Source organism: Deferrisoma camini S3R1 (assembly GCF_000526155.1).
Taxonomy (GTDB): domain Bacteria; phylum Desulfobacterota; class Deferrisomatia; order Deferrisomatales; family Deferrisomataceae; genus Deferrisoma; species Deferrisoma camini.
Map to the genome: position 1 here is coordinate 3367079 of NZ_JAFN01000001.1, position 112416 is coordinate 3479494.

103 protein-coding genes, 1 pseudogene and 2 riboswitches (2 of these 106 only partly in view) are annotated in these 112416 nt (G+C 68.8%); of the genes and pseudogenes, 54 read left to right on the top strand and 50 right to left on the bottom strand.

Annotated elements, in window-relative coordinates:
* On the bottom strand, positions 1-440 hold the 5' portion of the coding sequence (locus DEFCA_RS0114845; protein ID WP_025323798.1) for a helix-turn-helix domain-containing protein. It extends 163 nt beyond the left edge of the window; the window shows 440 of its 603 coding nt (coding positions 1-440); it begins with the start codon at positions 438-440; the stop codon falls past the left edge of the window.
* 648 nt (positions 441-1088) lie between these two features.
* Here DEFCA_RS0114845 and DEFCA_RS0114850 point away from each other — a divergent pair.
* On the top strand, positions 1089-2543 hold the full coding sequence (locus DEFCA_RS0114850; protein WP_025323799.1) for a glyceraldehyde-3-phosphate dehydrogenase: 1455 nt from the start codon (positions 1089-1091) through the stop codon (positions 2541-2543).
* Positions 2544-2665: 122 nt separating this feature from the next.
* On the opposite strand, the gene DEFCA_RS20920 is transcribed toward DEFCA_RS0114850, so the two are convergent.
* Entirely contained in the window at positions 2666-5410 is a 2745-nt protein-coding gene (locus DEFCA_RS20920) for a PAS domain S-box protein (protein ID WP_025323800.1), read from the bottom strand.
* Between the two features lie 338 nt (positions 5411-5748).
* Here DEFCA_RS20920 and DEFCA_RS0114860 point away from each other — a divergent pair, with 338 nt between their 5' ends.
* The 14 genes from DEFCA_RS0114860 (at position 5749) to DEFCA_RS20925 (ending at position 20329) form a co-directional block, all read left to right on the top strand.
* On the top strand, positions 5749-6174 hold the full coding sequence (locus DEFCA_RS0114860; RefSeq protein WP_035803754.1) for a response regulator: 426 nt from the start codon (positions 5749-5751) through the stop codon (positions 6172-6174).
* A 128-nt stretch (positions 6175-6302) separates the two neighbouring features.
* Positions 6303-6740 carry a hypothetical protein gene (locus DEFCA_RS0114865; RefSeq protein WP_169709601.1) on the top strand — a complete coding sequence of 146 codons (438 nt, stop codon included), beginning with the start codon at positions 6303-6305 and terminating at the stop codon, positions 6738-6740.
* Positions 6741-6745: 5 nt separating this feature from the next.
* Positions 6746-8107, top strand: coding sequence for a sensor histidine kinase (locus DEFCA_RS0114870; protein WP_025323802.1), 1362 nt, complete (start codon positions 6746-6748; stop codon positions 8105-8107).
* A gap of 4 nt (positions 8108-8111) precedes the next feature.
* On the top strand, positions 8112-10025 hold the full coding sequence (locus DEFCA_RS0114875) for a methyl-accepting chemotaxis protein (protein ID WP_025323803.1): 1914 nt from the start codon (positions 8112-8114) through the stop codon (positions 10023-10025).
* Positions 10026-10070: 45 nt separating this feature from the next.
* Entirely contained in the window at positions 10071-11672 is a 1602-nt protein-coding gene (locus DEFCA_RS0114880; protein ID WP_029734163.1) for a chemotaxis protein CheW, read from the top strand.
* A gap of 33 nt (positions 11673-11705) precedes the next feature.
* Entirely contained in the window at positions 11706-12839 is a 1134-nt protein-coding gene (gene cheB, locus DEFCA_RS0114885; RefSeq protein ID WP_025323805.1) for a chemotaxis-specific protein-glutamate methyltransferase CheB, read from the top strand.
* Positions 12840-12855: 16 nt separating this feature from the next.
* A complete protein-coding gene (locus tag DEFCA_RS0114890; protein WP_025323806.1) occupies positions 12856-13488 on the top strand; it encodes a HEAT repeat domain-containing protein in 633 nt (210 codons plus the stop codon).
* Positions 13489-13491: 3 nt separating this feature from the next.
* On the top strand, positions 13492-14358 hold the full coding sequence (locus tag DEFCA_RS0114895) for a CheR family methyltransferase (protein ID WP_025323807.1): 867 nt from the start codon (positions 13492-13494) through the stop codon (positions 14356-14358).
* Positions 14359-14386: 28 nt separating this feature from the next.
* Entirely contained in the window at positions 14387-14764 is a 378-nt protein-coding gene (locus DEFCA_RS0114900; protein WP_025323808.1) for a response regulator, read from the top strand.
* Positions 14761-17214: a chemotaxis protein CheA gene (locus tag DEFCA_RS24350; protein WP_025323809.1), complete on the top strand. Its 2454-nt coding sequence runs from the start codon at positions 14761-14763 to the stop codon at positions 17212-17214. The genes DEFCA_RS0114900 and DEFCA_RS24350 overlap by 4 nt, the downstream gene beginning before the upstream one ends.
* Positions 17205-17462, top strand: a complete 258-nt coding sequence (locus tag DEFCA_RS0114910; RefSeq protein ID WP_025323810.1) for a hypothetical protein — start codon at positions 17205-17207, stop codon at positions 17460-17462. The genes DEFCA_RS24350 and DEFCA_RS0114910 overlap by 10 nt, the downstream gene beginning before the upstream one ends.
* An 84-nt stretch (positions 17463-17546) precedes the next feature.
* The gene (locus DEFCA_RS0114915) at positions 17547-17918 is read left to right on the top strand and encodes a response regulator (RefSeq protein ID WP_025323811.1); all 372 of its coding nucleotides are present in this window, start codon (positions 17547-17549) and stop codon (positions 17916-17918) included.
* Between the two features lie 107 nt (positions 17919-18025).
* A complete protein-coding gene (locus tag DEFCA_RS0114920; RefSeq protein ID WP_169709602.1) occupies positions 18026-19228 on the top strand; it encodes a methyl-accepting chemotaxis protein in 1203 nt (400 codons plus the stop codon).
* A 93-nt stretch (positions 19229-19321) separates the two neighbouring features.
* The gene (locus DEFCA_RS20925) at positions 19322-20329 is read left to right on the top strand and encodes a Tll0287-like domain-containing protein (protein ID WP_025323813.1); all 1008 of its coding nucleotides are present in this window, start codon (positions 19322-19324) and stop codon (positions 20327-20329) included.
* Positions 20330-20370: 41 nt separating this feature from the next.
* Here the strand turns inward: DEFCA_RS20925 and DEFCA_RS0114930 are convergent, their stop codons facing one another.
* The 12 genes from DEFCA_RS0114930 to cobA form a co-directional block, all read right to left on the bottom strand.
* Positions 20371-21033, bottom strand: coding sequence for an NAD-binding protein (locus DEFCA_RS0114930; RefSeq protein WP_025323814.1), 663 nt, complete (start codon positions 21031-21033; stop codon positions 20371-20373).
* A gap of 337 nt (positions 21034-21370) precedes the next feature.
* A complete protein-coding gene (locus DEFCA_RS0114935; RefSeq protein WP_025323815.1) occupies positions 21371-22486 on the bottom strand; it encodes a TonB family protein in 1116 nt (371 codons plus the stop codon).
* Entirely contained in the window at positions 22483-23292 is an 810-nt protein-coding gene (locus DEFCA_RS0114940; RefSeq protein WP_025323816.1) for an ABC transporter ATP-binding protein, read from the bottom strand. Before DEFCA_RS0114940 ends, DEFCA_RS0114935 begins: the two co-directional genes overlap by 4 nt.
* A complete protein-coding gene (locus DEFCA_RS0114945; RefSeq protein ID WP_025323817.1) occupies positions 23289-24284 on the bottom strand; it encodes a FecCD family ABC transporter permease in 996 nt (331 codons plus the stop codon). The genes DEFCA_RS0114940 and DEFCA_RS0114945 overlap by 4 nt, the downstream gene beginning before the upstream one ends.
* The gene (locus DEFCA_RS0114950) at positions 24281-25180 is read right to left on the bottom strand and encodes an ABC transporter substrate-binding protein (RefSeq protein WP_025323818.1); all 900 of its coding nucleotides are present in this window, start codon (positions 25178-25180) and stop codon (positions 24281-24283) included. The genes DEFCA_RS0114945 and DEFCA_RS0114950 overlap by 4 nt, the downstream gene beginning before the upstream one ends.
* Positions 25181-25453: 273 nt before the next feature.
* Entirely contained in the window at positions 25454-26590 is a 1137-nt protein-coding gene (locus tag DEFCA_RS0114955) for a YncE family protein (RefSeq protein WP_169709603.1), read from the bottom strand.
* 31 nt (positions 26591-26621) lie between these two features.
* Positions 26622-28652: a TonB-dependent receptor plug domain-containing protein gene (locus DEFCA_RS0114960; protein WP_084319274.1), complete on the bottom strand. Its 2031-nt coding sequence runs from the start codon at positions 28650-28652 to the stop codon at positions 26622-26624.
* Positions 28653-28781: 129 nt separating this feature from the next.
* A riboswitch (cobalamin riboswitch) is annotated at positions 28782-28962 on the bottom strand.
* Positions 28963-29224: 262 nt separating this feature from the next.
* Positions 29225-30325, bottom strand: coding sequence for an LbtU family siderophore porin (locus tag DEFCA_RS0114965; protein ID WP_025323821.1), 1101 nt, complete (start codon positions 30323-30325; stop codon positions 29225-29227).
* Positions 30326-30409: 84 nt separating this feature from the next.
* Complete coding sequence (locus tag DEFCA_RS0114970; RefSeq protein ID WP_025323822.1) at positions 30410-30982, bottom strand: PepSY domain-containing protein; 573 nt, start codon at positions 30980-30982, stop codon at positions 30410-30412.
* A 101-nt stretch (positions 30983-31083) separates the two neighbouring features.
* Complete coding sequence (locus DEFCA_RS0114975; RefSeq protein WP_025323823.1) at positions 31084-32013, bottom strand: sirohydrochlorin cobaltochelatase; 930 nt, start codon at positions 32011-32013, stop codon at positions 31084-31086.
* A gap of 47 nt (positions 32014-32060) precedes the next feature.
* Complete coding sequence (locus tag DEFCA_RS0114980) at positions 32061-32321, bottom strand: hypothetical protein (protein WP_025323824.1); 261 nt, start codon at positions 32319-32321, stop codon at positions 32061-32063.
* A 34-nt stretch (positions 32322-32355) separates the two neighbouring features.
* Positions 32356-33183, bottom strand: a complete 828-nt coding sequence (gene cobA / locus DEFCA_RS0114985; RefSeq protein ID WP_025323825.1) for a uroporphyrinogen-III C-methyltransferase — start codon at positions 33181-33183, stop codon at positions 32356-32358.
* Between the two features lie 125 nt (positions 33184-33308).
* A riboswitch (cobalamin riboswitch) is annotated at positions 33309-33489 on the bottom strand.
* A gap of 199 nt (positions 33490-33688) precedes the next feature.
* Here cobA and rbr point away from each other — a divergent pair.
* From rbr to DEFCA_RS0115005, 4 genes are all read left to right on the top strand, one after another.
* Positions 33689-34264, top strand: coding sequence for a rubrerythrin (rbr, locus tag DEFCA_RS0114990; RefSeq protein WP_025323826.1), 576 nt, complete (start codon positions 33689-33691; stop codon positions 34262-34264).
* A gap of 213 nt (positions 34265-34477) precedes the next feature.
* The gene (locus DEFCA_RS0114995; protein ID WP_025323827.1) at positions 34478-35692 is read left to right on the top strand and encodes an FprA family A-type flavoprotein; all 1215 of its coding nucleotides are present in this window, start codon (positions 34478-34480) and stop codon (positions 35690-35692) included.
* Positions 35689-36165, top strand: a complete 477-nt coding sequence (locus DEFCA_RS0115000) for a Fur family transcriptional regulator (RefSeq protein WP_025323828.1) — start codon at positions 35689-35691, stop codon at positions 36163-36165. Before DEFCA_RS0114995 ends, DEFCA_RS0115000 begins: the two co-directional genes overlap by 4 nt.
* 85 nt (positions 36166-36250) lie before the next feature.
* Positions 36251-37288 (top strand): IS630 family transposase, encoded by a 1038-nt coding sequence (locus DEFCA_RS0115005; protein WP_025322004.1) that lies wholly within the window; start codon positions 36251-36253, stop codon positions 37286-37288.
* A 104-nt stretch (positions 37289-37392) separates the two neighbouring features.
* Here the strand turns inward: DEFCA_RS0115005 and gap are convergent, their stop codons facing one another.
* The 10 genes from gap to DEFCA_RS0115055 form a co-directional block, all read right to left on the bottom strand.
* A complete protein-coding gene (gap, locus tag DEFCA_RS0115010; RefSeq protein ID WP_025323829.1) occupies positions 37393-38415 on the bottom strand; it encodes a type I glyceraldehyde-3-phosphate dehydrogenase in 1023 nt (340 codons plus the stop codon).
* A gap of 360 nt (positions 38416-38775) precedes the next feature.
* Positions 38776-39249, bottom strand: coding sequence for an RrF2 family transcriptional regulator (locus DEFCA_RS0115015; protein ID WP_025323830.1), 474 nt, complete (start codon positions 39247-39249; stop codon positions 38776-38778).
* 61 nt (positions 39250-39310) lie between these two features.
* Positions 39311-41113, bottom strand: coding sequence for an aspartate--tRNA ligase (gene aspS / locus DEFCA_RS0115020; RefSeq protein ID WP_025323831.1), 1803 nt, complete (start codon positions 41111-41113; stop codon positions 39311-39313).
* 97 nt (positions 41114-41210) lie between these two features.
* Entirely contained in the window at positions 41211-41597 is a 387-nt protein-coding gene (locus DEFCA_RS0115025; protein ID WP_025323832.1) for a cytochrome c3 family protein, read from the bottom strand.
* A gap of 18 nt (positions 41598-41615) precedes the next feature.
* Positions 41616-42881: a histidine--tRNA ligase gene (gene hisS / locus DEFCA_RS0115030; RefSeq protein WP_025323833.1), complete on the bottom strand. Its 1266-nt coding sequence runs from the start codon at positions 42879-42881 to the stop codon at positions 41616-41618.
* Between the two features lie 15 nt (positions 42882-42896).
* Positions 42897-44288, bottom strand: coding sequence for a GGDEF domain-containing response regulator (locus DEFCA_RS0115035; RefSeq protein WP_029734173.1), 1392 nt, complete (start codon positions 44286-44288; stop codon positions 42897-42899).
* Between the two features lie 53 nt (positions 44289-44341).
* Positions 44342-46741 (bottom strand): ComEC/Rec2 family competence protein, encoded by a 2400-nt coding sequence (locus DEFCA_RS0115040; protein ID WP_025323834.1) that lies wholly within the window; start codon positions 46739-46741, stop codon positions 44342-44344.
* Between the two features lie 24 nt (positions 46742-46765).
* On the bottom strand, positions 46766-47149 hold the full coding sequence (locus tag DEFCA_RS0115045; protein WP_025323835.1) for a MerR family transcriptional regulator: 384 nt from the start codon (positions 47147-47149) through the stop codon (positions 46766-46768).
* Between the two features lie 19 nt (positions 47150-47168).
* Entirely contained in the window at positions 47169-48227 is a 1059-nt protein-coding gene (dnaJ, locus tag DEFCA_RS0115050; RefSeq protein ID WP_025323836.1) for a molecular chaperone DnaJ, read from the bottom strand.
* A 150-nt stretch (positions 48228-48377) separates the two neighbouring features.
* The gene (locus DEFCA_RS0115055) at positions 48378-48770 is read right to left on the bottom strand and encodes a thioredoxin family protein (protein ID WP_025323837.1); all 393 of its coding nucleotides are present in this window, start codon (positions 48768-48770) and stop codon (positions 48378-48380) included.
* A gap of 209 nt (positions 48771-48979) precedes the next feature.
* On the opposite strand from DEFCA_RS0115055, the gene DEFCA_RS20930 reads away from it, so the two are divergent.
* The 5 genes from DEFCA_RS20930 (at position 48980) to DEFCA_RS0115080 (ending at position 52098) form a co-directional block, all read left to right on the top strand.
* Positions 48980-49702, top strand: a complete 723-nt coding sequence (locus DEFCA_RS20930) for an N-acetylmuramoyl-L-alanine amidase family protein (RefSeq protein ID WP_025323838.1) — start codon at positions 48980-48982, stop codon at positions 49700-49702.
* A 40-nt stretch (positions 49703-49742) separates the two neighbouring features.
* A complete protein-coding gene (rph, locus tag DEFCA_RS0115065) occupies positions 49743-50465 on the top strand; it encodes a ribonuclease PH (RefSeq protein ID WP_025323839.1) in 723 nt (240 codons plus the stop codon).
* On the top strand, positions 50462-51064 hold the full coding sequence (locus tag DEFCA_RS0115070) for an XTP/dITP diphosphatase (RefSeq protein WP_025323840.1): 603 nt from the start codon (positions 50462-50464) through the stop codon (positions 51062-51064). The genes rph and DEFCA_RS0115070 overlap by 4 nt, the downstream gene beginning before the upstream one ends.
* Positions 51061-51489 (top strand): hypothetical protein, encoded by a 429-nt coding sequence (locus DEFCA_RS0115075; RefSeq protein ID WP_025323841.1) that lies wholly within the window; start codon positions 51061-51063, stop codon positions 51487-51489. Before DEFCA_RS0115070 ends, DEFCA_RS0115075 begins: the two co-directional genes overlap by 4 nt.
* A gap of 165 nt (positions 51490-51654) precedes the next feature.
* Complete coding sequence (locus DEFCA_RS0115080) at positions 51655-52098, top strand: retropepsin-like aspartic protease family protein (protein WP_025323842.1); 444 nt, start codon at positions 51655-51657, stop codon at positions 52096-52098.
* On the opposite strand, the gene DEFCA_RS0115085 is transcribed toward DEFCA_RS0115080, so the two are convergent.
* The 3 genes from DEFCA_RS0115085 to DEFCA_RS0115095 all read right to left on the bottom strand — a co-directional run bounded on the left by DEFCA_RS0115085 (position 52053) and on the right by DEFCA_RS0115095 (position 54530).
* Positions 52053-52901: a lysophospholipid acyltransferase family protein gene (locus tag DEFCA_RS0115085; RefSeq protein ID WP_025323843.1), complete on the bottom strand. Its 849-nt coding sequence runs from the start codon at positions 52899-52901 to the stop codon at positions 52053-52055. The two genes, DEFCA_RS0115080 and DEFCA_RS0115085, sit on opposite strands and share 46 nt — an antisense overlap.
* Positions 52902-52973: 72 nt before the next feature.
* Positions 52974-53174, bottom strand: a complete 201-nt coding sequence (locus DEFCA_RS0115090) for a cold-shock protein (RefSeq protein ID WP_025323844.1) — start codon at positions 53172-53174, stop codon at positions 52974-52976.
* Between the two features lie 264 nt (positions 53175-53438).
* Positions 53439-54530, bottom strand: coding sequence for a glycosyltransferase (locus tag DEFCA_RS0115095; RefSeq protein ID WP_025323845.1), 1092 nt, complete (start codon positions 54528-54530; stop codon positions 53439-53441).
* A gap of 35 nt (positions 54531-54565) precedes the next feature.
* On the opposite strand from DEFCA_RS0115095, the gene DEFCA_RS0115100 reads away from it, so the two are divergent.
* Positions 54566-55201, top strand: coding sequence for a DNA-J related domain-containing protein (locus DEFCA_RS0115100; RefSeq protein WP_025323846.1), 636 nt, complete (start codon positions 54566-54568; stop codon positions 55199-55201).
* A gap of 4 nt (positions 55202-55205) precedes the next feature.
* Here DEFCA_RS0115100 and DEFCA_RS0115105 read toward each other — a convergent pair whose 3' ends face one another.
* A complete protein-coding gene (locus DEFCA_RS0115105; RefSeq protein ID WP_025323847.1) occupies positions 55206-55976 on the bottom strand; it encodes a 4Fe-4S binding protein in 771 nt (256 codons plus the stop codon).
* A gap of 208 nt (positions 55977-56184) precedes the next feature.
* Here DEFCA_RS0115105 and DEFCA_RS0115110 point away from each other — a divergent pair, with 208 nt between their 5' ends.
* Positions 56185-56493 (top strand): type II toxin-antitoxin system Phd/YefM family antitoxin, encoded by a 309-nt coding sequence (locus DEFCA_RS0115110; RefSeq protein WP_025323848.1) that lies wholly within the window; start codon positions 56185-56187, stop codon positions 56491-56493.
* A gap of 562 nt (positions 56494-57055) precedes the next feature.
* Here the strand turns inward: DEFCA_RS0115110 and DEFCA_RS0115115 are convergent.
* Together DEFCA_RS0115115 and DEFCA_RS0115120 are read right to left on the bottom strand one after the other, a co-directional pair.
* Positions 57056-58393 (bottom strand): ATP-binding protein, encoded by a 1338-nt coding sequence (locus tag DEFCA_RS0115115; RefSeq protein ID WP_025323849.1) that lies wholly within the window; start codon positions 58391-58393, stop codon positions 57056-57058.
* Between the two features lie 378 nt (positions 58394-58771).
* Positions 58772-59008 (bottom strand): DUF6364 family protein, encoded by a 237-nt coding sequence (locus DEFCA_RS0115120; RefSeq protein ID WP_025323850.1) that lies wholly within the window; start codon positions 59006-59008, stop codon positions 58772-58774.
* Between the two features lie 226 nt (positions 59009-59234).
* Here DEFCA_RS0115120 and DEFCA_RS20935 point away from each other — a divergent pair, with 226 nt between their 5' ends.
* The gene (locus DEFCA_RS20935; RefSeq protein WP_025323851.1) at positions 59235-60044 is read left to right on the top strand and encodes a hypothetical protein; all 810 of its coding nucleotides are present in this window, start codon (positions 59235-59237) and stop codon (positions 60042-60044) included.
* 364 nt (positions 60045-60408) lie between these two features.
* Positions 60409-62319: a tetratricopeptide repeat protein gene (locus DEFCA_RS0115130; protein ID WP_169709604.1), complete on the top strand. Its 1911-nt coding sequence runs from the start codon at positions 60409-60411 to the stop codon at positions 62317-62319.
* Positions 62320-62327: 8 nt separating this feature from the next.
* Here the strand turns inward: DEFCA_RS0115130 and DEFCA_RS21685 are convergent, their stop codons facing one another.
* From DEFCA_RS21685 to DEFCA_RS24360, 5 genes are all read right to left on the bottom strand, one after another.
* Positions 62328-63533, bottom strand: a complete 1206-nt coding sequence (locus DEFCA_RS21685; RefSeq protein WP_025323853.1) for a bifunctional glycosyltransferase family 2/GtrA family protein — start codon at positions 63531-63533, stop codon at positions 62328-62330.
* A 98-nt stretch (positions 63534-63631) separates the two neighbouring features.
* Positions 63632-65830, bottom strand: a complete 2199-nt coding sequence (locus tag DEFCA_RS0115140) for a tetratricopeptide repeat protein (RefSeq protein ID WP_025323854.1) — start codon at positions 65828-65830, stop codon at positions 63632-63634.
* On the bottom strand, positions 65824-66219 hold the full coding sequence (locus tag DEFCA_RS0115145) for a type IV pilin protein (protein ID WP_025323855.1): 396 nt from the start codon (positions 66217-66219) through the stop codon (positions 65824-65826). The genes DEFCA_RS0115140 and DEFCA_RS0115145 overlap by 7 nt, the downstream gene beginning before the upstream one ends.
* Before the next feature lie 5 nt (positions 66220-66224).
* A complete protein-coding gene (locus DEFCA_RS24355; RefSeq protein WP_025323856.1) occupies positions 66225-66644 on the bottom strand; it encodes a type IV pilin protein in 420 nt (139 codons plus the stop codon).
* A gap of 67 nt (positions 66645-66711) precedes the next feature.
* Positions 66712-67122 (bottom strand): prepilin-type N-terminal cleavage/methylation domain-containing protein, encoded by a 411-nt coding sequence (locus tag DEFCA_RS24360; RefSeq protein ID WP_025323857.1) that lies wholly within the window; start codon positions 67120-67122, stop codon positions 66712-66714.
* A 963-nt stretch (positions 67123-68085) separates the two neighbouring features.
* On the opposite strand from DEFCA_RS24360, the pseudogene DEFCA_RS24715 reads away from it, so the two are divergent.
* The 6 genes and pseudogenes from DEFCA_RS24715 to mce form a co-directional block, all read left to right on the top strand.
* Positions 68086-68271 (top strand): annotated as a pseudogene (locus DEFCA_RS24715) (type II toxin-antitoxin system ParD family antitoxin); the annotation flags it as partial.
* Positions 68272-68311: 40 nt separating this feature from the next.
* The gene (locus DEFCA_RS24720) at positions 68312-68524 is read left to right on the top strand and encodes a type II toxin-antitoxin system RelE/ParE family toxin (protein WP_407919191.1); all 213 of its coding nucleotides are present in this window, start codon (positions 68312-68314) and stop codon (positions 68522-68524) included.
* 205 nt (positions 68525-68729) lie between these two features.
* Entirely contained in the window at positions 68730-71144 is a 2415-nt protein-coding gene (locus DEFCA_RS0115165; RefSeq protein WP_084319282.1) for a peptidase U32 family protein, read from the top strand.
* A gap of 126 nt (positions 71145-71270) precedes the next feature.
* Entirely contained in the window at positions 71271-72932 is a 1662-nt protein-coding gene (locus DEFCA_RS0115170) for an acyl-CoA mutase large subunit family protein (protein WP_025323860.1), read from the top strand.
* A gap of 40 nt (positions 72933-72972) precedes the next feature.
* Positions 72973-73371, top strand: coding sequence for a cobalamin B12-binding domain-containing protein (locus DEFCA_RS0115175; RefSeq protein ID WP_025323861.1), 399 nt, complete (start codon positions 72973-72975; stop codon positions 73369-73371).
* 19 nt (positions 73372-73390) lie between these two features.
* Positions 73391-73798, top strand: coding sequence for a methylmalonyl-CoA epimerase (gene mce, locus DEFCA_RS0115180; protein WP_025323862.1), 408 nt, complete (start codon positions 73391-73393; stop codon positions 73796-73798).
* Between the two features lie 121 nt (positions 73799-73919).
* Here mce and DEFCA_RS0115185 read toward each other — a convergent pair whose 3' ends face one another.
* The 10 genes from DEFCA_RS0115185 to DEFCA_RS20945 all read right to left on the bottom strand — a co-directional run bounded on the left by DEFCA_RS0115185 (position 73920) and on the right by DEFCA_RS20945 (position 87517).
* Positions 73920-75293, bottom strand: coding sequence for a sigma-54-dependent transcriptional regulator (locus DEFCA_RS0115185; protein ID WP_025323863.1), 1374 nt, complete (start codon positions 75291-75293; stop codon positions 73920-73922).
* Positions 75290-76870, bottom strand: coding sequence for a sensor histidine kinase (locus DEFCA_RS0115190; RefSeq protein ID WP_025323864.1), 1581 nt, complete (start codon positions 76868-76870; stop codon positions 75290-75292). The genes DEFCA_RS0115185 and DEFCA_RS0115190 overlap by 4 nt, the downstream gene beginning before the upstream one ends.
* A gap of 27 nt (positions 76871-76897) precedes the next feature.
* Entirely contained in the window at positions 76898-78112 is a 1215-nt protein-coding gene (locus DEFCA_RS0115195; RefSeq protein ID WP_025323865.1) for a type II secretion system F family protein, read from the bottom strand.
* Between the two features lie 77 nt (positions 78113-78189).
* A complete protein-coding gene (locus tag DEFCA_RS0115200) occupies positions 78190-79314 on the bottom strand; it encodes a type IV pilus twitching motility protein PilT (protein WP_025323866.1) in 1125 nt (374 codons plus the stop codon).
* A 115-nt stretch (positions 79315-79429) separates the two neighbouring features.
* Positions 79430-81124: a type IV-A pilus assembly ATPase PilB gene (pilB, locus tag DEFCA_RS0115205; RefSeq protein WP_025323867.1), complete on the bottom strand. Its 1695-nt coding sequence runs from the start codon at positions 81122-81124 to the stop codon at positions 79430-79432.
* A 47-nt stretch (positions 81125-81171) separates the two neighbouring features.
* Entirely contained in the window at positions 81172-82044 is an 873-nt protein-coding gene (gene aroE / locus DEFCA_RS0115210; protein WP_025323868.1) for a shikimate dehydrogenase, read from the bottom strand.
* Positions 82041-82991, bottom strand: coding sequence for a bifunctional riboflavin kinase/FAD synthetase (locus DEFCA_RS0115215; protein WP_025323869.1), 951 nt, complete (start codon positions 82989-82991; stop codon positions 82041-82043). The genes aroE and DEFCA_RS0115215 overlap by 4 nt, the downstream gene beginning before the upstream one ends.
* A 536-nt stretch (positions 82992-83527) precedes the next feature.
* A complete protein-coding gene (gene cooS, locus DEFCA_RS0115220; RefSeq protein WP_025323870.1) occupies positions 83528-85408 on the bottom strand; it encodes an anaerobic carbon-monoxide dehydrogenase catalytic subunit in 1881 nt (626 codons plus the stop codon).
* Between the two features lie 172 nt (positions 85409-85580).
* Positions 85581-86195: a 4Fe-4S dicluster domain-containing protein gene (locus tag DEFCA_RS24365; protein WP_025323871.1), complete on the bottom strand. Its 615-nt coding sequence runs from the start codon at positions 86193-86195 to the stop codon at positions 85581-85583.
* Positions 86192-87517 (bottom strand): NAD(P)/FAD-dependent oxidoreductase, encoded by a 1326-nt coding sequence (locus tag DEFCA_RS20945; RefSeq protein WP_025323872.1) that lies wholly within the window; start codon positions 87515-87517, stop codon positions 86192-86194. Before DEFCA_RS20945 ends, DEFCA_RS24365 begins: the two co-directional genes overlap by 4 nt.
* Positions 87518-87828: 311 nt before the next feature.
* Between DEFCA_RS20945 and DEFCA_RS0115235 the strand changes: the two genes are divergently transcribed.
* Together DEFCA_RS0115235 and DEFCA_RS0115240 are read left to right on the top strand one after the other, a co-directional pair.
* Complete coding sequence (locus tag DEFCA_RS0115235) at positions 87829-88536, top strand: HAD-IA family hydrolase (RefSeq protein WP_025323873.1); 708 nt, start codon at positions 87829-87831, stop codon at positions 88534-88536.
* Between the two features lie 51 nt (positions 88537-88587).
* Positions 88588-89379, top strand: a complete 792-nt coding sequence (locus tag DEFCA_RS0115240; protein WP_025323874.1) for a tRNA1(Val) (adenine(37)-N6)-methyltransferase — start codon at positions 88588-88590, stop codon at positions 89377-89379.
* A gap of 72 nt (positions 89380-89451) precedes the next feature.
* Here the strand turns inward: DEFCA_RS0115240 and DEFCA_RS22410 are convergent, their stop codons facing one another.
* The 3 genes from DEFCA_RS22410 to xth all read right to left on the bottom strand — a co-directional run bounded on the left by DEFCA_RS22410 (position 89452) and on the right by xth (position 91955).
* The gene (locus DEFCA_RS22410) at positions 89452-89628 is read right to left on the bottom strand and encodes a hypothetical protein (protein WP_169709605.1); all 177 of its coding nucleotides are present in this window, start codon (positions 89626-89628) and stop codon (positions 89452-89454) included.
* A 203-nt stretch (positions 89629-89831) separates the two neighbouring features.
* Positions 89832-90860, bottom strand: a complete 1029-nt coding sequence (gene fbp / locus DEFCA_RS0115250; protein ID WP_025323875.1) for a class 1 fructose-bisphosphatase — start codon at positions 90858-90860, stop codon at positions 89832-89834.
* 162 nt (positions 90861-91022) lie between these two features.
* A complete protein-coding gene (gene xth, locus DEFCA_RS0115255; protein ID WP_281173787.1) occupies positions 91023-91955 on the bottom strand; it encodes an exodeoxyribonuclease III in 933 nt (310 codons plus the stop codon).
* Between the two features lie 238 nt (positions 91956-92193).
* On the opposite strand from xth, the gene hemL reads away from it, so the two are divergent.
* The 7 genes from hemL (at position 92194) to DEFCA_RS0115290 (ending at position 98134) form a co-directional block, all read left to right on the top strand.
* Positions 92194-93477 carry a glutamate-1-semialdehyde 2,1-aminomutase gene (gene hemL, locus DEFCA_RS0115260; protein ID WP_025323877.1) on the top strand — a complete coding sequence of 428 codons (1284 nt, stop codon included), beginning with the start codon at positions 92194-92196 and terminating at the stop codon, positions 93475-93477.
* Positions 93478-93853: 376 nt separating this feature from the next.
* Entirely contained in the window at positions 93854-94186 is a 333-nt protein-coding gene (locus DEFCA_RS0115265; protein ID WP_025323878.1) for a P-II family nitrogen regulator, read from the top strand.
* The gene (locus tag DEFCA_RS0115270; RefSeq protein ID WP_025323879.1) at positions 94183-94434 is read left to right on the top strand and encodes an AtpZ/AtpI family protein; all 252 of its coding nucleotides are present in this window, start codon (positions 94183-94185) and stop codon (positions 94432-94434) included. The genes DEFCA_RS0115265 and DEFCA_RS0115270 overlap by 4 nt, the downstream gene beginning before the upstream one ends.
* Positions 94418-94828 carry an ATP synthase subunit I gene (locus DEFCA_RS0115275; protein WP_025323880.1) on the top strand — a complete coding sequence of 137 codons (411 nt, stop codon included), beginning with the start codon at positions 94418-94420 and terminating at the stop codon, positions 94826-94828. The genes DEFCA_RS0115270 and DEFCA_RS0115275 overlap by 17 nt, the downstream gene beginning before the upstream one ends.
* A gap of 55 nt (positions 94829-94883) precedes the next feature.
* A complete protein-coding gene (gene atpB / locus DEFCA_RS0115280; RefSeq protein WP_084319293.1) occupies positions 94884-95636 on the top strand; it encodes a F0F1 ATP synthase subunit A in 753 nt (250 codons plus the stop codon).
* A gap of 77 nt (positions 95637-95713) precedes the next feature.
* A complete protein-coding gene (locus tag DEFCA_RS0115285; RefSeq protein WP_025323882.1) occupies positions 95714-96046 on the top strand; it encodes an ATP synthase F0 subunit C in 333 nt (110 codons plus the stop codon).
* Between the two features lie 741 nt (positions 96047-96787).
* The gene (locus DEFCA_RS0115290; protein ID WP_084318607.1) at positions 96788-98134 is read left to right on the top strand and encodes an IS701 family transposase; all 1347 of its coding nucleotides are present in this window, start codon (positions 96788-96790) and stop codon (positions 98132-98134) included.
* Positions 98135-98492: 358 nt separating this feature from the next.
* Here DEFCA_RS0115290 and DEFCA_RS0115295 read toward each other — a convergent pair whose 3' ends face one another.
* Positions 98493-99587: an LbtU family siderophore porin gene (locus tag DEFCA_RS0115295; protein ID WP_169709606.1), complete on the bottom strand. Its 1095-nt coding sequence runs from the start codon at positions 99585-99587 to the stop codon at positions 98493-98495.
* A gap of 144 nt (positions 99588-99731) precedes the next feature.
* Entirely contained in the window at positions 99732-100772 is a 1041-nt protein-coding gene (locus tag DEFCA_RS0115300; RefSeq protein ID WP_025323884.1) for an energy-coupling factor ABC transporter permease, read from the bottom strand.
* 140 nt (positions 100773-100912) lie between these two features.
* Here DEFCA_RS0115300 and nikR point away from each other — a divergent pair, with 140 nt between their 5' ends.
* From nikR to DEFCA_RS0115355, 11 genes are all read left to right on the top strand, one after another.
* Positions 100913-101332 carry a nickel-responsive transcriptional regulator NikR gene (gene nikR, locus DEFCA_RS0115305; protein WP_025323885.1) on the top strand — a complete coding sequence of 140 codons (420 nt, stop codon included), beginning with the start codon at positions 100913-100915 and terminating at the stop codon, positions 101330-101332.
* Between the two features lie 2 nt (positions 101333-101334).
* On the top strand, positions 101335-102135 hold the full coding sequence (cbiQ, locus tag DEFCA_RS0115310) for a cobalt ECF transporter T component CbiQ (protein WP_025323886.1): 801 nt from the start codon (positions 101335-101337) through the stop codon (positions 102133-102135).
* A 140-nt stretch (positions 102136-102275) separates the two neighbouring features.
* Complete coding sequence (locus DEFCA_RS0115315; RefSeq protein ID WP_025323887.1) at positions 102276-103058, top strand: energy-coupling factor ABC transporter ATP-binding protein; 783 nt, start codon at positions 102276-102278, stop codon at positions 103056-103058.
* 399 nt (positions 103059-103457) lie between these two features.
* On the top strand, positions 103458-104801 hold the full coding sequence (locus tag DEFCA_RS0115320) for a pyridoxal phosphate-dependent aminotransferase (protein WP_025323888.1): 1344 nt from the start codon (positions 103458-103460) through the stop codon (positions 104799-104801).
* A gap of 19 nt (positions 104802-104820) precedes the next feature.
* On the top strand, positions 104821-106152 hold the full coding sequence (locus DEFCA_RS0115325; RefSeq protein ID WP_025323889.1) for a radical SAM/SPASM family putative metalloenzyme maturase: 1332 nt from the start codon (positions 104821-104823) through the stop codon (positions 106150-106152).
* Between the two features lie 541 nt (positions 106153-106693).
* On the top strand, positions 106694-107293 hold the full coding sequence (locus DEFCA_RS0115330) for a TetR/AcrR family transcriptional regulator (RefSeq protein ID WP_169709607.1): 600 nt from the start codon (positions 106694-106696) through the stop codon (positions 107291-107293).
* A gap of 605 nt (positions 107294-107898) precedes the next feature.
* Positions 107899-109053, top strand: coding sequence for an acyl-CoA dehydrogenase family protein (locus DEFCA_RS0115335; protein WP_025323891.1), 1155 nt, complete (start codon positions 107899-107901; stop codon positions 109051-109053).
* Positions 109054-109123: 70 nt separating this feature from the next.
* Positions 109124-110302: a (Fe-S)-binding protein gene (locus tag DEFCA_RS24370; RefSeq protein WP_025323892.1), complete on the top strand. Its 1179-nt coding sequence runs from the start codon at positions 109124-109126 to the stop codon at positions 110300-110302.
* 298 nt (positions 110303-110600) lie between these two features.
* A complete protein-coding gene (locus DEFCA_RS0115345; protein WP_025323893.1) occupies positions 110601-111392 on the top strand; it encodes an electron transfer flavoprotein subunit beta/FixA family protein in 792 nt (263 codons plus the stop codon).
* The gene (locus DEFCA_RS0115350; RefSeq protein WP_025323894.1) at positions 111389-112354 is read left to right on the top strand and encodes an electron transfer flavoprotein subunit alpha/FixB family protein; all 966 of its coding nucleotides are present in this window, start codon (positions 111389-111391) and stop codon (positions 112352-112354) included. Before DEFCA_RS0115345 ends, DEFCA_RS0115350 begins: the two co-directional genes overlap by 4 nt.
* A gap of 44 nt (positions 112355-112398) precedes the next feature.
* Positions 112399-112416: the start of a CoB--CoM heterodisulfide reductase iron-sulfur subunit A family protein gene (locus tag DEFCA_RS0115355; RefSeq protein ID WP_025323895.1), read on the top strand. The gene runs 1299 nt beyond the window's last position; the window shows 18 of its 1317 coding nt (coding positions 1-18); its start codon is at positions 112399-112401; its stop codon lies beyond the right edge, outside the window.

Here is a 112416-nt window from a genome sequence, read left to right on the forward strand (position 1 = left end):
TGGACGAACTCCTCCCCCTCGTGGGAGTAGAACACCATGTCCTTCTTCTCCAGGGGCGGGAAGGTCACCAGCAAGGGCTCCATATGCTTGCGGGACTTGTGGAGCTCGAGGGACTCGTACAGGTACCCCACCTCGCTCGCGTCCTGGTGGGACCGGCGGGTGAACCGGCGGCGCTCCGGCGCCCGGGTCACCGCGATCTTCTCTTCCTTCTCCTCCTCCTGGAAGAAGTAGGAGATGTTCACGTCCAGGGCCCGTGCGATCTTGAGCAGCGTGGCCACCGGGGGCATGACGTGGCCGTTCTCCACCTGGGAGAGGAGGGGCTTCGACAGGCCGGTCTTGGCCGAGAGGTCCTGGAGGGTGTACCGCCGGCGCTGGCGGAGCTCCCGGATCTTCTGGCCGATGCCCAGGTCTTCGAGTTCGGGATCGATGCGTTTGGCCATGGGGGGTCTCTCCTCCGTTGTGCGGAAGGCGAACAGCCTATCCCGGGAAATGGTTTGATGTCAAGAAACATATTTTGAGAGAACCAACAAAGGGCGGCGGACGGGCACAGTATAGCGCGGGTTTGGCGCAAAGAAACCCTCGTTTCGGCAGGAGCTCGTGCCGTGCCGTGGGGAGGGGGCATCGGCAGGCCGCGTCGCGGACTGCCTGCGAAGTAGGAACTTCTTGTGCCGATCAGGCGGGCGGAGGGCATGGGGCCTGGTTCCGGCCGCGCGCGAAGCCGGGCATTGAGATTCGCCGCGCAGGCACGAGGCACCGGCGGGGGGTTCATGACGGTTCGGTGGGGCACGAACGAATTCACGGTGCGAGCGTTGGAGGCGCTGCGCGGCGAGCTAAGGAGCCGCACGCGGCGCTCCACCAGGCCCCGTGCCCCCGAGCTTTGGCGCGGTTCGAGAGCCGCCCGGCCGCCTAGCCACTTAGCGGGCCGAAGGCCCTGAGCGCAGACCGAAGCTGCCGGGGGTTTCGCGGGACCAACCCGGCGTGGTATCTTCCCGCCGCCCCACTAGGCCCCTTGCCCCCGAGCGGGGCGGAGAGGGCGCCCCTTTGGCGGGCGTAGTAGCGAGCGTCGACGATTTCGGGAGGTGGTTACCATGGGTGGGAGCAAAAGCGAACGGTATTTCGATCTGTGGAACGAGTCGGAGGCCCTGGCCACGAAGATGCTTCCGGTCCTGAGCGACCTGCGGGTGGACCGGGGGGTGCTGGTGCACGTGTTCGGTCGGTCCATCGCCAAGGTGAGCTCGGTGGAGATCCTCAAGGTCCATCGCCACGCCCGGTTGATCCTGGGCCGGGAGCTCACGGTCCAAGACACGTTCCCCGTGCTCCAGGCCCTGGCCAGGCTGGACCTGGGGCCCTGCCGAATCGACCTGGGCAAGCTTACCGTGCGCCACCAGAAGGAGGGGGGCGATCTGGACGCGTTTGTGGCCCGGGAGCTCGAGGCCGTGACCACGGGGGTGCGGCCGGTGTTGGAGCCTCCCCAGGACGTGGTCCTGTATGGGTTCGGCCGGATCGGCCGGCTGCTGGCCCGGATCCTGGTGGACAAGACCGGCAAGGGCGACAAGCTGCGGGTGCGGGCCGCGGTGGTGCGCCGGCCCAAGGAGCCCGACCTGTACAAGCGGGCATCCCTGTTCCGCCTGGACTCGGTCCACGGCGCGTTCCAGGGCACCACGATGGTGGACGAGGAAGAGAACGCCATCGTGGCCAACGGCAACCTGATCCGCATCCTCTACGCGGACGACCCCGCATCGATGGACTACACCCAGTACGGCATCCGGGACGCCATCGTGGTGGACAACACCGGCAGGTGGCGTGACCGCAAGGGGCTGGGCAAGCACCTGGAGGCCAAGGGGGTGAAGAGCGTGCTCCTCACGGCCCCGGGCAAGGGCGACATCCCCAACATCGTGTACGGAGTGAACCACGACTCCCTTGATCCCGACGAGCGGATCGTGTCGGCGGCCTCGTGCACCACCAACGCCATCGTGCCGGTGCTCAAGGTGATCAACGACCGCTACGGCATCGAGTCGGGCCACGTGGAGACCTGTCACGCCTACACCAACGACCAGAACCTGATCGACAACTTCCACAGCAAGCCCCGGCGGGGCCGGGCCGCGGCCCTGAATATGGTGATCACCTCCACGGGCGCGGCCGTGGCCGCGGCCAAGGCCCTACCCGAGCTGAAGGGCAAGCTCACCGGCAACGCCGTGCGGGTGCCCACCCCGGACGTGTCGCTGGCCATCCTGAACCTGCGGCTCCAGAAGGCCACCACCCGGGACGAGGTCAACGACTACCTGCGCCAGATCGCCCTGGACAGCCCCCTGCAGAACCAGATCGACTTCACCACCAGCCCGGACATCGTGAGCTCCGACCTGATCGGGTCGCGTCACGCGGGCGTGGTGGACGGCGAGGCCACCATCGTCAACGGCACGGACGGCCGGAACGTGGTGCTCTACGTGTGGTACGACAACGAGTTCGGCTACGCCTGCCAGGTGATGCGGCTCCTGCAGCAGATGGCCGGCCTGGACCTGCCCGAGCTGCCGAAGTCGGTGTGAGGGAGGCTAAAAGGCTGGAAGGCGTGCAGGAAATCGGACGGCCGGCCCCAAAAAGGGCCGGCCGTTCTCGCCACGGGCGGCATCAACAGTGTCGGGGGGCGCTGCGGGCTCGCCTTCCAGCCTCAAGCCCCGTCCAGAACTCGCCGAAGGGCCCCTGAGAGGGATGCCATGCTGATGGGCTTTGCCAAGACGACCGCAGGGGCACCGATTCCTTTCCGGCGCAGTTCGTGTTCGCTGATGGGCTGTCCGGAGCACAAGATCACCGGAACGTTTGGCTGTGCGGAGCGAGCTTGCCGGATGAGCTCCAGCCCGGTCACCTCAGGCATCATAAGGTCCACGAGGAGCACGTCGAATTTGTCGGGGTCGCGTTGCAAGATCTCGAGGGCTTGTGTTCCGTTTTCGACGCCCAGCACCTGATATCCCAACTCTCCGAGGATGTAGGCCAGCATGTCGACGATCGCCCGTTCGTCGTCCACCAGCAGAATGCGTTCCCGCCCACGCCGAAGGCGGGGCCCCTCCAAGGGTGTGCCCGAGCCGTAGGGTTTTCCCCGTAGGAGGGGAAGGTACACATCGAAACGGGCCCCACTCCCCTCCTGACTCGTCACGGTGATCGCTCCCCCCATCTCCTCTACGATTCTTCTCACGTTCGCAAGGCCCATGCCCGTGCCGCCCTGGTGCCTCTTGGTGGTAAAAAAAGGCTCGAAGATCTTTGGCAGGATCTCGTCGGGAATCCCGGGCCCCGTGTCCGCGACCCAGAGACGGGCATAGGAGTGCGCCTGCGCCGGGGGGGCGGGCAACGACGGCAAATCATCCGCGGGGACGGATTCCAAGCCGATCTCCACGGATCCCTTTCCTTTCAAGGCTTGCACAGCGTTCACGCAGAGGTTCATTACGATTTGGTGAATTTTTGTGGGCTCCGTTTGTATCGTTGCGTTTGCGACCCGAATGCTTTCGTTCAGTTGTATGGTGGCAGGGAGGCCGGAGCGCATGAATTTCACCGCTTCCTTGACGAGAGGTGCCAGATCCATGGGTCTTGGCTCCCCCCCGGTATCTCTGCTGAAAGAAAGAATCTGCTTTGCCAGATCAGCGGCCCGCTCGGCAGCCCGTACGATTTCACGAGCGTTGCTTTTAAGTGGGCTGTTGGGTGGGAGGTGATACTCCAAGATCTCTGCATGGGCGAGAATGGGGGTGAGTAGGTTGTTGAAATCGTGCGCCACGCCACCTGCCAGAACCCCAAGGCTCTCCATTCTCTCGGCTTGCTGCAGGCGCTCCTCGAACTGTCTGCGGTGTTCTGCTTCCTTTTTCTCTTCCGTCACGTCGATCAAAAAGCCTAGGAGCCGCCGCGATCCATCGTGGTTCTTGAACACCGTGGTCAAATTCAGAAACCAGCCCACCGCGCCATCAGGCTTCACGATGCGATACTCCACGCGCGCACTCCGGTCCTCCTGAATGGCTCGCCGAATCGAGGCCAAAGCCTGACGCCGGTCCTCCGGGTGCACCTTGCGCAGCCACGAGTCCAGACCGGTCCACGTCTCCGGGGGGTACCCCGTGATCAGCGCGGCCTGAGGCCCCACGTACGTGAACTTTTCCTTCTCGAGATCGAACTCCCAAGGCACGGCATGCGTGTGCTCCACCAGCGTGCGGAAGATCAGGTCTTTTCGCCGTTGTGTTTCCTCTTCACGCTTTTGCCGAGTGACGTCCCGCACGATGCCCACGACGCCGCGAATCCGCCCCTGGGGGTTCCGTCGGGGGGTGAATGTGCCCGAGACCCAGGTCTCGGGGCCGGTTCCCGGGCGGGAGTACCGGACGAAGTTGACGGAGACCTCGTGACCTTCAAGCGCTTTGCGCATCTGCGCCGCGAGAGACTTTCCGCCCGGACCCAGCACGTCCTCCACGGACGAGCCCAGCGCTCGTTCTGCCGACACCCCAGTACAGCGCTCCATCGCGGGATTCCAGATCTGGCAACGGAGCTGTTCGTCCGTGACCACGATACCTTCCCCTGCGCTGTCCAGGATCTGTTCCTGGAGCCGAAGCAGGTCCCGGAGCTGGCGCTGCCGTTCCGCATGTTCCGTGATGTCTCGGAGGACCATCAGGCTTGGGGGCGGACCCTTTTCCGGTTCGCCAGGAGCGGGTAGCGGCACCCGAAGCAGGTGGTACGTTCGTTCCTCCCCGGTACGCAGCGACACCATAGCCTCGCCAATCTCCACATCGTTGGGGGGGCCAAACATATCCGGACACCAAGGGCACATCTCCCCCATGTTGAACAAGGCCTTGTGGCAGGGGTCTCCCGTGGCATCTCGGCCTAAGTGCCGGACCAGGGCGGGGTTCATGTACTCGATCCGCCGGCCGGGTGAACAGATCAACACGAAGTCCTGCATGCCCTCCAGGATTGCGCGGTACCGCGCCTCGCTGGCCTGGAGCTCGGCCATCATCTGGTGCCATCGAGTCATGTCCCGGAACGACAGCACCCAACCGCCTTCGGGAAGGGGGGCTGCGTACCCCTCGGCGACGAAACCATCGGCTCTGGGGGTCTCCAAGGAGACGAGGGGGGCACAAGAATCCAAGTCGGCCAGTCGCCGGGCCACCAGTTCCTCTTCCCGCTCCCTTGGGTACACCCCGTTTCGGCACGCCCACCGGATGCAATCTTCGATGCGGGGCTTTTGCCGCAAGAACTCGGTCGGGAACCCCCACATCTCTTGGTATCGGCGGTTGTAGTAGATCACACGGCGGTCCTCATCGAGCACGACGATGGCCCGTTCCGCGTGATCCAACGCCTGGATGAGGGAGGCCAAAAAGGGCTGGCTGGAGTGCGGCAAGGTTTGCATCGGCACCTCCATGTCGGTTCTGGGGTGAAAGCCTCCCGCCATGGGCTCTCCAGCGCCCACCCACCGGCGGCAACCTCGCAACGATCTCGGCGACCACCCGGGTTTTTCATCCCTTGCGATGGACACCCCGTCCATGGGGTACGCGGACCGTCCCTGCCGGCGCTTAGTGTTCCGGAAAAGGGATACCTAGGAAATCGGCCCGGCTCCCGTGTGCCTCCAGCCGGGATGTTCAAAGGAATGGATTTTTGTTCGGCAAAACGAACAAAAAGTGGTTGTCTGACCTGCCATTCCCTTGGGGGCAGATGAAACGGGGTCGAACCATTAGAACAAAACCTGCTGAGATAGCAAATTCGCACGGTGCCGAAGCGAGGAGTTCCCCCATGGCGCGGCCGCTGCGGGTATTGGTCGTAGACGACGAACCAGCCATCCTTCGAACCCTCCGGTTCTGTCTGGGACGAGAAGGGTTTGCCTGCGAAACCGAGACCGATCCACACAGGGCTCTCCGGCGGGTCCGGACCGAACCCTCCGTACACATCCTCCTGACCGACATCGTCATGCCGGGGATGGACGGGATGACGCTGTTGCGGGCTCTGCGGGAGTCTGGGGCGTTGACGCAAACGATCGTCATGACCGCATACAGCCGGCCGGACCGTGTCCTGGATGCGTACCAGCTAGGGGCTCTCGACTACCTGGTGAAACCGTTCGAGAGCTTGGACGAGGTGGTTCGGGTCGTCCGAAATGCAGAGCGCCGGTACCTCCGTTGGCAGAAGGCCGTGGAACGGACCCTGAAAGGAGAGGGGCGGTGAACCTTGAGCACGTTTTAGGCAGTCCGGCCAGGGTCCGGGTCCTGCGGGCCCTGTTTTCGAAAGACGGTATGTCCGGCCGAAGCATCTCGGCCCGAGCGAGGGTGTCCCCTTCCTCGGGCAAGGCTGCCTTGGACGAACTGGTCTTTTGGGGGATCGTCTTGAAGGTGCCGTCCGGCAAGCGCCATCTGTACGAGCTGAACCAAAGCCACGTGTTCACCCCGGTGCTGTCCGAGCTGTTCGCCGTGGAGCGCCGATTGCTCTCTCGGATCGCCAAACGGGTGGCCCGGGCGCTGGGCCACGGCTCCCCGGGGGGAGTGCGGGGAGTCGGAGTGGATCGAGCCGGGCGGGCGGTCCTGCTCCTGGCCCCGCCGCTGCCTGGGAAACAAGAGAGCCAGCGGATCGAACGGCTGCTTTGGTTTTCCTTCGGGCTTCGTCTGGCTGCGCTCACCACCGACCCGGAAGAGATGCGCGGCTTGGATCATGTCTGGATCGCCGAGGCGGGAGCGGCGCGGAAACCGGACGAGGCGGTAAGAGAGTTGATTCGCTTTTTCGATCTTTCGGAGTGAGCACCATGGACGCGCGTCCGGAAAAACAAACGAACGGGGCGGCCGCCAACCCCGCTGGAGGGGCGGCGTTTCGGATTCTGGTGGCGGACGATGAAGCGTCCCTGCGAAACGCCATGGCCCGGAGCCTGGAGGCTTTGGGTCACGAGGTGGTTTCGGCGGCCGACGGTTTGGAGGCGTGGATGCGGTTTCACGAAGCCCCCTTTCCGATCGTGGTGGCCGATATCCGCATGCCTGGGCTGACCGGCATCGAGCTGCTGGAACGCATCCGCAACGAAAAGCCCGACACAGAGGTCGTGTTGGTCTCTGGGTTCGGCGATACCGGTGTGGTGATCGAAGCGCTTCGCCACGGTGCAACCAACTTCGTCGAGAAGCCATTCAGCGAGTCGGAGTTCCTTCGGCAGATGGAACCGGCGTTCCAGCGGTGCGGGTTGGCGCTGGAGAAGGCCAGGTTGCAGCAAGAGCTCTCAAAACTCCGAGAGAGGGAGGAGAGGGAACGGCGGATGGCCGCATTGGGACGGCTTCTTTCGGGGCTCGCCCACGAGATCCATAACCCCCTGACGTTTATCAAGGGAAATGCGGAGTTGCTCGAGAGGTTCTGCCAGGAGACACGTAAGGGGTTGTCGGAAGGGGCGCTTCCTAACGAGGTGGCTGTCGCTGAGATGCTCGGTCTAGTGAAGGACCTGCGGCACGGGATCGAACGCATAGAGAGCATGGTCGAATCGGTGCGGCTTTTCGGAGGCCGTCCCCTGTCGTTCTGTCGGGAGGCGAAGCTGTCGGAGATCATGCGACTGTCTTTTCGGGAGGCCCTATCCAAAAAGCCGATCGGGGTGGCCGCAGATCTCGTCCCGCCGCCGGATTCCTTTTTGGTGGAGGTCAATGAAACGGAGATGGAGAGCTGCTTCGTGAATCTGCTGGTGAACGCGTTCGAGGCCGCTGCGTGCGGAGGGGGCTCGGTTCGTTTCTATACGCGGGAGATCCCGTACGACACGGACGAGTTTTTTGGGTTCGTGGAGATCGTGGTGGAGGACGACGGGCCGGGCATCCCCCAGGCCATCGTCGACGAGGTGTTCACACCGTTTTTTACCACGAAGCCGGGGGGCACCGGCCTGGGGTTGAGCGTCGCGTACGAGGCTGCCAAGCGCAACGGGGCCCAGGTGGAGATCGACAGCGAAGAAGGAAAGGGAACCACCGTGACCGTGCGCCTGCCGTTCCGGCTTGCCAAGGAAGCGAGAGATGTTCGAAAAACAGAACAAAAAAGCCGTGTTTTGCCGGCAGCACCCTCAAGGGGAGCAGCCGGTCGCTCGATCCGACCAACAAAGCGTGCGCACAAAAAGGGTTCCTCGCCCAGACATTCGCCAAAGGAGTGATGCGATGGGTCTGAAAAAGCACGCCACACCGCGTTCCGACACAGCGTCCAAACCGACATCGTCCCCGGCTGCCAAGCGGGAGGCAGAGGAGCGGCGGCGCCGGGCGCGCACCCTGGCCAAGCAGCAGCAGGCGGCGGAACGAATCTCGTCGGCGTCCACACAGCTCGCGAGTGCGATCGCCGAGGCGGTGGCCGCCCAAGAAGAGCTGAACCGGTCGATGGAACAGATCGCGGGGGGCGCCGAAGAGGCCGCAGGGGCTTGCCAGGAGAGCCTCGCGGCCATGAACCAGGTGGCCGGCCGCCTGAAACAGCAGGGCGAGGTGGCGGAGCTGTCCCGAAAAAAGAGCACGGAGCTCCAGGAGCTTTTGGACCGGGTGGGGGCAGAGGTCACCACCCTGGTGGAGAACGTGAAGGCCGGGGCCAAACGTCAGATGGCCTCGGTGGAGCGGATGGGCGAGCTCGAGAAACAGGCCGAGCGCATCACCGAGGCGGTGAAGGCGGTCATGCGCATCGCGGATCAGACCAACCTGCTCGCCCTGAACGCGGCCATCGAGGCGGCCCGGGCCGGTAAGCACGGAAAGGGGTTCGCCGTGGTGGCCGACACCGTGCGGGGGCTTGCGGAGACCTCCGCCAAGAACGCGGCCGACATCGCAGACCTCATCGAGAAGGTCCAGGCGAACACCCGGACCGTGTCCGAGGGGGTCAGGGCCGCGGCCGAGACCGCTCGAGCCGAGGTGGAAAAGGGCGGTGCCGTGACCGAGCAGCTCTCTAAAATCAAGGCGGACATGGAGGGGATTCGCGCCGGCGCCGATGAGATCGCCCAGGCCGCTGCCGAGGCGGCCACGGCCGGGGTGCAGGCCCAGAAGGGAACCGAGCAGATCGCTGCCGCGGCCGAGGAGCAGTCCTCGGCATGCCAGGAATGCCTGAAGAGCCTGGATCAGCAGGCCCAGGCCCTGAGCGAGAGCGAGAAGGCGGCCCAGGAGCTCGAGGAGCTGGCAGAAGAGCTCAAGAACAGCACCGACATCGCCAAGAGTGCCGAGGAGGTGGCCGCGGCGGCCGAGGAGCTGTCGGCTGCGGTGGAGGAGATCAACCGGGCCTCGGATGAGATCCTGACCGCGATCGAGCAGATCAACCGGGGCGCCGAGCAGCAGGCTTCGGCTGCGGAAGAGGCCGTGGCCGGGATCACCCAGATCGAGAAGAGCACGGATCTTGCGGAGGCCAAGGCCCGACAGACCGTGGCCACCTGCGAATCCGTCGCCGAGCTCGTGGCCGAGAACAAGGCGAGCGTCGAGGAGATGATCCAGGGGATCCGCGAATCCGCAGAGACCGGCCGCAGAAACCTTGCCGCGGTCCGGGAGCTGGAGGTGCTGAGCCGGCGGATCGACAAGATCGTGGACGGCATCGCGACGGTGGCGATCCAAACGAGCATGCTGGCCGTCACCGGAGCGGTGGAGGCTGCGCGGGCCGGTGAGTTCGGAAAAGGGTTCGCTGTGGTTTCCACCGACATCCAGAACCTGGCCAGCGATGCAGCCGAGAACGCCGAGCAGATCAAGGACCAGGTGAAGGCCATCCAGGATCTGGTGACTGTGGTGAGGGCCGAGCTGAACCAGATCGCCGACGTCGCCCTGGCCGAGGCCGACAAGGCCCAGGCGGTGAGCGAGAACCTCGTGGTCGTGGAGGCGGAGACCGACCAGGTTCTCAAGGGAAACCGGCAGGTGCTCGACGGCGCGGCCGAGATCGCCACGGCGGTCTCCCAGGCGAAGAAAGGGATGGAGCAGATCAGTGCGGCAGCGGAGCAGGCCAGCCAGGCCACCGGCCAAGCTGCGGCTGCCGCCCGCCAGCTGTCCCAGGGCGCCGAGGAGCTCTCGGCAGCGATCGAGGAGATCGCCTCGACCGCGGACGAGCTCCAGACCGCCTGATCGGACGGATCCACACGACACTCCACGGCATGGCGGAGGCAACCGATGGAACCAGCGGCACGCATGCCCACCGGAGAGGGCCTGGGGGACTCGTTGGGCGAGGCGCAAGACCCCTCGTGCGATGACGGAGCCGTCCGGCAGTACGTGACCTGTCTCCTGGGGGAGGAGCGCTTCGCCTTCCCGATGGAGTCGGTGCTGGAGATCGTGCGTCTTCCGGAGACGGTGAGGGTCCCCCTTGCTCCCCCCAGCCTGAAGGGGCTCGCGAATCTACGGGGAACCGTGCTGCCCGTGGTGGACCTGCGGGGGCTTCTGGGCCTTCCCGGGGTGGAGCCCACCGACGCAACCCGGGTGGTGGTGATCGACTGCTCCCGGCCGGCCGGGTTGGTGGTGGACCGGGTCGAGCGGGTGCTGAGCGTGGAGGGGGATAGGGTCGAGCCCGCCACCGATGTGTCTGTGACGGTGGACTCAGCGCTGTTGGCCGGGGTGATCCGGTCTGAGGAAGACGGAGCCCTGATCCAGCTTCTGGACGGCCGCGCCCTCGTGGGGAGGGAGTTCGAGGCGTTTTGCGGGCCTTGCGACGGCGGCCTTCAGCCGGCGGCGACGGCGGCCTCGGCGCGGCCTGCCGGAACGGCCGAGGAGCCCGAAGACGACGGTTGGCAGTTGGTGAGCTTCGAGGTGGACGCCGAGGAGTACGCCTTCGATATCGCCGAGGTCCGGGAGATCGTCCGGGTGCCGGACGAGATCAGCCGGGTGCCCGGAGCCGGGGAGCACGTGCTCGGAATCATAGACCTCAGGGGGAGGGTGCTGCCGCTGGTGAGCCTGCGGCGCCTGTTCGGCTTGGCCGACGCGCCGGTGGAGGAGCACAACCGGATCTTGGTTGTGGGACTCGCCGAGGGAGATCGGCAGGTCACGGTAGGGATGGTGGTGGACCGGGTCCACGAGGTGTTCCAGGTCGGCGCGGATGCCCTGGATGAGGTGCCGGAGCTGTTGGCGAAGCAGGGCGTGGAGGGCGTCCAGGCCTTGTGCCGGTTGGAGGGAGGGAGGCGGCTCGTCTCGCTGTTGAGCGCGGAAGCGTTGTTCCAGCATCCGGCGGTGAAAGAAGCGGTGGAGACCCACGGGGAGGATGCGATGCAGACGGAAGAACGAGGGAGCGCCTCGGGGGCGGAGGAGAAGGAAGAACTTCAGTTCGTGGTGTTCCAACTCGCGGGTCAGGAATACGGGGTGGGCATCGAGTGGGTCCAGGAGATCATCTGGGTGCCGGATCAGATGAGCCACGTGCCGAAGGCGCCCGAGTTCATCGAGGGAATGGTGAACCTTCGCGGGACGGTTCTGCCGGTGGTGGACATGCGCGCCCGTTTCGGGCTCGAGCGGATGGAACGAAACGACCGGCAGCGGATCCTGGTGCTGAACCTCGACGGCACGCGCACCGGTTTCGTGGTGGACGCCATGAGCGAGGTGCTGCGGGTGCCCGCCCGGGCCGTGGAGGAGGCTCCCCGGCTGTCGGAGGACCAGGCGCGCATCATGGGCCGGGTGGTGAACCTGAAGGAACAGGGCCGGATGATCCAGGTGATCGAAGCGCGCGAGCTGTTGGAGGCCGACGAGCGAGAGGCCGTGGCCCGGGCGGCCTCCGAAGAGGCCGCCGCGTAACCCGGTTCGAGCCGATCCATGGGAGTTGGGAGCGTGAAGCACAAGATCTTGGTGGTCGACGACTCCGCATTGATGCGCAAGTACCTGCGCCAGATGCTGGAGACCCAGGACGACTTCGAGGTCCACACGGCAAGGGATGGGGAGGACGCGCTGCGTCAGATCCGGGAACTCGACCCGGACGTGGTGACCCTGGACATCAATATGCCGGTGATGGACGGGCTGACCTGCCTCAGCCACATCATGACCGAGTTCCCCCGGCCGGTGGTGATGGTGTCGTCCCTTACCGAGAAGGGAGCTCTGGCCACGTTCGAGGCCCTGGAGCTGGGGGCCGTGGACTACCTGCCCAAGCCGGACGGTACGGTCTCGCTTCGCATCAAGGATCTGACGGACGAATTGGTCGCCAAGGTGAGGGCGGCGCTGCGGGCCAAACGGCGTCCCCGCCGCAAGACCAGGGCGCGGGAGGAGGGGCTTCCGAAGCGTTCGGTTGGGGGACGAGCCTCACCCAAAAGTTCCACCAGGCCCTCGACGGCCAGCCCGGCGGAGTGGGCGGCAGCGGAGGAGGGCGTCGTGTTGATCGGGGTCTCCACCGGCGGACCGCGCACGCTGGAGGAGATCCTGCCGGAGCTCCCTGCTGATTTCCCCTTGCCAGTATTGGTAGCCCAGCACATGCCCGGCAAGTTCACCCGGGTGTTTGCCGAGCGCTTGAACCGGCAGTGTGCGCTGCGGGTGGCCGAGGTGGGGGGGCCGACCCCCCTGGAGCCGGGGACGGCGTGGATCGCTCGGGGGGACGCCGACGTGGTGGTGAGCCGCCGGAAGGGCCGCCTGGTGGCCCTGAGCGTTCCGGCGGACGAGCGTTTTTTGTGGCATCCCAGTGTGGAGCGAATGGTGCGTTCCGCTTTGGACCACGTTCCGCCGGAGCGCCTGATCGCGGTGGAGCTGACCGGCATGGGCAACGACGGCGCCGAGGCCATGGCCGAGGTGCACCGTCGGGGAGGGCGGACCGTGGCCGAGTCGGAGGAGACGGCGGTGGTTTTCGGGATGCCCCGGGAGCTGATCGAGCTGGGCGGCGCCAGCGCGGTGCTGCCGGCCGACCAGATCGCCGAGCAGCTCGTGGAGTGGGCTCTCGGACAGTCTCCGGCCGAAGGCCGCGGCGCCGCTCGCGCCTGACCGAAGGGGGAACGCCATGGCGCTCGTCAAGCGTACCGAAGATCGGACGGCTCCGTCCAAGCCCCACATCCGTAAGTACGACAGGGACCTACAGGGGCTCTTGGCACAGCTCCAGGACGAGCAGGTCAAGGCGCGAAGGTGGGCCGCGCGAGACCTGGCTGCCCACCCGGAAGCGGTGAGCGCCCTCTGTGACCGGCTCCAAGCAGAGCCGGACCCGACGGTGCGAGAGGCGATCTTCGGAAGCCTGCTGACGATCGGAACCGATGCGGTGGCCGAGGGGTTGATCCCGTTGCTCCGGAGCGAGGACGCAGGGCTTCGCAACGGCGCGGTGGAGATCCTGCGGCAGCTTCCGGACGCGGTGGGCCATCGCATAGCCGCCCTGCTGGCGGACCCGGATCCGGACGTGCGGATCTTCGCCGTGGACATCCTCCGGGACCTGGCCCACCCGGAAGCCCCGGGGTGGCTGCTCGCGGTGGTGGAGACCGACGAGCACGTCAACGTGGTCACCACGGCGATCGACCGCTTGGCCGAGGTGGGGACCCCCGACATGGCCCCGGCGATCCAGGGGGTCAAGGACCGGTTCCCCGGTGAGCCCTTTGTCGGGTTCGCCGTGGACACCGCCCTGAAACGTATCCTGGGAGAGGGGTGACCCATGGGGCACAGCGGGGTGGCACGCGAGTCGGCATCCGACGTCCGCATCACGGACGCGGAGTTCGAGCGGTTCCGGGACTACTTCTACCGCAAGACCGGAATCCGCTTCGAGGACTCCAAGCGCTACTTCGTGGACAAGCGCCTGATCCAGCGGATGCGCCAGACGGGCCACGAGAGCTTCCGGGAGTACTTCGCGTTCATGCGGTTCCAGGCCTCGGGCGAGGAGTTCCAGGAGCTGGTGAACCTCATGACCGTCAATGAGACGTACTTCTTCCGGGAGGAGTACCAGCTCAAGTGCATGGTCAACGCGCTCCTGGCCGAGGTGCTCCACCACAAACGCACCGGGGAGACCGTGAGAATCTGGTCCGTGCCGTGCTCCACGGGGGAGGAGCCCTACTCGATCGCTCTGTATCTGCTGGAGTTCTGGGACCGGATCGACGAGGTGGACGTGGAGATCGTGGCATCCGACATCGACACCCAGGCCTTGGAGAAGGCCCGGGCGGGGGTGTTCTCCCGGCGGTCGGTGAGCCACCTGCCCCGCTGGATCCTGGAGAAGTACTTCGAACCCCTGGCCGGCGGGTACCACCGGCTATGCGACGACCTGCGGGCCAGCGTGGATTTCCGCCGGGTCAACCTCTGCGATCCCAAAGACACCCGGGGAATGCGGGACTTCGACATCATCTTCTGTCGGAACCTGCTGATCTATTTCGACGATGCGTCCCAGCGGCGGGCCGCGGAGACCCTGTACGACGCGTTGAACCCGGGAGGGTTCGTGCTCCTGGGGCACTCGGAGTCCATGAGCCGGATCACCTCGCTGTTCAAGGTGCGCCGGTTCGAGGACGCGATCGTCTATCAGAAGCCCCTCTAGCGCTACGGCCGGAACGGAAGGATCGGGCATGAGACGAGCACTGATCGTGGACGATGCCGTCACGGTTCGCATGTACCACCGCCAGATCCTGGAGGGGGCCGGGTTCGAGGTGGACGAGGCCGAGAACGGTGTGGAGGCCTTGGAGAAGGCGTTGGTGACCTCCTACGACCTGCTGCTGGTGGACGTGAACATGCCCAAGATGGACGGGTACACGTTTCTGAAGGAGGTCCGGGGCACCCCCGAGCTCCGGGCGGTCCCGGCGATCATGATCAGCACGGAGGCCGAGCGGCGGGACAAGGAACAGGCGTATCGGGCCGGGGCCAACCTGTACCTGGTCAAGCCGGTCCGGCCCGAAGCCCTAGCGTTACGGGCCACCCTGATGACGGCCCGGGGAGGGAGCCGATGAACCCGCTGCTGGCCGAGTTCATCACCGAGACCCGGGATCTCCTGGAACAGGCGAGCCAGGGGTTTCTCGCCCTGGAAAAGGCTCCCGGCGACCCTGAGACCCTCAACGGGCTGTTCCGGGCCATGCACACCATCAAGGGGTCGTCGGGGTTCTTCGAGATCGGGCCGCTGACGCGCCTCGTGCACGCCGCCGAGGACGTACTGGACGCCGTTCGGCAGGGGGAACTCGACCTCACGCCGGACCGGGTGGACCTGTTCTTCGAGGTGCTGGATCGGGTCGGTGAGTGGGTGGACAGCCTGGAGGCCGAGGAGCGGCTCCCCCCGGAGGCCGAGGATGTGAGCAACGGCCTCGCAGGGCGCCTGAGGGGACTGTTGTCCGAAGCAACGGACGAAGAGCCCTCGGGGGCCGGCGATGCCGTGGCGGAAGAGGGGGACGCCGAAGACGAGAGGTCTGCATGCGAAAAGGTGGGAACGGCTCCCTCATGGATCCTGGAGGTCCCCGACGACATACGGCGAGAGCTGTACCAGATCAGCATCGAGGGCGGGCCGGGCGCGGTGGCCGTGACCTACACCCCGGACGAGCAGTGCTTTTTCGCCGGAGACGATCCGTTTCACACGGCCCGCCAGACCCCGGGCCTCCGCTGGGGGCGGGTGCAGACCCGGGAGCCGTGGCCTCCACCCGAGGAGCTCGACCCGTACCGCTGCGTGCTCCGGTTCCGCCTGGTGGCGGCCGCCCCGGTGGAGGAGGTGCGGGAGTGGTTCCGGTACGTGATGGACCAGGTGGAGCTCTACGAGGTCGCCCCAGAGGACTGGGGGGTCCCGGCCGGCGGGCCGGAGGAGGGGGGCTCCGGGCCGACAGCGAACGACGAAAAGGGTACCCGGTCCCCGGGAGGGAGTGAGCCGGGCGGGCCGGAGGACGAGCCCCTTGCCGCGGCGGTGGAGATCCTGCGGGCCCAGACCGAGCTTCTGGCCGCCCCGTGGGACCCGGACATCCGTTTGGGGGTGCTGGAGTCGGTCGCCGGGGTGCTGGGGTCGGTCTTGACGGAGTTGGGGGATGCGGCCGGCGAGGAGCGCGTTGCCGAGGCCTTGGAGACGGCCCGGGCCCAGGGGAGCGGGGAGCCGCTGAGGGCCTTGGCTCTGGATGTCCTTTCCCGCCTTTTGGGGGCGGAGAAGATGCAGCAGGAAGGGGCGGGGGTGGAGCCGGCTCCCCAAGCAGATGGGCCGGCCCCGGAGCGGTCGCCCCAGGAGAACGGAACGGCCTCGGGCCAGAAGATCCGGGTTCTCAAGGTGGACCAGGCCCGGATCGACGCCTTGATGGACCTGGTGGGGGAGCTGGTTGTGGCCAAAAACGCCCTGCCGTTCCTGGCCCGAAAGGCGGAAGAGGTGTTCAAGGTCCGGGATCTGGCCCGGGAGATCAAGAACCAACACGCCGTCATCAACCGGATCGCGGAAGAGCTGCAAGGCGCCGTGATGCAGGTCCGGATGGTGCCGGTGTCCCACGCGTTCCAGCGCTTCCCCCGGCTGGTCCGCGACTTGTCTCGCAAGTTGGGCAAGAAGGTGCGGCTGGTCATGGAAGGGGAGGAGACCGAGGCGGACAAGAACGTGGTGGAGGACCTGGCCGAGCCCCTGGTCCATTTGGTCCGGAACAGCATCGACCACGGGATCGAGACTCCGGAGGAGCGGGAGGCTGCGGGCAAGCCGCCCGAAGGGGAGATTCGGCTGCGGGCGGTGCAGTTCGACGACCAGGTGTGGATCGAGGTGATCGACGACGGCCGGGGCATGGACCCGGAGGTCCTCAAGCGCAAGGCCTACGAGAAGGGCATCCTGAGCGAGGAGCGGCTGGAGACGATCACGGACGACGAGGCGCTCCACCTGATCTTTGCGCCGGGGTTCAGCACCGCCGAGCAGGTGTCGGACGTGTCGGGCCGGGGCGTCGGCATGGACGCCGTGCGGGCCATGGTGGACCGGGTCGGGGGATCGGTATCCGTGCAGAGCACGCTGGGTCGGGGGACCCTCATCCGATTGTCCTTGCCCCTGTCCATGGCCGTGACCCGGGTGATGATCGTGGAGGTGGGGGGCGAGACCCTGGGCGTTCCCATCGAGAACATCGTCGAGACGGTGCGGGTCCCCACGGACGAGATCCACCGGATCAAGCGCCACGAGGCGGTGGTGCTGCGGGACCGCCTGGTTCCCCTGTGCCGGCTGGGCCGGGTCCTCGATCTCGGGGGCGACGAGGCCGGGCCGGGCGAGGAAGAGGCCGTTCTCGTGGTGTCGATCGACGGAAGGGAGCTCGGGCTGGTGGTGGACCGGTTCCACGAAGGGGTGGACATCATCCTGAAACCCCTCGAGGGGATCATGGCGGGGTTTCGGCTCTACGCCGGCACGGCGCTCCTCGGCGACGGTCGGGTGCTCCTGGTGCTGAATCTGAGGGAGTTGGTGGCATGCCTGTGACGTACAAGAAGACCGTAGCGGTCCTTGAGGGGGTGTGCACGGTGGAGGAAGCCGAGTCGCTCCTGGGATGGCTCCAGGAGCACCCGAAGGGCAAGGTGAACCTGAAGAAATGCGAGCACCTGCACGCCGCGGTGCTCCAGGTGCTCATGGCTGCGGGACCGGATGTGTCGGTCTGGCCGGAGGACCCGGGTTTGCAGGGATGGATCGAGACGGCCCTGGCAGGGAGGGGCGCCCAGGCGAGAAAGTAGGCGCACTTCGTCAGCGGGCGGGGCACGGGGCCCGTTGCTGGAGGCCGTCGTCCACGGAACTCCGGAGGAGGGAGGGAAGAGATCATGAAGACGATCTTGTTGGTGGACGATTCCAGCACGCTGCGGATGAGCATGACCTCGATTCTCTCGAAAGCCGGGTACCAGGCCGAGGAGGCTCCGAGCGCGGAGCACGCTTTGGACAAGCTGAAGTCCGGTCTCAAACCGAACCTCATCATCACCGACCTGAACATGCCGGGGATGGACGGGATCGGCCTGATTCGGGAGGCGCGCAAGCTTCCGGGCCTACGGTTCACCCCCATCCTGATGCTCACCACGGAGTCCCAGCAAGCCAAGCGCCAAGAGGCGCGGGCGGCCGGGGCGACCGGCTGGTTGGTGAAACCTGTTGCGGCCGAAGACCTTCTCAAGGTGATCAAGCAGGTCGTTCCCGGCGCGTAGAGAGTGGCTTGCGACACCTTTCCCCTGACCCCGAACACACAGAGGTTCCGATGGACCGAGTGGATCCCCGCGCTCACGTGCTGATGACGCGCCGGACAACGTGGTGGATGGGAGCGCTGCTCCTCGGGGTGTCCGTGTGCGAAGTGGTAGCCCAAGGATGGACCGATCTGGGGAGCCCTTCGACCCACGGGGCCGTCAAGGGGTGGCTGGGGCTCCTGACCGCCGGGTTGGCTGGGGGGGTAGGAAGCCTGCTCGTGGCCGCGGCGATGCGGGATGCACAGGCCCTCAAAGAGTGTGTGCGAGCACAAGAGGACGCGCGTTGCTGGCGGGAGGTGGTGGACGCGATCCTGGGCTCATTGGATGCGTACGCTAGGGTTCGGGGGATTCTTCGAGGACAACTGGAAGGAGTGAGCGAGATCACCGAGGAAGCAGCCCGGGACATCGTGGAGCGGCTCCAACGCTTGGACACTCTGGTGCGGGAGATGACGGTCCGTATCCAGACCGCCATGGAAGAGATCGAATCGTTGGCGGTGCAGGTTCGGGAAAACCGCGAGCGGGATCTGGAGGTGCTCCGGAGCATGCAGGCGTATCTAACAGGCCGGCATCAGGAGATGGAGGAGGAATGGCGTCGGGTGGAGCAGGTGTTGGCCGAGGCGGAGGAACTGCGCACGGTCACCGCCATGGTGAAGGATATCGCGGACCGGACCAACCTGTTGGCGTTGAACGCGGCCATCGAAGCGGCTCGGGTCGGACAGGCTGGGAAGGGGTTCGGTGTGGTCGCCGCGGAGATCCGGGCGCTGTCCCAAAAGTCGGCGGAGGCTGCGCGGAAGATCGAAAAGGGAATATCGGAGATGGTGGAGTCGGTGCGGGCCAAGTTCGCCCGCCAACTCGACGCCACGGCCCGGAAAAAGCAGATCCGGATGCTGGAGGAGGTGGGCACCGCCTTGACCACGGTCGGAGCCGCCTCTGCTGAGGTGCCGGCCGTAATTCAAGAGGTGCTGGATGCGACCCGGCGGACCAACGATGAAGTCGCCCGGGTGATCATGGACGGGTTGGCGAGCATCCAGTTCCAGGACATCACTCGCCAGCGGTTGGAGCAGGTGACGGGGGTGCTCGAACAAATGGATCACCACTCGGAGGTGCTGGTAGGATGCGGGCGAAGTGGTGACGCGAAAGCGGTGCCGCCCTTCGATGTGGACGAGATTGCAGCGGGGTACACCATGCGCGGACAGCGAGCCATCCACCAGCAGGAGGGGGGCGCGGCACAAGACGTTTTGGAAGACGAGGGGCCCAAAATCGAGCTTTTCTAGAAAAGACGCTCGGGTGCGTGTAGGAAGGGGAACAGGGAGGGGCAGACGGAATGAGAACGTTGTCCGTTCCCCCGCGCGGGAGGAGAGAGCGCGTTGCCAGGAGAGAGCCAAGAGGCTGAGCCACACGTTTCGGCGCTATCAGAGGCCGCCCGGCAGACGGCGAAGTCGATCCGAACGCAGGTGTGGGTGATGGCCGGGGGGCTCTTGCTCGTCATCGGCGCTTCGTTGGGGTGGAATCTGTGGAGCGTCGAGAAGCACGCCAGAGGCCTGGAATGGGAGGCTGCCCGGAGCATTGCGGATACCATTGTGGCCATGCGGGCGTGGACGGCGAAGCAAGGGGGGATCTACGTACCGGTTTCCGATCGCGTACCCCCCAACCCGTACCTGAAGGTGGCAGATCGGGACGTGACCGACGACCGGGGCCGACGGCTCACCAAGATAAACCCCGCCTACTTGACGCGGCTCGTGGCTGGAGAATTGCCGAGCCAGACGGGGATCGAGATCCGTTTGGTGAGCGACCGGCCCCTGCGGCCGGACAACCGCCCCCGGCGGTGGGAAGCAGAGGCGTTGGAGTTCCTGAAGACCCAAGGGGCAACGGAATGGGGGCAAGAGGAACTACGGCGGGACGGGCGCGTGGCGTTCCGGTATGTCAGGGCCTTGCCGGCCGAGGCTGCTTGCCTCAAGTGCCATGGGGCGCAAGGGTACCGCAAAGGAGATCTCAAGGGAGGGCTGAGCATCTCCCTGGACTACACATCGGCGTTTGAGGTGACCAGGGCACGCCAGGGGAGCCTAGCGATCTGGCACGGGACCATTGCCCTGGTGTGCCTGCTCGGCCTGGGATGGCTCGGCCGGAAGCTTGTCCGGAAGGCAGAGGTCGTAGAGGGCTTCGTTGCTCGCCTTCGGGTGTTGGAGGGGCTGCTCCCGATCTGCTCGAGTTGCAAGAAGATCCGCCTGGAGGGGAGGGCGGAGTCCGATCAGGATGCATGGGTGGAGGTGGAAACCTACGTCGGGGAGCACACCCACGCCCAGTTCTCGCACGGCCTGTGCCCGGAGTGTTTGGAACGGTTGTATCCGGAGTTTTCGCGGCGGCGAGGCGGGTGACGTCCGTCGCCAGGTTGATAGCCTTTCATCCGCCCAGCATCTCAACGACCCGTCGATCCGTCCGTGCGCAGCACCCCCGTGATCACGCCGTGGCAGCGGCAGGCCGTGGCCACCAGCGCCGGGCCGGTGTGGGCCGTGAGCCGGGCCAGCAGGTCGAGGAACTCCTCCGGCCGGCACCCGCCGACCCCCGGTGCGAGCTGGTGGCTTCGCAGGACGAACGGGCGAAAGGTGGGAACTTCCAGCTCTGCGAGCAGGCGGAACAGGTCCTTCGGCCTGGGCTTCCCCGTGACCGTGCACCGGTCGGCCGGTTCGGGGCAGTCGGGGGGGCATCGCCAGTCGGCGTGGCTCGTGTAGATCTCGTCGGCCGAGGCCCGCAGGGCGTGGGGAACCGCCCGCTCCACCTCGGCGGGGATCGGATGGCGGACCAGCCGGTCGGGCCCCAGCTCGGCCAGGCACCACAAGGCCGCCAGGTGCACCGGCACGGCCGGCACGATCCAGTCGGCCCCGCCCGGGCCCAGCACATGCTCCTTTTGTTCGGAGAGGAACCCCACCGCGTCGGCCACCTGGGTCTCGGCGCCGAGGCGCCGGGCGGCCTCCAGCCCTGCGGGGTCCCGGTCCACCACCCGCACCGAGGCCCCGGCCGCGACCAGCTTGGCCGCGGCCCGGGTACCGAACCGTCCTCCCCCCAGAATCCAGACGCGCAAAGCTTCGGCTCCTGTTTCCATGTAACTTCGGTCTGCGGTCGTCGGTCGTCGGTCGACGGTCTTCGGTCTGGGGCCTTCGGCCCGCTAGGCAGCTAGGCGGCCGGGCGGCTCTCGGATCGTGCCAAAGGCCGGGGAGCATGGGGCCTCCTGGAGCGCCCGCCCAACGGTCAGAGGTCCCCGGAATTTCTCTAGTTTCTAGTCTCTAGTTTCTAGTCTCTAGCTCGCCCCGGGCCAACGAACGTTACCCTTCCCCTTGTAGGGCCCCGAAGGGGCCTGGACGGGCATCCCAGCGGGTCAAAGGCCCCATTCTCCCCTTGGCGTCGGCCGAGGGGCAAGGTCACCCCGAGCGGTTGAGGGAGAACCGCACGGGCACCACCACCTCGGACGCCACGGGCTCGCCACCGCGCACCGCCGGACGGAACCGCCAGCCTCGCACCGCCTCGAGGGCGGCCCGGTCGAGCACCCGGTAGCCCGAGCTCTGCTCCACCGAGGCGTCGAGCACCCGGCCGTCGGGCGACACCCGTACCCGGAGCCGCACCACCCCCTGCCACCCCCGCCGCCGGGCCAGGCGCGGGTAGGGGGGCGGCGTGATCGCGGCGTAGTCGGGTTGGGCGTCCCGGTCCCCCACGTTCGTCCTGGCAGTGCCGGTCCCTTCGGAAGGCGCCGGCCCGGGCATGCTTCCGGCCCCGGAGGGTGGGTCGGGCGCGGCCTGGGCGCTGGGAACCGCACCCGCCCGGGCAGGAGGGCCGGCCGGCGCTTTCGGAGCAGGCCCCTCCACGGCGAGGGAGGCGGCCGCCGGGCCAGCCAGAGGTCCGTCCGTCCGGGCCGGCGCGGAACGCTCGGCCTCCGGGGGTGCCGCAGGTTCCTTGGGCAGGGCCTCGGCCGCCCGCGGTGGTTCGGACGGCGGGGGGGGCTCTGGAAGGTCGGCCGGCCGAGCCTCCGCAGGGGGAGCGGGGGGCTCGGGCTCGGGGACCTCGTGGGAGGCCGCGGCGGGAGGAGGGGGCTGCGGCTTCGGCTCGGAAACCGGCACCGGCTCCGGCCGGGGCCGTGGGGGGGCGGCCTCCTTAGCGGGTTCGGGCCTGGGGCGGTGCTCGATCGTGCGTGGCGCGGTTCGGTCGGTCCGCCGGGGGATGCGGGCCGGCTGGCGGCGGCGGATCTCCACGGTGGTCCGGCCGGACCGCTTCGGCGGGGCGGAGGTCTTGACCGCGGTCTCGCGCCGGACGGGTCGGCGCGGCGCGGCCCTCGGGGCCTCGCCGCCCCGGCCCTTGGCCGATACCCCCTTCTCTCCCCCCGGGGCGGGGGCCGGAGCCGCGTCCACCAGCAGGACCCGCACGGGCACCGGGGCGGAGGGTCTGGCCCTGCCGCCCGGCCCTGCGGCCACCCACAGCGAGATCCCCAGGGCGTGGATCGCGAGGGAGACCGCGAGCCACCGCTCCAGCCCGGATGCGGTCATGGGGACTCCTCCGCGACCGGATCCCTGGCGGGCAGCACCGGCAGCACCCGGGGCCGGCCGGTGGCCGGGTCGGGCTCCACCCGCACGACCACCGAGAACGCCTCCCGGATCCTCGCCGGCGTCAGCACCTGCCACGGGGTGCCCACGGCCAACGGTTCTCCCCCGGGAGAGAGCAGCAGCAGCCGGTCCGAGATGGCGGCGGCCAGGTCGAAGTCGTGGGTCACGTGCACGATGGTCCGGTCCTCGTCCCGGTGGAGCCGTACCAGGAGCTCGGCGATGCCGAGGCGGTGGCGGATGTCCAGGTGGCTGGTGGCCTCGTCCAGCAGCAGGATCGGGGTCTCCTGGGCGAGCGCCCGGGCCAGCACCACCCGCTGGAGCTCCCCGCCGCTCAACCGGGTGACCGGCCGCCGGGCGAGGTGCAGGGTGTCGGTCAGGGTCAGGGCCTTGTCCACCGCTGCCCGGTCGCCTCGTCGCGGTCCTCCGATCCCCGGGGCGTGGGCGAAGCGGCCCATGGCCACGAACTCCCACGCCGTGTACGGAAACGGCGTGGCCGTGGCTTGGGGCACCACGGCCATCCAGCGGGCCAGCTCCCGCCGCCGGTACCGGTGTACGGGCCGGCCGTCGAGCCGCACCCGCCCGGCTTCCGGCACGAGCGCCCCGCGCATCAGGCGCAGCAGGGTGGACTTGCCGCACCCGTTGGGACCCAGGACGCCCAGGATCTCGCCCCGGCGCACCTCCAGGGTCAACCCGCGGAGCACCGGCGGGCCGTCCCCGAACCGGAACGTGAGCTCCTCGATCCGGATCACGCCCGTCCGTCCTTCTGGCGCAGCAGGTACAGGAAGAACGGAGCGCCCACCAGGGCCGTGACCACGCCCACCGGGACCTCGGCCGGCGCGAGCACCGTGCGGGCCACGGCGTCGGCCCCGAGCAGGAACGCGGCGCCCAGCAGCGCGGAGGCGGGGAGCAGCCGCCGGTGCCCCGGGCCCCACACCAGGCGCACGGCGTGAGGCACCACCAGTCCCACGAATCCCACCAGGCCGGCCAGGGCCACGGCCGCGGCGGTCAGCCCCCCGGCCGCTCCGAGCAGCAGCAGCCGCGCCCGTCCCACGTCCAGGCCCAGGTCGGCCGCGGTCTCCTCCCCCTGGGTCAGCAGGTCCAGGGCCGGGGCCTGGAGCCAGAGAACCAGGAATGCGACCCCGGCCCACAGCCCGGCAGCCGGAAGCCACCCGGGCGACGCCCCCGACAGGTCCCCGGCCAGCCAGAAGATCGCGGTTCGTACCGGGTCGGAGGGGGAAGTCCACAGCAGGAACAGGAGCAGGGCTGAGCAGAAGCTGCCCACCATCACGCCCGACAGGATCAGGGTGCGGGGCGAGCCCCGGTGGGCCCGGGCCACCACGTACACGAACCCCAAGGCTGCCACCGCGCCCAGGAACGCGGCCGCGGGCACGGCCAGGGGGGTGGTCAGGCCCAGGGACAGCGCGGCCACGGCCCCCAGGGCCGCGCCTCCGGACACCCCCAGGATGTACGGGTCGGCCAAGGGGTTGCGCAGCAGGCCCTGGAACGCCCCGCCGGCCGCGCCCAGCCCCGCCCCCACCAGGGCGGCCAGGGCCGCCCTGGGCAGCCGCACCCGGAGCACGATCGCCACGTGTGTCGGGTCGGCGCGGCCGTTGCCCAGCAGGATGCTGCCGATCTCGCCCCACGAGAGCCGCAGCGACCCGGCCCACAGGGACAGGCCCAGGCTCGCGAGGACCAGGGCGGGGAGCACGGCCGCCCAGGGCAGTCGCCGTTGGGGGGTCATGGGCCTTCCTCCGGAAACGCGTCCGGGTGGATGGCGCGGGCCAGGGCCCGCAAGCCCCGTGCGAGCCGCGGCCCGGGGCGGTGGATCCAGTCGGCCGGGATCTCGACCACCCGGCCGGCGGCCACGGCCTTGAGTTCGGGCCACCGGTCGAACAGCCGGCCCGGCGAGGGCTGGCCCGGATGGGGCGACACCACCACCACGTCCGGGTCTGCCGCCAGCAGGGACTCGGGGCCCCACGTGGGGTACCGCGACGGTCCGGCGGGCACCACGTTGCGGCCTCCGGCCGTTTCGATGAGGTCGTGGGCCAGGGTGCCGGGGCCGGCCACCACCAGGGGCTCGACCATGACGCACAGGAGCACGCGGGGCCGGGGAAGATCCCGCACCCGGTCCCGGACCTCTGCCACGGCGCGCTCCAGGCCGGCCGCGAGCCGCTCGCCCGCCCGGGCCGCCCCCACCACCCGGCCCACCCGGCGGAGCATCGCCACGGTGCTGGCGAGGCTCCGGGGATACACCACGTACACCGGGATCCCCAGGCCCTCGAGGCGGTCGATCAGCGGGGGAGGGGTCGCGTCGGCCGAGCCGAACACGAGATCCGGGGCCAGGGCCACGATGGCCTCCAGGCTGGGGTCTGCGTAGCCGCCCACCTTGGGCTTGGATTGGGCCTCGGCCGGAAAGGTGCAGAACCGGGTGACCCCGGCCACCCGGTCCTGCACGCCCAGGGCGTAGAGCACCTCGGTCACGCTGGGCACCAGCGACACGATCCGCCCCGGCCGGTCCGGCACCTCGACCCGGCGGCCGAGCGCATCGGTCCAGGCGGCCGCGCCGGCGACCGACGCGCCCGCCACCAGCATCAGGGCGAGGATGCCCGCTCTCAGGAAAAGGGCTCGGCCGCTCAATGGGAGTTCATACCGAGTTGGGTTCAAACCGAGAGCCCTGGGGGGCGGGGCAAGGGACCTGTCTCCGGCCGGGCGCGAAGCCGGGCATTGAGATTCGCCGCGCAGGCACGGGACGGCGGAGCTGGCTTCATGGCTACCCGGTGGAATCCGTACCATTTCGCAGTCCAAACGCCGGAAGCGGTGCGCGGCGAGCCAAGGGGCCGCGCCCGGCTCTCCGACAGGTTCCTTGCCCCTCCGAGCAGAGGGCCTAATAGCTTTAAAGGCAACTTGGTATCAGAACACCGCGATGGAGTTCGGCGGCAGGCCCACGTTCACCGGGCTGCCCTCCACCTCCTGGTCGGTCGCGGTGTCATAGATGCGCACGCCCGGGCTGGTGGTGTCCCGGTCGGGCACCAGGAGCCGCCCCTGGCCGTCCAGGGCGAGGCTCGGGATGAAGGCGCCGGACAGACCCAACGTACCCTGTTTCTGCCACGATCCGTCGATTTTTTCCACCACGGCCACGTCGTTGGCCCACGACGAGTCGGTGACCACCACGTAGGCCTTGGCGCCGTCCACCACGGCGAGGGCTCCCACGTCGCCCCCCAGGTCCCCCTCGGTCACGAGGAACCCTTCGGCCTTGTACGTGATCGGGTCCACCGTCTCCAGGCCGCCGTCCTGGGCGCCGTAGGTTCCGGTCTCCGAGACCACGATCTTGCCCAGGGCCTCGTCGTAGACCATGAACTGCGGGTTCGTGCCGGTCAGCACGATCGGGTCCTTCGTGTCGGGCGTGGAGGAGTCCGCGTCCACGATCTCGTCCGTGGCCGTGTCGACCACCACCACGTACGAGGCGTCGGTGGGGGCGAACCAGCTGTTGCGGTCCAGCCTCTGGAGGGCCACGAACAGCTTCCCGTCCACGATCGCCATGGCCGAGGCCTCGGGGATGCCGTCGGCATCGGCAAAGTCGCTCAGGTCCACCCGGCCGACCTCCTCGCCCGTGGTAGGGTTCACGATCAGTAGGTAGTCGGCCCCGTACAGGCTCACGTAGGCCTTGGCGTCGCTCACGAAGGCCATGGCGTGGGGGTTCGTGCCGTTGCCGGTGGTGAACTGGACAACCGGAGCGGTCAGATCCGAGGGGTCCATCACCGTGATGTTGTCGAACCCGTAGCGGTTGATCACGTAGATCCTGCCGCCGTAGGTCGTGACGGCGTTGTCGCTCTCCACGATGCCGTTTCCTTGGAACGTCCGGGCCGCGAGGGTGTCGAGGTCGATCGTGGCGTACCCTCCCGTGGAGTAGTCGGTGGTGGCCACGAAGGCCGTGCCGGGCAGGGCCGGGGCGGCAGCGTCGGACCCGCCGGAGCTTCCCCCGCAGCCGGCCAGCAGCAGGCAGGCCGCGGCCAGGAACATCGCAGAGCGTTGGATCGTGTGCCTCATGGTTTTCTCCTCCTTCTTGGGGGGGACGGGGTCAGAGCTGGGCCGAGACCGTGACGTAGTAGCTGCGGCCGGGCAGCGGGAACCCCAGGGCGTCCGACACCTGCTCGTCGGTCAGGTTCTTGAGCTCGAACGTGACGGTCAGGCCCCGGCCGGGTTGAACCGACAGCCCCAGATTGTGGATGCGCCGGGTCTCGGCCTTCTCGAAGTTGGCCGCGTCCAGGTAGTTGCCCGAGGTCCACGAGAGTTCGTGGAACACCTTGCCCCATCCAAAGAGCAGCTCCAACCGGTTGAACAGCTCGTGCTCGGGCCGGGCCGGGAGCTGGTTGCCCCGGTAGTAGGGGATGTCGCTGGTGTTCTCGGTGTGCTGGAAGGTGTAGTTGCCGCTGACGGCCAACCGCCGGGTCACCTCGAGGCTCCAGGCGGTCTCCAGGCCCCAGACCCAGGCGCTCGACACGTTGGTGGCCCGTACGGTGCGCTGGGAGGTCTGCTCGAACAGGATCAGGTCGTCGGTGCGGCTCTGGAAGTAGGCGGCCTCCAGATGGACCCGGCCGGCCGGCCAGACCGGATCCACCGCAACCCCGAGGTCCCAGTTGACCCCCCGCTCGGGCACCAGCTCGGGGTTGCCGATCACCGTGCCGCGATCGCCGAACAGCTCGGTCAGGGTGGGGAACCGGTAGGCCCGGGCCGCGTTGGCCCGGACCTTGATCCAGGGGCGGGGTTGGTAGGAGAGCCCCAGCCGGTACGTCCAGTACCCCCGGTCGTCCGGGGAGGGGAGCTCCTTCCAGGAGAACGGCGCCCGGCCGCCGAATTCGTGGTCGAGGAAGGTGTAGAGCACCTGGGGCACCAGCACGAGGCGGTCGTCCAGGAGGTAGACCTCGTCCTCGACCCCGGCCTGGTAGGTGGTGCGCTCCTGGGTGTCGCCCTCGGCCGGCTCGGCGAGCTCGTCGCGGGACTCGGCCCGCTCGTTCCGGTAGGCCCCCAGCAGGGTGAGCACCTGGTGCTCGCCCCAGTAGTAGGTGAGCATGCCATCCGCGCCCCAGCCGACGGTCTCGTTCACGTTGTCCTGGCGGCCCACCCCGATCTCGCCCAGCGGGTCCAGGAAGGCGGTGGTCTCGTCGATCCGGTGCAGGAACAGCTCCGCGCCCAGGTTCTCGGAGAGGAACTCGTCGCGCACGGCCCGCACCGACAGCACGTTGCGATAGGTGCGAAGCCGCGCCGTGTCCGATTGGTTCGAGCCGATCCCGGGCACGCCCTCGCGTTTGTCGAAGTAGTCGTCCGAGAGCTCGAGGCGCAGCACCGGCGAGGGCTCCCAGGAGAACTTGGCCAGGAGGTTACGGGCGTAGAAGGCGTTGTTGCGGCGGGTGGTGGTCTCGTCGTCGTCCGGGTTGGCTCGGGTGCCGTTGTCGTCCAGGAACTCGAAGTCCCCGTCGGACGAGGTGTAGCTGCCCGAGACCAGGAGCCCCAGCCGGTCGCCCTTCCACGAGACCACGCCCCGCGTGTCCAGGGTGTCGAACGAGCCGTAGGTGGCGTCGGCCCGGGCGTTCCAGCCCTGCTTCGCCTTGCGGGTCACGATGTTGATCACACCCCCGATGGCCGGGGAGCGCAGCCGCAGGGGCGACGCGCCCCGGTACACCTCGATCCGCTCCACGTCGCCCAGGGGGAGGTCGCCGAGGTTCACCAGACCGGTGCCGGGGCCGGCCAGCGGCACGCCGTCCAGGAGCACCGCCACCTGCTGGGCCGTGGACCCGCGGATCGACGCCGTGGAGAACGCGCCCAGGCCGCCGAACCGGCGGATCGTGAGGCCCACCGACTGCTCCAGGACCTCCGGAACCGAGGTGGCCTTCTCCTGGAAGCTCTCGGCCGGGATCACCGTGACCGCGGCCGTGCGTTCCGGGGTCTCCGTCGGCTCCGGGGGCGGCGCCTCGGCAGACACCACCACCTCTTGGAGAACGGGGCTCTCATCCGCGGGCGCGGGGTGGGCGCGGAATGCCAGCAGCAGGGCCAGCCCCACGACGGCCCGGACGGATCTCCCCACACGTTGGCGATACGTGCAGCGTTCCATCGGCTCCTCTCGAAACCGAGCCCTGGATGGGGCGACGAAAAAAGCCCGCACGCCATGGACGGCGTGCGGGCTTCCCGTTTTCGAAGCACCGCTTCAGGGGCCCACCCTCCCAAAAGCCCGGGGAGGTTCGCGTGGGCCGCCCAGCCGGCAGGTCTTCTGGCTCGCGATTCATCCTCCGGGCCGCCTTCCCAGCCTCTCGGCCAGTGGCATCCGTGGCCCTTCGTCCTCGCTTACAGCGGCGGGTCCGCGGGGGACTTGCACCCCACTTCCCTTTTCAGCCCCAAGAGGCACCGGCGGGCAGATTCGATTTTCGAGCCTTCTAGCCCCAGTGAACCCCTCGTGTCAACGCCATCTTTTGGATCTTCGGCCCTCTGGGTGGCCAATGTCCCGTTCCGCAAGAAGAGATACGGATTGCGGTGGGGCTGGGGGCTCCGACGAGGCGCGACGGCCGAGCGGGCCGGGCCGCCCGGCGCAGCGAACCGAGCCGAGGCGGCCCCTGCGAGGCCGTTCAGCGAAGGAAGGGCCCTCAGCCCCGCCGCCTCGGGAAATGCACGACCTTGCGGAGCATGACATTAGAACTCCACGGCGAGCTGGGCGGTCACCAGGTCCCGGGAGTCCACCCCTCCCCCAAAGTCCTCGTCGTACTCCCCGTGCAGGTACTCCAAGCTCAGGCTCACCCCCTCCATGGGCCCCCACGAAACGACCGCCCCGTACTGGAGCTCCGGCTGCCCCCCCAGCTCCCGGCTCCCCTCCACACGCACCGCCACCTCCACCACCTCGCTCACGTCCCACGCCCCCTCCACGTTCCACGCCAGCGGCCGGTCCCCCCTGCCGTCCTCGTCCTCGTCCAGGTCCGCCTCGTCAAACGCCCCCACCGAACCCAGCACCTCCCCCAACACCTCGAACGGCCCGAACCCCACCACCGCATACGCGCTCCATCCCCCCACCCGGTCCCGGTACTCCCCCACCAGCTCCGCGTCCGTGTCCGCCAGGTCCGACAAAAAGCTCGCCCCCACCTCCACCCCCTCCACCGGCGTCACCACCACGCTCACCCCCCAGTCCTTCACGTGGTCCTCCTCCGCTTCCCCCGCCCCGTTCACCTTCTCCGTGTCCCCGTTGAACACGAACGCGCTCGCCGTCCATCCCTCCCCCTCGTACCCCACCTGCACCGCCGTCTCCCGGATCTCGCCCAGCTCCAGGGTCAGGGGGTCCGAGATCATGTGGCTCGGGTACGCCCCGAACGGCAGGTACTGGCGGCCGAACCGGGCGGTCCAGCCGTCTCGGGCGTAGTCCACGGTGGCCTCGTCCACCTCGATGGGCTCGGTCTCGTCCTCCTCGAACAGCAGCACCAGGGCGGCGGTGAGCTGGTCGTTGACCTGGGCGTCGAACCCGAGCTGGGCGGTGGCCACGGTGAGGTCGCTGGTGGCCTCGCGGTCGCCGTCGGCAGGGTCGGTGCTCTCGTAGGCGGCCTCGAGCTCGAGCAGGCCGGAGAACGAGATCTTCTCGGAGATCTTGGTCATCAGGCCCGCCTGCTTCTTCTGCTGCAGGGTGTGGTAGAGCTCGGCGTTCTTCTTCTCCAACGCCTCCACCCGTTCCTCCAGCGTGGTCGCGGCCGAGGCGAGCGGAAAGGCGAGGACCAGGGCGGTTGCGGCGGTGAGACGGCGGGTCAACATCGGTCGTCTTCCTCCCAAGAACTTCAGTGGTCAGTGATCAGTGGTCAGTCGGGCCTGTGGCCGGGTAGGCGAAAAAGGCGTCTGTCAGGCCCCCCACATGGCCCACGCCATCCCCAGCAGCAGCACCGTGAACACGGCGCCCCACAGGGCTAGGTGCCGCCAGCTGCGGCGCCAGGCCCCCGGAACGGCCAGGCCGGTCACGAGCGAGGCCACCAGAAGAACCGACACCAGGTCCGCGAGCCAAACCCAGGGCCCGGGGGTCTTAAACGCCTTGTGGAGACGGTTGAGGGTGCTCCACGGCTCCACCGGCCGCTTCTCGATCCGGGTCATCCGGCCGGCCTCGGGGTCAATCACATAGGTGACCTGGCCGTGGGAGCCGTACAGGAACTCCACGGTCCGTCCGTTCTTGATCCGGATCACCGCGGGGTCGTCGTCCCGGCCGATCTCGGCCTTGTAGAACGCCAGGAACTCCCGTAGGGGCCCCAGGTCCTTCTTCGCCACCGGCCGGACCCGGGCGGTGCGGTCCTGGAAGTAGTCGAACGCCTGGCGGTGGTTCAGCAGCACCCCCGTGACCGCGTAGAACACCAGGGGCAGCGCCACGGCCGCGCTGCCCACGCGGTGCCACACGGGCCAGCGGGGCCGGTGTTTCGCGTGCATCTCGTGGTCGTCTCCCGAAAGGTCTGGCGGCCGGTCCAAAAAAAGGTGGGGGAGGGATCCCCTCCCCCACGACGAAAGGAGCGTTTGGGACCGGGGTTGGGCTATAGGCGCTTCAGGGCCCTTTGGATCTCCTTGATGAAGATCTCGTTGACCTCCGGGTAGAAGCCCAGGCCTTTGTAGTAGGTGTCGCCCTCGTAGGTCACCGTGGTCACGTCGGTCTGGATGCCGGCCCGTTTGAGCTCGGTGTTCCAGCTGGGGTTCTCGGGGTCCTCTTCGTCGCCCATGATGTCGTTCATGATGTGGTCGCCGGCCACGTACATGAACGGGATGAACCGCACCCGCTTCTTGGGGCAGGCCTTGGCCGCGCCCAGGGCGTCCTCGCGGGTGATGATGCCGTCCACCGCGCCCAGGAACGCGTTGGGGTACTTCTTGGACAGGTGCCGCTCCAGGCCCAGGTAGGTGATGTTCGACCCCACGTGGGACGAGGGCGTGCCGTGGGCGGTGAGCACGTTGCACCCCTCCTCGGGGGGCAGGAAGTCCTGGGAGATCACCTCCACCACCTCGAACAGGCTCTCCCACCGCTGAAGCAGGGTTTCCCCGGTCTCGATCCGCAGACCCGGGTAGTGCTCCACGATCTTCAAGACCTCCTCGTACTCCTCACCGGGGAAGATGTGCAGGGGCTGCACCACCACCTTGGTGTACCCCTCAGCCTCCAGGTCGCCGAGGGTCTGCTGCAGGCTCTTCAGGCGCTTCTGGATGCCCTGCTTGGCCCAGCGCTTGTTGACCCGCTCCCGGATGATCTCCGAGGTAAAGGCCCAGCGGATCTCGTAGCCGGGCACCTCCTTGCGAAGCTGCTTCTCGAAGGCGTCGAAGGTGACCTGGGCCCGGGTGCTGGTGCCGAAGGCCGCGATCACGATGGCCGGCTTGTCCTTGAGGGTTCGGGTCAGCAGCTGGGCCGCACCCGCCGGCCCGGGCACGGCCCACAGGGCCGCCAGGATCAGAAGGGGCAGGGTCAGGGTCCAACGTCGCATGGTTCCTCCTTTCTGGGGGAAATGGGGGAATGGGGACTCGCCGGGGCTCACCCCAGCATTCGGTATCCGTGGGCTGAAACCCGGATCTTCCCGGCCGGCTCGGGGTGCGCGGCCCGGAACTCGATCCGGTGGGCGCCCCGCTCGGCCAGGGAGAGCATGGCATCCTGGGGCGTGGGCCACCCGGGCGCCGAGCCTGCCACCGCCACCCAGTGGGGATCGAAGCCCAGGGCTGCGGCCCGGGCCGGGAGCTCCACGGGGTCGGGGGCGTGCTTCGCATCGGTGATGTACAGGACGGTGCCGGTGTTCATGGTTCCACCTCCAGACGGAGTTCGGGTTGGGATCTCAATCGGGGACCGCTTTCTTCCAGGTCAGGGCCGCCTCGTGCCAGAGGGGTCGGTCGGTCCCGGCCGCCTCGCTCTGGTCCCGGGGGACGCCCGGGCGGAACCAGGCCAGGTCCTGGGCCAGGTTCACCACCTCGCCCACCACGACCGTGGCCGGGGCACCCAGACCCAGTTCCCGGGCCCGGATCGGGAGGGTGGCGAGGGTCGCCTGCACCACCCGCTGGCGATCGGTGGAGCCGTGCCGCACCGCCATCGCGGGCGTGTCGGGGGCGCGGCCCGCGCGGATCAGCCCCTCGCAGATCTGGGGCAGGCGTCCCATGCCCATGAGGATGACCAGGGTGGGCACCCGGGCCACGGCCCCCCAGTCCGAGACCTCTTGCTCGTTCGAGCGGTGGCCGGTGACCACGGCGAAGGCATGGGCCACCCCCCGGTGGGTCACCGGCACGCCGGCGTAGGCCGGGGCGGCAACGGCCGAGGTCACACCAGGGACCACCTCGAACGGGAGGCCCGCCCCCGCGAGGGCCAGGGCTTCTTCGCCTCCCCGCCCCAGCACGAACGGGTCACCCCCCTTTAGGCGCACCACCCGCCGGCCGGCCCGCACCCGCTCCACGAGGATCTGGTTGATCCGGTCCTGGGGCAGCGCGTGGCGGCCCGGGGCCTTGCCCACGTCGATGCGTTCGGCCGCGGACGGTGCCTCGTCCACCAGTTCCTTTGCCACGAGCCGGTCGTACATCACCACCTCGGCCCGCCGCAGGACCCGAAGCCCCCGCACCGTGATCAGATCGGGCCGCCCCGGTCCGGCGCCCACCAAATAGGCTTTTCCTGCCACCGCTCCCGCGTCTCCCCGGCGCCGGCGCGCCACAAAAAAAGCCCGCACGCGCCAAGGCGTGCGGGCTTCCCGTTTTCGAAGCACCGCTTCACGATCCCACCCTCCCAAGAGCCCGGGGAGGTTCGTGTGGGCAGCCCATGCCGGCAGGTCTTCTGGCTCGCGCGTCGTCCTCGGGGCCGCCTTCCCAGCCTTCCGGCCAGTGGCTTCGTGGCCCTTCGTCAGCGCTCACAGCGGCGGGTCCGCGGGGGATTCGCACCCCTCTTCCCTTTTCAGCCCCAGCGGGGCACCGGCGGGCGTCGATCCGAATTGTGGCGCGTACGCTACCGCGGGGATGGCAGGCGTGTCAAGCCGGACTGCCGGGACCGGTGAGGGACCACGGCCTGTCCGCGATCTCGTTGGGGGGTATATTAGGAAATTTTCTTGACAAGGGTTTATTCCTGGGTAGGTTTGCCTCCGGACCATCACCTGCCCGGCATCGGCCGGGCCCAACCACAGGAGGAACACCATGGCGTCGATCAAGGGAACCCGCACCGAAAAGAACCTCCTCACCGCGTTCTGCGGGGAGTCCCAGGCCCGCAACCGGTACACGTACTTCGCAAGCAAGGCCAAGAAGGAGGGGTTCGTACAGATCTCGGCGATCTTCCAGGAGACGGCGGATCAGGAGAAGGAGCACGCGAAACGGCTGTTCAAGTTCCTGGAGGGCGGCGAGGCCGAGGTGCAGGCCGCGTTTCCGGCCGGGGTGATCGGGTCCACCCTGGAGAACCTGCTCGCCGCGGCCGAGGGCGAGAACTACGAGCACACCCAGATGTACCCCGAGTTCGCCCGGGTGGCCCGGGAGGAGGGGTTTGACGAGATCGCCAAGGTGTTCCTGGCGATCGCGGTGGCCGAGAAACACCACGAGGAGCGCTACCGGGCCCTGGCGGCCAACGTGGAGGCCGGGCGGGTGTTCCGCCGGGACGAGCCGGTGGTGTGGCGGTGCCGGAACTGCGGGTACCTCCACGAGGGCACCGAGGCCCCGGAGGAGTGTCCCTCGTGCGCCCACCCCCAGGCCCACTTCGAGATCCTGGCCGAGGCCTGGTAACTTCCGCTAGGACGCTAGGAGGCTGGGAGGTTAGGACGCTAGGGCGCATGAAAGCCTACTTGATTCCAGAGTGTTCCAAGCATGGCCCCCGGACCATGAGGTGCAGGTGAAGAGGCATGGTGATGCCTAGAAGGTGGGGGATCCTTTCAAGCCCCCTAACCTCCCAGCCTCCCAGCATTCCAGCGGGCCAAAGGCCCAACGAAAGGAGTTGCCATGCCTCCCGTGAGAATCCGAGACGGGATCTTTTGGATCGGCGTGAACGACCGCACCACCGACCTGTTCGAGGGGCTTTGGCCGATCACCCCAGGGGGGGTGTCGTACAACGCGTACCTGGTCCGCGGCGAGCGGACGGCCGTGGTGGACCTGGCCAAGGCCATCAAGGTGGACGAGTTCCTGGACCAGGTGGCGGCCGTGGCCGATCCCCGGTCGCTGGACTACGTGGTGATCAACCACATGGAGCCCGACCACTCGGGGCTTCTGCGAACCCTGCTCAGGATCGCGCCTCAGGTCACGATCCTGGGCACGGACAAGACCGTGGCCCTGCTGGACTCGTTCTACGGGATCCGCAGAAACGTGCGGGCCGTGGCCGACGGCGAGGTCCTCTCTCTGGGGAACCGGAGCCTGCGGTTCTTCTCGACCCCGTTCGTGCACTGGCCCGAGACCATGATGACCCTGGAGGAGTCGGAGCGGGTGCTGTTCTCCTGCGACGCCTTCGGCGGGTACGGCGCGCTGCGCGGCGGGGTGTTCGACGACCAGTGCCCCGACCTGGCCGGGTACGAGGAGGAGGCCCTGCGCTACTACGTGAACATCGTGGCCAAGTTCAGCCCCATGGTCCTGAAGGCGATCGCCAAGCTGGCCGAGGTTCGGGTGGACGTGGTCGCGCCGTCCCACGGCCTGATCTGGCGGAAGGACCCGGGGCGCATCGTGGGGTTGTACGAGCGGTGGGCCCGGTACGGCGGGGAGGCGGGGGATCCCGGGATTACCCTGCTGTACGGGTCCATGTACGGCAACACCGAGGCGGTGATGAACGCGGTGGCCCAGGGGGTGTCGGCCGAAGGGGTGCCGGTGGAGATCTTCGACGTGACCCGGGCCCACGTGAGCTACATCCTGCCGTCCTTGTGGACCCGCTCGGGGGTTCTGATCGGGGCCCCCACCTACGAGGCCGGGCTGTTCCCACCCATGGCCCACGTGCTGGACATGGCCGGCCGCAAGGCCGTGCGGGCCAAGAAGGTGGCCCGGTTCGGCAGCTACGGGTGGAGCGGCGGGGCCCAGAGGGAACTGGAGCGGTGGTTCGAGACCCTTCGCTGGGATCAGGTGCTCGAGCCCTTCGAGTTCGTGGGGGCCCCGAGCGACGCCGACCTGGAGCGGGGGGGGCGCTTCGGGCGGGACTTCGCCCGGGCCCTCAGGGGCAAGGGGGAGGCGCCGTGAGCACCCCCGGCGACGGCGTCCACGCCAGCCTGGAGCGGCTCCAGGAGGTGTGCCGTCACCACGGGTTCAAGCTGACCCACCAGCGGTTGGAGATCCTCCGGGCGTTGACCGGGAAGCCGGGGCACCCCACGGTTGAAGAGGTGTACGGCCGGGTCCGGCCGAGGCTGCCCACGGTCTCGATGGACACCGTGTACCGGGCCCTGGCCGCGTTCGAGCGGATGGGGCTGATCGCCCGGGTCCAGCCCGGCGGGCCTGCGGTCCGGTACGACGCCGACCCGACCTCCCATCACCACCTGATCTGCCGGCGGTGTCGGGAGATCCGAGACTTCCGATGGCCCGAGTTCGACCGCATGTCGCCGCCCATCGAGTCGGGCGCCTGGGGGTCCGTGGAGGGGCGGCGGGTGGAGATCTGGGGGTTGTGCCCCAGATGCGCGGCCGAGGCCGGGAACCCCCCTCAGGCCCCATGCCCCTGAATCATGGTGCCCGCAGCGCCCAAGGACAAAAGAGCTTCTTATTAACCCGGTGGCTAAATAGGCGCGATTATGGTACACTGTCGTCATGGACAAAGTCGATGCTCGCAGCATCAGCCGAGAGGCCCAGCAGACCTTACGCCGCCAGGCGATCCGCTTGCGAAAGGCCGGTCGGACCTTCGCAGAGATTGCCGAGATCGTCGGCGTTCATCCTTCCACGGTGCGCAAGTGGTGGAAGATCTATGAACGCGACGGTACCCAAGGAATCCGCCTCAAGAAACGGGGGCGGAAGCCCGGGCAAAAACGAACGTTGAGCCGCGAACTGGAACAGGAACTCCGGCGGCTCATCACCGACAAAACCCCCGAGCAGCTCAAGATGCCCTTTGCCCTGTGGACGCGTCGAAACATCCAGGAGCTGATCCGGCGCCGATGGGGTATCGAGATGCCGGTGCGCACGATCGGGGACTACCTGAAGCGCTGGGGATTCACGCCGCAAAAGCCGTTGCGGCGGGCCTATGAGCAAAACCCTCAGGCGGTCCAGAAGTGGCTGGATGAGGACTACCCCGCCATTGTCGCCCGTGCGAAGCGAGAAAACGCAGAGATTCATTGGGGCGACGAAACGGGACTTCGTTCGGACAGCCAACATGGACGCTCCTACGCGCCTCGGGGAAAAACGCCGGTGGTTCGGCTCAACGCCAAACGTGAATCCATCAGCCTGATCTCCAGCATCACCAACCAGGGCAAGGTTCGGTTCATGACCTACCGGGGCGCGATGAACAGTCGGACGTTGATCCGGTTCCTCCGGAGACTGATCAAAGACGCGGACCGGAAGGTGTTTCTCATCTTGGACAATCTCCGAGTGCACCACAGTAAGCCGGTGAAGGCCTGGCTGGAGAAGCACCGGGAGGAGATCGAGGTGTTCTACCTGCCTTCGTACTCGCCAGAGCTGAATCCGGACGAGTATCTGAACTGCGACCTCAAGGCCGGTGTGCACTCGGGACCGCCGGCACGCACGGGAGAGCAACTCCGGGCGAAGGCGATCTCCCACTTGCGCAAGCTCCAGAAGTTGCCCGACCGCGTGCGCTCGTACTTCCGTCACCCGAAGATTCGATACGCAGCCGCCTAGCGCGCCTATTTAATCGCCGGGTTAATAACCGTCCGGCCTTCTAGCTTTCCAGCTTCCCAGCGGGCCGAAGGCCCTTCCCGCCCCCCCAGATACCAAACCGCCCGCTATGAGCTCATCTTGATCGCAAATTGGTATGAGAACCTTAACGCCAGGTCCACCAGCCGGTTCGCGTACCCCCACTCGTTGTCGTACCAGGCCTGGAGCTTCACGAAGTCGCCGCCCACCATCCGGGTCTGGGGGCCGTCCACCACGGCCGAGAAGGGGCTGCCCACGTGGTCCACGGAGACCAGCGGCTCCTCGGTGTAGGCCAGGATGCCCCGCAGGGGGCCTTCGGCGGCCCGCTTGAGCTCGGCGTTCACCTGGTCGGCCGTCGCCCGGGCTTCCAGTGCGACCGTGATATCGGCCAGGGACACGTCGGGGGTGGGCACCCGCACCGAGACCCCGTCCAGTCGGTCGGCCAGCTCCGGAAGCACCAGCCCCACCGCCCGGGCCGCCCCCGTGGTGGTGGGCACCATCGAGACCCCGGCCGCCCGAGCCCGGCGCAGGTCGGGGTGGGGCGAGTCGAGGAGCTTCTGGTCGTTGGTGTAGCTGTGCACCGTGGTCACCAGCCCCCTCCGGACCCCGAACCCCTGGTGGAGCACCTTGAGGATCGGGGCCAGGCAGTTGGTGGTGCACGAGGCGTTGCTCACGATCCGGTGCCGGTCGGGGTCGAGCAGATGGTCGTTGACCCCCAGCACCACGGTGAGGTCGGCCCCCTCGGCCGGAGCCGACACGACCACCCACCGGGCCCCGGCCTCCAGGTGCCGGGCCGCCCGCCCCCGCACCGTGTTGCGGCCGGTGCACTCGAGCACCAGGTCCACGCCCAGGTCGGCCCAGGGGCAGCGGGTGGGGGCATCGGCCCGGACGAACGGGATCTCCCGGTTCTCCACGCGGAGGCGGTCGGTCCCGGCCTCCACCGTGCCCCGGAACCGACCGTGGACCGTGTCGTACTGGAGCAGGTGCCCCAAGGCCCGGGGGTCCTCCCGGTCGGATACGGCGGCGATCTCCACACCGGCTCGTTCCCACGCGGCCCGAAACGCGCTGCGGCCGATCCGGCCGAAGCCGTGGATGGCGATGCGAATGGCCATGGAACTCCTCACACCAAGTCGCGTTCAAAGCTATTGCCCCCCTGCCCAGAGGGGCAAGGGTCCTGTCGGAGAGCCGGGCGCGGCCCCTTCGCTCGCCGCGCAGTGCCTCCGGCGTCTGGACTGCAAAAGGGTTCGGATTCCAACGGGTTGTCATGAAGCCAGCTCCCCCGCCCCATGCCTGCGCGGCGAATCTCAATGCCTGGCTTCGCGCCCGGCCGGAGGCAGGTCCCTTGCCCCGCCCCCGGCTGGGTATCCTATGGATGGCAACTTGGTATCACACCAAAACGACTCCGCCCCGGGCATTCCGGGGCGGACGGGGCGCGGCAAGGGCCTCCTCCGAACGGGACGGGGCCGAGCGGGCTAAATGTAGTACATGAACCGGGCGTCCAGTTGGCGCTGGATGCCCAGCTCCTCGGCCCTGTGGCACAGGTCCTGGATCGTGGTGCTCCGGAAGATGTCGGCGATCTTGTCCCCGATCTCCTTCCACATGGGGCTGGCCACGCACTGGGGTTTGCGCTCGCAGGGTGGGGCCGCGCACTCGTCGTCGATGTCGCTGACGCAGAACACCAGCTCAATGGGGCCCTCGGTGCAGGTGACGATGTCGTACAGGGTGATCTCGCTCGGCTTCTTCAGCAGGAAGTAGCCCCCACGGGGCCCCCGCTTGCTCCCCAGGATCCCGGCCTTCTTGAGTTTTTGGAAGATCTGCTCCAGATAGCGGGGGCTGATCTGCTGGCGATCCGAAATGTCCTTGATCTGCGCGGGAAGGCCTCCCGCATGGTAGGCGATATCAAAGACCGCCCGGACGCCGTACCTGCTCTTCGTTGTGAGTTTCATGGTCTGCACCTCGTCGGTTCCCGATATGGATGTGCGAAATTACCAGCCGCCGCATACCGGGTCAAGGGGAGGCGCTTTCGGGCCGGCGCACGCGGATGTGGAGCTCCCGGAGCTGGGCCGGGTCCACCTCGGCGGGCGCGTCGGTGAGCAGGCAGGTGCCCCGCTGGGTCTTGGGGAACGCGATCACGTCGCGGATGCTGGGGGTTCCGCACAGGAACATGAGGATTCGGTCCAGGCCGAAGGCGATGCCCCCGTGGGGCGGGGCCCCGAACGAGAGGGCCTCCAGAAGGAACCCGAACTTCTCCCGGGCCTCCTCCGGGCCGATCCCCAGGGCATCGAACACCTTTTGCTGCACCTCGGCGGTGTGGATCCGGATGGATCCGCCCCCGATCTCCACGCCGTTGAGCACCAGGTCGTAGGCCTGGGCCCGGACCTCCAGGGGGGCGTCGGCCAGCTTGTCCACGTCCTCGGGCACCGGGCTGGTGAACGGGTGGTGCAGCGCCACGTACCGCTTCTCGTCGGGGTCCCACTCCAGCAGGGGGAACTCGGTGATCCAGCAGAACGACCACCGGCCCTCGGGGACGAGCCCCAGGCGCTCGGCCAGGTGGACCCGAAGTTTGGATAGGGCCAGGTTGGCCACCTTCTCGGTGTCGGCCACGAAGAACAGAATATCGCCCGGCTCCGGCTCCGCCGCCGCCCGGATCCCCTGCCGGGCCTCGTCGCCCAGGAACTTGGCAATGGGCGACTGCCAGGTGCCGTCGGGCTGGATCCGGATCCACGCCAGCCCCTTGGCCCCGAACGGGGCCACGAACCCGGCCAGGTCGTCGATCTCCTTGCGCGACAGGGCCGCACCGGCTCCCTTGGCGTTGAGGACCTTGACCACCCCGCCCTTGGCCACGGCCTGGGCGAACACCTTGAACCCCGAGCCGGCCACGCACCCGCTCACGTCGGCCAGCTCGAGCCCGAACCGCAGGTCCGGCGCATCGGTCCCGTACCGTGCCATGGCCTCGGCGTAGGGCATCCGCGGGAACGGCCGGGGGAGCTCCACCCCCAGGGTGTCCTCCCAGAGCCGGCAGATCATGGCCTCCATCAGGTCGAGGATGTCGTCTGCGTCCACGAAGCTCATCTCCAGGTCGATCTGGGTGAACTCCGGCTGGCGGTCGGCCCGCAGGTCCTCGTCGCGGAAGCACTTGACGATCTGGAAGTAGCGCTCGACCCCCGAGACCATCAGGATCTGCTTGAACAGCTGGGGGCTCTGGGGAAGGGCGTAGAACCTGCCCGGGGCGAGCCGGCTCGGGACCAGGAAGTCCCGAGCCCCCTCCGGCGTGGAGCGGGTCAGCACCGGGGTCTCCACCTCCCAGAACCCCTGGTCGTCGAGGAAGCGGCGCACGCTGGCGGCGGCCCGGTGGCGCATGGCCAGGTTCTTCTGGAGGGCCGGCCGCCGCAGGTCCAAGTACCGGTACCTGAGCCGCAGGTCGTCGCCCACCTCGGCTTCCTCGTCCACCGGGAACACCGGGGTGCGCGACCGGTTCAGGATCTTGAGCTCCCGCACCCGCACCTCCACCTGGCCGGTGGGGAGGTCCGGGTTCTCGGTGCCCTCGGGCCGGGGCGCGACCTCGCCGCGCACCGCGACCACGTACTCGCTGCGCAGCCGGTGGGCCTGCTCGTGGGCCTGGGGCGCCACGTCGGGGTAGAACACGGCCTGCACCAGGCCCTCGCGGTCGCGCAGGTCCACGAAGATCAAGCCGCCGTGGTCCCGGCGGCGGTGTACCCACCCCATCAGCGTGACGGTCTGGCCCACGTGCTCGGGCCGGATGTGGCCGCACCCGTGGGTGCGCCTCCATGTTCCCATGGGTTCGATCACGGCAGGACTCTCCTTGGCGGTGAAGCGGCTCGGCACCGGCGGCCGCCGCTCGGCTCCGGGCCGGACCGGGCCCGGAGCGCGCTCGGGAACGCCGGGGCTACCCGGCCCGCATCAGTTTGTAGCTTTTTTGGCTTCCGTGGGGGTCGTGGCACGAAAGGCAGCGGCCGCCCGCCTTGGTGTGCTGGGTTCCGGTTCCCCGCTCGTGGCACAGCAGGCACAGCCGTGCCGGCTTGGTCTTGAACCGGAACTTCCCGGCCTTCTTGGCGGTGCAGGCCGGGCCCGCGGGCACGTGGCACGACACGCACCCCGGCGCCCCCGCCTGTTCGGCCGCCACGGGGCCGTGGAGGAACTGGGGCGCCATGAGGTCCTGGTGGCAGCCCCCGTCCACGCAGCTCCCCGCGGTTGCCGGCGCGCAGGTGACGACCAGGATCGCCGCCACGGCGAACGCGGCCGAGCCGAGCACTCGGAATCGTCGGTGGGTCATTGTTGTCTCCCTGGGGGGTCAGGAGGGGGTGGCGATGCGGCCCATAAGATACGAGATCAGTTCGCCGACCGCCACGGTTTCCTGGTTGCCGGTGGAGAGGTCCTTCACGGTCACCGTGCCGGAGGCCATCTCGTCCTCGGCCAGGATCAGCGCGAACCGGGCTCCGCTGCGGTCGGCGGCGCGCATCTGGGCCTTGAAGCTGCGGGCGGCCAGGTCCATCGCGCTGCCCATCCCGCGGGCCGCCAACTCCCGCCGCAGGGCCAGGGCCCGGGCGGCGGCCTCGGGCCCCCGGGTCACCCAGTAGGCCGTGGGTACCGGCGCAGGGGCCGCCTCGGGGTCCAGCAGGAGCCCCAACCGCTCCATGCCCAGGGCGAACCCCAGGGCCGGCACCGGCGGGCCTCCCAGGGCCTCGGCCAACCCGTCGTACCGGCCGCCGGCGGCCACCGCGTTTTGGGCCCCGAGCCCCTCGGCCAGAAGCTCGAAGGTGGTGCGGTTGTAGTAATCGAGCCCGCGCACCATGCGGGGGTTCACCCGGTACGCGAGGCCCACCCCGTCGAGGATCTCCCTCACCCGGGCGAAGTGTTCCGAGCACTTCGGGCACACCGCCTCCGTGATGCGGGGGGCGTCCGAGGTGAGCTGCCGGCACCGCTCTTTCTTGCAGTCGAGCACCCGAAGGGGGTTGGTGTCGATGCGGCGCTGGCAGTCGGGGCACAGGTCGGACCGCAGACCCTGCAGGTGGGCCCGCAGGGTCTGCACGTAGGCCGCCCGGTCCGCCGAGCACCCCAGGGTGTTGATCTCGAGCCGCAGGCGATCCGAGAGGCCGAAGGCCGCGAACAGGTCCCACAGCAGCGTCAGCACCTCGGCGTCGGCCTCGGCCTCGGCCCAGCCGAAGCACTCGACCCCGATCTGGTGGAACTGTCGCAACCGCCCCTTCTGGGGCCGCTCCCGACGGAACATGGGTCCCAGGTAGTACCACCGGGCCTTGGGTGCCGACCGGGCGAACCCGTTCTCCAGGTACGCCCGCACGGCCGAGGCCGTGCCCTCGGGCCGCAGGGTGACCGAGTTCCCGCCCGTGTCGACGAAGGTGTACATCTCCTTTTCGACGATGTCGGTGGCCTCGCCGATGGAGCGGCGAAACAGGGCCGTGTCCTCGAGCAGGGGAAGCCGCACCTCCCGGTACCCGAAGGCCTCCAGGACCCGGCGGGCCTTGGCCTCCATGTATTGCCACAGGGGGGTTTCGTCCGGGAGCAGGTCCCGGAATCCTTTGAGCTTTTTCAGTTCCATGGGTGGGGTCGTCCGTCAGAGAAGTCGGGCCTCGTACACGGCGTCGCGCGAGGCCTCCTTGTTCCGGTACATGGCCCGGTCGGCTTTGTCCACGAGCTCTTCGCGGGACGAGGCGTCCCGGGGGTAGGTGGCCACCCCCACCGAGGCGGTGAGATGGATGGACCGGCCCTCCCGGCCGAGGAACCGGTGGGAACGGATCGCTTGGCGGATTCGCTCGGCCACCTCCACGGCCGCGGCGGTGTCGGCCCCCGGCAGCAGGGCCACGAACTCGTCCCCCCCGTACCGGATGAGGGTGTCGTTCTCCCTCACGTTGGCTTGGAGCAGTCGGCTCACCTCGATCAGAACCTTCCCCCCGGTCAGATGGCCGTGGGCGTCGTTGATCTCCTTGAACCGGTCCAGGTCCAGGAACAGCAGGCTGAACGGCAGCCCCGACCGCTCCGACTCGCGGATCGCGTCGTCGAGGACCCTCTCCAGGTAACGGGCGTTGTAGAGGTCGGTCAGGGGGTCCACGAACGCCAGTTGTCGCGCCTCGCGGAACCTCTCGGCAGCGTCCAGGGCCAGCTCCATCTGCTGGCTCAGGAAGAAGGCGTTTTCCGTGTCCTCCTGGGAGAAGCGCTCCCCGCCCGAGCCCCGGGCCAACGCCACCACGCCGTCGAGGCCGCCCCGGAGGCGCAGGGGCAGGAGCAGCAGCTCCCGGGCCTCGGGCACGCCGGGGCAGCCCGCCAGAACCCGCAGCAGCCGGGCCCGGCCGAGCACCCGGGGCGCCTCGAGCCCCCGCAGGTACCTCTCGGCCCGCAGCACCAAGGCGTCCCGCAGGGCCTCGGCCTGGTCCTGGCCCAGGCCGAACCGCGCCGCAACGCCCAGCGGTCCCGCCCCCGGCCCGTGGCGCAGCACCATCCCCAGCTCGCTTCGGGTGGCCCGGGCCACGGCCTCGAGTCCCAGGGCCACCACCCGGTCCGGCTCGTCCGAGCCCAGGAACGACCGAGCCAGCTCGTAGAGCTCCAGCTGGCGCTTCAGCCGGGAGTGCTCCCGGACCAGCTGGCGCTGCTCCAGGGTGGCGCGCACCACCGCGGCCAGCTCCTCGGCCGCGAACGGCTTGCGCAGATAGTCTGCGGCGCCGTGCTTGAGCGCCCGGACCGCGGTGTCGATGGAGGCGTACCCGGTCATGATCAGCACGTCCACCGAGGGGCGCCTCGCCTTCACGGCCTGGAGCAGCTCCAGCCCCGTCATCTCGGGCATGTAGATGTCGGCGAGCACCAGGTCCGGTGGATCCTCCTCCAGCCGGGCGAGGGCCTCCGTCCCGGTGGACGCGGTGCGCACGCGCAACCCTTCCTGCCGAAGCACGTCGGAGCAGAACGAGCGGAAGAACACGTCGTCGTCGACGACGATTACAGAGGCAGGATGCATGGACGGCCCTGAACCAAAGGGATTTTGAAAGCTAGCAAAAGCCCCCAGGGGTGTCAACGCGCCGGCCCGGCGCGGGATCCGGTCGGGCCGAGATCCAGGCGCACACACCCCAGGTCGTAGGTGCCGAAAACCGAGACCCCGAACCCTTCGGCACCCCGCACGAAGCGTTCGGACGGCAGCCCCCGCCTGCCGCCGGCGGATACCAGCACCCACCGGGGCGCCACGGCCCGGAAGAACGGCGGATACCAGGCGTCGGCCGCACCGTGGTGGGGGGCCACCAGCGTCTCGGCCTCCAAGGGGACGCCGCTCGCGAGCGCCGCGGCCTGGCCCTTGGTCTCCAGGTCGGCGGGCAGGAGCACGGCCCGGCCCCAGGCCTCCCACCGCATAAGGAGGCTCCGGTCGTTCTCCCCCGGCCCGGGGCCGCACCACGTCAGGACTCGTGCCCCGCCCAAGGTCCGTTCTTCGGCGGCCCGGCCGATCCATCGCACCCGGGCCCCCACCTGGCGGCCGGCGGCCAGCAGTTCCCGGTACCGGGGGTCGCCCCGGAACCCGGCCGGGAGCCAGACCTCGCGGGGGCGGCCCCACCGGACCACGGTTGGGAGCCCTCCAACGTGGTCCGGATGGGGGTGGGTCGAGATGACCAGGTCCAGGCCCCGGCATCCCAGTGCTTCCAAGGCCGGCACGAGGATCCTGGCCCCGGGGTCGAACGGGCTCTGGGGGAAGCCCCCGCCGTCCACGGCGACCCAGCCGCCGTCGGGCAGCCGGAGCGCCAGGGCCTGGCCCTGGCCCACGTCGAACGCCCACAACCGCAGGCGGTGGTCCAGGGTGGTCCGGATTCCTGGCAACGCCAGGGCAAGGAGGGCGAGGCCCGCGGCCCCCGCCGCCCACCGCCCCCCGCCGGGCCGGCGCCACACCCACAGCCCCAAGGCCACGAGCCCGGTCAGTCCGGCCGCCAGCCCCAGAGGGGTTTCCAGGGCGGGCAGGCGAACCGAGAGGGCCCAGGGCTCCAAGGCCGTCATGGCCGCGGCCCACCGGTCGAGAACGGTCCCGGCCACGGCCCACAGGAGCCGCGCCGCCCCGGGCAGGGGTTCGTACGCGAGGATCCCTGCCAGCCCCAGGGGGAGGCACAGCCAGCCCACCAGGGGGACCGACACCAGGTTCGTGAGGATCCCGGCCAAGGGCGCCGAGCCGAAGTGGAACAGGGAGATCGGCAGGGTGGCCAGGGTCGCTCCGGCCGAGGCGCAGGAGATCCGCACCACCGCCCTGCCGCCGGTCGCCGCCGCCCGGGAGAGGCCCCGGCGGCGGAGCAAGCGGGTCTCCCATGCGGGCCGGCAGGGCAAGAAGCGGGCCTCCAGCCCCGGCGCCAGCCAGAACAACCCGGCCAGGGCCGCCAGGGAAAGGTGCAGCGCCGGGTCCTCCAGCACCGGCGGCCAGATCACCCCCAGCGCCAGGGCCGTGGCCGCGAGCACCGACGGCACCGAGCGGGGCCGGGCCAGGGCCGCGGACACCAGGGCCAGGGTGACCATGACCAGGGCCCGGACCGTGCTCACCTGCCAGCCCGAGAGGGCCGCGTAGCCGATCAGGACGGGGACGGCTGCGGCGTGGGCCCAGGGGGCGGCCGGCCGGCCCACGAACCAGTGGGGTGCCCACCGCAGAAGGGCCCACCGGGCCGCGGGCACGATCAGCAGGGCCACGATGCCCAGGTGGAGCCCGGACACCGCCACCAGGTGCGACACCCCGGTCCGCCGCAGAACGCCGCGCAACCGGGGGGACAATCCGGACCGGTCGCCCAGGGTGACGGCCCGGAGCACCGACCCGCCCGGGCCGGGCGCCGCGCGCTCGATGGCGCCGGCGACCTCCCGACGCCAGCCGGGCCAGGCCGCGCCTTCCGGCCGGAACACCACCTCGCCCGGCCAGCGGGCCCCCGCCCGGGCCGCTACCCCCTTGCGCCGCAGGTACGAGGCGTACCCCTCGGTCCCCGGGTTCCGAAACGCCAGCGGCGGACGAAGCTCCGCCCGGAACCAGCAGGCAGCCCCCCGGGAAGGGGGAGGGTCTGGACTTCCGGTCACCGAGAGCCGGATCCGGCCCCACGCGGGCCTCCAGGGCCCCGGCGGGCTCGGGGCCGCGGCTCCGAGATCCACCAACACCGACCATCCCTGCGGGGTGGGCCGGGGGTCGGCCGCCACGAGCCCGTAGAACCGGCCTCGGGTGCCCACGGAGGGGTGAAGGGGAAGGGGACGGGTGGCTGCGGCATACCCTGCGGCGGCCAGGGCCAGCAGCCCAACGAACGCGATGAGGCGGGTGATCTTGGTCGGGGCCTGGAACCAGGCTCCCACGCCGGCCGAGAGCGCTGCGGCCGCGGCCCATCCGGGGTGATGGGGGAACCATACGCCCCCGGCCAGGGCCAGCAGGGGAACCAGGGGAAGGATGCGAGGATCCCGCGGCCGCAGCACCCCAGCCCCCCGCGGTCACCCCGGTCAGCCCGCCGGCTTGGTGGGGGGGCGGGAGAACGCCTTGGGGACCACGGCCTTCTCCTGCTGGCGGAGGTATCGCTCCATCTCGGCGCGCAGCTCCTCCCGGACGAACCGCACCACCTCGTCCAGGTGCTCCTGGAGCTCCTCGATGGTGCGCCGCATCTCGAGGATCACCTGGATGCCCGCCAGATTGACCCCCAGGTCCCGGCGCAGGCGCCGGATTCGCTGCACGGTCTCGACGGTCTCCTCGTCGTAGAGATACCTCCGGCCCTCCCGCGCCGCGGGTTCGATCAGGCCCGCCTCCCGGTAGACCCGCAGGGTCGAGGCGCTCACGCCGGTGGCCTCCACGAGCTCCCGGAGTCGGTACAGCTTCACGGCCTTGTCCATGACTGGCTCCCCTCGGTGCTCACATCCGGCCCCGCAGGCCTTCCAGGGTCTTTTTCACGTCGGGGTCGAGCCGGCGGGGGATCTCCACCTGTACCTCGGCGTACAGATCGCCCCGGCCTGGAACGCCCTTGCCCCGCAGCCGAAACCGCTGGCCGTTCTGGGTGCCAGGGGGCACCTTCATGCGCACCGGCCCGTCCAGGGTGGGCACCTCCACGGTGCCCCCCAGGATGGCGTCGAGCACGCCCACCTTCACCCGGGTCACCAGGTCGTTCCCTTCGCGCCGGAACTGGGGGTCCGGCGCCACGTGGACCCGGATATACAGGTCGCCCGGTGGGCCTCCGTCGACGCCGGCCTCCCCTTTCCCGGCCACCCGCACGCGGGAGCCGTCGGTGACGCCGGCCGGGATGCGTACCCGGATCCGCTCGGCTTTGGGCACGGCCCCGCGGCCGCCGCAGCGGTCGCAGGTCGGGCCGGGGGCCCGGCCCGTGCCGCGGCACGCGGGGCAGGTTTGCTGCACCGTCACCACGCCCCGGGAGGCCCGCACTTTTCCCCTGCCGCCGCACCGGGGGCAGGGCCCCCCGCCCCCGCCCGTGCCGACCCCGGTTCCGCCGCAGGCCGCACACGGCGCCTGGCGCTGGAACGAGATCTCCTTCTCGGTGCCCCGCACGGCCTCCCGGAACGCCACGGTCATGTCGTACTCGAGGTCGGCCCCCTTGCGGGGGCCGCTCGGCCGAAACCCAGGGGCCTCGCCGAACAGGTCCGCGAACAGATCCGAGAAGTCGAACCCGCTGAAACCGCCGCCCGTGCGGAACTCCTCCCATCGGGGCCCCTGGGCCCCGCCTGAGCCCGCCCCGAACGCGGCATGGCCCACGGCGTCGTACTGGGCGCGTTTCTCGGGGTCGGAGAGCACGTCGTAGGCCTCGGAGATCTCCTTGAATCGCTCCTCCGCTTCCTTGTTCCCCGGGTTCACGTCGGGGTGGTACTTGCGGGCCAGTTTTCGGTAGGCCTTCTTGATCTCCTCGGTCGAGGCCTTGCGGTCCACCCCGAGGATCTCGTAGTAGTCCCGTTTGGTCGCCATCGGACGGAACCTCTCCTCCGCAAAGGTACGGATCCCAACGAAGGCATCGCCCGGCCCCCCACTTCTCGGGGCAATGCGTTCGAAGGGTCTCGTAGGCGCCCCCCACACGGCGCCCAAACCTAGGCACCGCAGGGCGGGGTGTCAACCGGGCTACGGGGCCTCGGCCACGCCGGCGTCGCGCAGCACCTGTTCCAGCTCCTCCTCGGTCCAGAACCCCACCTGGTTGAACCGGACCCGCCCGTCGGGGCCGATGATCACGATGACCGGCACGCACTTGACCCCGTACTTCTTGGCCAACTCGGGCTCCTTGTCGGCGTCGTGCACCCGATGGACGATGTGGGGGTGGCGCGACAACACCTGTTCGAGGGCCGGACGCAGCTGGTCGCAGGCCGGGCAGGTCTCCGACACGAACTCCCCCAGCACGGGCCTGCCGGTGGCCAGGGCCTCGGCCACCAGGGGATCCGGTTCTGCCGGGGCCGCGGCGGCCGACGGGCCGGCGAGGACCATCCCGGCCAGCAGGATCAGGGCGGCGGCGAGAAACACCCGGCTGGCGGCAGGCTTCCGGGGCGCTGCGCCTGCCGGAGGGCGGGGCCTGAAGGAGGAGGACCCGTGGGCCTGGGGGTGTGAGAAATCGTTCACTTGGCGAACCTCCGGTTTCGGCTGGACTCCCGAGGGGGGCAGCCGCGTTGACACCCCTCGGGCCGGTGGGCTAGCATGCCGGCACCTTCCGCCCGGGACCCTTCCGACACGCCATGGACCGCCCCCTCGGCCTCATCCTGATCTGGCTGTCGTTCCTGCTCCTTCCGGTATCGGCCCGGACGGCGCGGTGCGAGGATAGCATCCCCGCGCCGGCCATCCAACGTACCCCGCCGCGGCTCGTGCTCGACCCCGGCCACGGCGGGTCCGATCCGGGCGCGCACGGCCGAGGCCGCGCCGAGAAGGACGCCGCCCTCGCCGTGGCCGAGGCCGTGGCGAAGAGGCTCGAGGCCCGGGGGATCGTGGTGTTCCTGACCCGGGATCGGGACCAGGCGCTGTCGGAGCCGTTGCGGGCCGCGTTCGCCAATTATCGAGAGGCCGACCTGTACCTGGCCCTCCATTTCTCCGGCGAGCCCCGGGTCCAGGCCCGGGGGTTCGAGGTGTTCGTCGCTCCGCCGCCCCCGTCGGGCCTCGAGCCGCAGCGTTGGGAGGCGGGCCAGGCCCGGGTGTGGAAGCAGAGTCGAGCCTGGGCCGAGGCCGTTCGGCGGCGGTTGGGGGAGGTGGCGTCCACCTTCGACCGGGGGGAGGGGATCCTGCCCCATCCGGCCCTGGAGGCGGTGACCTGTCCCGCGGCCCTGGTGGAGCTGGGATCCCTGGCGTGGCCCGACGAGGCCGAGTGGTGGCGTTCTCCGGCCGGCGCCGAGGCCCTGTCCCGGGCCCTGGCCGCGGCCGTGGCCGATGTGACCGGCTGGAAGTCCCCCCAGACCGACGACCGTTGACCGTAGACCGACGACCGAAATTTCTGCGAAGGACGATCCGATGCGCCATGACGGAAGGGCGGCCGACGAGCTGCGGCCGGTCCGGATCCAAAAGGGGGTGCTCCGATACGCCGAGGGGAGCGCCCTGATCGAGATGGGGCACACCCGGGTGCTGTGCGCGGCCAGCGTGGAGGACGGGGTGCCCGCATTCCTCAAGGGCTCGGGCCGGGGGTGGGTCACGGCCGAGTACGGCATGCTTCCCCGGGCCACCGAGACCCGAACCCCCCGGGAGGCGAGCCGGGGCCGGCAGGGGGGGCGGACCCTGGAGATCCAGCGCCTCATCGGCCGCTCGCTCCGGGCGGTGACCGACCTGGACTCCATGGGGGAGCGAACCGTGTGGGTGGACTGCGACGTGCTCCAGGCCGACGGCGGCACCCGCACCGCCTCGATCACCGGGGCCTACGTCGCCCTGGCGGACGCGCTCCAGACCCTGGTGGAACGCAACGTGGTGAGCCGGATCCCCCTGACCGACGCCGTGGCCGCCGTGAGCGTGGGCGTGGTGGGGGGCAGGCCTCTGCTGGACCTGGACTACCGGGAGGACTCGTCGGCCGACCTGGACATGAACGTGGTGATGACGGGCCGGGGGGAGCTGGTGGAGGTCCAGGCCACGGGCGAGGAGCGGCCGTTCCCCCGGGACCGGCTCCTGGAGCTGCTGGACCTGGCCTGGAAGGGGATCGAACGGCTGCTGGCCCTGCAGCGGGAGGCGTTGGAGGGCGGGCGGTGAATCTGGTTGTGGCCACGGCCAACGTCGGCAAGCTCCGGGAGTTCCGGCGGATGCTCGAGCCCCTGGGGTTCGAGGTGCTGGGCCTGGCGGATCTGGCGGACCGGCCGGAGATCCGGGAGGACGGCGACACGTTCCTGGACAACGCCCGTGCCAAGGCCTGGCCCCTCGCCCGGAGCCTGGGCGGGCCGGTGCTCGCGGACGACTCCGGCCTGGTGGTGGACGCCCTGGGTGGGGCGCCGGGGGTGCGCTCGGCCCGCTACGCCGGACCCGACGCCACGGACTCGGACAACAACCGCAAGCTCCTGGCGGAGCTGGCGGGAGTGCCGGCCGAGCGGCGCACGGCCGCGTTCGTGTGCGCCTTGGTGCTGGCGGTCCCTGGCCTGGGCGAGGTGGCGGCCGAGGGACGGGTGGAAGGGCGCATCCTCGATCGGCCCCGGGGCGAGGGGGGGTTCGGGTACGATCCCCTGTTCCTGGTGGGGGACCTGGAGCGGACCGCTGCGGAGCTCGATCCGGACACGAAGAACCGGGTGAGCCACCGGGGGCGGGCCCTTCGTCTGCTCCTGCCGGTGCTCCGGGACCTCGGTCGGGGAGCGTTATGAGCGGCACCGGGCGCCGCCCGGCGAGCTTCGCCCTGCTGTTCTACTACTTCCTCCTCCTGGTCTCCACGGCCGCGGCCAACGGCTCGCCCTATCCGTTCTTCGCCTGGGTGTTCGAAGGGACGGCCGCGCGGATCGCGGTGGTGCTGGACTGCCTGGTCCTGATCCACATCGTCGTGGGGGTGCTCAAGGCCCAGCGCCTCACCTGGTGGATCCTCCTCGTGTACAACGCCGTGCAGCTGGCCAGCGTGGCGGTCGGGCTGTGGGCCTGGCCCATGGACGAGCTGGCCCTTGCGTTCGGGTTCGAGGACGCCACCGGCTCGCTGGTGTCGGTGCTGGCCGTGTCGGCCCTGGCCATGGCGGTGGCCACGGCCTACGCTTGGCGGCTCCGCGATGCGTTCTGGGACGAAAACCCCTACCTGTTCTGAGACCGGTTCCCACCCAGCGCTCCAACAGGCCCCATGCCCCCCAGGCTTCGGCGCGGTTCGAGAGCCGCCTGGCCGCCTAGCTGCCCAGCCGCCTAGCGGGCCGAAGGCCCCAGACCGACGACCGTAGACCGTAGACCGGCGACCGAAGTTACATGGAAGCCCCCGATGAGATGGTTTCGTGCGGTGATGCTGCTTGCCCTCCTCCTGCCGGCCGCTGCGGGGGAGGCCGGGGTCCGGGTGCCCCTGGAGAACCACGGGGGAGCGCTGGTGGCCCAAGTCACGGTGAACCGGCGGTTCACCGGCCGTTTTCTGGTGGACACCGGGGCCACCTACTGCGTGGTGTCCAAGGAGGTCGCCCGAAAGGCCAAGATCCGGGGGCGGGTCGGCGGGAAGCGGGTGCGGCTGGTCACCGCCAATGGGGAGATCGAGGCGTCCCTGGGTGAGGCCCGGCGGGTCGACGTGGGTAGGGCGCGGGCGCGGGACGTGGCCGTTGCCGTGGTGGACGCCGATCCCGTTCCCGGGTTGGACGGCATCCTGGGACTGAGCTTCCTCGAACGGTTCCGCTACACCCTGGATCCCGAGGCCGGGCTGCTGGTCCTTGAGAAGTAGTCCTCTGCCCCTTCCACCACCCGGACCCCCCATTCCTTCAGCGTGTCCCGCAGGAACGCCACGCAAGCCTCCTGGGCGGCCAAGCCCCGGCGCTCCGGCACGATCGGAGGACCGAACCGGAACCGCACCGGCCGGTCCGGCCGCACCGGCCCGAAATCCTTGAGCCGCCGGCCGTTGCCCCAGGCGTCGGTCCGAAGGGCCACCGGCACCAGCGGCACCCCGGCCCGGGCGGCCAGCTTGGCCCCGATGGAGTTGAACCGGTCGAGGCGCAGCTCGTCCGAGCGGGTGGTTTGGGGAAACACGATCACCGACATGCCCCGTCCGATCCGGTCGGTCCCTTCCCGGAGTACCTTGGTGAAGTCCTCCCGAGGGCTCCGGCGGCCCACCGCGATCGGGTCGCGGCTGCCGAGGATCGGACCGAACCACGGATAGGCGAGCAGCGACTCCTTCACCACGAAGGTCGCCGGTTTCACCGGTTGGATCACGGCCGGCAGCACGAACGTCTCCAGGGTGCTCATGTGGTTTCCCACGAACACGGCCGGCCCCTCGAACCGCCGGAGCACGTCCATGCCCTCGATGGTGAGCTTCACTCCCACCCACTCCAGGGCCCGCACGATGTCCTCGCTGGACTTGGCCCAGTGGGCCCCGTCGTAGACGCCCCGGGCCACCTCCAAGCGCGACCGTCCCACGATCCACAGCACCCGGGCGTAGAACGGGAGCTCGGGCCACGGGCACAGGCGGGGCACCAGACCGGGGCGCCGGTCGGGCGGGGTGCGGTATTCGTCGTGGTCTGCGAACGCCATGACTCCACGTAAAAGGAGCGAGCCCCGGGGCTCGCTCCCTCGTCCTGCACGTTGTTTGCGGGCTCGGAAGGATCAGACCGGACGGACGTTGGCGGCCTGGGGGCCCTTCTGGCCGTCGACCACCTCGAACTCCACCTGCTGCCCTTCCTGCAGGGTCTTGAAACCCTGCATCTGGATCGCGCTGAAGTGGACGAACACGTCCGGGCCGTCTTCCTGGGCGATGAACCCGTACCCCTTCTGGTCGTTGAACCACTTTACCGTACCGACTGCCATGTTCCTGCCTCCTTACAAGGCGTTTGGGTGCCCGGGGCACCCGTGGTGAAAACTGCGTGGGAGAAACAACGCCCGGAGGGAGGAACCGCATCCGGTACTGCTTCTGCCCAGCGCGCCCAATCGTTCGCGGCGCAAGGGGCGCCAACAGAAAAACGGAGGGGCCGGGGCCTCTCCGTTTCGATCCGCTCTCTGTGCGGGCCAGGACGGGCTGAGGCGGGTCCCTGACCGTTTGTGCGGTCACAGTACCCGAGGATTCAAACGCTGTCAACGACTCAGGGGCCATTTTTTTGCCGTCGTCCGACGCAGAGCGGCTGCCGCCCAGAGCCCGTAGAAGGCGGCGGCGGTGAGCATCGCCGCCCCCACCACGCCGGGCCCGCTCTCCACCCATCGGGAGCCCCACCGCTCGAACCGGTCGGTCCAAGGGGTGGGCCCGTCGCCCGGCGGGATGCCTCGGCGCCGGTTCCGGCGGCAGTCCCAGGCAAAGGCGAGCTGCCATGCGTTGCGGGCCACGAACCCGCCGGTCTCCATCCACCGTCGGAGCAGGCCGAGGAACCCGCCCCGGCTGCCGTGGGCTTGCAGGAGCCGCAGGAACGGCACCAGATCCAGGTGGTCCGCCCGGGCTTGCTCCCGGTACAGGGCCGGGGCCTCGGCGAGGAACTCGTGCCAGCCCAGGTCGTGGGCGGCCAGGATCAGGGCGTTCAGAGCCTGGCGGGGCCCCATCCCCTCGACCTCGAACCGGCGGGCCGAGGTGACCACCGTGCCGGGCAGCAGGGTCCACACCCCGGTTTGGAACACCCGCCGGGCCAGGTCCTCGTCCTCCAGGAACGGAAGGGTTTCGTCGAACCCGCCGAGAGAGTCGAGGAACGATCGGGAGATCCAGATCCCCTGGTCTCCGTGGACGGTGCCGGGCCGGTTGGTGCGGGTCTTTGCCTCGTAGAAGTAGAACGCGGCGTCCCGTCCGGGGCTCGCCCGACGGAACCGGAGCCCGAAGTGGCCGGCCACCCGGTCGTGCCCCAGCCGCTCCCGTTCGCTGGCCATGTGCCGGGCCGCCCGGACCAGGAGCCCGGGGTGGGGGAGCCGGGTGTCGGCGTGGAGGAACAGGAGGTCCGGCCCCCATGCCGCCCGGGCGCCGGCGTTCAGCTGGCGGCCCCGGCCCGGCGCCGACCGGACCACCCGACACGGGAACGGCAGGGCGAGCCTGCCGGGCACCTCTGGCGTGCCGTCCCCGCTGCCGCCGTCGACCACCACGACCTCGAACTCCGTCCCCTGTTGCCGGGCCAGGTCCCGCAGCAGGCCGGGCAGGGTGGTGGCCTCGTTGCGGGTGGGAATCACCACCGAGAGGAGGGGGCCGCTCATGGAGAGGGGGGCGGTTTGGGGCGGGGGCGTCCGGGATGGTACCCTCGGCTGCCATGGACCGCGCGTTTCTCCGTTCCCTGGATCCCGAGCTGCGGCGCCTGTACGCCGTGCTGCGCCGACACCCGGCAGGGCTTCGGGAGTACGAGCTCCTGGAGCGGCTGCGGGGCGACGGGCCCCTGCGGGGGCTCGGTGAGCTCGAGCTGTTTCGGGTGCACTTTTTGTTGTTTCACCACCTGTACCGCCTCCGGCAGGCCCTGGAGCGCAACGGCCGGGGCAGCCTCGAGATCCACGTGCTCCGAATCCGGCTCCTTCCTTTGCAAGGGCCGGCCCCGAACCCGCGGCGCCTTCCCGCCGCCCCCGACCCCCTGGCCGCCTACTACCTGGACCTGGGCCACCTGGTCCGCACCCGGGCCGACGACGTGCGCGAGATGCTGCGGTGGTTCTGGCGCCGGTTCCGGATCCACATGCGTAGGGAGGACGCCCTCAGGGTCCTGGGCCTGGGGCCCGGGGCTTCTGGTGGCGAGATTCGCCGTCGCTTTCGGTTGTTGGCGCGGCAGCACCATCCGGACCTCGGAGGCGATCCCGAGCGGTTCCGCGAGGTGGTCGCGGCCATGGAGGTGCTGCGGGCGTGGGAGGAGCCGACTCCGGCCTCCCGGGAAGACCGGCGATAGATTCTCAGGCGCGGCCCCGGCACGCGGGGCACACGGCCATGCACCGGAAGCAGAAGTACTGGAACCCGATCGACCCGGCCTGGTACAGACGCCAGAAGTGGGGATCGCGAACCATGGCCTTGCGGTCCTTCGGATCTGCGGCCCCGTACCGGCCCCAGAACGAGATGGCCGCGCCGATGCCGTAGGGCTGGGAGTTTCGGATGCAGGCCATGAGATCGGTCCTGCCCTCCTGGGCGAGGGCATTTCCCGGACACGCCTCCACGCACCGATTGCACCCGGTGCACAGGGTGTCGTCCACTGGCCGATCCCCCGGCAGGGCCAGGTCGGTGAGCACGGCCGTGAACACCACCCGGGTGCCCATCCGGGGGTGGATCACCAGGTTGTGACGGCCGAAGGCCCCCAGCCCGGCGGCCACCGCGGCGTGGCGGAGCGACACGTCCCCCACCGCCCCCTTGGTCTCTGCGCTCATCTCCAGGGGGTACGACGGCGGCACCGTGACGGCCCGGGCTCCGCAGGCCGACTCCAGGTGTCGGGCCAGCCGGTAGTTGCACGACCGGGCGAACTCCATCACCTCCAGCCGACCGGCCATGGCGATCTGAGGGTTGGGGCTCTCGCAGCTCGACAGCTCCCGGTATGCCAACACCACCAGGGTCTGGGCCCCGGGAAGGATCGAGTCCAGGCCGGGAGATCGGGGGCTCCGATAGGCTCCGGCCGCCGCAAATCCCACGTCGTCCGCGCCCAGTTCCCGGGCAAACGCCCGAATCGTCTCGCGCATGTCGGTTCCTTCGGGGAGAGTTGGGGAGGATAGGGACATTCATAGCACCGAGCCGAAGCAGGAGCAAAGGACGCGAAGTCACACCAATTTGCGATCCAGATGGGCTGATAGAGGGGCGATCTGGGGGAGCCGTGGCCGGGGTGCCTGACAAGGGGGTAAGACGAGGGTATCCACCCATTAATGGATCGATGGGTCAAAGGAGGCGTGCATGGAACGGGTGATCGGTGCCACCGAGGCCAGGGTGCATTTCGGCAAGTGGATGCGGCACGTGCGGGCGCACGGCGGGGTCGTGATCGTTCAACGGGCGGGTCAAACGGAGGCGGTTCTCCTGTCCGCTGAAACGTACGAACGCCTCGCCGGGAGAGCACAAAGGGCATCTCCGACCCCGCTGGAGCGGGCTGCTGCCCTTCGCGCCCAAATCCTTGCCCGCCGGGGTGGGGCATTGGTGCCGCCCCCCGAGGAGGTGATGCGGAGCATCCGGGAGGAGAGGGATCGTGATCTCGCCCCTGTGCGTTGATGCCAGTGTGGTGGTGCGTCTGTTGGTACCTTCTGCGGGCAGCGAGACTGTGCACCACAGGTGGCAAGAGTGGGAAGAGCAGGGGCGGATCTTGGTGGCCCCCCTCGCTTCTCTGGTACGAGGTCACGAACGCGCTATACCGATACGAACTGGCGGGGTGGCTTTCGCCTGAGGAGACCCAGCAGGCGCTGGACATGGCACTGGCATTGGGCGTTCGCGTGGTGGAGGATGGGGCCCCGCACTCCGAAGCCGCCCTGCTGGCGAGATTTGGGACTCTCTGGGACCTATGATGCTCACTACCTGGCGGTGGCCCGACGCTCGGGGGCCGAGTTCTGGACCGCCGACCAGCGACTCGTGCGGCAGGTGGCCGGGCGCCTGAACTTCGTCCGGTTGGCGACGGAGTAGAGGCCAACCCTGATGAGCCTGCAAGGAACTTCTCGGGGATGCGGGGCATAGCGTCTGTCCGGGGGGCTTGTTGCGGGTGCCGGCGGGCTGGGCTCGTGCGGGTTTCAACGCCCCATCTGACCGCGCGGCGGCCCCCCGCAAGGGGGCCACCGCGGGCCTACGGGCCGAACGGCCCGGGGGATGCGACCGCTCCCTCCGGGGGCCACAGGAACCAGCGCCACGCGGGGATCACCGGAAGGGCTTTGCCCCCCAAATCCAGCAGGTCCTCTTCGTACAGCGTTATGACGGCGGCCTGGGAGAGCCCCGTTTCGGCCATCGCCTCGTCCAGGGCGCGGAGCTCCCGCCTGCGAGTTGCCTCCCCCCGGAGGTCGGCGCAGACCTGAATCAGCCACCTGGACCCCTGCGGCGAGGTGGCGAGGAAGTCCACCTCGCGTCCCGAGCGGGTCCGGTGGTATCCGAGGTCCCAGCCCCGCCGGCGGAGCCAGAGAAACACGGCGGTCTCGAGCAACCGCCCCCATTCGGGGGTCACGGCCGGGCTCATGCAGTACGCCAGACCGGGGTCCACCGGGTACATCTTGGGGGGGTTGACCTGCCGGCGCCTCAGCGAGCGGTCGGCCAGGGGCAGTCGGAACAGCAGGTATGCGTCCTCCAGGGCTTCGATCATCTGGTGGACCAGGGGGCGGCCTGCGGTGAGCCCCTGCGACTTGAGGTCGTTGTGCAGCTTGTTTACGGAAAACATGCCGCCGGGCGCGTGTAGGATCTGCCTCACCACATACCGGAGGGCGGGCACGTTGGTGATGCCGTGGCGTTCCGCCACGTCGCGGAGCACCACCACGTCCACGTAATCCTGCAGGATGCGCTGCCGAATCCACGGGTCCACACCCTGCACCTCCGGGAACCCCCCTTGGGTCAGAAACTCGCCGAGTCGCGCTTCCAGAAAGGACCGGGTCGTGCCGGCCGGGGAATGCTCCGGCCTTACGAACCCGCGGTGGGCCAGGAACTCGCCGAAGTCGAACGGGAACATCTCCGTCGCGATCGAACGGCCCCGCATCGCGGTGGCGACCTCGCGGGCGAGCAGGGCGGCGGACGAACCGGTCAGGCACACGTGGACCCGTTCGGTGTCGAGCACCCGTCGCACGAACCGCTCCCAGCCCGGCACGTTCTGGACCTCGTCGAGCAGGATCGTGGCCCCGGCCTCCCGGGCTTCGGGCACGCGGCGGTAGTACACCTGGAGCAGGAGGTCCAGGTGCTCGGCCGTCACGCCGGCGAGGCGGTCGTCCTCGAAGTTCATGTAGAGGTGATGTTCCTTGGGAACGCCGGCGGCCACACGGTCCTGGACCACCCGGTACAGAAACCAGGTCTTGCCGGACCGCCGCATGCCCACCACGGCGTCGGCCTTCCCGGGCAGCCACGGGAGCCGCACGTTTCGGGGCGTCGGTTGGGGGAGTTCCCGTTCGTGGAACTCCGCCACCAGGCGTTCGAGAAGGGGTTCCATGGCGCCTCTCTGGATATTGTCTTCGTGGAAGACAAATCTACCATTGGTTTTGTCTTCTAGAAAGACAAAATACCCGGACCCGCGCCTCGCCGCGGTTTCGGAGCCGGGAGGTTTGTTCAGGCACGGGAACCACGGAGGGCACAGAGGACACGGAGACCGGATCGCTTGGTGGGTGGTCGAACGGCCAGATGGGGCTTGCTGAGCGATTCGAGCGTCGTCCCCGCCCGGGGAGGCGCCCGTCTCCCGGGCCCTTCAAGGTTTCTAGAGGGTCCGACGGGCCTGGCCCATCCCATGTACCAGCGGGCCGAACGGGTCCATCGTGGGGGTGGCGGTTTTGAACGACATCGAGGACGACGTTCAGGTCGATGAGGGCGGAGGTCACCGGTGCTTGTCCAGCAGATGCGCCCGGTGCAGTTCCCGGGCGTCCACATGCTCCGGAACCAGTCCGGAAATGCGTTCCACCTCCGGGTGCACGGGACCCCACTGCCCGGTTCTCAGTCGGGAGAAATACCGGTCGATGAGGGCCGTCACGGTCATGCCGTGCTCCCGGGCATAGCGCTTTGCGAACTCGACCTCCTCACGCGGCAGTCGCACGGTGAGCTTTGTCGTTTCCATCGCGGTCTCCCAACTCGGGACTCGAACGTACGGCAAAAGTAGCACTCGGGTATTGCTTCCGCAATCGGTTTGGCGGGTCAGGAAAGGGTGGCGCCCGGTCGGATGCCCGCCCTTGATCTCCCTTGCCCATCCCGCGGGCAACCCTTATCCGTGACTCCGCCGCGCCGATAAGAAATCCTGGTCCTGGATGTGCACGGAACCACCGACCGCACGGAGGGTTTCCGCGATGACACCACTGGCGAAATCGAAGCTGCGGGCGTTCGGCGCCCACCTTTCGATCAGCGCCGCGGCCATGGCGGTGCTCCTGTGGCTGTTCGTCCGCCACTGGTTTCCCATGCCGTACTTCGTGGCGGACGGCGGCTGGCAGGGCCTGCGGCTCATCGTGGGCGTGGACCTGGTGCTGGGTCCCTTGCTCACCCTCATCGTGTACAACCCCCGCAAGAGCCGAAAAGCCCTCCTGTTCGACTACTCGGTGATCGCCACCCTGCAGGCCGTGGCCTTCGGGTGGGGCCTGTGGACCGTGGCCGCCCAGCGCACGGCCCTCGTGGTGTTCGCCGACGGCGCGTTCTACTCGGCGAGCGCCGATCTTCTGCCCCTGGCCGGCGACCAGGCCGAGAAGCTCCTGGAGGACGCGGACACCACCCCGGTCTACGCCGTGATCCGCATGCCCCCGGACGAGGCCGAGCGCCAGCGCATCCGGAAGACCGCCCTCCAAACCGGCCGGCCGGTGTTCCTGCGGGGCGACTTGATGGAGCGGCTGACGGACCAAAACATCGGTATCATCCGGGAATATCCTCTCACCCTGCATGCGTGGCGCGAGAGGGCTCCTGAATGGGCGGAGAAGGCGAAAGCCTGGGTGCGGGAGAGGGGGGCGGACCCGAAGAACGTTCTTCTCGTCCCGCTTGTTTGCAGTTACCTTCGCCTGGCGGTTGTTCTTGACCTGGATGCCTCGGTTCCTCTCGGCTTTCTCCCAGAAGGGCCCCCGGTACAAACGAAGGTGAAGGTTCGCTCGGGAGTGGACACGGCGTTCCAGTGACCGGGGCTGGAGCACGAACTCGCCGGGGGCACGCGCGTCGCCCGAGGGACCACTGCAGATCGTTCTGGGCGCCCCGCGCTTCCGTGGCCATCCCATTCCAAGTTGGGTTCAAACCAAGCTCCATCCGGGCGCCGGGGGCCAGGGGCAAGGGCCCATTCTTTGCCGGGATGGGACTGCCCCAACTGGCATTGTGACGTCAACCTTTCGAATCGCCCGGTGTGGCCCCGCATGCCGGGTGGTGTGGGAGGGGACGGCAGAGACGATGCCAGCTTCGGAGGGGCGCTTGCGGGGCCGGGCCGGACGCCGGGCACCCCGATCGAGGCTGCGGACGTTGGCGGCACAATGTAATCCTGTGGAGGTGAGCGTGCTAGGGAACCGCCGTTTCGTTTGCGTGGTTTTGCTGTTCGCCTTCGTAGGATGCGCGCTGCTTCTTTTCGGCAGGGTGGCTGGGTTTGCGTTTCTCGGCATGGATGACAGCCATTATCTCTCGGACAATCCGAGGGTTCTCAGCGGGCTGAGTTGGGCCAGCGTGTGCTGGGCGCTCACGAATACTGAGGTGATGTATTGGCACCCGGTCACGTGGTTGTCCTTCATGGCGGAGGTGGATCTGTTCGGTCTCAATCCCGCAAGTGCGCACCTGATCAACGCGGTGTTGCACGGGTTGAACACCTTTCTCGTGTACCGAATCTGGAGAAGCCTCGGGGTCGGGGGTACCGGGGCCGTCGCGGGTGCGGTGCTTTTCCTGGTGCACCCCCTACAGGTGGAGAGCGTGGCGTGGGTGGCCGAGCGAAAAACCCTGTTGTGCGCTTTCTTCGCCTTTCTCGCCGTTTCGGCGCATGTAGATCTGCGGGCTTCTCGTTCCCCCGTGGCGCGTTTTGGGATGGTTGCGGTGTTGTTCGTCCTGGCGATGGGCGCGAAGCCCGCCGCCGGGCCTCTGCCTCTGGTCCTGCTGGCGCTCGACCTGTGGGTCATCGGCTGGGGAAGGCCAAAGACGAGAGTCAAGTGGCGTGCGGCGGAGACGGCATTGATGCTGGGGATTGGCGCCGCATTGTCGGCAGTGACGCTGGCTGGCATGGAGGCGACTGGAATGCGGTTGGGGGCCGACTTCGTACCGTGGGGACAACGCCTTTTGGAGTCCTTCGCCGCCTGGGGCGCATGGCTGGGTAGGGTGCTGGTTCCCGCCGCGCTGAACTACTGGTACCCGCCTCCGAGGCATCTCTGGGGTGCGGCAGTGGCCGGGGCGGGAGTGCTCGCGTGCCTGGTGTTGACGGCATGGGGGCTCCGGCGTCGGTTCCCCCACGCGGCGGCGGGGATTGCATGGTACGTCCTTATGCTTGTTCCCGGGCTTGGTTTGGAGCGGGGAGGAACGTGGCCTTTTGCCGCCGATCGTTTCCAGTATCTGGCTTTGGCCGGCCTTTTCCCGGCGATCGTGGTGGGGGGCGGGCGGTTCTTGTCGGACCGGCGACTCAAAGGGGTGGCATGGGGCGGGGCCGTGGCCCTGCTCATGGCGATGACGTGGGCGCAGACCTGGTACTGGGGCCGGCCGGGGCGCTTTTTTGAGCGGGCGGCTCGGTTGTACCCGGAGGACGCCCTGGCGCTGAACGCGGCTGGCTTGGCGGCGGCGAGAGAGGGATTGTTGAAAACCGCCGTTTTGTACTTCGGGAGGGCTCTGGAAATCGATCCGTGTCTTACAGCGCCCCGACGAAACCTGGCCGTCGCGTGGTCCGCCGTGGGGAGGTTCGACGCCGCGTTAGCCCATGCCCAGGCCCTGGAAGCCTGTGGCCGCGACCCGGCAGGGGCGCTGCTGACGAAAGCGCGGGTGCTCGCGAAACAGGGGCGGTATACGGAGGCCAGGGAAGCGTGCGCTAGGGTGCTCCAGGACGATCCCCGGCACGGGGAAGGCAATTTCCTTATGGGGCACATTCTATTGGCAGAGCGAGCCCCTGCGGAGGCCGAGGCGTTCTTGCGCAAAGCCCTGAGGGGGGACGATGTGCCCGTCGCCGCGGTGCTCAGAGACCTGGGTGCCGCGCTGCTTCTCCAGAACCGGAACGAAGAGGCGCTGGAGGTGCTGCAGCAGACGGGTGGTCACCCATCGTCGGACCCGGAGACCGAGGCAAATCTGGGGCTTGCCCTGCTTCGGCTCGGCAGATGTGAAGAGGCAAGGGAGGCTCTCCTCCGCGCGCTCGCCATGGATCCTGAGCTTTCAGCCGCTCGGGCCAACTTGCGGCTGCTCGATGACCCGGCGGGCTGCGGGAGAGAGTCGCCGGCCCGGTGAGGTGGGGTTCACCGCTCGTGGGCCGCTTGGAGTTCCCGTTGCCCGGAACCAGGCAAGTCGTTTCCTGTCGCAAGCCCGGACCCCGCGGTTGACACGGTCGGGCGGTTCGCAGCCGTTTTCTCCGGGAACACGACGTACTTGCGGGCGAGGAAGTTGTAGACCAACCCCGCCGCCGCGGCGAGGCTCTTCGCCGCGACCGCCCCGATGCCGATGGCGGCGAGTCCGCGAGTCACGGCCAAATCGAACACGGCTCCCCCGGCCACCACGCCGAGATATACCAGAACTTCCATCGCCGAGCTCCACCTGGCCTTGTGGCGGAACAGGAAAGCGATGCACAGCAGGTAGTTCACAGCGGCTGCGAGGAAGAATGCGGTCAACACCGCCGGGGCCAGATCCAGTCCGGCCGCGTTCAGCCCGGCGAACGTGACCACGTTGATCAAGGCGGAAAACCCGCCGATGAAGAGGTAGATCAGAAACTGCATCGGCAGCGGCAGGTGGGGGGCGTTGTACTTGAAAATGCAGTAGAGCGCGCGCACCCCGTCTTTCCAGCCGATCTTTTTCCCCTCCTCGTACGTTCGGCCGTGGTACGAGATGCCCATCTCGTAGATCCGGGCGCCCATCTGGGCGAGTTTGGCCGTGATCTCGGGCTCGAACCCGAAGCGGTTCTCCTCGATCTCGATCGATTGGATGATCTCCCGACGGAACACCTTGTAGCAGGTTTCCATGTCGGTAAGGTTGAGGTCCGTGAACATGTTGGACACGAATGTGAGGAAGGCATTCCCCGTCGAATGCCAGAAGTAGAGCACGCGGTGCGGCCGGCCGCTCAGGAATCGCGAGCCGTACACCACGTCGGCCACGCCCGACAACAGGGGCTCTAGCAGATCCGCGAGTTCCAGGGGGTTGTATTCTAGATCCGCGTCCTGGACCGCGACGAACCGGCCCGTCACGTGCCGGAAGCCGGTGCGCAGGGCGGCTCCTTTGCCTTGGTTGCGCTTGTGGCGAAGCACGCGGATCTGCGGATACTTGCGAGCCAGTGCTTCCGCCACCTTAAGGCTCCCGTCGGTCGACGCGTCGTCCACGATGATGATCTCGAGGTCGACGCCGTGTTGGTGCTCGAGCTCCAGCACTTTCTTCACGCACGTCGCGAGCGTGGCTTCCTCGTTGTAGCAGGGGATCACGATCGAAAGTAGGGGTTCACGGGATTCCGAGTGCATGGTTCCGCTCCTTGCGGTCGCCGGACGCCCCCATGTGGTTGCCCGGCGGGTGCAATTCGGCTCGTGGTCCCACTTATCGGCGGGAGGGGCGGGCGGCTTTACTGTGACTCCACAACCCTCCCATCGCCGTTGGGCCGCGCCTCCCCTAGGAGCCCCTGCACGATCTGGATGTGCTTCTCCATCCGGTGAGCCCACGCCTTGTCCTCGGACGGCACCTTGAGCCGGGCCATGCGGTAGTACCAGAGGGCCTCGCCGGGGCGCTCCACGAGAAACGCAGCCGAGCCTAGGTAGTAGAGTTCCTCGTGCGTCGTACGGCTGTCGAAGGGGCGCACGGCAGCCTTGAACATCTCATACGCGCGTTCGGCATTTTCTTTCTGGGCGTAGATCAAGCCCATGGCGTACTGCGCCGCCCGGGCGACCGGCCCGGCCGAGTGCTGTATCGCCTCTCCGTAGGCATCCAGGGCGTCGTCGAGGCGCCCCAGGGCGCGCAATGCGTCCCCCTTGAGCTTGTACCCCCGTGGTGAGGCAGGGAACCAACGGACGATGCGCTCCGCGTGCTCCAACGCTTTTTCCGGCTGGTCAGCCTTCAGCGCCAGCATGGCGGCGAGCTGGTTCGCGAGCCCATGGGCGGGATACACTGAAAGAAGGCGCCGGAGTTCTTCGGCGAGCCGCGTTGTGTCCTGCCCGGCACCGCCGAGCAGTTCTTCCAGGGTCTTTCCGGCGAGCGTGTAAGGGTCGAGTTGGTGGATCTCGAAGCGCTCCACCAGTGGGGCGTCTCGGTCGCGCCTGGCGTACAGCGCCGCCGTGTCGTCGAAAAATACGAGGGCATACTCGTCGGTGCGCTTGGCGAGGGGCGGCGGAACTTCGCCCGTGCTGAGCGGCACAGCCACGAAGTCCGGAGCGTATCTTCTGACGGTCTGAGAGAAGATGTTCTCGTCCGAGAACATGTTGGTCGCCACGAACATGTCCTCGTCCCAGAAGAGAAACGGAATCTCCATGTCCATGAAGATTTTGAACCGGTCTCCCAGCGCCCACTGGTAATACCCCCCGTTGTTCGGCGCGTTCAGCACCCGCCCTCCCTCTGCCTGCGTGTTCAGGAATTCGCACACCCCCACGGGGAGGTTTTTGGGGGAAAACGGCCAGGCATCGCGGTTCCGAACATTGTCGACGCCGAACCACCAAAGGTTCGCGAGGACCAGGGATGCCAACAGCACCCTCGCGGTCACGGATCGGCTGACCCACGATACGATTCGCGGGACTCCGTGGGGCCCGAGGGACAGGGGCATCGTGAGAATCGCGAACTCGTAGGCGAACCGGATGGAACGCGGAAGCAGGGCGCAGGCCCCGGCCAGGAGAAGGCCGTGGGCCAGGCGAAGTCGTCGCTTCCGAACCTGGGCCAAAACTCCGGTCAGGGCCCCGACGGCCAGAGCCCCCCAGGCGGCGTTTCCCTGGAGCCGGATGCCCCGCAGGCCTCCGGTGAGGAGGTCGAGAAAGTCCGTGGGCCGGAGTTCCGAGATGTACTGTCGGGCAAAGCTCGTGTCAGTGAACGGCACCGGCAGTAAACGCCACCCGTAGGGCGTGGCCAACGGCGCGAGCAAAGCGAGGGCGAGAGTGGCCAAGCTAACGCCGGACAGGGCCGGGCTGCCACGGGTGCGGAGCAAGAGGTCCTCGGCCAGGTACGCGCCGAGAATGAGCAGCAGGACTGGGTACGTCACGCCGTGTATGTTGCACCACGCCACGGCGAGCAGCGGGAGGAGCGGGAGCCAGGTGCGGCGCCTCTCGAGAATCCAAATAGTCAGAATGGCGAAAAGATACGAAAACGTGTGGGGCCGCACCAGAGAATAGCGGCTGCTGAAAAAAAGCAGAACGCAAAGCGTGGCGAACGACGGCCCGAGCAACCCGCCCCGACCGGACGCTGTCGCGAACCGTGCGGCCAGGAATACCACGCCGGCGAACAGAACCGCACGGAGAACGACCAGTCCGGGGTAGCCGGCGGCGGAATGGATCAGGTACACGAGCGTTTGAAAACCCCAGTAGTAATCCACCCAGGGCCGAGGGGGATCTACAAAGCTGAAAAAACTGTCTTGGGGAAGGGACACGTGCTCGAAAATGTAGCGGCCGCCATTCAGATGGTACCAAAGATCGGTGTCGCCAGCCGTGATGGGAAGGCAAAGGAAAACGACGAACGCGAGAAGGGCTGTCAACAGGGCGGGCAGTGCGGAAGCGCGGCGGTGGTTCCGCGGGGCGACCTCGCTTGACGTTTCCGAAAGCGCGAGGGGAGAGCTTTCGATCACCACGGCCCCGTCTTGTTGTTCTTCTCGTCGATCGTAAACGTTCCCGATGGGGCGCCGGATTTGGGGGTAGCGGTGGCCTTGAATGATGTCGCGATGTCGCCGGTGGAGCCGGCTTCGACCTTGTAGTCGTAGTAGAGGTCGGCTGCGTCGCCGGGTTCGAACCCGGGCAGATTTGCAATCAGGGTCACCGTGTCGCTTCCGGTTACATAGGTTTTGTGGTCAGCGTAGTATTGCTCTTCCAGCAACCGAATCGTTTCGAGGTTCGCCTTGGCCTCCGACCGTTTGGCGTTGGACACGTACCCCCGATACATGGGTACGGCCACGGCCGCGAGAATCCCCAAGATGGCCACCACGATCATGAGTTCGACGAGGGTGAAACCCCGCGCTTTCATCGTTGCTACTCCAGGATGATCGTTATCGTATTCCCGGACATTGGTGAACCGGACTTGTCGTATGCCGTGATCTGATAGGTCGGCGGCGAGGCGCTGGTGTCCTTCGTGATCACCACCGTGCCCGGCTTGGTGCCCGAAGTGGCGAAGGCCGGCGACGTGCCATCGTAGACGCTTCGTTTTCCTCCGCTGTTGAGTGCGGCCACGAGATCGTCGGGCGTGTCCAGAAATGTCGTCTCCCCGGCGTTCCGCTTGCTGATCTCGTTCCGCACTAGCCCTACGGCGGTGATGAAATTGTTGTGGAGCACGTTTTCTTTCGCTCTGGCAATGTAGCGTAAGTATTGCGGTGTGGCCACGGCGGCGAGAATCCCGAGAATGGCCACGACGATCAAGAGTTCGATCAGCGTAAAGCCGCTCCGCCGGTCCATGGCGAGATCCTTGTTGTCTCCCGAAGATAGAGGCCGGGCCCGGTTCGGGCCCGGCCTCTATTAAGTATCACTCGGGCACGATCGTCGTGCTTGTTGCGGTCCCGTTCCAGTTGCCGTACACGACGGCGTTGGTCGGGCCGCTGTACAGCGTGTTGAGTTCCGTGTTGCTGATGGCCACCTGTCCCTGCGCGGGGTCGGTGCCCTCTTTGAACGCAGGCTGCGACGCGTTGAAGGGGTTCTTCTTATCGCCGGCGTTCAGAGTCGTAACCACGTCGCTATCCGCCGTCTCGCCGGCCGCGGCCTTCGCGAACTCGCTCTTTACCAGGCTCACGGCCGTGTCGTAGTTCGCCTTGGCCGTGTTCTCCTTCGATCGCGCGATGTAGTTCAGGTACTGCGGGATCGCCACGGCGGCCAGGATGCCGAGGATGGCCACGACGATCATGAGCTCGATCAGGGTGAAGCCCTTGCGGTCCTTCATCTTGGTGCGGATTCTGCGGATCATGATTTGTCCTCCTGCGTTGTGGGTTGGGTTTCTGATGGTGCCGGGTCTGCGTTCGCCGGGAGCCGAAGGCCCCCGCTTGGGGTGCTACGTTTCGGGCGGTGTCATCCTCGGGTCCCTACCTCCTTCCCCCCATCCGTGGGTTCGTGTTCTCCAGAAAGCCTTCGGGCTACTCATCGTCCGCTGCCTTCGCCCGCTTGAGTAGCAACGCCCGTGCCACGGCCGTTTTTTCGCGATGCGCGACAGGTTGTCCATGTCTAGTGGGTCGACTTGGTTTGGTATACCATATGTTGGGGTCACCCGGGCGTGCCGGAAGAGCGCGGCGGCCTCGGTGACGAGGCTCGTCAGGTCGGGGTGACGAAAATTGTCACCCGCGGCCTTGCGTGGAAGCCTGGGATGGGCGGTGGTAAGGTGGGCTCGGCGGGAAGCAGGTACCCCGTAGGAGCCACCTCCCGGTGGCGAACCGGCCCGCAGGGCCGTGAAGGCCGCCCGGGCTTGCGCCCGGAGCCGTCTGCGGGAGCAGACTCTTATGGGGGGCAAGGGGGGTGAGGCGATGGGGCACGAGAGAAAGAGGCGGTATGGAGCGAGAGTACAGCATGGAAGAAAGGACCCGCTGACATGCGGCTGCGCAGGAACGGGCCGAGCGGCGGAGGCGTGCCCGGGAGACTCGGCGGCAGGAGGCGCTTGCGCTCGCCCGGCGGGCGGCAGGGATGCTTCGGGCCGAGTTCGGGGAGTTGGCACGAGTCAAGGCCAGGGTTCAGACGGGCGGGGTGGGATGCGGCAATAGCCTTGGGACTCCACCGCGCTGGGAAACCAGGTGGTGTTCACGTAGCGGCGTGGCGAGCGTGGCGTGAGAATGATTTTGGGGGTTCACGCGACGCTCGCAAAGCCCGCAACGTTCTTGGGGGTGGAAGTTCGGATCCCAAGTTGAGGAGGTGGGCCATGTTGCAGGTGCGTTTGCCCCCGGCCGTGGAACGTTGGGTCCGGGAGAAGGTGGCCGAAGGTCTCTACCTGAACGAGTCGGAGGTCGTGAGCGAGGCTCTGCGTGTCCTGCGGGAGCGCGAAACGGTTCGGCATGCGATGCTCGAGGAGCTCCGGCACGAGGTGAAGCTCGGACTCGAGGACCTGGACACGGGCCGGGTGAGCGAGGTGGACGACGAGTTTTTCGATCGGATCCGACGGCGGGCGCGGGAACGAAAGGCAAAACGGGTTCGAGCAGATTTCCGAATTCCCCTCCATGGGGCGTCAGCGACCAGAGCTTGGGCCCGCGGTCCGCAGTTTCCCGGTTGGGCGGTATGTCGTGTTTTACCGGCTGACAGGGGACACGGTGGAGATTGTGCGAGTGATCAGCGCCTATCGTGATCCAAGTGTCGGTCTGTAGCGCAGTGTGACCGCCGACCTTACAGAATGGATGGAATCCGGGAGGCCGAGGGATAACCCGGAAAAGCGAGAGCGGCTCCGCTCCTTTCGTTCTGGGAAGTCTGAAGGGTTCAACGTAGCGGTCGTTGCGGGCGTGGAGTGAGATTGCCTTTGGGTGTTTGTGACAACAACCCTACGTGGCGCTGTTGCGCCGTGGCGTGAGACGAATGAAGAAACCTGAGTTGGTGGCCCCGGCCGGGACGGAGGAGGCCTTCTGGGCCGCCGTCGAGGCCGGGGCCGATGCCGTGTACCTGGGGCTCAAGGAGTGGAGCGCCCGGGGCCGGGCCCGGAACTTCGGGCTCGACGACCTGGCGCGCCTGGTGCCCGCGGCCCACGCCCAGGGCCGGCGGGTGTACGTGACCCTGAACACCCTGGTGGATCCCCTCGACATGCCCCGGGTGGCGGCCGCCGTGTGGGAGCTGGCGTGCCTGGGGGTGGATGCCCTGGTCCTCCAGGACCTCGGGCTGGCCCGGGTGTGCCGTGAGATCTTCCCCGAGGTCCGGCTGCACGCGTCCACCCAGATGTCGGTGCACAACGCGGCCGGGGTCCGAACCCTGGAGGCCCTGGGCTTCGCCCGGGTGGTGCTCGGTCGGGAGTGCACGATCCCCGAGATCGGGGCGATCCGCCGGGAGACGCGGGCCTCCCTGGAGGTGTTCGTGCACGGGGCCCTTTGCTACTCGGTGTCGGGCCAGTGCATGGCCTCGGCCCTGCTCCTGGGCCGGAGCGCCAACCGGGGCTGGTGCGGCCAGCCCTGCCGCTGGGGCTATCGCAGACCTGCAGGGGAGTCGAGCCCGGAGGGGCCCGACGCCGACCGCACTGGGCCCCGGCGCCGTCCCCGGGGAAACGCCGGACCGGCGACCGGCGACCGGCGACCGGCGATCGGAAGGGAGCACCACCCCCTGTCCACCTCGGATCTGTGCCTGGTCGGACGGGTGTGGGATCTGGCCCGGGCCAGGGCCGACGCCCTGAAGATCGAGGGCCGGCTCAAGGCCGCGGAGTACGTGCACACGGTGGTGCGGGCCTACCGCAAGGTGCTTGACGCCCCCGAGGCCGACCGCGAGGCGGCCGTGGGCGCGGCCCGGGAGCTCCTGGCCACGGTGGCCTCGCGGCCGGCGTCCGAGGGCTACGCCGTCCACCCGCGGCCGCGGGAGGTGCTGCGCCGGGGCGGCGCGCCGGCCCTGGGGGCCCGGGTCGGCCGGGTGGTCCGGTGGAAGAAGGGGAATCTGGTGCTGTTCGCCGAGACCGAGCTGCGCCGCGGCGACCGGATCCGGATCCCCACCGGCGCCACCGGCCAGGCGGTGGATCTGACCCTGCGGAAGTTCCGCAAGCGAAAGGTCCCCGGCGGGTTTCGGTACGAGCTGGAGTGCCCCCAGGCCGTGGAACGGGGCGACCGGGTTCTACGAACCCGAACCGCGGCAGGCGAGGAGCTGGAGCAGCGCCTGGTCCGGGAGGCCCGGACCCACCGGAGCCCCGCGGGCGCGGCCCTGGACCTCGCCGTGTCGTTCGGGCCGGGCGAACTCCGGGTGCGGGCGGCGTGCGGGCCGGCCCGGACCGAGGCCGCGTACCCGGTGGAGTTTTTCGAGGCCGAGCGGCACCCGCTGGACTATCACACCCTTCGAACCCGGTTCGGCCGGCTGGGGGGCACCGGCTACCACCTGGCCTCGTTCCGGGTGGAGGGTGAGATCCCGCCCGTGGTCGTGCCGCCGTCGCGCCTGAACGAGATCCGGCGGGATATCGTGGCCCGGATGGACCGGGCCCGGGCGGCCGAGGGAGAGGTGCGGGTGGGGAGGCTGGCGCCCCCCGCGGGGCGCCGCCCGGCCGGTGCCCCCGACCGGCCGCGCCTGTGGGTGCGGGCCGAGACGGTGCGGGCCCTGCGGGCCGGTCTGACCGAGGGGCCCCACCGGATCGTGGCCCTGATGACCACCGAGACGCTTAGGGCCCGGGAGCGGCTGGCCCGGGAGGCGGGGGGGATGGACAGGGTGGTGTGGGAGCTGCCGGTGTGGATCGCCCAGGCCGACCTCCCCCTCTACCGGGAGCGGCTCGAGGGACTCGCGGCCGAGGGGTTCCGGGAGGTGTGCGTCACGAACCCGGCCCACTTCGCGCTGGCCGAGGGCCTGGGGTTCGTGCTCCACGCCGGCCGGGAGACAAACGCGACGAATCCGTGGGCGGCGGCCGCGCTCGCGGACCTGGGGTGCCGGAGCTTCGTGGTGAGCCCCGAGGCCGATCCCGAGGCGGTGGCCCGGATGGGGGCCGAGGGCTGGCCGGCCCGGCCGGTGGGCTACGCCTGGGGCCGGATCCCGCTGTTCGTGACCCGGCTCGACCCGGGCGTTGTCTGGCCGCCCGACGAGGCCCGCGTGGCCCAGGACGGCACCGAGCTGGTGTGGTCGGTGGTGCCCCGGGCCCTGGTGCGGGAACCGGCCGCCCGGGTGTATCGGCAGGTGCCGTTCTCCTGGCTCGACCGGGTTCCGATGTGGCGACGCACCGGGATCCAAGACCTGCTGGTGGACCTGCAGGGCCCCACACATCCGGGGGAGCTGGCGTCGGTGCTGCGGGAGCTGCGTCGGGCATGGGCGGGCGGCTGACACCTTTTAGCCTGCCTAAAGATCTTTAGTGTTGCTGAAAAGGGGGGATCCTGATACCCTGCCGGGCCAGCCCGCCGGGACGGCCGGCGGCCTGTGGTTTCGGACTGAGATTGGAGGGAGGGTCCCATGGACAAAGATGCGATCCGCCAGCGCGTGGAGGCCTGGGAGAAGGGGCCGGTGGCCAAGACCCTGAACCGCTTCCCCGAGCGCCGGGAGCGGTTCGAGACCACCTCGGGCATCGAGGTGAAGCGGGTGTTCACCCCCCTCGACGTGGACCTGGACGCCTACCTGGAAAACGTGGGGCTGCCGGGAGAGTATCCCTTCACCCGGGGCGTGCAGCCCACCATGTACCGGGGCCGGTTCTGGACCATGCGGCAGTACGCCGGGTTCGGCACGGCCGAGCAGACCAACGAGCGCTACCACTATCTGTTGAAGCAGGGCCAGACGGGCCTGAGCGTGGCGTTCGACCTGCCCACCCAGATCGGGTACGACTCGGACCACGAGCTGGCCGAGGGCGAGGTGGGCAAGGTGGGGGTGGCGATCGACAGCCTCAAGGACATGGAGATCCTGTTCGACGGGATCCCCCTGGACCAAGTCTCCACCTCGATGACCATCAACGCCCCGGCCGGGATTCTGCTGGCCATGTACATCGCCGTGGCCGAGAAGCAGGGCGTGGCGAGCGACAAGCTGCGGGGCACCATCCAGAACGACATCCTCAAGGAGTACGTGGCACGGGGCACCTACATCTTCCCGCCCGAGCCGAGCCTCAAGATCATCACCGACATCATCTCGTTCTGCAAGGAGCGGGTGCCCGCCTGGAACACCATGTCCATCTCGGGCTACCACATCCGGGAGGCCGGGAGCACGGCGGTGCAGGAGGTGGCCTTCACCCTGGCCAACGCCATCGCCTATGTGCAGGCGGCCGTGGACAAGGGCCTGGACGTGGACGAGTTCGCGGGCCGGCTGTCGTTCTTCTTCAACGCCCACAACAACCTGCTGGAAGAGGTGGCCAAGTTCCGGGCGGCCCGGCGCCTGTGGGCCCGGATCATGAAGGAGCGGTTTGGCGCCAAGAACCCCCGGAGCATGATGCTGCGGTTTCACACCCAGACCGCGGGGTGCACGCTCACCGCCCAGCAGCCCGACAACAACGTGGTGCGGGTGACCCTGCAGGCCCTGGCGGCGGTGCTCGGGGGGACCCAGAGCCTCCACACCAACTCCCGGGACGAGGCCCTGTGCCTGCCCACCGAGGACTCGGTGCGCATCGCGCTGCGGACCCAGCAGATCATCGCCCACGAGTCGGGCGTGGCCGACTCGGCCGATCCGCTGGCCGGCTCGTACCTGGTCGAGGCCATGACCGACCAGATCGAGCGCCGGGCCCAGGAGTACATCGACAAGATCGACGACCTGGGCGGGGTGATCAAGGCGATCGAGGCCGGCTACATCCAGAAGGAGATCGGAGACGCGGCCTACGCTTACCAGAAGGCCGTGGAGACGGGCGAGCAGATCGTGGTGGGCGTGAACAAGTTCCAGATCGACGAGGATCTGCCCAAGAACATCCTGCGGGTGGACCCGGAGGTCGAGGCCTACCAGCGCGAGAAGACGGCCCGGGTGCGGGCCGAGCGGGACGCGGCCGCCGCGGACCGGGCCCTCGGGGCCCTGCGCCGGGCCGCGACCGAGGGGACCAACGTGATGCCGCCCATCCTCGACGCGGTCAAGGCCTACGCCACCCTGGGCGAGATCTGCGACGTGCTCCGGGGGGTGTACGGCGAGTACACCGAGGCTTCCTGATCGAGATTCCCCTTTGCTTCCTTCCCGGGAGGGTTATGGGATGGCTGAGAAGAAGATCCGCGTTCTGATCGGAAAACCCGGCCTCGACGGCCACGACCGGGGCGCCAAGGTGGTGGCCCGGGCCCTGCGGGACGCCGGCATGGAGGTGATCTACACCGGCATCCGCCAGACCCCCGAGAAGATCGTGGCGGCCTCGATCCAAGAGGACGTGGACGTGGTGGGGCTGTCGTGCCTGTCGGGGGCCCACATGGTGCTGTTCCCCCGGGTGGCCGAGCTGCTGCGCGAGAAGGGCAAGGACGACGTGCTGCTGTTCGGCGGCGGGATCATCCCGGTGGAGGACATCCCGGCCCTCAAGAAGGCCGGGTTCGCCGAGATCTTCCTGCCCGGCACCGATACCAACGACGTGGTGAGGTTCATCCGGGAGCGCCTGGCCGCGTAGTGCCCCACGGAGGATCAAAATGCCAAGTAAGATCAACCACATCGGGATCGCCGTACCCGACATCGAGGCAGCGGCCGAGTTCTACACCAAGCACCTGGGCCTGGAGCTCGGGGGCGTGGAGGAGGTCGCCGACCAGAAGGTGAAGGTGGCGTTCCTGCCCGTCGGCGAGGTGCGCATCGAGCTGGTGCAGCCCACCAGCCCGGAGTCGCCCGTGGCCAAGTTTCTGGAGAGGAACGGCCCCGGGTTCCACCACATCGCCTACCAGGTGGACGACGTGGCGGCCGAGGTGGAGCGGCTCAAGGCGGAAGGGGTGCGCATGGTGGACCAGACCCCGCGCTCGGGCGCCCACAACACCCGGATCGCCTTCGTGCACCCCAAGGCCTCGGGCGGGGTGCTGACCGAGCTGGTGCAGGAGATGGGGGAGTGAGCGGCTAGGAAGCTGGGAGGCTGGGAAGCTGAGACACGTGCGGCCACGGTGTGGCGCGGGTCTTCCGCGCGGCGCCGATGGTTCGGGCACGGGATGTCCGGCGCGCACGGCGCGCCCTATGCTATCTCATCCCCAGGCGCTCCAGCCGGTACCGGAACGACCGGAAGGTGATGCCCAGGAGCCTGGCGGCCTCGGTCTTGTTGCCGTGGGTGCGGCGGAGGGCCTCCTCCAGGTACCGCCGCTCCACGGCAGCGAGGAGTTCCTCCAGGTGGAAGCCTTCGTCCGGGAGGGACGGCAGGCCGTCGAGCCCTTCCGGCCGCGGAGCGCCGAGGGCGGGCGGCAGGCTCTCGACGCCGACGAACTCCCCCGTCTCCAGCGCGGCGGCCCGCTCCACCAGGTTCTCCAGCTCCCGCACGTTTCCGGGGAACGAGTAGGCCTCGAGGCGGTCCAGGGCCTCCCGGGTGAACCCCTTGAGCGGCCGGCCGAAGGCCTTGGCGTACTTCTGGAGGAAGTGCAGGGCCAGAAGGGGGATGTCGGCCCGGCGGTCCCGCAAGGGCGGGATCTCGAGGGCGACCACGTTGAGCCGGTAGTACAGGTCCTCCCGGAACCGCCCCTGCCGGACCGCCTCGGCCAGGTCCCGGTTGGTGGCCGACACGATCCGCACGTCCACCGGGATCTCCCGGTTCCCCCCCACCCGCTTGATCCGGCCCTCCTGTAGCGCCCGCAGCAGCTTGGGCTGGAGGTGCAGGGGCAGCTCCCCCACCTCGTCCAGGAACAGGGTGCCGCCGGTGGCCTCCTCGAACAGCCCGGGCTTGTCCGCCACGGCTCCGGTGAACGCGCCCTTCACGTGGCCGAACAGCTCGCTCTCGATGAGCCCCTCGGGGATGGCGGCGCAGTTCACGGCCACGAACGGGCCGGCGCGGCCCGACAGGGCGTGGAGCCTCCGGGCCACCAGCTCCTTGCCGGTGCCGCTCTCCCCCTGGACCAGCACCGTGACCCCGGTGGGGGCCACCCGCTCCAGCAGCCGAAACACCTCCTGCATCCTGGGGCTCCGGCCCAGGATCTCGCCCCCGGCCTCCACCGCCTCCAGCCGGCGGCGCAGCTCTCGGTTCTCCCGAACCAGAGCGGTCCGTTCCAGGGCCTTGGCCACGGTGAGCCGGATTTCGTCGGCCTTGAACGGCTTGGTCAGGTAGTCGTACGCCCCGGCCTTCATGGCCTCGACCGCGCTCTCGGCCGTTCCAAAGGCGGTGATCACCACCACCTGCGCGTCCGGGGCCCGGCGGCGGGCGGCGCAGAGCACGTCGAGCCCGGTGCCGTCGGGGAGCTTGAGGTCGGTGATCACCAGATCGTAGGGGGCGGTGGCCAGGGCGTGCTCGGCCCCGGCGCGGTCGGCCGCGGTGTCCACGGCGTACCCCTCGCGGCCGAGCAGGATCGCCAGGAACTCCCGCATGCTCTGCTCGTCGTCCACCACCAGGATCCGGGGCGTGTCGCTCATGTCGCCTCCTCGACCGGGGGAAACCGGAAGGTCAGCCGCACCCCCCGGCCCGGCCCGGTGTCCAGCTCGACCGCGGCGCCGTGGTTTTCGGCGATCCGGTGCACCGTGGCCAGGCCCAGGCCGGTCCCGCCCGGCTTGCCCGATTGGAACGGCTCGAACGCCCGGGCCGCGGTCTCGGGCGACATGCCCGGCCCGTCGTCCGAAACCCGCAGCCACGGGCCCTCCGGGGCTTCGCCGGCGTCCACCGTCACGACGACCCCTTCCGGGGCGGCCTCGACGCTGTTTCGGAACAGGTTCAGCAGAAGTTGCTCCATCTGGCTCCGGTCGGCCCGCAGCATCCACCCCTCGGGAACCCGATTTTCCAAGCGGAATCCCATGCTCCCCTCTCCCTGGGCGAAAAAGAATCCCACCTCCGCGACCAGGTCCCGGAGGCGCAACTCCTGGAGGGAGGAGCGGCTCGGTCTCGCATAGTGCAGAAAGTTGGTCACGAGGCGGTTGAGCCGTTGGGTCTCCCGGAGCACGATGTCGAACAGGGCCGCATCGTCCCCCTGGGGCGAGAGGGTCTGGCGGAGCACCTCCACCGAGCCGGCGAGGCTGCCCAGGGGGTTGCGGATCTCGTGGGCGAGCCCCGCGGCCAGCCGGCCCACCGCCGCGAGCCGGTCGGCCCTCCGAAGGGCCTCCTCCATTCGCTTCACCCGCGTCAGATCCTGGAAGATCAGGAGACTCCCGATCCTCCGGCCGGTGCGGTCGGTGAGGGGCGAGACCGAGTAGCCCAGGACCATCCCGCCTGCCAGGGCGACCTCGTTGCGGTCCCCGCCGCCCAGATCGAACACTCGGCTCAGGTCGGCTTCGGGTTCCAAGGGGACGCCGGCCCGGGCCAACAGGTGCTGGGCCGAGCGGTTGTGGAACAGCACCTGGCCCCGGAAGTCCACGGCGGCCAGTCCCGATCCGAGGCTCTCCAGGATCAGGTCCTTCAGGTGCTCCAGGTCCAGGACCTCGGCCTCGGCCACCTCGAGCCGTTCGCCGGTGCGGCGAAGCTCCTCCGCCAGATGCCCGGCCAGGAACGCGACCGCATAGAACCCCAACAGCCCCAGGGCCAGCTGGAACAGCAGGCTCCCCGCGTCCACGTCGGGCAGGGGGAAGGGGCTCAGGGGACGGATCCACCCGTAATACTGGAGGTCGACCAGCAGGCCGTAGGCCAGGCCCGATGCCGTGGCGGCCACGAGGGCACCCCTGCGCTGGAGCAGGAGGGCCGCCCCCACGATCACCAGGGGGTAGAGGGTGATGAACGGTGAGAACGCCCCCCCCGACAGGAACACCAGGCCCGTGGCGTACACCACGTCCCAGGCCGGTTGCATCCGGGCCCAGGTCGCCAGGCTCCGTCCGAGGCGCAGCGGCGCCAACGACAGAAGGGTGACCCCGAAAGCCACCCCCGTGAGGCCGAAGAACCACGAGAACGGGACCGGCGATCCGCCCTGGCGGGCCTGGAACGCTGCGGCCACCGCCAGCAGCACCCCCAGCACGGCGAACCGGCCCGCCAGGTAGCCCTGGTACCTACGGGACCCCGGCCCGGTCAAGGCTCCGCTCCTGGGCCGCCGGATGGCCTACCCCCCGCTCACCGCTCCGGCCATCTGGAACACCGGCAGGTACATGGCCACCACCAGGCCGCCGATGGTGCCGCCCAGGAACACCATGAGCAGGGGCTCGATCAGACTGGTGAGCGCGCTCACGGCCTCGTCCACCTCCGTGTCGTAGAAGTCCGCGATCTTGGAGAGCATCTGGTCCAGGGCGCCCGTGGCCTCGCCCACGGCGATCATCTGGACCACCATGGGCGGGAACACCTTGGTCTCCTTGAGAGGCTCGGCAATGGTGCGGCCCTCGCTGATGGACTCGCGGGTCTTCATGATGGCCTGCTCGATCACCGCGTTGCCGGCCGTGCGGGCCACCACGTCCAGGCCTTCGAGGATCGGGACGCCCGAGCTCACCAGGGTGCCCAGGGTGCGGGTGAACTTGGCCACGGCCACCTTGCGGATGAGGTCCCCGAACACCGGCAGCCTCAGGAACATCCGGTCGAAGGCCATCCGGCCCTTTTCGGTCTGGTAGATCCGCTTGCACACGAAGGCCAGCACGAACAGGGAGATCAGGATGAACAGGAAGTACTTCTTGGTGAACTCGGACAGGGCGATCACGAACAGGGTGGGGGCGGGCAGGTTTTTGCCCACGCCGGCGAACATCTGCTGGAACACCGGGATGACCCAGATCAGGATGATCGCCACCACCAGGATGGCCACCGAGACCACGGTGGCCGGGTACACCATGGCGCCCTTGACCTTCTTCCGGAGGTTCATGGCTTTCTCGATGTACCCGGCCAGGCGGTTCAGGATGGTGTCGAGGATGCCACCCACCTCGCCGGCGTTCACCAGGTTCACGTAGAGCCGGTCGAACACCTTGGGGTGCTTTCCCAGGGCGTCGGCGAACGTGGCCCCGCTCTCCACGTCCTCCTTGACCTTGAGAATGATCTCCTTGAAGGTGGGGTTCTCCTGCTGGCCGCCCAGGATCTCGAGGCACTGCACCAGGGGGAGCCCGGCGTCGATCATGGTGGCGAACTGCCGGGTGAACACCACGATGTCTTTGGTCTTCACCTTGGGCTTGAGGCCGGGGATCTTGATCTCCATCTGGCCCATGCTCTTCTTGACCTTGGTGGGCGTGATGCCCTGGGCGCGGAGCTGGGCCGTGACCACGGCCTCGTTGGGCGCCTCCATTGTGCCCTTCTGCACCTTTCCCCCCCGCGCTCGCCCTTCCCACTTGTAGATCGGCATGGGTACCTCGCTGTCAGACGACAGAGTTCAGGAGGCCGGAGGCACCGGCCCTCGAAACACGATCGAAGCCGTGAGGGTCACATCCTCGACCCGGGGGCGGCCGGACGCAACCCCCGCCGGGCTTCCACCACGTCCGGGCTTCCCTTGGCCAGCATCTGCCGCAGCTCCCCCGGGTCGGGGCTACGCACCATCGCGTCCTCGAGCCGGATCACCTTCCTGGTGATCAGGTGGTACAGCGACTGGTTCATCGTCTGCTGCCCGTACTTCTCCTGACCCATCTGCATCTGGGAGTAGATCTGGTGGACCTTGTCCTCCCGGATTAGGTTCCGGATGGCCGCGTTCGGGACCATGATCTCCACTGCCAGGGCCCGGCCCCGGCCGCTCGCACGCGGGATGAGCTGTTGGCTCAGGATCCCTTCCAGCACGAACGACAGCTGGGCCCGCACCTGGGGCTGCTGGTGGGGGGGGAACACGTCCACGATCCGGTTGATGGTCTGCACCGCAGTGTTCGTGTGAAGCGTGGCGAAGCACAGGTGCCCGGTCTCGGCCACGGTCAGGGCGGCCTCGATCGTCTCCAGGTCGCGCATCTCGCCGATCATGACCACGTCCGGGTCCTGCCGCAGGATGTACTTGAGGGCCTTGCGGAAGCTGTCCGTGTCGGAGTTCACCTCCCGCTGGTTGACCACGCAGTTCTTGTGGGGGTGCAGGTACTCGATCGGGTCCTCGATGGTGATGATGTGCTCGTGGCGCTCGGTGTTGATCTTGTCGATGATGGCGGCCAGCGTGGTGGACTTCCCCGAGCCCGTGGGCCCGGTCACGAGCACCAGGCCCCGGGGTTTCGAGGCGATCTCGTGGACCACCGGGGGAAGGCCCAGCTCCTCGAAGCTGAACACCTTGAACGGGATGGCCCGGAACGCTCCGGCCACCGAGCCCCGCTGCATGAAGATGTTGGCCCGGAACCGCGACAGGTCCTTCACACCGAACGAGAGGTCCAGCTCGTTCTCCTCCTCGAACCGGTGCTTCTGGGCCTCGGTCAGCACCGAGTAGCACAGCCGCTTGGCGTCGGCCGGGGTCAGGGGGGGCGCGTCCAGGGGCACCATGCGGCCGTCGACCCGAAGTTGGGGTGGGGAGCCGGTGGTGATGTGGAGGTCCGATGCCCCCCGTTCGATCATGGTCTTCAGCAGTTGATGCAGGCTGATCATGATTCGTCCTTCCGTGGGGATCAGGGATCAGAATTCAGAGTTCAGCGGACAGGGGGCCGGGCACGAGCTTTCCTCCCTGCCCTCTGTCTTCTGTCTTCTGACTCCTGAACTCCGGTCAGTCCTTCACGGTTACCCGGACCACCTCTTCCAGGGTGGTCATGCCCTCCATGAGCTTGGTGATGCCGCTCATCCTCAGGGTCTTCATGCCCTGGCGCATGGCCTCGTGCTTGAGCTCCAAGGCGCTCGCCCCGTTCAGGATGAGCTCCTTGATCTCGTCGGTGATCACCAGCACCTCGTACAGGGCCACCCGGCCCTTGAACCCGGTGTCGGCGCAGTTGGCGCACCCGGTGCCCCGGTAGCAGGTGAACGTGCCGATCCGGTCCGAAGGCACCCCGATGTCCAGCAGGGCCTGGGCCGGCACCTCCACGGCCTCCTTGCAGTTGGGGCAGATCCGGCGGGCCAGCCGCTGGGCCACGATCAGGTTGGTGGCCGAGGCCACCAGGAACGGCTCCACACCCATGTTCAGGAGCCGGTTCACCGTGCTCGGCGCGTCGTTGGTGTGCAGGGTGGAGAGCACCATGTGCCCCGTGAGGGCCGCCTTGATCGCGATCTCGGCGGTCTCGAAGTCCCGGATCTCCCCCACCATGATGATGTCGGGGTCCTGCCGGAGGAAGCTGCGCAGGGCTGCGGCGAAGTTGAGGCCGATCTCCTCGTGGATCTGGACCTGGTTGATCCCCGGCAGGTTGAACTCCACCGGGTCCTCGGCCGTGGAGATGTTCGTCTCGGGGGTGTTGAGCTCCGACAGGGCCGAGTACAGGGTGGTGGTCTTCCCCGACCCCGTGGGGCCCGTGACCAGGACCATGCCGTAGGGCTTGTGGATCGCCTCCTGGAAGTCCTTGAGGGCGGCCTCCTCGAACCCCAGCTTGGTCATGTCGAGCTGGAGGTTCGACTTGTCCAGGAGCCGCATCACGATCTTTTCGCCGAACAGGGTCGGAAGCACCGACACCCGGAAGTCCATGTCCTTGTTTTTGGAGATCTTGAGCTTGATGCGGCCGTCCTGGGGGAGCCGTCGCTCGGCGATGTCCAAGTTGGCCATGATCTTGACGCGGCTGGTGATCGCGTTCTTGAGCTTCATGGGCGGCCGCATCTGCTCGTAGAGCACCCCATCGATGCGGTAGCGGACCCGGAACGACTTTTCGTAGGGCTCGATGTGGATGTCGCTCGCGCCCTTCTTGATGGCGTCGGAGAGGATCAGGTTCACCAGCTTGACGACCGGCGCGTCCTCGACCGCCCTCTCCAGGTCGGCCACGTCCACGTCCTCTTCGTCCTGGACGAGCTCGAGTTCGTCCAGGTCGAAGTTGCCCATGACGTCGAGCAGGGTGGCCGACGAGTCGTAGTACCGGTCGATCGCCTCCTTGATGGCCGACGGCGCCGCCAGCACCATCTCCACGTTGTACCCGGTGAGGAACTTGACGTCGTCCAGGGCGAACATGTTGGAGGGGTCGTCCACGGCCACGATCAGGGTGGAACCGACCCGATTGATGGGGATGATCCGGTACTTCTGAACCAGGTCCTCGGGCACCAGCTTGGTGACCTCGGGGTCGATCTCGAAGTTCGCCAGGTCCACGGTGGGCACCCCGTACTGCTTGGACAGGGTGCGCACCAGGTCCTGCTCGTCCACCAACCCCAAGCGAACCAGGGCCTCGCCCAACCGGCCCCCGTTGCGGCGCTGGTCTTCTTTGGCCCGTTCCAGGTCCGCGGGGGTCAGGATGTTTTCCCGGATCAGGAGCTCGCCGAGTCGCTTCGACATGGGGGGTCTCCCCAGATGTTCACGGGTGTACGGGCGAAGGCGCGGGGCTACCGGAAGGAGTCACCGGGCTCCGGCCCCGACGGTTCCATCGCCCGGGCCATGGCGTCCAGCGGCGGTTCCCGGCCGGTCCAGAGCCGGAACGCCTCGGCGCCCTGGTGGAGCAGCATCGATCGGCCGGAGGCGGCCCGGTGCCCCAGGGCCCGGGCCTGGACGACCAGGGGGGTCTCGGCCCCCCTCCGATACGCCATGTCATAGACGAAAAGTTCCCGGCAGGAGCCCAGATCCCAGGGCCAGGAGGCGTCGTCCGACAGGCCCGCCGGCGTGGCGCTCACCACCAGATCGCCCGGCCGGGGCGCGAACGCGGCGAGGTCCTCGGCCGCCACCCGGGTGGGGCCGAGCCGGGACCCGAGCTCGTCGGCCAGCAGCCGGGCACGGATAGCGTTTCGGTTCATCACCCGGATTTCTTGAGCCCCTCCCAAAGCGAGCGCCACCACGGCCGCGCGGGCCGCGCCGCCGGCCCCCCAGATCCAGCACCGCCGGCCCTCGGGGTGAAAAGCCAGGTCTTCGGCCAGGGCTCGGGCGAACCCGGCCACGTCCGTGTTGTGGGCCCGCCAGCCGGCTCGGACCGGCACCAGGGTGTTGGCCGCGCCCACCAGCTCGGCCCGGGGGTCGGCCTCGGCCGCCAGGGCCAGCGCCGCCTCCTTGTGGGGGACGGTCACGTTCCAGCCCGCCACCCCCAGGGCGCGGGATCCGGTCAGGGCTTCGGCGAGGCGCCCCGGCTCCACGTCGAACGCCAGGTACACCGCGTCGATTCCCAGGGCGGCGAACGCCGCGTTGTGCATGGAGGGGGACAGGCTGTGGGCCACCGGGTGGCCCAGCAGGCCGAACAAGGCGGTGCGAGGGGAGAGGGTGGGGGTCATGGCGCCGCGCGGGCCGCCTCCGGGGCCAGCCCCAGCACGCGACGTACCTCCCTGACGTCGGATCGGATGTGGTCCACCAGGTCGTCCACGCTCCGGAAGGCGATCTCCCCGCGGATCCGGGCCACGGGCCGCAGCCGCAGCTCCTTCCCGTACAGGTCGCCCGTGAAGTCGAGCAGGTACGCCTCGACCCCGCTCGAGGAGGCCCCGAAGGTGGGGTTGGGCCCGATGTTGACGGCGGCCGGGAACTCGCCCTGCGGGGTCTGGGCCCACGCCGCGTACACCCCGGGCGGCGGCAGACACTCCTCCCGGGGCAGCACGTTGGCCGTGGGGAACCCCAGGCGCCTGCCCCGGGCGGCCCCGTGGATCACGGGCCCGTGGATCGAGAACGGCCGTCCCAGGAGCCGGGCCGCGGTCTCGAAATCGGCCTCGGCCACGGCCCGGCGGATCCGAGTGGAGCTCACCACCTCCCCGCCCAGCCGGCACTCCGGCAGCACCTCCACCCGGAACCCCACCTGGCTCCCCACCTCGCGGAGCAGCCCGATCGAGCCCCGCCGCTCACGGCCGAACCCGAAGTCCGGGCCGACCCAAATCTCCTTGACCCCTAGGGCCCCCACCAGGGTTCGGGTCACGAACTGCCGGGGCTCCTGCGCCGCGTACTCCCGGTCGAACCGGGCCCACACGATCAGGTCCACTCCCAGGTCCGCGATCCGGGCCAGCCTCTCCTCGAACGAGGTGAGCAGCGGTGGGCAGTAGGCCGGGTTCAGAATCTGCAGCGGATGGGGGTGAAACGTGTACACCACGGACTCGACCCCCAGTTCCCGGGCCCGGCGCACCACCCGGCCGATCAGGGCTTCGTGGCCCCGGTGAACCCCGTCGAAGTTCCCCACGGTGATCACGGACGCGGCCACCGTGCCGGGGGTCAGTTGGTTGTGTTCGATCACGCGCATCCGCGTTCCTGTCGGTTTCCAGTCACTTCCGCTAGAAGGCTGGAAGGCTAGGAGGCTAGAAGGCTTAAAATCCGCCGTGATCTCCGAGTATTCCAAGCGTGATCACGCCTCTTTGGTGTCACCTTACACTCCCGGGGGCATGGGGTCTGCGAATCAGGGGGCAGAAGACAGATTTCAGTGGGCAGGTTGTGCCCGCACGCCGTCGGACGCCGGATCAAGCCTGTCGTTTCTTCCCTGTCTCCTGTCTACTGAATTCCGGTTCCTGAAACCCATGCCCCACACCGGAGTTCCCCAGAGCAGGGAAAGTTGCTCTCCCCGTTGTAGGTCCCCCCAGGGGCCTGAGATGCTTTTCAGTAACTTTGGGTCTTCGATCTGTTGAGCGACTGAGCCGTTGGGCGGCCGCCCGCCGGGGCGAAATCGCCAGGAGAACGGTAACGGTAGGTGGGCCCGGCCGAGGTGTCAAGGCGCCGAGCGGGAGGGGGGGCCCAGGAACGCCCGGGGGCGGCCGCCCCCGGGCAGGAAGCCGAGCCTTGGGATCAGAGGCCGAGGGCTTTGCGCTTGCCGTCGATGTGGGCCACGATGGCGTCGGCGCACCTGGCCGGGTCGGGCTCCACCACGAACCGGGCGCCGATCACCTCGTCGAGCCCCTGGGTGGCCAGCTTGACGACGTTGGGCGAGCCCAGGATCGGCGGCACCACGCCCAGGAAGGTGGTGATGCCCGCGGCCACCACGTAGAACGCGATGGCCACGGCCTTCTCCGAGTACCACTCGGGGGCGGCCCCGGCCAGGGGCAGCTGGGCCGTGTCCACGTTCAAGGCGTTCGCCAGGGCGCCGGCCAGGTGCAGGATGCGGGTGTTGTCCACGCACGAGCCCACGTGGAGCACCGGCGGGATGCCCAGGCTCCCGCACACCTCGCGAAGCCCCGGGCCGGCCAGATCGGCGGCCTCGGGTACCTTGAACCCGGCCTTGGCGTTGGCCACGGCCGCGCACCCGGTGTCCAGCACGAGAACGTCGTGCTCGATCAGGCGGCGGGTGAGCTCCACGTGGCCGAGGTCGTGCTTCACCTTGGGGTTGTTGCACCCCACCACGCCCACCGCGCCCCGGATCTTGCCCGCGGTGATCGCGTCGATGAGGGGCTGGGGGGTGCCGCCCAAGGCGGCCAGCACGGCCTCCACGCTGAACCCCGTCATCTGCGCCACCGGCTCCGAAGGCACGGCCACCGCGCCGGGTTTTCGGCTGCGGTAGTTGTCCACCGCCTCGCGCACCACCTCCCGGGCCAGGGCCTCGGCGTTCTCCGGGGTGAACTCCCGGTGCTCGGCACCGGGGAACTTGGCCTTGGGGCTCGTGGACACGAACTTGGTGTGGTAGCACCCCGCGATCTGGGGCAGCGCAGGCATGATGCACTGGTAATCCACGATCATCATGTCCACCGCTCCGGTCACCAACACCAGCTCGGTCATGAGGTGGTTCCCGGCCATGGGGATGCCCCGACGCATCAACAGCTCGTTGCCGGTGCAGCACAGACCCACCAGGTTGATGCCGGCCGCGCCCGCGTCCCGGGCCCTTTGGACCAGCTCCGGGTCCTCCACCGCCCGGGCCACCATCTCGGACACCACCGGGTTGTGGCCGTGGAGCAGGATGTTCACCTGGTCGGGCCGGATCACCCCCAGGTTCGCCTGCGAGGTGGTGGGCTTGGGCACCCCAAACAGCACGTCCGAGAGCTCGGTGCCGATCATCGAGCCCCCGAGCCCGTCGGCCAGGGCCGTGCGGAAGCCGTGAAGCAGGATGTTCACGTAGTCGTTGTCCACCCCCATGTGGGTGCGGTGCATCATCTCGGTGACCTCGCGGTCGATGCCCCGCGGCAGGATGCCGAGCTTCTCCCACACCGCCACCCGGGCGGCCGGCATGCGGTCCACGAACTGGAGCCGGCCCTTCTTCATGCCGAACTCCTCGAGCATGGCGTCGGCCAGCTCCCGAGCCAGGTCCTGGGAGGACTTGCCCTCGGTACCGATGCCGAACTCGGCCGCGAGCGCCCGGAGCTTCCCCTCGTCGGCGATGGTGTAGCCCGGGGCCCTGCCCTCTCCCACGGCCAGCAGGGTCTCCACCAGGTCCCGGCCGTGGTCCGAGTGGCTCGCGGACCCGGCCGCGATCATTCGGCCCAGGTTCCGGGCCACCATGATGTCGGCGTCCGCGCCGCACACCCCCTGCTGGGGGCCCTCGCCGAACGGGTCGATCCGGCACGGGCCCATGGCGCAGATGCGGCACGACAGGCCCAGGTCGCAGTACCCGCAACGGGGTTTCTGGGCCTCGTGGCGGTCCCAAACGGTGGCGACCCCGTCGGTGCGGGCTTTGTCGATCAGGCCGGGCGCGTCCTGGGTCACGGTGAGCTCACGGGCTTCCTCGATCTTCACGGCCATGGTGCGACCTCCTTACGGCTAGAAAGCTAGGATGCTGGGAGGCTAGGAGGCTCGAAACCTTTTCGGGCCTTCGGCCCGCTGGGCGGCTGGGCTGCTAGGCGGCCGGACGGCTCTCGAACCGCGCCAAAGCTCGGGGGCACGGGGGCTGGTGGAGAGCCCGGCGAAGGGAGGATCAGCCCCCCGGGCCCACGGCCTCGGCAGCGTCCCCCAGGGCCCGCCACAGGCCGACGGCCTCCGGCTGGCGGGGGACCGCGGCCGGGGTCTGGCGGATGCCCAGACTGATCTCCCGGGCCAGCCGGCGCGACTCGTCCCGCAGGATCTCGTTGGGGTCCCCGAACTCCAGGGCCCCCACCAGGCAGGTCTCGACGCAGGCCGGGACCCGGCCCTCCTTCTGGCGCTCCACGCAGTTGTCGCACTTGACCGCCACGGTACGGTCCGGGGCGCGGTGATCGGCCCGGTACCGGATCACCCCGAACGGGCACGCCATGGCGCACATGCCGCAGTTGATGCACCGCGAGGGGTCCACCACCACCGCGCCGGTGGGCAGGTCCCGGCGCAGGGCGGCCGGCATGCACGCCTGCATGCACGGCGCCGGATCGCAGTGCCGGCATTTGTTGGGGAACGCCAAGTTCCCAGGCCCCGGCCCCACGTGGATCCGGGGCGCCGGCCGGGGTTCCTCGAACACGGCCCCGTACAAGGTCTGGGTGCGGGAGTGGGCCACGGCGCAGGCGGTCTGGCATTGCATGCACCCCACGCACCGTTGCGGATGCACCACCACGGTCTTCATCGGAACACCTCCTTGCCTACGGGATCGCCTGTCGGCAGTGCGGCGGCCGGTCCCCGCCGCCCCCCGGTCACCGCCTCCCGGCCGAACGCGAACCCGCTCCACGAGATTCGGTCTACCAGGGGGTCGAAGGGGAGGTCCGCGACCCGGGCTCCCCGTCGGATGGCCGCGATCAGCAGACCGGTCCGGTCCGGTCCTGGGCGGCCGTCGGTGCCGACCACCACCGCCCCCACCAGCACGCCGTCCCGCAGGACCACCCGGCGATAACCGCCGGCCGGGTCCCAGATCTCCCGCACCGCGTACGGGCCCTCCGGCGGACGTGTGATGCCCGCGCTGACGAGGTGGAGGCGGCCCACCTTGATCGAGTTCATGGCCAGACTGCCCGGGTATGCCTCGTGGCCGCCTGCCATGTTCCGGCCGGCCACGATCCCTTGCTCCACGGCCGCCGGCCAGATCGCGTTCAGCCGGGGGGCCCGCCACGCCACGTCGAAGGTGCGGGCCACGTCCCCAGCGGCCCAGATGTCGGGGGCCGGGGTGCGCAACCGGCCGTCCACCGGGATCCCGGCCGGGCCTCCGATGCCCAGGGCCTCGGCCAGCTCGGCGCGGGGTCGCACCCCCTTGCCCCGCACCACCAGGTCGCACGGCAAGGCCTCGCCGGGCGGGTCGAACCGCACCGCCGTGACGCGGCCGTCTTCCCCCCCCACCAAGGCGGAGGGGCGGTATCCGGTGCGGACCGAGACCCCCTCGTCCTCCAGGGCCTCGGCCACCCGCCGGCCCGCCTCGGGATTGACCACCCGGGACAGGGGAGCCTCCGACCCGATGCAGAGGGTCACGTCCAGGCTCCGGGCGGCCAGGGCATGGGCCGCCTTCACCCCCACGAGGCCTCCGCCAAGCACCAGGGTCGTGCGGGCCCCCGCGCGGATCTCCCGGTCGATGGCCTCGGCGTCCCCCCGGGTCCGGAACCCGAACACGTTGGCCGCCTCTTCCCCGGCCAGGCCCAGGGGGCGGGGCACGGCGCCCGTGGCCAACAGCAGCCGGTCGTAGGGGAGGGGATCCCCCTCCTCCAGGAACACCTGTTTTCCCTCGGGGTCCACGCGGAGCACCCGGGCCGAGGTCCGGAACCGGACGCGGTCGGCGCAGCGGAACGGCAGGTCGTACAGGGTGTGGGGGACCTCACCGGCCAGGGCGTACGAGATCAAGGGCCGGCAGTAGGGGGAGTAGGGTTCCTCGGTGAGCAGGGTGACTTCGGCCGAGGGGTCCACCGAGCAGACGGCCTCGGCCGCAGCCAGGCCGGCGGCGCTGGCTCCCACGATCACATGGCGCATGGTCCGTCCCCCTGGAGCCGTGGTAGGCTGCGAAACACGCGAAACGTAGCAGGCGAACCCCGGGTCCACAAGGGGGGCCGAGGCGAGATTCAGAACTTCGGTCGCCGGTCTCCGGTCGCCGGTCATCGGTCGCCGGTCTGGGGCCTTCGGCCCGCTGGGCGGCCGGGCGGCTCTCGAACCGCGCCAATGCTCGGGGGGCATGGGGTGGTCTCATGCCCGGCTTCGCGCGCGGCCGGAGGCAGGCCCCTTGCACCTCCGAGCAAGGAGCGATAGCGCCTGTTTATCCGAGCATCCCAGCGGAAGCTACGAGAATGGACATCCAGGCCGTATCGTTCGACGCCGGAAACACCCTGATCCGGCCTCGCACCTCGGTGGGCGAGGTGTATGCGGACGCGGCTCGGCGACACGGCGTGCCGGCCGACGGGGCCGCCCTGGACCGCAGGTTCCGGGAGGTGTTCGACCGGCGTCGCTCCGAGTTCCTGCCGGCCGTGTCCCGGCCCCACTCCCCGGGCCGGGAGCGGGCGTTCTGGCGAACCCTGGTGGCCGAGGTGTTCCGGTTGGAGGGGCTGTGGGAGGGGGCGGCCCACGTGTTCGAGGCGATCTTCCACGAGCTGTACGAGGCGTTCGCCCGGCCGGACCCCTGGGAGGTGTTCCCCGACGTGGTGCCGTGCCTGGACGCCTTGCAGGCGAAAGGGGTGCCCGTGGTCGTGGTGTCCAACTGGGACAGCCGGTTGCACGAGATCCTCCGCGGCCTGGGGCTGCGGGACCGGTTCCGGTTCGTCCTGGTCTCGGCCGAGTTCGGGGCCGAGAAGCCCGACCCCGCCATCTTCCACGAGGCGGCCCGCCGGCTCGGCACGGCTCCGGACCGAATGCTCCACGTGGGCGACCTGTATCGCGAGGACGTGCTCGGCGCCCGGGCCGCCGGCATGGTGGGGGCCTTGGTGGACCGGCGGGGGGACGGCCCCCAGGCTCGGGTTCGGTTCCGTGACCTGCGGGAGGTGCCGGGGTATCTGGGATGATGGGGCGGACCGATGCGTAGGCGACCGGCCGGTTGGGAGCCTCCGGGGCCCGTGCCGCGGGGGGATCGGGGGGATCCGGACCTCCAGCCGGGCCCCGGCGAGACCCTGGACTGTCTGTCGGGTCACTGGAAGATCTTCCAGCTGCGGCGAGGGCACCGGTACTCCACCGACGACCTGCTCACGGCCTGGTACGCCGTGGAGGCCTGCCGGCGGGCCGGGGCGCAACCCCGGCGGATCCTGGACCTGGGGTGCGGGATCGGCTCGGTGGGGCTCCTGGTGCTGTGGAGGTTCCCCGGGGCGTCGCTCGTGGGGGTGGAGGCCCAGGCGGTGAGCGCGGGGTTGGCCCGGCGGTCGGTCCGGTACAACGGGATCGGGGGCAGGGCGGAGATCCGGGTGGGCGACTTCCGGGACCCGGGGGTGTTTCGGCCAGGGGAGAGGTTCGACCTGGTGACCGGCAGCCCCCCCTACCTCGTGCCGGGAGAGGGGCGCCGGAGCTCGCTCCCCCAGCGGGGACCCTGCCGGTTCGAGGACCGCGGGGGAGCCCGGGACTACCTCGGGACGGCCTCGGCGCGGCTGGCTGCCGGGGGGATCGTGGCATGGGTTCACGCCACGCGGTACCGGGACGAGAACGTGGCCGCAGCGGTCGAGGCCGGGCTGGGGCGGATCGTGGTGCGGCCGGTGGTGTTCCGGGAAGGGCGGGAGAGCCTGATCAGCTTGTTCTATGCATCACAAAACCCCGCCCGCTCCGTCGAAGACGAGCCGGCCCTGGTGATCCGCCGGGCGGACGGGGGGTGGTCGGACGAGTATCGCAGGGTCCGTGCGGAGATGGGATTTCCCGCCTGACCCCGAAAAAACGAAAGCCGCCTGCGGCGGCAACGGATCGTGTCCCCCAAACATCCGAACGCGGCGGCCCGCTCAGGCCGCCTTCCTTCGCGAGATCGATTTCACCTCCCTCCACAGCCGGCGCTTGACGTCCGGGTCGAATCCCTGGCGGTCGGCCCAGGCGTCGAACGCGAGTCGCTTCTCCACGGGGAACAGTCGGTACTCCCGGAGGAACTTCTCCGCGAGGTACGTGGTGTACTCCCGGGTCATGGTGATGCACCTCCTTGTCACGGCGGTTGTGTGGTAGTGCTCCTTTTCACGAGGACGGGAGAATAACCATCCGCCGCGGTTCTGTCAACCGGGGGTCGGCAACGTCGAAAACGAAAAGCCCCGCCCAGGGGGCTCCCGTTGTCGGCCCGTCGACGAGATGGATCCGCCGGCCCGCCCGCAATCCCGGTTCCCGTGCCGGCCGGTCAGGCGCTCCCGTCGTATTGGGCGATGAACTCCTCGGCCTCCCGCACGTTCTCGACCGAGCCCGCGAAGAACGGCACCCTCTGGTGGAGCGACTCGGGCACCACGTCCAGCACGGGCCCTTGACCGGTGCTGGCGGCCCCGCCGGCCTGCTCGCACAGGAACGCCATGGGCGCGCACTCGTACAGGAGCCGCAGCTTTCCGTGGGGTTTGCGCGGGTCCTTCGTGTCGGCCGGGTACATGAAGATGCCGCCCTTGAGAAGGGTCCGGTGCATGTCCGCCACCATCGACCCGATGTACCGGGCCCCGTAGGGCCGACCAGAGGAGGAGTCCTTCTCCTTCATGTGCGCCACGAACCGCCGCACGCCCTCCGACCAGTAGGGGAAGTTCCCCTCGTTCACCGAGTAGGTCTTGCCCCGGGCCGGGATCCGGATGTCCGGGTGGCTCTTCAGGAACTCGCCCACCGACGGGTCCAGGGTGAAGCCGTGCACGCCGTTGCCCGTGCTGAGCACCAGGATGGTGGAGCTGCCGTACACCACGTACCCGGCCGCGGCCAGGCGCCGACCCGGCTGGAGGAGGTCGTCGGGGGTGCCCTCGTCCCCCTCGGACACCCGGCGGTGGATGGCGAAGATCGACCCGATGCTCACGTTCACGTCGATGTTCGAAGATCCGTCCAGCGGGTCGATGGCGATGGCGTACTTGGCCTTCCGCCACTTGGGCGGGAACACCACCGGCTCGGCAAGCTCCTCGCTGGCGAGGATGCAGAAGTGGCCGCTGTGCCGAAGCACCGACATCCACACCTCGTTGGCGTACCGGTCCAGCTTCAGCACCTCCTCGCCCTGCACGTTGCGCTCGCCGGTGTAGCCCAGGAGGTCCACCAGCCCGGCCTTGTTGACCTCGCGGGAGATCACCTTGGCCGCCCACGCGACCTGGTTCAGGATGTCGCTGAACTCGCCGGTGGCCTCCGGGTGGATCTGCTGCTCCTCCCAGATGTGGCGCGTCAGGGTGACGCCCAAACCCCTTCCGTCCATGCTGCTCCTCCCTTGGCTTCGGGGCCGTCATTGGGCTTTCGGCCCGCTAGGACGCTAGGAAGCTGAGAGGCTAGGAGGCTGAAAGCCCCTTTGGTCTCCCAGTGTTTCAGTTAGGTCTGCGCTAAAACGTCGCCACGTAAACAGCTTGGGGATCGGTTCGAGCTAGGTGTTCCCTCTGCGCGGCCTGTCGGCCGGGTCGAGGCGAAACCGGGCCCACACCGGGGCGTGGTCCGACGGCCGCTTCCAGCGGCGGGGCGACAGGTCCACGTCGCACTCCTCGCACCGATCGGCCAGGGCCGGGTTCGCCAGGATGTGGTCGATCCGCAGCCCCTCGTTCTTCCAAAACGCGCCCCCGCGGTAGTCCCACCAGGTGTATCGGTTCCCGTCTTCCGGGTGCAGTTGCCTGAAACAGTCCACCAATCCACGGCCTTTGAGCGCCTCCAAGGCCTCCCGTTCCGGAACCGAGAACAGGACCCGACCCTCCCATGCCTCCGGATCATAGACGTCGCGCGCCTCCGGGGCCACATTGAAGTCCCCCGCCAGGACCACGGCTGGGTTCTGGGCGAGCTGCTGGTCCAGGTACCTTCCCAGCTCCTCGAAGAACCGGAGCTTCGCCTCGAACTTCTCGGATCCCACCGCCTCGCCGTTGGGGACGTAGACGGAAAGGACCCGCACTCCCGCCGCCGTCACGGCCAGCAGCCGCCGTTCCCGGTTCAGCGGGTGATCCGGAGGCAGGTGAGGAAACCCCACCACCGGATCCTCCAGGGGGAGGGAGGACACCACGGCCACGCCGTGGTATCCCTTCTGCCCGGCCACGGCCAGGTGGAGCCCGCGCTCCTCGAACGACTCCCGGGGAAACGCGGGGTCCTCCACCTTGATCTCCTGCAGGCACAGCACGTCCGGTCGGCGCCGCTCCCAGTACCGGAGCACGTGGTCCAGCCGGGCCCGCACGGAGTTCACGTTCCAGGTGGCCAGGAGCATGGGGTCCGGATCCTCGATCAAGGGAAAAGGCCGGCGAGTAGTACTAGCAGACGCGGGCCGGGTCGAACAAGCCCGGGCTCGGGCTTGCATCCCCCGGGCGATCGTGTTAGCCATGCCCGTTCCTCCCGGTGGGCTGGATGGGCGGCCTTCGGGCCCCGGCGTGGCCGCTTCTCCCCCTGAGGGAGCGGCATCCGGGCCGCGACAAAGCCCCTGCCGGGCCTCGCGGCCCGGGATCGCGGCCGGAAGGCCGCTCCTACACCCGGGGGGCCAAGGCGAGTTGCCGGGCCTCGTCCGCCCGCCCCCGCATGGGGCCTGGGACCCCCATGGAACCGATTGCTTCGCGGAGGATCCGATGCGCCACGACCGTTCCCTCGAACTGTTCGAAACGGCCCAGTCGTTCATTCCCGGAGGCGTGAACAGCCCCGTGCGGGCGTTTCGGGCCGTGGGCGGAAAGCCGGTGTTCATCGCCCGGGCCGAAGGGGCCCGCCTGTACGACGTGGACGGCAACGCCTACATCGACTACGTGGGGTCCTGGGGGCCGATGATCCTGGGCCACAACCATCCCGAGGTCCGCGAGGCGCTGGAGAAGGCGCTGGCGGACGGCACCTCCTTCGGCGCCCCCACCGCCCTGGAGGTGGAGATGGCCGAGCTGGTGTGCGAGATCGTGCCCAGCGTGGAGATGGTGCGCATGGTGAACTCGGGCACCGAAGCGACCATGAGCGCCATCCGGCTCGCCCGCGGGTACACCGGCCGGGACAAGATCGTGAAGTGCGAGGGGTGCTACCATGGCCACGGCGACTCGCTGCTGGTGAAGGCCGGGTCAGGGGCGACCACCTTCGGGGTGCCCACCAGCCCGGGCGTGCCGGCCGATTTCGCCAAGCACACCCTTACCATCCCCTACAACGATCTCGAGGCCCTGGAGCGGGTGGTCCGCGACAACCCGGACCAGATCGCCTGCCTGATCGTGGAGCCGGTGCCGGGGAACATGGGCTGCATCCCGCCGGCGCCCGGGTACCTGGAGGGCCTGCGGGAGATCACGGCCCGGGAGGGGATCGTGCTCATCTTCGACGAGGTGATGAGCGGGTTTCGGGTGGCCCTGGGCGGCGCCCAGCAGCGGTTCGGGGTGACCCCCGACCTCACGACCCTGGGCAAGATCATCGGCGGCGGCCTACCGGTGGGGGCGTACGGCGGCCGGCGCGAGATCATGGAGAAGGTGGCGCCGGTGGGGCCGGTGTACCAGGCGGGAACCCTGTCGGGGAACCCTCTGGCCATGACCGCCGGCCTGACCACCCTGCGACTCCTGCGCCGGCCCGGGGTGTACGAGGCCTTGGAGGAGAAGTCGGCCCGCCTCTGCGACGGCATGGCCGAGGTGTTCTCTCGCCGAGGGGTGCCGGCGTTCCACACCCGGGTCGGGTCGATGTTCACCACCTTCTTCCAGAAGGGGCCGGTCCGCGACTACGCCTCGGCCCTGCAGAGCGACACCGAGGCGTTCGGCCGGTTCTTCCGGGGGATGCTGGAGCGGGGGGTGAACCTGGCGCCCAGCCAGTTCGAGGCGGGGTTCATGAGCCTGGCCCATACGGACGACGACATCGCCCGGACCGTGGAGGCGGCGGACGAGGTGCTGGCCGGGTTCTAGTGTGGCGTTTCTGAAATTTGGTGGTTTTCCCGGGGGGTGGGGCTGGGGGCCCCTCCTTCGTGAACGGCCTCGCAGGGGCCGCATCGGCGCGGTCCGCTGCGGCGCGTGAGGGCACGCGCCGCGGCCGCTCCCCTGGCGCCGGGCGGACCGGGCTGCTCGGCCGTCGCGCTTCGTCGGAGCCCCCAGCCCCACCGGAGCAATCCGCAGACGTTTTTGCGAAACGGTACGCTAGCCATACGGACGCGATCCGGGGGCGGAGTTCGGCCTCCAGCGACCAAGAACCAATAACCGCTTCCTTGACCCGTTTTTCGGCCGTGTGCTATAGAGGGCCGACTTTTCGGCCCGGGGCCTTGTCCGGGCGCCCCGGGGCGTGCCCATGCAGCTTCTCATCCTGGTTCTCAACCGCGAAGAAAAGCTCGAAGAGGTCCTCACGTTCTTCCTGGAGGAGGGCGTCAGCGGCGCCACCATCCTGGAGAGCGAGGGGATGGGGCGCTTCCTTACCCAGGAGGTCCCCATCTTCGCCGGGTTCCGGGACCTGTTCGCGCCGGCCCGGCCGTTCAACCGCACGATCCTCTCGGTGGTGCCCGACCACATGGTGGACCACCTGGCCGAGGGGCTGGGCAAGATCCTGGGCGGATGGGAGAACCGGGGGCAGGGCGTGCTGTTCACCGTGCCCGTGGGACGCACCTGGGGGGTGCCGACCGAATGAAGGCGCCTCGGCGCGAGACCGTCCGGTTGATCACCCACGTCAGCGCCGGCACCCTGGAGTTGGGGATGTCGGTGGCGATCGGGGCGGGAATCGGGTACGCCCTGGACTCCTGGCTCGGCACCGACCCGTGGATGACGCTCCTTTGGCTCGTCGCCGGGGTGATCGCCGGTTTCCGGAGCCTCATCCGGGTGCTCCAGAGCCTGGAACGGGCCGAGGGGCAGAAGGAAGACGATGGAAACGCCCCCTGAGACCCCGGACGCGCCGTTGGGGGACGCCGGGGACGACGCCGGCGAGGTCATCAGCATCCGGCGGATCCAGGTGTTCAACCTGGTCCTGACCGCGGTGGGTACCCTGGTGGGGCTGTGGCTGTCGCGGCGGTTCGCCCTGGGGGTGCTGCTTGGGGGGCTGGTGATGGCCGCAAACTTCAAGGTGATGGCGGCCGTGCTGCGATCGGTGTTCCTCAAGGGGTCCACGAGCCCGGTGAACGTGGGCCTGTACTGGGTCAAGTTCGCGGGGTTGATGCTCCTGGTGGGGGTGTTGGTCGTGAAGTTCCGGGTGGACGCCATCGGCCTGCTATGCGGGCTCGGCGCCATCTTCATCGCCATCACGATGGAGGCGGTGCTGCGGCTGATCGGGTGGTGAGCCGGCCCGGGTACCTCTTCTTTACGGTTTCTGTACAGGGAGGCAGCGTTTCGTCATGGCCGCGGAAGGGTCCCACGACATCTACTGGAGTTCCCTGATCCCCGGGTTGAAGCAGCTGGAGCAGCGGTTCCTCAACCCGTCCAACGGGGAGCCCGCGCTCCACGTGTCCAACGCGATCCTGGTCGTGCTCATCATTCTGACCCTGGCGTTCATCGCCCGGTCGAAGATCAAGGACCGGATCGAGCGGGACGAGGACCTGATCCCGGAGGCGGGGCTGACGATTCGCAACGTCATGGAGCTCATGGTCTCGGGCATTTTGAAAATCATGGAGGACTCCATGGGCCACGTGGCCCCGCGGTTCCTGTACCTGGTGGGGTCGTTGGCGTTCTTCATCCTGTTCTCCAACCTCTCCGGGCTGGTTCCCGGCTTCGCACCGCCCACCGACAACCTCAACACGACCCTGGCCTGCGCTCTGGTGGTGTTCGTGGCCTATAACCTGTACGGGTTCAAGGAGCACGGGCTCGCGTACCTGAAGCACTTCATGGGGCCGTTCTGGTGGCTCGCCTGGCTCATGATCCCCATCGAGATCATCTCGCACCTGGCCCGGCCCATGAGCCTGAGCCTTCGTCTGTTCGGGAACATCATGGGGGACCACAAGGTGGGCGCCATCTTCTTCATGCTGGTGCCTTTGGCCGTGCCGGTGTTCACGCTGGTGCTGGGCCTGTTCGTGTCGTTCGTGCAGACCTTCGTGTTCATGCTGCTCACCATGGTGTACCTGTCGGGCGCCATCGAGCACGCGGAACATTAAAGAGGTAGTTTTCGGCTACGCGGGTCGAGAAAAGGGCCTGCGTTCTTCAAAAACCCAGAGGAGAGGAGGTGAGAGACATGCTCAAGCGGATCTGGACCATCGCACCCATGGCCTTCATGGCCGTCGCCATGGCCGCCCCGGCGTTCGCTGCCGAGGCCGGCGCCGAGGGCGCCGAGAACCTGGCCCTGCGCGGGCTGCTGGCCCTGTCGGCCGGCTTCGCCATCGCCATCGCCGCCGCGTTCGGCGCCCTGGGTCAGTCCAAGGGTCTTGCGGCCGCCCTGGAGGGCATCGCCCGCAACCCCGCCGCCAGCGGGAAGCTGGTGACCCCGATGATCATCGGCCTCGCCATGATCGAGTCGCTGGTGATCTACGCCCTGGTCATCGCGCTGATGATCGTGCTGAAGCTGTAGGAGGCCGTTTCTCCTACCGGCTTCTTCATCTCGATTCGTTTCGAGGGCAGGGAGATCTCCCTGCCCTTTTTGTTTTTTTCCGCTTCGGCCGACGGTCCTCGGTCTGGGGCCCCGTGGCACACGCGGATGCCCCCTTCCGGAACACGGCCGAAAATCGGCTCGTCACCTTACCATTTCGCGGTCCGAGCCTCGGAGGCGCTGCGCGGCGAGTTGGGGGGCCGCACCCGGCTCTCCGGCCACCCCCCTGCCCCTCCGACCAGGGAGCGATGGCGCTTATTTGTCCGCCAGGTTGGTACTAATACCAACGGAACTATCGTCAGATCTCCGGCCTTCACAAGGGAACCAGCGGGTGGGGGGCTGGTGGAGAGCCGGGCGCGGCCCCTTACGTCGCCGCGCCCTCACCCGGCTTGGATCGCTTTGGAAGTTCAGGAACTTCCGCCACCGGCGCCCCGGCCTACCGGGCTGACAACGGCATGCGAAGGCGCGGCGAAAAGGGTGCCGCACTCGCGCCCGGCCGGAGCCAGTCCCCCACCCGCGTCCGGCAATACCTTCGTAGGCCTTAGTAATTCTACTTTGTCAGATTCGCCGAGGCCTTGGCAAAGAGCGGGTCCGGAAGTATAGTAGCTCTGGGATTCATCGTAACACTTTGAAATAAAAGGAGGATTAGAATGATTACTAAATAGGAACTGACTAGGTAATAATTCTTCTAATCTAGCCAGCTCCCCTCACCCCCTCGCGGAGTTGGAGCACGACCTGGATCGGTTCACAGCACGCTACCGATCGCATTTCACCTCTCGTACCCGCTCGTGCGTGAAGGCCGCCGAGGCGTATTTTGCCGGCTTGGCGCAAGCCCGGAAGCGAAACATGGAGCGCATCGCAGAAGTCGTTCCGGACGCCGACGACCAACGCCTGCAGCATTTTGTGTCGTACTCCCCGTGGGATCACCGCGAGGTGATCGACCATGTGGCCCGTGACGCCGACCGGTTGTTGGGAGGCTCCCCCAACACGTGTCTGATCGTGGACGAAAGTGGGTTCCCCAAGAAGGGCGACCGATCGGTTGGCGTTGCGCGCCAGTGGTGTGGGCGCCTGGGCAAGGTGGAGAACTGCCAGGTGGGCGTGTTTGCCGCCCTGGCCCGCGACGGGGAGGTGACGCTCACCGATGCACGGCTGTACCTGCCGAAGGCGTGGGCCGAGGATTCGGCCCGGTGCAAGCGGGCGAAGGTTCCGGAAGCCGAGCGGGGGTATCGCACCAAACCGGAACTGGCCTTGGAGATGGTTCGGCACGCCCGGCGCCTGGGGGTGGAGTTCGCCTGGGTGGGGGCAGATTCGTTCTACGGGGCCGACCCGAAGTTCCTGCGGGGGTTGGACGCCGACGGGGAAGTGTTCGTGGTGGATGTGAAGGCGTCCCAGCGGATCTACCTGGAGGATCCTCGGCCCCAGGTACCCCCGCGGCGCAGTGCGCGTGGGAGAGCGCCCCAACGGCCTCGGGCGCAGGGGCCGGAACCGATCCGGGTGGATGCGTGGGTGCGCAACCAACCGGGGGAGGCCTGGCGGCGTTTGTCGTATCGGGACTCCACGAAGGGCCCACTGTGGGTGGAGGTGCTTCACCGCAGAGTGTGGGTGTGGGACGGGCGGGAGTCCAAGGCCCACTGCTGGCACCTGATTGTGCGGCGCTCGGTGCGCAACCCGGGGGAGATCAAGTACACGCTGAGCAACGCGCCGGAGCAGACGTCGGTGCGGCGATTGGCGTACATGCAGGGGCAGCGCTATTGGGTGGAGCGAAGCCTGCAGGAGGCCAAGAGCGAAGTGGGCATGGCCGAGTATCAGGTGCGGTTGTGGCAGGGGTGGCATCACCACATGGCGATGGTGCTGATGGCGTTGTTGTTCTTGTTGGAGGCACGCCGAAAGCATCGTGGTGCGTTCCCCTTGTTGAGCGCGCGCGACGTGCGGGAAGTGCTCAGCGTTTTGCTGCCGCGCGCGAACGCGACACTGGAAGACGCCTTGGCGCAGATGGCCCGACGTCACCGGCGAAGGGCATCCGCGATGGCATCGCACACCAGAAAAGCCAATCAAAGCCAAGCGTTATGAAAATCTGACAAAGTAGAAGTAATAAAAAAGGGGCGGCCGATCATCGGCCGCCCATGGCGAAAGGGCTTCCCAGTAACTTCGGTCGTCGGTCGTTGGTCGAAATCTCGTCTCGGCATCGGAGTCGGGGGGCATGGGGTCTGCTGGAGATCAGGGGTCAGAGGACAGATGTCAGTGGACAGGTCGCGGTCCCACGACATCGCTGTAGCCGCATTGTTTTTGCCTTTCTTCTGGCTCCTGTCCCCTGAATTCTGGCCCCTGAAACCCATGCCCCGCCGCCGGCAATGAGCCCCGGACCAATGAACGTTACCCTCCCCACTGCCGGGCCCCGCAGGGGCCTGAGGGAGCCACTCCGCCGCTGCTAGAACTCCACGGCGAGCTGGGCGGTCGCCAGGTCCCGGGAGTCCACCCCTCCCCCAAAGTCCTCGTCGTACTCCCCGTGCAGGTACTCCAAGCTCAGGCTCACCCCCTCCATGGGCCCCCACGAAACGACCGCCCCGTACTGGAGCTCCGGCTGCCCCCCCAGCTCCCGGCTCCCCTCCACTCGCACCGCCACCTCCACCACCTCGCTCACGTCCCACGCCCCCTCCACGTTCCACGCCAGCGGCCGGTCCCCCCTGCCGTCCTCGTCCTCGTCCAGGTCCGCCTCGTCAAACGCCCCCACCGAACCCATCACCTCCCCCAACACCTCGAACGCTCCAAACCCCACCACCGCGTACGCGCTCCATCCCCCCACCCGGTCCCGGTACTCCCCCACCAGCTCCGCGTCCGTGTCCGCCAGGTCCGACAAAAAGCTCGCCCCCGCCTCCACCCCCTCCACCGGCGTCACCACCACGCTCACCCCCCAGTCCTTCACGTGGTCCTCCTCCGCCTCCCCCGCCCCGTTCACCTTCTCCGCGTCCCCGTTGAACACGAACGCGCTCGCCGTCCACCCCTCCCCCTCGTACCCCACCTGCACCGCCGTCTCCCGGATCTCGCCCAGCTCCAGGGTCAGGGGGTCCGAGATCATGTGGCTCGGGTACGCCCCGAACGGCAGGTACTGGCGGCCGAACCGGGCGGTCCAGCCGTCTCGGGCGTAGTCCACGGTGGCCTCGTCCACCTCGATGGGCTCGGTCTCGTCCTCCTCGAACAGCAGCACCAGGGCGGCGGTGAGCTGGTCGTTGACCTGGGCGTCGAACCCGAGCTGGGCGGTGGCCACGGTGAGGTCGCTGGTGGCCTCGCGGTCGCCGTCGGCAGGGTCGGTGCTCTCGTAGGCGGCCTCGAGCTCGAGCAGGCCGGAGAACGAGATCTTCTCGGAGATCTTGGTCATCAGGCCGGCCTGCTTCTTCTGCTGCAGGGTGTGGTAGAGCTCGGCGTTCTTCTTCTCCAACGCCTCCACCCGCTCCTCCAGCGTGGTCGCGGCCGAGGCGAGCCCCGGCACCAGAACCAAGGGGAGAGCAATGACGACTCGACGCATCTCGATCCTCCTGTGGCTGAAGTTCCGGCGCGGTGCGCGCACACGCCTCCTCCCCCGGGGTGAGCGGGCCTGGCACGCGGATCCAGATGCCGGAAGGGAAGAGAAAGAACGGGGCGGCCGCGATGGTGCGGCCGCCCCCCGGAACTACGTGGCCCTGGCGTGAGCCCGGCTCCGTCGGCGCAGCAGCAGACCGATCGCGGCGGCCACGGCCAGGGTGATCACTCCGCCCACGATGCCCGACACGCTGGTGCCCGGGTCGACCGCAGGCCAGGTTTCCGCTTCTGGGGCGGCGGCCCCCTCAGACTCTCCGGCATCCTTGAAGCCGTAGTCGGGCAGGAACGCGAGCTTCTCCTGGATCCGGGCCAAGGTGCCGTGGATCCCGTCGGACGGGGCCTCGAGCTCCTCGGAGCCGGTGACCCCCGCGATGGACCACTCGAGCCCGTCCGGGTGGGCCGAGGCGAACCACGACAGGGCCCCGCCCACCAGGAGGGCGGCCACCCCAAGCCCCACCAGGAGTTTCCGGTACCCCCCGGAGGTCTGGGGGGTGTGCCCCCCCAACAGGCCGGGTTCGGCCTTGCGGGCGAAGTTCACCACCGCGGCGGTCACGAACCCCTCGACCACGCCGATGGCCAGATGGATGGGTTGCATCAGGAGCACGAACTTGCTGAAGGGCAGGTCGGAGATGCCGGAGAACACGGTTTCCAGCACCACTCCGAACGCGCCGAGCTGAAGCGCCACCACGGCGGCGGCCACGCTGGCCAGGGTGAGGCGGCCCGGGCTGGGATCCTTGCCGGCCAGGGGCCGGAACACCAGGGGGTAGGCGACGAAGCAGGGGAACACCCCCATGTTGAAGATGTTGGCTCCCAAGGCCAGCAGCCCGCCGTCGGCGAAGAACAGCGCTTGCACCACCAGTACCGACGCGATGGTCAGGAACGCCGCATGGGGCCCGAGCAAGAGCGCCAGGAGGAGACCTCCCCCCAGGTGACCGCTAGACCCGGTGCCGGGGATCGAGAAGTTGATCATCTGGGCGGCGAACACGAAGGCTCCCAGCACACCCATCAGGGGCACCTTGCGGTCGTCGGCCTCCTCGTGCACCTTGCGGGCGCAGTACACGGTGGTGACGGCCGTGGCAGCCCACATGGCGCCACCGACTCCGGGGGAAAGAAGGGCATCGGCCATGTGCATCGCAACTCCTCCTGTGCTAAGGTTTCCAAACTTCGTGGCACCGGAGACTAGCGGGTCCCGGAACGCCGTGTCAATAATTTTATTTTCGTAGCACGATGGGGCCGTGAACGTGGCAACGATCGCACGATGAGGAGGACTCCATGACCCAGTTGACCCGGTTCGGGATCTCCATGGACACCCGGCTGCTGGAGCAGTTCGACGCCCTCGTGGCACGCAAGGGCTACGTGAACCGGTCGGAGGCCATCCGGGACCTGATCCGCAACGCCCTGGTGGAGGACCAGTGGAGCCGGGGCGATGAGGAGATTGTGGGGACCGTGACCCTGGTGTACGACCATCACGTGCGGGACCTGGCGGACAAGCTCACCGAGCACCAGCACGACCACCACGACGCCATCGTGTCGGCCCTGCACGTCCACCTGGACCACGATCACTGCCTGGAGGTGGTGGTCGTGCGGGGGCCGGCTCCCCGGGTGAAGCGGCTGGCCGACGAACTCATCGGCACCAAAGGGGTCAAGCACGGCAAGCTGGTGATGACCACCACCGGCCGGGGGATCGTGTAGGCATGGCCGGCGTCGAGCGCGCGTTCCTCGACCTGGGGCGGCTGGACCGCCTCGCCTACGCCGACACACCCGTGCACCGTTTGGACCCCAGGGCGAAAATCGTGGCCACGCTGGTGTACCTGGTGGCGGTGGTGTCCCACGGCAAGTACGAGGTGTCGGGGCTGCTGCCCTACGCCCTGTTCCCCGCGGTGTTGATCGCCCAAGCGGACCTGCCCCTGGGCTACCTGATCCGGAAGCTTTTGGTGGTGGCTCCGTTCGCGGTGCTCGTGGGCGCCGCAAACCCGTGGCTCGACCGCACCCCGATGTTGTCCGTGGGGCCGGTCACGGTCACCGGGGGATGGATGAGTTATGCCTCGATCCTGGTGCGGTTCGTCCTGACCATCGGCGCGGCCCTGGTGCTGGTGGCCACCACGGGGTTCTACGGAGTGTGCCTGGGGCTTCGTCGGCTCGGCACCCCCAGGGTCATGGCTGTGCAGCTGCTCCTCCTCTACCGGTACCTGTTCGTGCTCGCGGACGAGGCCTTGCGCCTCGTTCGGGCCCGGGGCCTGCGCAGCTTCGGGCGGAGAGGCACGGGGCTGGGCGTGTACGGCTCATTGGTGGGGCACCTGCTCCTACGCACGCTGGACCGGGCCCGGCGCATCCACACCGCGATGCTGTGCCGCGGGTTCTCCGGCGAGTTTCGCACCTTGCGAACGCTCCGGTTCCGGGGGGCGGACTGGGCGTTCTTGCTCGGGTGGTCCGCTCTGTTCGTGATGTTCCGGCTGGTCAACGTGCCCCGCCTGGTGGGAGCGCTGTTCGTCTGAAACCAAGTTGCCATTCATCTGATACCAATTTGCGATTCTGGCCCCTGACACGGCCACGCCCGGCTCTCCGGCAGGTCCCCTCCGAGCAGGGAGCGGTGGCGCCTGTGTATCCGCCGAGTCAATATCAACAGGATTCGCCCATGAGCCATCACATCGTCGAGGTGACGGACCTGGAGTTCACCTACCCGGACGGCACGCCGGCCCTGGCCGGGGTGTCGTTCCGGATCACCCACGGGGAGTCGGTGGCCGTGGTCGGCGCCAACGGCGCCGGCAAGTCCACCCTGCTCCTGCACCTGAACGGCGTCCTGGTGCCCCAGAAGGGCGCGGTGCGCGTCGGGGAGATCCCCCTGACCCGTCAGACCCTGCCCGAGATCCGGAAGACCGTGGGCATGGTGTTCCAGGACCCGGACGATCAGCTGTTCATGCCCACGGTGTACGAGGACGTGGCCTTCGGCCCCCTGAACCTGGCCCTGCCCCCGGACGAGGTGGAGCGCAGGGTCCGAACCGCCCTGGAGCGGGTGGGGGCCTGGGACCTGCGGGACCGGCCGCCCCACCGGCTGTCCGGGGGCGAGAAGCGGGCCGTGGCAATCGCCACCGTGCTCGCCATGGGGCCCGACATCTTGGTGATGGACGAGCCCACCTCCAATCTGGATCCCCGGGCCCGCCGCCGGCTGATGGAGCTGCTGGCCTCGTTCGAGCACACCAAGATCATCGCCACCCACGACCTGGACATGGCCCTGGAGCTGTGCCATCGCACCATCGTGGTCCACGACGGCCGGATCACCCGGGACGGGCCCACCGCCGAGGTGTTCACGGACGATGAACTCCTGGAGCGAAGCGGCCTGGAGCGGCCCCTGGGGCTGCGGGCCTGTCCCGTGTGCGGCTCGCTCCCCATGGGCCGGCCCGACGCTGCTGAAGGTTGACATGCGCAGTGCGGCGTGGTACCAACACGTGCCATGCGGATGACGATCGTGTTCCCGACCCCGAAGGCGATGGATCGAGCTAGCGACGCGGCCGCTGCGGCCGCCTGGCTCTGTCGCGCCCGTGGGCCGGGAGTCGGAGGGTAGCACGCCCCATCCGCCATCCCGACGAACCAAGGCCACGGGCAACGCGCCCGTGGCCTTTTTTATTGGCCCGGCGGCAAAATAGGCGCGCCGCCTCGGAGGGCGGGGCAAGGGGCCTGGTTCCGGCGGGCGCTCCGGCAGACCCCATGCCCCACCGAGGGTTTGGCGGCGGCTCGAGAGCCGCCCAGCGGGCCGAAGGCCCGACCGACGACCAACGACCAACGACTGACGACCGCCGTCGTGAAGGAGTTTTCGAGGATGCGAAAGAACATCGTCCACGTGGGAGCCGGTGAGCTCTCCTACGAGATCCGGGCCATCGTGAGCGTGGGGGAGGAGCTCCAGCGCCTGGGAGTGCCGGTGAGGTGGGAGAACATCGGCGACCCGGTGGCCAAGGGGGAGGTCGTGCCCCGTTGGATGAAGGAGGTGGTGGCGGACCTGGCCCTCCAGGACTGCTCGTACGCGTACTGCCCCACCAAGGGGCTGCCGGAGACCCGGCAGTTCCTGGCCGAGCGGGTCAACGCCCGCGGCGGCGTTCGGATCTCGGCCGAGGATATCGTGTTCTTCAACGGCCTGGGCGACGCGATCCAGAAGGTGTACGGGTTTCTGCGGCGCGAAGCCCGGGTGATCGGGCCCTCCCCGGCCTACACCACCCACTCCTCGGGCGAGGCGGCCCACGCGGGCCAGAAGCCCGTGTGCTACCGCCTCGATCCCGATCGGGGCTGGATGCCGGATCTCGAGGACCTGCGGCTGTCCGTGAAGTACAACCCCTCGGTGGCGGGGCTGCTGATCCTCAACCCGGACAACCCCACCGGTGCGGTGTACCCTCCGGAGGTCCTGGAGGAGATGGTGGCCATCGCCCGGGAGTTCGACCTGTTCGTGGTGGCCGACGAGATCTACGCGAACCTGGTGTTCGACGGGGTCCGCACCTGCCAGCTCGCCGACGTGATCGGCGACGTGCCGGCCATCTCCATGAAGGGGATCAGCAAGGAGCTGCCCTGGCCCGGAGCCCGGTGCGGCTGGATCGAGGTGTACAACGCCGAGAAGGATCCCGTGTTCCGGCGATACGTCCAGAGCATCGTGGACGCGAAGATGGTGGAGGTGTGCTCTACCACCCTGCCCCAGAAGGCGATCCCCCCGATCCTGAGCCACCCCGAGTACCCCCGGCATCTTCAGGAGCGCCGCAGGCGGTACGCCCGCTACGCCGAGATCGCCTGCGACATTCTGGGCGACGTGCCGGGGGTCCAAGTGGTCCGGCCCGGCGGCGCGTTCTACCTGACCGTGCGGTTCCTGCCGGGCAGCCTGAGCACCCGCCAGACCCTGGAGGTGGCGCAGGAGCCGGTGCGCCACCTGGTGGAGCGGCTGGTGGCGGAGCCGGGCACCACCCTGGACAAGCGGTTCGTGTACTACCTGCTGGCCTCGGCCGGGGTGTGCGTGGTGCCCCTGAGCTCGTTCGCCACGGAGGAGCAGGGGTTTCGCATGACGCTGCTCGAGCCGGACGAGGCGCGGTTCCGGGAGACCCTGACCATTGTGGCGGACTCGATCCGCGCGTATCTCGCCTCGGACGAAAGCCCCGCCGAGGTCGAGCTCCGGGCAGCCGGATAGGGACAGGAGGCCCTTTGCCGTGGAGATCTGTCAACGAAACGAGCCGGTCGAGGCCGGCGCTCCCGCTTTGCTACCCTACCCGTCCAAGCTGTTCGTCGAGACCACCACCCGGTGCAACCTGCGATGCGCCATGTGCGTGAAACAGACCCCGGACAACGGCGTTGCGGAGGGAGACCTGGACGACGCCGTGTTCGCGGGGCTGGAGCCCGCCTTCGCCCGGCTGGAGACCCTGATCCTGTCGGGAATCGGGGAGCCCCTCCTCCACCCCCGCCTCGAGGAGTTTATCCGGCAGGCACGATCGGTCATGCCCGCCGGTGCCACCATCGGGTTCCAGACGAACGGCCTCCTCCTGGACGAGGACCGGGCGCTCCGGCTGGTGGAGGCCGGCCTGGACCGGATCTGCCTGTCGCTCGACGCGGTGAACCCGGCCACCTTCCGCCGCATCCGCGAAGGGGGCGAGGTGGGAGCCCTGGACCGGGCGTTCCGGGCCCTGGGCCGGGCCGAAAAGGTCGTGGGCCGGCGCGTGGAGAAGGGCATCGAGTTCGTGGCCATGCGCGACAACGTGGCCGAGCTGCCCGACGTGGTCCGGTGGGCCGTGTCCCGGGGCGCCGCCTTCGCCCTGGTGACCCAGGTGCTCCCCTACGACGAGCATCTGGTTCAACAGGCGGCCTACGACCCGAACACCGACGTGGCCGTGGCGTTCTTCGAGCCGTGGCGCCGGCGGGCCGAGGCCGAGGGCATCGACCTCGACCGGTACTTCGAGGTGCTCTGGAAGTACACCAAGAGCCCCGAGGACGAGCGGATCGTGGCCTTCGTGGAGGCCATGAAGGCCGACGCCCACGCCCGGGACATCTTCGTGAACGTGCAGAAGATCCTGGAGCGGGACGAGGCCTGGATGGACCGGGTGGGGCGGATCTTCGACGAGGCCGCCCGGTTGGCCTCGGAGCTCGGCCTGGACCTGCGGCTGCCCGAGGTGGTGCCCCGGGGGGACCGGCGGTGCGACTTCGTGGAGGAGGGGGCGGCGTTCGTCAGCTGGGACGGCGCGGTGCATCCCTGCTACTTCCTGTGGCACGGGTATCGGTGCTTCATCAACGGCCGGGAGAAGTTCGTCCGGCCCCGGGTGTTCGGCCGGGTGCCGGAGCAGGGTATCCTGGAGGTCTGGAACGACCCCGCCTTCCGGAGCTTTCGGCAGAGCGTCATCCGGTACGACTACCCGTTCTGCTCCGACTGCAACCTGGCCAAGTGCTGCGACTACGTCCAGGCCGAGGAGTTCGAGCAGGACTGCTACCTGAACGCCGAGCCCTGCGGTGACTGCCTGTGGTGCAAGGGGGTGTTCCAGTGCCTGCGGTGAGCAGGCGAGGTGGCCGCCTTCCCGGGAACTTCCGCTAGGACGATTGAAAACCTCCCGGATTCCCACGCGTTCTAGGAACCACCAAACCTCTTCGCCTTTACCTCGCGGCTCGGGGGCATGGTTTAGTTTCTGATCTCTGGCCCGCCCCGAACTGCTAATCCCAACGAAAGTGTTGCCAGGCCCGTGTCCCCTTCCCCTTGGGGAGTGCGGGGTGGGGGTCTGGTGGAGCACCGGGTGCGGCCCCTTAGCTCGCCGCGCCCTCCGAACGTCTGAACCGCCGCCGGATCCCAAGGGTTTCGTTGCGGTGGCCTGGATCGACGCGCAAGCGGCGGCATGAGAAGGCGCGGCGATCGGATGCCGCACTCGCGCCCGGCCGGAACCAGGCCCCCACCCCGCACCCTGGCAATACGTTTGCAGGTAACAAAAGCTACCCCTCCCCGTTGCCGGGCCCCGCGGGGGCCTGATGGGGCTCTCCCCTTGACACGGGGGGCTGGTTCTGGGATTTTACTGCCCGGTAAGTAAACCGATCCAGGAGGCGACCGTGGCCCAACCATCGCCCGTGCGGGAGGACCGGCGGGAGCAGATCTTCGCGGCAGGAGCCCGACTGTTCGCCGAGAAGGGGTACGAGCGCACGAGCTTGCAGGACGTGGCCGACGCCCTGGGGGTGACGAAGCCCGCCTTCTACTACTACTACCGGTCCAAGGAGGAGCTGCTGTTCGAGATCCTGTCGTTCTCCATGGACCGGGTCACCGACGACATCAAGGCCGCGCTGTGCCTGGACGCCCCGCCCGAGGAGCGGGTGCGGGAGTGGATCCGCCGCTACGTGAGGTTCTTCACGGCACACCCCCACGAGCTCACCCTGCTCTCCACGGCCATCGACTCCCTGGGGCCCGACCGGCGCGAGCGCCTGAAGGCGCGCCAACGCAGGTACCTGGACATGGCCCGGCGCCTCGTGGCGGCAATCAAGGCGCCCGGCTCGGGGCTAGACGACACGGTGAGCGCGTTCGCCCTACTGGGCATGATGAACTGGATCTTTCAGTGGTACCGACCGGCCGGCCCCGTGGCCCCGGAGGCCCTGGCCGACCACTTCTACCGGATCTTCGTCTACGGGGTGAGCCGGGTTGAACCCGGCGGCAACTAGTGTCGTGTTTTGGAACTTTCGTGGTTTTTCCAGCGGGTGGGGCTAGGGGTTCAAAGGACAGATTTCAGCTCCGTAGGCCGCGAGGCAGCCTGTTCGCGAGGTGCAGACTTTATGTGCGTCTCGGTCCGAGCGGTGCGTGCGGGGCATGGGGCCTACCTCCGGCCGGGCGCGAAGCCGAGCGTTGAGATTCGCCGCGCAGGCACAAGACACGGGAGTTGGTTTCATCACGGGTGCGCGCAAGGGGACCCTTTCGCGGTCCGAACGCTGGAGGCGCTGCGCGGCGAGCATAGGGGCCGCGCCCGGCTCTCCGGCAGACCCCATGCTCCCCGAGCTTTGACCGCCGGGTCGAAAGCCAGTTGGAAGCCGACAGGGGACAGGACATCTCGAAATGGCGCTCCTTCTGATTGGCTGGAGTAATCCCCCTCTCTGTCCACTGTCATCTGAATTCTGGCCCCCGATCCGGCCGCATCCGGCGCTCCGGACGGATCCTATGCCGCCCGGACGTGTGGTGACGTCGGAGATCAGGGAGGTTTTCGGGCATTCTGGCCTTCCGGCCTTCCAGCCTTCTAGCTTTCCAGCCTTCCAGCCTTTCAAAGGAGCGTTCCATGACCCAGTTCGCCCTGACCCCGGAACAGCGCGACATCCAACAGGCGGCCCGGGAGTTCGCCCAAGGGGAGTTCCCCAAGTACGCCCGGGAGGCGGACGAGGCGGAGGAGTGCCCCAGGAAGCTGTACCGCCAGGCGGCTGAGCTCGGGTTCCAGGGCCTGTTCTTCCCCGAGGAGTACGGCGGGGCCGGCTTGGGCTACCTGGAGTTCTGCCTGGTGGTCGAGGAGTTCTGGCGGGCCGACCCCGGGCTGGGCCAGGCCCTCGGGTCGGTGGTGTTCGGGTCGGACCTGATCCTGCTCTACGGCACCGAGGAGCAGAAGCAGAGGTATCTGCCGCCGTTGACCACGGGCGAGGCGATCATGGGCGCCGCGATCACCGAGCCCGACGCCGGCAGCGACATCTCGGCGGCCCGCACCACGGCCGTGCTCGACGGCGACGAGTGGGTGATCTCGGGAACCAAGATCTTCATCACCAACGGGACCATCGCCAACTTCCTGATCGTGTACTGCCTGACCGATCCGGAGGCCCCCGGCCGCCACGGCCGCCACTCCTGCATCCTGGTCGAGACCGATCGGCCGGGGTTCCAGGCCACCAAGCTCAAGGGAAAGATGGGCATCCGGGCCTCGGACACGGCCGAGGTGGTGCTGGACGAGGTACGGGTGCCGGCCACGAACCTGATCGGGACCCGGGGCGAGGGGTTCCGGCAGTTCATGGAGTTCTTCAACCGCACCCGGCTCCACGTGGCCGCCCAGGGCATCGGCGTGGCCCAGGGCGCCCTGGACAAGGCGGTGCGCCACGTGCGCCAGCGCGAGCAGTTCGGTCGGCCGCTGGCCTCGTTCCAGGGGGTGCAGTTCAAGATCGCCGAGATGGCCACCCGGGTGGAGGCGGCCCGCAGCCTGCTGTACCGGGCGGCGGCCCTGGTGGACGCGGGCACGGTGGACCACCGGCTGATCGCCATGGCCAAGTGGCTGGCTGGCGAGACCGGGGTCCGGGTCACCGACGAGGCCCTGCAGCTCCACGGCGGGTACGGGTACCTGGCCGAGAACGACGTGGAGCGGTTCTACCGCGACGCCAAGATCGTCGAGATCTACGAGGGCACGAAAGAGGTGGAGAAGCAGATCGTGGCTCGGGGGGTGATCGGGCGGCCGGGTTGATGGTTTTTTCGCCTCCCAGCCTCCTAGCCTTTTAGCCTTCCAGCGGGCGAAGGCCCAAAAGAGGTGGTTCGTGGGCAAGTTGCGGGACATCGAAGGGGTTCCCCTGGCCGAGCGGTACGAGCTCGCGGCGTGCCTCCAGTGCGGCCGCTGCACCGGGGGGTGCCCGGTGGGGCTGCGCTCCCCCTTGAACTCCCGGCGGCTCCTGTACGAGGCGTTGATCCGGGAGGACGGCGAGGTGCTGGTGGAGCGCGAGGAGGTGTGGGACTGCACGGCGTGCCGCACCTGCGCCGACCGGTGCCCCCGGGGCCTGGAGCCCGTGGCCGTGATCCGGGAGATCCGGACCCTCAAGATCGAGGAGGGCCGGATCCCCCAGACCGTGATGGACGCGCTGGAGTCCGCCCTCAAGCACGGGAACCCCTGGGGCCGTTCCCGCCGGAAGCGCTTCGCCTGGGCCGACGGCCTGGGGGTGCCGACCCTGGAGGAGGGGGACGAGGCGCCGAACCTGTGGTTCGTGGGGTGCACCCCGGCCTACGACCCCCGGTGCCAGGAGGCGGCCCGGGCCCTGGCCGGGATTCTGCGGGCCGCCGGGTACCCGTTCACCACCCTGGGCAACGAGGAGTCGTGCTGCGGCAGCGAGATGCTGCGGCTGGGGGAGCTGGGGCTGTTCGAGGAGTTGGCCGAGGCGAACCAAGCGCTGCTGGACGAGGTGGCCCCGGAGACGGTGCTGACCACCTCGCCCCACTGCATGAACGCGCTGCGCACCGACTACGACCCGGCGGTGTCCGCCCTGCACTTCTCCCAGGTGCTGGCCCGCCTGGCGGGCGAGGGCCGGATTCCGTTCCGGCGGGAGGTGCCGCTGCGGGTCGCCTTTCACGATCCCTGCTACCTGGGCAAGCAGAACGGGGTGTACGAGGAGCCCCGGGCGGCGATCGCGGCCGTGCCCGGGGTGGAGCTGGTGGAGTTCGACCGCTCGCGCGAGCGCAGCCTGTGCTGCGAGGGTGGGGGCGGACGCATGTGGCTCGAGGGGCTCGGCGAGGGCGAGCGAAACGCCCAGCAGCGGGTTCGCACCGCCGCTGACATGGGGGTGGACGCCGTGGTCACGGCCTGCCCGTTCTGCCTGCTCACGCTGGAGGACGCCCGCAAGACCGCGGGGCTGGAGGACGCCCTGGAGATCGTGGACTTGGCCGAGCTCGTGTGGAGGGGGGTGGAAGATCTCCCAGACCCCTGCGGGCTAGAGACTAGAAACTAGAGGCCAGGAACTAGCGTTTCGCTTCGCAAAAAGTATGCGGATTGCGGTGGTGGGGCTGGGGGATCCGACGAAGCGCGACGGCCGAGCAGCCTGGGCCGCCCGGCGCCAGGGGAGCGGCCGCGGCGCGTGCTCTCACGCGGCGCAGCGGACCGCGCCGAGGCGGCCCCTGCGAGGCCGTTCAGCGAAGGAGGAGCCCCCAGCCCCACCACCCCCTGGGAATACCACTAGATTCCGGAAACGCTACACCAGCTGCCCAGCCGCCTAGCGGGCCGAAGGCCCAAGACAAAGGAGAGGTGCGATGAACCTAGCGGTGTTTGTGAAGCACGTGCCCGACGCGGCCGAGGCGGATCTCCGGATCGGCCCCGACGGCCGGTCGGTGCGCGCCGAGGACCTGCCGTTTCAGATGAACGAGTGGGACCGGTTCGCCCTGGAGGAGGCGGCCCGCCTCAAGGAGGCCACGGGCGGCTCCCTGACCGCGTTCCTGATCGGCCCGGGCGAGCACGAGGACAGCTTGAGGAGGTGCCTGGCCGTGGGCGCCGACCGGGCCGTGCGGGTCTGGGACGAGTCGTTTCCCGCCCTGGGGCCGGCGGCCGTGGCCCGGGCCCTGGCCGCTGCGGTCGGGGAGGAGCGGTTCGACCTGTACCTGTGCGGGGCCCAGGCGGCGGACGACGGGTATGCCGTGGTGGGGCCGACCCTCGCGGTGCTCCTGGGGGTGCCCTGGGCCGCGCTGGTGTGCCGGTTGGAGCTGCAGGACGGCCGGATCGTGTGCGATCGGGAGCTGGAGGCGGGGTGGTTCGAGCGGGTGGAGCTGGAGCTGCCGGCGTTGGTGACCGTCCAGACCGGCATCAACGAACCCCGGTACGTCTCGATCCTGGGCATCCGCAAGGCCCGGTCCAAGCCCCTGGAGGTCCGAGGCCTGGCCGACCTGGGCGTCGATCCGGACGAGATCGGCCGGCTGGGGGCGTTGACCATGCTGGAGGCGCTGGAGCCGCCCCCCCCCGGCCGCGAGGCCGAGATGCTGGAGGGGAGCCCGGCCGAGGTGGCCCGGAAGGCCGTGGCCGTGCTGCGGGAGAAGGGAGGTGTGCTGTGAGCGTGTGGGTGATCGCGGAGCACCGCAACGGCGAGCTCCGGGAGGTGACCGGCGAGCTGGTGGCCACGGCCCGGGCGCTGGGCGCGGGGCCGGTCACCGCGGTGGTACTGGGCGGCCCCGGCGAGACCGAAGCCCCGGCCGCGGGCCTGCCGGCCGGGATCGACCGGGTGGTCCGGGTGGAGCACGAGAGCCTGGCCGGGTTCAACGGGGTGGCCGTGGCCGCGGCCCTCGAACGGATGGCGACCCGGGAGCGGCCGGCCGTGGTCCTGGGCGCCCACTCGGCCGCCGGCATGGACTGGGCCCCGGCCCTGGCCGCGGGGCTGGGTGCGCCGGTGGCCACCGACGTGCTCTCCCTGCAACGGGACGACAGCGGATTCCTGGCGGTTCGCACGGTGTACGCCGGCAAGCTCCAGGCCCGGGTGCGGCTGGCCCAGGCGCCCACCGTGGTGGTGACCCTCCGGCCCGGCGCCGCGGAGGCGGCGCCGGGGTCGGCCGAGGTGCCGGCCGAGACCGAGGCCGCCGAGGTGCCGGCCGAGGTGGGCCGGAGGTTCGTGGAGTGGATCCAGGAGGCCGCAGGAGAGGTGGACATCACCCAGGCCGACGTGCTGGTCAGCGTGGGCCGGGGCATCGGAGACCCCGAGGATCTGGACGTGGCCCGGGAGCTGGCCGAGGCGCTGGGCGCCACCCTGTCGTGCTCGCGGCCCGTGGTGGACCTGGGCTGGTTGCCCAAGGAGCGCCAGGTGGGCATCTCGGGCAAGACGGTGAAGCCCAAGGTCTACATCGCCCTGGGCATCTCCGGCGCGTTTCAGCACGTGACCGCCATGAAGGACGCGGGCTTGATCCTGGCCGTGAACAAGGACCCCAAGGCCCCGATCTTCCGGGTGGCCCACTACGGCATCGTGGGGGACCTGTTCAAGGTGGTGCCCGAGCTCACCAAGGCGGTGCGCGAGGCCCGGGGCTGAGGCCCGTGCTCTCCGTTTCCCAGGGCCCGCAGGGAGCCTGATCGTTGCGCCGTGCCCTCGTC

Excerpts from the sequence above, each read along its gene's own strand:
- DEFCA_RS0114935 (WP_025323815.1), bottom strand. The coding sequence starts at position 22,486 with ATGACCGCATCCGGGCTGGAGCGGTGGCTCGCGGTCTCCCTCGCGATC.
- DEFCA_RS0114920 (WP_169709602.1), top strand. The coding sequence starts at position 18,026 with ATGGGAGCGCTGCTCCTCGGGGTGTCCGTGTGCGAAGTGGTAGCCCAA.
- DEFCA_RS20945 (WP_025323872.1), bottom strand. The coding sequence starts at position 87,517 with ATGCGCCATGTGATCGTGGGAGCCAGCGCCGCCGGCCTGGCTGCGGCC.
- hisS (WP_025323833.1), bottom strand. The coding sequence starts at position 42,881 with ATGGAACTGAAAAAGCTCAAAGGATTCCGGGACCTGCTCCCGGACGAA.
- DEFCA_RS21685 (WP_025323853.1), bottom strand. The coding sequence starts at position 63,533 with ATGCACTCGGAATCCCGTGAACCCCTACTTTCGATCGTGATCCCCTGC.
- hemL (WP_025323877.1), top strand. The coding sequence starts at position 92,194 with ATGCGCCACGACCGTTCCCTCGAACTGTTCGAAACGGCCCAGTCGTTC.
- DEFCA_RS0115025 (WP_025323832.1), bottom strand. The coding sequence starts at position 41,597 with ATGACCCACCGACGATTCCGAGTGCTCGGCTCGGCCGCGTTCGCCGTG.
- cooS (WP_025323870.1), bottom strand. The coding sequence starts at position 85,408 with ATGGCCGTGAAGATCGAGGAAGCCCGTGAGCTCACCGTGACCCAGGAC.
- DEFCA_RS0115285 (WP_025323882.1), top strand. The coding sequence starts at position 95,714 with ATGCTCAAGCGGATCTGGACCATCGCACCCATGGCCTTCATGGCCGTC.
- DEFCA_RS24365 (WP_025323871.1), bottom strand. The coding sequence starts at position 86,195 with ATGAAGACCGTGGTGGTGCATCCGCAACGGTGCGTGGGGTGCATGCAA.
- DEFCA_RS0114970 (WP_025323822.1), bottom strand. The coding sequence starts at position 30,982 with ATGCACGCGAAACACCGGCCCCGCTGGCCCGTGTGGCACCGCGTGGGC.
- DEFCA_RS0115315 (WP_025323887.1), top strand. The coding sequence starts at position 102,276 with ATGAGCCATCACATCGTCGAGGTGACGGACCTGGAGTTCACCTACCCG.
- cbiQ (WP_025323886.1), top strand. The coding sequence starts at position 101,335 with ATGGCCGGCGTCGAGCGCGCGTTCCTCGACCTGGGGCGGCTGGACCGC.
- xth (WP_281173787.1), bottom strand. The coding sequence starts at position 91,955 with ATGGCTAACACGATCGCCCGGGGGATGCAAGCCCGAGCCCGGGCTTGT.
- DEFCA_RS0115075 (WP_025323841.1), top strand. The coding sequence starts at position 51,061 with ATGAGCGGCACCGGGCGCCGCCCGGCGAGCTTCGCCCTGCTGTTCTAC.
- DEFCA_RS0114870 (WP_025323802.1), top strand. The coding sequence starts at position 6,746 with ATGGACGCGCGTCCGGAAAAACAAACGAACGGGGCGGCCGCCAACCCC.
- DEFCA_RS0115080 (WP_025323842.1), top strand. The coding sequence starts at position 51,655 with ATGAGATGGTTTCGTGCGGTGATGCTGCTTGCCCTCCTCCTGCCGGCC.
- DEFCA_RS0114975 (WP_025323823.1), bottom strand. The coding sequence starts at position 32,013 with ATGCGACGTTGGACCCTGACCCTGCCCCTTCTGATCCTGGCGGCCCTG.
- DEFCA_RS0115215 (WP_025323869.1), bottom strand. The coding sequence starts at position 82,991 with ATGCGCGTGATCGAACACAACCAACTGACCCCCGGCACGGTGGCCGCG.
- DEFCA_RS0115095 (WP_025323845.1), bottom strand. The coding sequence starts at position 54,530 with ATGAGCGGCCCCCTCCTCTCGGTGGTGATTCCCACCCGCAACGAGGCC.
- DEFCA_RS0115270 (WP_025323879.1), top strand. The coding sequence starts at position 94,183 with ATGAAGGCGCCTCGGCGCGAGACCGTCCGGTTGATCACCCACGTCAGC.
- DEFCA_RS0114915 (WP_025323811.1), top strand. The coding sequence starts at position 17,547 with ATGAAGACGATCTTGTTGGTGGACGATTCCAGCACGCTGCGGATGAGC.
- DEFCA_RS0115100 (WP_025323846.1), top strand. The coding sequence starts at position 54,566 with ATGGTACCCTCGGCTGCCATGGACCGCGCGTTTCTCCGTTCCCTGGAT.
- DEFCA_RS0115345 (WP_025323893.1), top strand. The coding sequence starts at position 110,601 with ATGAACCTAGCGGTGTTTGTGAAGCACGTGCCCGACGCGGCCGAGGCG.
- DEFCA_RS22410 (WP_169709605.1), bottom strand. The coding sequence starts at position 89,628 with ATGACCCGGGAGTACACCACGTACCTCGCGGAGAAGTTCCTCCGGGAG.
- DEFCA_RS0114900 (WP_025323808.1), top strand. The coding sequence starts at position 14,387 with ATGAGACGAGCACTGATCGTGGACGATGCCGTCACGGTTCGCATGTAC.
- DEFCA_RS0115085 (WP_025323843.1), bottom strand. The coding sequence starts at position 52,901 with ATGGCGTTCGCAGACCACGACGAATACCGCACCCCGCCCGACCGGCGC.
- DEFCA_RS0114955 (WP_169709603.1), bottom strand. The coding sequence starts at position 26,590 with ATGAGGCACACGATCCAACGCTCTGCGATGTTCCTGGCCGCGGCCTGC.
- DEFCA_RS0115235 (WP_025323873.1), top strand. The coding sequence starts at position 87,829 with ATGGACATCCAGGCCGTATCGTTCGACGCCGGAAACACCCTGATCCGG.
- DEFCA_RS0115035 (WP_029734173.1), bottom strand. The coding sequence starts at position 44,288 with ATGCATCCTGCCTCTGTAATCGTCGTCGACGACGACGTGTTCTTCCGC.
- DEFCA_RS0114875 (WP_025323803.1), top strand. The coding sequence starts at position 8,112 with ATGGGTCTGAAAAAGCACGCCACACCGCGTTCCGACACAGCGTCCAAA.
- DEFCA_RS20935 (WP_025323851.1), top strand. The coding sequence starts at position 59,235 with ATGACACCACTGGCGAAATCGAAGCTGCGGGCGTTCGGCGCCCACCTT.
- DEFCA_RS0115300 (WP_025323884.1), bottom strand. The coding sequence starts at position 100,772 with ATGCACATGGCCGATGCCCTTCTTTCCCCCGGAGTCGGTGGCGCCATG.
- DEFCA_RS0115105 (WP_025323847.1), bottom strand. The coding sequence starts at position 55,976 with ATGCGCGAGACGATTCGGGCGTTTGCCCGGGAACTGGGCGCGGACGAC.
- DEFCA_RS0115015 (WP_025323830.1), bottom strand. The coding sequence starts at position 39,249 with ATGAAACTCACAACGAAGAGCAGGTACGGCGTCCGGGCGGTCTTTGAT.
- DEFCA_RS0115335 (WP_025323891.1), top strand. The coding sequence starts at position 107,899 with ATGACCCAGTTCGCCCTGACCCCGGAACAGCGCGACATCCAACAGGCG.
- DEFCA_RS0115115 (WP_025323849.1), bottom strand. The coding sequence starts at position 58,393 with ATGGAACCCCTTCTCGAACGCCTGGTGGCGGAGTTCCACGAACGGGAA.
- DEFCA_RS0115110 (WP_025323848.1), top strand. The coding sequence starts at position 56,185 with ATGGAACGGGTGATCGGTGCCACCGAGGCCAGGGTGCATTTCGGCAAG.
- rbr (WP_025323826.1), top strand. The coding sequence starts at position 33,689 with ATGGCGTCGATCAAGGGAACCCGCACCGAAAAGAACCTCCTCACCGCG.
- DEFCA_RS0115185 (WP_025323863.1), bottom strand. The coding sequence starts at position 75,293 with ATGAGCGACACGCCCCGGATCCTGGTGGTGGACGACGAGCAGAGCATG.
- DEFCA_RS0115145 (WP_025323855.1), bottom strand. The coding sequence starts at position 66,219 with ATGAAAGCGCGGGGTTTCACCCTCGTCGAACTCATGATCGTGGTGGCC.
- nikR (WP_025323885.1), top strand. The coding sequence starts at position 100,913 with ATGACCCAGTTGACCCGGTTCGGGATCTCCATGGACACCCGGCTGCTG.
- gap (WP_025323829.1), bottom strand. The coding sequence starts at position 38,415 with ATGGCCATTCGCATCGCCATCCACGGCTTCGGCCGGATCGGCCGCAGC.
- DEFCA_RS0115120 (WP_025323850.1), bottom strand. The coding sequence starts at position 59,008 with ATGGAAACGACAAAGCTCACCGTGCGACTGCCGCGTGAGGAGGTCGAG.
- DEFCA_RS0115265 (WP_025323878.1), top strand. The coding sequence starts at position 93,854 with ATGCAGCTTCTCATCCTGGTTCTCAACCGCGAAGAAAAGCTCGAAGAG.
- DEFCA_RS0114965 (WP_025323821.1), bottom strand. The coding sequence starts at position 30,325 with ATGTTGACCCGCCGTCTCACCGCCGCAACCGCCCTGGTCCTCGCCTTT.
- fbp (WP_025323875.1), bottom strand. The coding sequence starts at position 90,860 with ATGGACGGAAGGGGTTTGGGCGTCACCCTGACGCGCCACATCTGGGAG.
- DEFCA_RS0115295 (WP_169709606.1), bottom strand. The coding sequence starts at position 99,587 with ATGCGTCGAGTCGTCATTGCTCTCCCCTTGGTTCTGGTGCCGGGGCTC.
- DEFCA_RS0114995 (WP_025323827.1), top strand. The coding sequence starts at position 34,478 with ATGCCTCCCGTGAGAATCCGAGACGGGATCTTTTGGATCGGCGTGAAC.
- DEFCA_RS0114860 (WP_035803754.1), top strand. The coding sequence starts at position 5,749 with ATGGCGCGGCCGCTGCGGGTATTGGTCGTAGACGACGAACCAGCCATC.
- DEFCA_RS20920 (WP_025323800.1), bottom strand. The coding sequence starts at position 5,410 with ATGGCGGGAGGCTTTCACCCCAGAACCGACATGGAGGTGCCGATGCAA.
- DEFCA_RS0114890 (WP_025323806.1), top strand. The coding sequence starts at position 12,856 with ATGGCGCTCGTCAAGCGTACCGAAGATCGGACGGCTCCGTCCAAGCCC.
- DEFCA_RS0115045 (WP_025323835.1), bottom strand. The coding sequence starts at position 47,149 with ATGGACAAGGCCGTGAAGCTGTACCGACTCCGGGAGCTCGTGGAGGCC.
- DEFCA_RS0115005 (WP_025322004.1), top strand. The coding sequence starts at position 36,251 with ATGGACAAAGTCGATGCTCGCAGCATCAGCCGAGAGGCCCAGCAGACC.
- mce (WP_025323862.1), top strand. The coding sequence starts at position 73,391 with ATGCCAAGTAAGATCAACCACATCGGGATCGCCGTACCCGACATCGAG.
- DEFCA_RS0114945 (WP_025323817.1), bottom strand. The coding sequence starts at position 24,284 with ATGACCCCCCAACGGCGACTGCCCTGGGCGGCCGTGCTCCCCGCCCTG.
- dnaJ (WP_025323836.1), bottom strand. The coding sequence starts at position 48,227 with ATGGCGACCAAACGGGACTACTACGAGATCCTCGGGGTGGACCGCAAG.
- DEFCA_RS0114895 (WP_025323807.1), top strand. The coding sequence starts at position 13,492 with ATGGGGCACAGCGGGGTGGCACGCGAGTCGGCATCCGACGTCCGCATC.
- DEFCA_RS0115275 (WP_025323880.1), top strand. The coding sequence starts at position 94,418 with ATGGAAACGCCCCCTGAGACCCCGGACGCGCCGTTGGGGGACGCCGGG.
- DEFCA_RS0114980 (WP_025323824.1), bottom strand. The coding sequence starts at position 32,321 with ATGAACACCGGCACCGTCCTGTACATCACCGATGCGAAGCACGCCCCC.
- DEFCA_RS24360 (WP_025323857.1), bottom strand. The coding sequence starts at position 67,122 with ATGAAGGACCGCAAGGGCTTCACCCTGATCGAGCTCATGATCGTCGTG.
- DEFCA_RS24350 (WP_025323809.1), top strand. The coding sequence starts at position 14,761 with ATGAACCCGCTGCTGGCCGAGTTCATCACCGAGACCCGGGATCTCCTG.
- DEFCA_RS24355 (WP_025323856.1), bottom strand. The coding sequence starts at position 66,644 with ATGGACCGGCGGAGCGGCTTTACGCTGATCGAACTCTTGATCGTCGTG.
- rph (WP_025323839.1), top strand. The coding sequence starts at position 49,743 with ATGCGCCATGACGGAAGGGCGGCCGACGAGCTGCGGCCGGTCCGGATC.
- atpB (WP_084319293.1), top strand. The coding sequence starts at position 94,884 with ATGGCCGCGGAAGGGTCCCACGACATCTACTGGAGTTCCCTGATCCCC.
- DEFCA_RS0115200 (WP_025323866.1), bottom strand. The coding sequence starts at position 79,314 with ATGATCAGCCTGCATCAACTGCTGAAGACCATGATCGAACGGGGGGCA.
- aroE (WP_025323868.1), bottom strand. The coding sequence starts at position 82,044 with ATGACCCCCACCCTCTCCCCTCGCACCGCCTTGTTCGGCCTGCTGGGC.
- DEFCA_RS20930 (WP_025323838.1), top strand. The coding sequence starts at position 48,980 with ATGGACCGCCCCCTCGGCCTCATCCTGATCTGGCTGTCGTTCCTGCTC.
- pilB (WP_025323867.1), bottom strand. The coding sequence starts at position 81,124 with ATGTCGAAGCGACTCGGCGAGCTCCTGATCCGGGAAAACATCCTGACC.
- DEFCA_RS0114880 (WP_029734163.1), top strand. The coding sequence starts at position 10,071 with ATGGAACCAGCGGCACGCATGCCCACCGGAGAGGGCCTGGGGGACTCG.
- DEFCA_RS0114910 (WP_025323810.1), top strand. The coding sequence starts at position 17,205 with ATGCCTGTGACGTACAAGAAGACCGTAGCGGTCCTTGAGGGGGTGTGC.
- DEFCA_RS0115195 (WP_025323865.1), bottom strand. The coding sequence starts at position 78,112 with ATGCCGATCTACAAGTGGGAAGGGCGAGCGCGGGGGGGAAAGGTGCAG.
- DEFCA_RS0115165 (WP_084319282.1), top strand. The coding sequence starts at position 68,730 with ATGAAGAAACCTGAGTTGGTGGCCCCGGCCGGGACGGAGGAGGCCTTC.
- DEFCA_RS0114960 (WP_084319274.1), bottom strand. The coding sequence starts at position 28,652 with ATGGAACGCTGCACGTATCGCCAACGTGTGGGGAGATCCGTCCGGGCC.
- DEFCA_RS0115090 (WP_025323844.1), bottom strand. The coding sequence starts at position 53,174 with ATGGCAGTCGGTACGGTAAAGTGGTTCAACGACCAGAAGGGGTACGGG.
- DEFCA_RS0115170 (WP_025323860.1), top strand. The coding sequence starts at position 71,271 with ATGGACAAAGATGCGATCCGCCAGCGCGTGGAGGCCTGGGAGAAGGGG.
- DEFCA_RS0115175 (WP_025323861.1), top strand. The coding sequence starts at position 72,973 with ATGGCTGAGAAGAAGATCCGCGTTCTGATCGGAAAACCCGGCCTCGAC.
- DEFCA_RS0115320 (WP_025323888.1), top strand. The coding sequence starts at position 103,458 with ATGCGAAAGAACATCGTCCACGTGGGAGCCGGTGAGCTCTCCTACGAG.
- DEFCA_RS0114850 (WP_025323799.1), top strand. The coding sequence starts at position 1,089 with ATGGGTGGGAGCAAAAGCGAACGGTATTTCGATCTGTGGAACGAGTCG.